The 115343-nt window shown below is 65.4% G+C and carries 104 protein-coding genes (1 of these 104 running past the window's edge); 65 read left to right on the top strand and 39 right to left on the bottom strand.

Annotated elements, in window-relative coordinates; all coding sequences use genetic code 11:
• The 19 genes from QX124_RS14750 to QX124_RS14660 form a co-directional block, all read left to right on the top strand.
• Nucleotides 1-785 carry the 3' portion of a threonine synthase gene (locus QX124_RS14750; RefSeq protein WP_315797528.1) on the top strand. Its footprint begins 457 nt before the window's first position, so only the last 785 of its 1242 coding nucleotides appear in the window; its start codon lies beyond the left edge, outside the window; its stop codon occupies nt 783-785.
• A 91-nt stretch (nt 786-876) separates the two neighbouring features.
• On the top strand, nt 877-1848 hold the full coding sequence (locus QX124_RS14745; RefSeq protein ID WP_315797527.1) for a tripartite tricarboxylate transporter substrate binding protein BugD: 972 nt from the start codon (nt 877-879) through the stop codon (nt 1846-1848).
• Nucleotides 1849-2082: 234 nt separating this feature from the next.
• The gene (gene ilvD, locus QX124_RS14740) at nt 2083-3807 is read left to right on the top strand and encodes a dihydroxy-acid dehydratase (RefSeq protein ID WP_315770827.1); all 1725 of its coding nucleotides are present in this window, start codon (nt 2083-2085) and stop codon (nt 3805-3807) included.
• Nucleotides 3808-3910: 103 nt separating this feature from the next.
• The gene (locus QX124_RS14735) at nt 3911-4627 is read left to right on the top strand and encodes a tetratricopeptide repeat protein (protein ID WP_409997702.1); all 717 of its coding nucleotides are present in this window, start codon (nt 3911-3913) and stop codon (nt 4625-4627) included.
• Between the two features lie 41 nt (nt 4628-4668).
• Nucleotides 4669-5145, top strand: coding sequence for a GNAT family N-acetyltransferase (locus tag QX124_RS14730; RefSeq protein ID WP_315797526.1), 477 nt, complete (start codon nt 4669-4671; stop codon nt 5143-5145).
• A 199-nt stretch (nt 5146-5344) separates the two neighbouring features.
• The gene (locus tag QX124_RS14725; RefSeq protein WP_315797525.1) at nt 5345-6394 is read left to right on the top strand and encodes a substrate-binding domain-containing protein; all 1050 of its coding nucleotides are present in this window, start codon (nt 5345-5347) and stop codon (nt 6392-6394) included.
• Nucleotides 6395-6493: 99 nt separating this feature from the next.
• On the top strand, nt 6494-7732 hold the full coding sequence (locus QX124_RS14720; RefSeq protein WP_315738173.1) for an ABC transporter substrate-binding protein: 1239 nt from the start codon (nt 6494-6496) through the stop codon (nt 7730-7732).
• Nucleotides 7733-7797: 65 nt separating this feature from the next.
• Complete coding sequence (locus QX124_RS14715) at nt 7798-8664, top strand: ABC transporter permease subunit (RefSeq protein ID WP_315711674.1); 867 nt, start codon at nt 7798-7800, stop codon at nt 8662-8664.
• Nucleotides 8664-9716, top strand: a complete 1053-nt coding sequence (locus tag QX124_RS14710) for a branched-chain amino acid ABC transporter permease (protein WP_315797524.1) — start codon at nt 8664-8666, stop codon at nt 9714-9716. The genes QX124_RS14715 and QX124_RS14710 overlap by 1 nt, the downstream gene beginning before the upstream one ends.
• 1 nt (nt 9717) lies before the next feature.
• Nucleotides 9718-10446, top strand: coding sequence for an ATP-binding cassette domain-containing protein (locus QX124_RS14705; protein ID WP_315711676.1), 729 nt, complete (start codon nt 9718-9720; stop codon nt 10444-10446).
• Entirely contained in the window at nt 10443-11144 is a 702-nt protein-coding gene (locus tag QX124_RS14700) for an ABC transporter ATP-binding protein (RefSeq protein ID WP_315780133.1), read from the top strand. Before QX124_RS14705 ends, QX124_RS14700 begins: the two co-directional genes overlap by 4 nt.
• Before the next feature lie 83 nt (nt 11145-11227).
• Nucleotides 11228-12742, top strand: a complete 1515-nt coding sequence (locus QX124_RS14695) for an amidase (RefSeq protein WP_315797523.1) — start codon at nt 11228-11230, stop codon at nt 12740-12742.
• Nucleotides 12742-13044, top strand: a complete 303-nt coding sequence (locus tag QX124_RS14690) for a putative quinol monooxygenase (RefSeq protein WP_315797522.1) — start codon at nt 12742-12744, stop codon at nt 13042-13044. Before QX124_RS14695 ends, QX124_RS14690 begins: the two co-directional genes overlap by 1 nt.
• Nucleotides 13045-13262: 218 nt before the next feature.
• The gene (ureE, locus tag QX124_RS14685) at nt 13263-13712 is read left to right on the top strand and encodes an urease accessory protein UreE (protein WP_315797521.1); all 450 of its coding nucleotides are present in this window, start codon (nt 13263-13265) and stop codon (nt 13710-13712) included.
• Nucleotides 13705-14382: an urease accessory protein UreF gene (locus tag QX124_RS14680; protein WP_315797520.1), complete on the top strand. Its 678-nt coding sequence runs from the start codon at nt 13705-13707 to the stop codon at nt 14380-14382. Before ureE ends, QX124_RS14680 begins: the two co-directional genes overlap by 8 nt.
• 11 nt (nt 14383-14393) lie before the next feature.
• Nucleotides 14394-15092, top strand: a complete 699-nt coding sequence (gene ureB / locus QX124_RS14675; protein WP_315738164.1) for an urease subunit beta — start codon at nt 14394-14396, stop codon at nt 15090-15092.
• A 4-nt stretch (nt 15093-15096) separates the two neighbouring features.
• A complete protein-coding gene (gene ureC / locus QX124_RS14670; protein ID WP_315738163.1) occupies nt 15097-16803 on the top strand; it encodes an urease subunit alpha in 1707 nt (568 codons plus the stop codon).
• On the top strand, nt 16800-17444 hold the full coding sequence (gene ureG / locus QX124_RS14665) for an urease accessory protein UreG (protein ID WP_315738162.1): 645 nt from the start codon (nt 16800-16802) through the stop codon (nt 17442-17444). Before ureC ends, ureG begins: the two co-directional genes overlap by 4 nt.
• Complete coding sequence (locus QX124_RS14660) at nt 17441-18286, top strand: urease accessory protein UreD (protein ID WP_315738161.1); 846 nt, start codon at nt 17441-17443, stop codon at nt 18284-18286. The genes ureG and QX124_RS14660 overlap by 4 nt, the downstream gene beginning before the upstream one ends.
• On the opposite strand, the gene bla is transcribed toward QX124_RS14660, so the two are convergent.
• The 4 genes from bla to styA all read right to left on the bottom strand — a co-directional run bounded on the left by bla (nt 18241) and on the right by styA (nt 22139).
• Nucleotides 18241-19104 (bottom strand): class A beta-lactamase, encoded by an 864-nt coding sequence (bla, locus tag QX124_RS14655; RefSeq protein ID WP_409997697.1) that lies wholly within the window; start codon nt 19102-19104, stop codon nt 18241-18243. The genes QX124_RS14660 and bla overlap by 46 nt on opposite strands.
• Nucleotides 19105-19125: 21 nt before the next feature.
• On the bottom strand, nt 19126-19917 hold the full coding sequence (gene xth, locus QX124_RS14650; protein ID WP_315738159.1) for an exodeoxyribonuclease III: 792 nt from the start codon (nt 19915-19917) through the stop codon (nt 19126-19128).
• A 430-nt stretch (nt 19918-20347) separates the two neighbouring features.
• Nucleotides 20348-20875, bottom strand: a complete 528-nt coding sequence (locus tag QX124_RS14645) for a flavin reductase family protein (protein ID WP_315797519.1) — start codon at nt 20873-20875, stop codon at nt 20348-20350.
• Between the two features lie 16 nt (nt 20876-20891).
• Nucleotides 20892-22139 carry a styrene monooxygenase subunit StyA gene (styA, locus tag QX124_RS14640; protein ID WP_315738157.1) on the bottom strand — a complete coding sequence of 416 codons (1248 nt, stop codon included), beginning with the start codon at nt 22137-22139 and terminating at the stop codon, nt 20892-20894.
• Between the two features lie 95 nt (nt 22140-22234).
• Here styA and QX124_RS14635 point away from each other — a divergent pair, with 95 nt between their 5' ends.
• Both QX124_RS14635 and QX124_RS14630 read left to right on the top strand, forming a co-directional pair.
• Complete coding sequence (locus QX124_RS14635) at nt 22235-23140, top strand: LysR family transcriptional regulator (protein WP_315738156.1); 906 nt, start codon at nt 22235-22237, stop codon at nt 23138-23140.
• 267 nt (nt 23141-23407) lie between these two features.
• A complete protein-coding gene (locus QX124_RS14630; protein ID WP_315774968.1) occupies nt 23408-24148 on the top strand; it encodes a metallophosphoesterase family protein in 741 nt (246 codons plus the stop codon).
• Nucleotides 24149-24218: 70 nt separating this feature from the next.
• Here the strand turns inward: QX124_RS14630 and QX124_RS14625 are convergent, their stop codons facing one another.
• A complete protein-coding gene (locus QX124_RS14625; RefSeq protein WP_315739830.1) occupies nt 24219-25835 on the bottom strand; it encodes an IS1182 family transposase in 1617 nt (538 codons plus the stop codon).
• 16 nt (nt 25836-25851) lie between these two features.
• Between QX124_RS14625 and QX124_RS14620 the strand changes: the two genes are divergently transcribed.
• The 3 genes from QX124_RS14620 (at nt 25852) to QX124_RS14610 (ending at nt 30790) form a co-directional block, all read left to right on the top strand.
• The gene (locus QX124_RS14620; RefSeq protein ID WP_315797518.1) at nt 25852-26070 is read left to right on the top strand and encodes a hypothetical protein; all 219 of its coding nucleotides are present in this window, start codon (nt 25852-25854) and stop codon (nt 26068-26070) included.
• A 730-nt stretch (nt 26071-26800) separates the two neighbouring features.
• Entirely contained in the window at nt 26801-28177 is a 1377-nt protein-coding gene (gene ltrA / locus QX124_RS14615; RefSeq protein ID WP_409997696.1) for a group II intron reverse transcriptase/maturase, read from the top strand.
• A 297-nt stretch (nt 28178-28474) separates the two neighbouring features.
• Nucleotides 28475-30790 (top strand): ATP-binding protein, encoded by a 2316-nt coding sequence (locus tag QX124_RS14610; protein WP_315797516.1) that lies wholly within the window; start codon nt 28475-28477, stop codon nt 30788-30790.
• A 15-nt stretch (nt 30791-30805) separates the two neighbouring features.
• Here QX124_RS14610 and erpA read toward each other — a convergent pair whose 3' ends face one another.
• Nucleotides 30806-31147: an iron-sulfur cluster insertion protein ErpA gene (gene erpA, locus QX124_RS14605; protein ID WP_315711699.1), complete on the bottom strand. Its 342-nt coding sequence runs from the start codon at nt 31145-31147 to the stop codon at nt 30806-30808.
• A gap of 110 nt (nt 31148-31257) precedes the next feature.
• Between erpA and QX124_RS14600 the strand changes: the two genes are divergently transcribed.
• From QX124_RS14600 to surE, 12 genes are all read left to right on the top strand, one after another.
• A complete protein-coding gene (locus QX124_RS14600; RefSeq protein WP_315797515.1) occupies nt 31258-32424 on the top strand; it encodes a deoxyguanosinetriphosphate triphosphohydrolase in 1167 nt (388 codons plus the stop codon).
• 8 nt (nt 32425-32432) lie between these two features.
• Nucleotides 32433-34229, top strand: coding sequence for an arginine--tRNA ligase (gene argS / locus QX124_RS14595; RefSeq protein WP_315797514.1), 1797 nt, complete (start codon nt 32433-32435; stop codon nt 34227-34229).
• 95 nt (nt 34230-34324) lie between these two features.
• Entirely contained in the window at nt 34325-35866 is a 1542-nt protein-coding gene (locus tag QX124_RS14590) for an SPOR domain-containing protein (protein WP_315797513.1), read from the top strand.
• 42 nt (nt 35867-35908) lie between these two features.
• Nucleotides 35909-36937, top strand: a complete 1029-nt coding sequence (nagZ, locus tag QX124_RS14585; RefSeq protein WP_315797512.1) for a beta-N-acetylhexosaminidase — start codon at nt 35909-35911, stop codon at nt 36935-36937.
• On the top strand, nt 36934-37773 hold the full coding sequence (locus QX124_RS14580; protein ID WP_315738149.1) for a ScpA family protein: 840 nt from the start codon (nt 36934-36936) through the stop codon (nt 37771-37773). Before nagZ ends, QX124_RS14580 begins: the two co-directional genes overlap by 4 nt.
• A 19-nt stretch (nt 37774-37792) precedes the next feature.
• A complete protein-coding gene (scpB, locus tag QX124_RS14575) occupies nt 37793-38887 on the top strand; it encodes an SMC-Scp complex subunit ScpB (RefSeq protein WP_315797511.1) in 1095 nt (364 codons plus the stop codon).
• Nucleotides 38888-39171: 284 nt separating this feature from the next.
• Nucleotides 39172-39405: a twin-arginine translocase TatA/TatE family subunit gene (locus QX124_RS14570; protein ID WP_006614346.1), complete on the top strand. Its 234-nt coding sequence runs from the start codon at nt 39172-39174 to the stop codon at nt 39403-39405.
• A gap of 112 nt (nt 39406-39517) precedes the next feature.
• Nucleotides 39518-40045, top strand: a complete 528-nt coding sequence (tatB, locus tag QX124_RS14565; protein WP_315797510.1) for a Sec-independent protein translocase protein TatB — start codon at nt 39518-39520, stop codon at nt 40043-40045.
• Nucleotides 40042-40860 carry a twin-arginine translocase subunit TatC gene (tatC, locus tag QX124_RS14560; protein WP_315797509.1) on the top strand — a complete coding sequence of 273 codons (819 nt, stop codon included), beginning with the start codon at nt 40042-40044 and terminating at the stop codon, nt 40858-40860. Before tatB ends, tatC begins: the two co-directional genes overlap by 4 nt.
• A 118-nt stretch (nt 40861-40978) precedes the next feature.
• Nucleotides 40979-42310, top strand: a complete 1332-nt coding sequence (serS, locus tag QX124_RS14555) for a serine--tRNA ligase (RefSeq protein WP_315738145.1) — start codon at nt 40979-40981, stop codon at nt 42308-42310.
• Nucleotides 42311-42412: 102 nt separating this feature from the next.
• Nucleotides 42413-42769, top strand: a complete 357-nt coding sequence (locus tag QX124_RS14550) for a hypothetical protein (protein WP_315738144.1) — start codon at nt 42413-42415, stop codon at nt 42767-42769.
• Nucleotides 42770-42868: 99 nt separating this feature from the next.
• A complete protein-coding gene (gene surE / locus QX124_RS14545) occupies nt 42869-43636 on the top strand; it encodes a 5'/3'-nucleotidase SurE (RefSeq protein ID WP_315774957.1) in 768 nt (255 codons plus the stop codon).
• Nucleotides 43637-43644: 8 nt separating this feature from the next.
• On the opposite strand, the gene QX124_RS14540 is transcribed toward surE, so the two are convergent.
• Nucleotides 43645-44028, bottom strand: coding sequence for a response regulator (locus QX124_RS14540; protein WP_315738142.1), 384 nt, complete (start codon nt 44026-44028; stop codon nt 43645-43647).
• A gap of 264 nt (nt 44029-44292) precedes the next feature.
• Here QX124_RS14540 and QX124_RS14535 point away from each other — a divergent pair, with 264 nt between their 5' ends.
• Nucleotides 44293-44940, top strand: a complete 648-nt coding sequence (locus tag QX124_RS14535; protein ID WP_315738317.1) for a protein-L-isoaspartate(D-aspartate) O-methyltransferase — start codon at nt 44293-44295, stop codon at nt 44938-44940.
• Between the two features lie 107 nt (nt 44941-45047).
• The gene (locus QX124_RS14530; protein WP_315774956.1) at nt 45048-46493 is read left to right on the top strand and encodes a LysM peptidoglycan-binding domain-containing M23 family metallopeptidase; all 1446 of its coding nucleotides are present in this window, start codon (nt 45048-45050) and stop codon (nt 46491-46493) included.
• A gap of 51 nt (nt 46494-46544) precedes the next feature.
• On the opposite strand, the gene QX124_RS14525 is transcribed toward QX124_RS14530, so the two are convergent.
• Entirely contained in the window at nt 46545-47561 is a 1017-nt protein-coding gene (locus QX124_RS14525) for an ATP-binding protein (protein WP_315797508.1), read from the bottom strand.
• A 203-nt stretch (nt 47562-47764) separates the two neighbouring features.
• On the opposite strand from QX124_RS14525, the gene yajC reads away from it, so the two are divergent.
• The 5 genes from yajC (at nt 47765) to QX124_RS14500 (ending at nt 52127) form a co-directional block, all read left to right on the top strand.
• Nucleotides 47765-48133: a preprotein translocase subunit YajC gene (gene yajC / locus QX124_RS14520; RefSeq protein WP_172108587.1), complete on the top strand. Its 369-nt coding sequence runs from the start codon at nt 47765-47767 to the stop codon at nt 48131-48133.
• An 88-nt stretch (nt 48134-48221) separates the two neighbouring features.
• A complete protein-coding gene (gene secD, locus QX124_RS14515; RefSeq protein WP_315797507.1) occupies nt 48222-49823 on the top strand; it encodes a protein translocase subunit SecD in 1602 nt (533 codons plus the stop codon).
• 8 nt (nt 49824-49831) lie between these two features.
• Complete coding sequence (secF, locus tag QX124_RS14510) at nt 49832-50839, top strand: protein translocase subunit SecF (RefSeq protein ID WP_315738137.1); 1008 nt, start codon at nt 49832-49834, stop codon at nt 50837-50839.
• 50 nt (nt 50840-50889) lie between these two features.
• Entirely contained in the window at nt 50890-51267 is a 378-nt protein-coding gene (locus QX124_RS14505; protein ID WP_315738136.1) for an Mth938-like domain-containing protein, read from the top strand.
• Nucleotides 51264-52127 carry a phytoene/squalene synthase family protein gene (locus QX124_RS14500; protein WP_315797506.1) on the top strand — a complete coding sequence of 288 codons (864 nt, stop codon included), beginning with the start codon at nt 51264-51266 and terminating at the stop codon, nt 52125-52127. Before QX124_RS14505 ends, QX124_RS14500 begins: the two co-directional genes overlap by 4 nt.
• A 13-nt stretch (nt 52128-52140) precedes the next feature.
• On the opposite strand, the gene QX124_RS14495 is transcribed toward QX124_RS14500, so the two are convergent.
• The 5 genes from QX124_RS14495 to QX124_RS14475 form a co-directional block, all read right to left on the bottom strand.
• Nucleotides 52141-52833, bottom strand: coding sequence for a TauD/TfdA family dioxygenase (locus QX124_RS14495; RefSeq protein WP_315797505.1), 693 nt, complete (start codon nt 52831-52833; stop codon nt 52141-52143).
• A 244-nt stretch (nt 52834-53077) separates the two neighbouring features.
• On the bottom strand, nt 53078-53968 hold the full coding sequence (locus tag QX124_RS14490) for a TauD/TfdA family dioxygenase (RefSeq protein ID WP_315797504.1): 891 nt from the start codon (nt 53966-53968) through the stop codon (nt 53078-53080).
• A 67-nt stretch (nt 53969-54035) separates the two neighbouring features.
• Nucleotides 54036-55136, bottom strand: a complete 1101-nt coding sequence (locus tag QX124_RS14485) for a serine/threonine protein kinase (protein WP_315797503.1) — start codon at nt 55134-55136, stop codon at nt 54036-54038.
• A gap of 7 nt (nt 55137-55143) precedes the next feature.
• On the bottom strand, nt 55144-56577 hold the full coding sequence (gene trmFO, locus QX124_RS14480) for a methylenetetrahydrofolate--tRNA-(uracil(54)-C(5))-methyltransferase (FADH(2)-oxidizing) TrmFO (RefSeq protein ID WP_315797502.1): 1434 nt from the start codon (nt 56575-56577) through the stop codon (nt 55144-55146).
• Nucleotides 56578-56733: 156 nt separating this feature from the next.
• On the bottom strand, nt 56734-56886 hold the full coding sequence (locus QX124_RS14475) for a DUF1127 domain-containing protein (RefSeq protein ID WP_006614327.1): 153 nt from the start codon (nt 56884-56886) through the stop codon (nt 56734-56736).
• A gap of 474 nt (nt 56887-57360) precedes the next feature.
• Here QX124_RS14475 and QX124_RS14470 point away from each other — a divergent pair, with 474 nt between their 5' ends.
• Nucleotides 57361-57624 (top strand): hypothetical protein, encoded by a 264-nt coding sequence (locus QX124_RS14470; protein WP_315797541.1) that lies wholly within the window; start codon nt 57361-57363, stop codon nt 57622-57624.
• A gap of 72 nt (nt 57625-57696) precedes the next feature.
• On the opposite strand, the gene QX124_RS14465 is transcribed toward QX124_RS14470, so the two are convergent.
• Nucleotides 57697-58518 (bottom strand): lytic murein transglycosylase, encoded by an 822-nt coding sequence (locus QX124_RS14465; RefSeq protein ID WP_315797501.1) that lies wholly within the window; start codon nt 58516-58518, stop codon nt 57697-57699.
• A 193-nt stretch (nt 58519-58711) separates the two neighbouring features.
• Complete coding sequence (locus tag QX124_RS14460) at nt 58712-59623, bottom strand: DUF2189 domain-containing protein (protein WP_315797500.1); 912 nt, start codon at nt 59621-59623, stop codon at nt 58712-58714.
• 403 nt (nt 59624-60026) lie between these two features.
• Here QX124_RS14460 and QX124_RS14455 point away from each other — a divergent pair, with 403 nt between their 5' ends.
• Nucleotides 60027-60431, top strand: a complete 405-nt coding sequence (locus tag QX124_RS14455) for a DUF3597 domain-containing protein (RefSeq protein ID WP_315738127.1) — start codon at nt 60027-60029, stop codon at nt 60429-60431.
• Between the two features lie 91 nt (nt 60432-60522).
• Here the strand turns inward: QX124_RS14455 and QX124_RS14450 are convergent, their stop codons facing one another.
• The 3 genes from QX124_RS14450 to QX124_RS14440 all read right to left on the bottom strand — a co-directional run bounded on the left by QX124_RS14450 (nt 60523) and on the right by QX124_RS14440 (nt 61624).
• On the bottom strand, nt 60523-60687 hold the full coding sequence (locus tag QX124_RS14450) for a DUF1127 domain-containing protein (RefSeq protein WP_315797499.1): 165 nt from the start codon (nt 60685-60687) through the stop codon (nt 60523-60525).
• 115 nt (nt 60688-60802) lie between these two features.
• Nucleotides 60803-61075 (bottom strand): GNAT family N-acetyltransferase, encoded by a 273-nt coding sequence (locus QX124_RS14445; protein WP_315797498.1) that lies wholly within the window; start codon nt 61073-61075, stop codon nt 60803-60805.
• A gap of 6 nt (nt 61076-61081) precedes the next feature.
• Nucleotides 61082-61624 (bottom strand): DUF3828 domain-containing protein, encoded by a 543-nt coding sequence (locus QX124_RS14440; RefSeq protein WP_315797497.1) that lies wholly within the window; start codon nt 61622-61624, stop codon nt 61082-61084.
• Nucleotides 61625-61879: 255 nt separating this feature from the next.
• Between QX124_RS14440 and QX124_RS14435 the strand changes: the two genes are divergently transcribed.
• The 6 genes from QX124_RS14435 (at nt 61880) to QX124_RS14410 (ending at nt 68555) form a co-directional block, all read left to right on the top strand.
• A complete protein-coding gene (locus QX124_RS14435) occupies nt 61880-63481 on the top strand; it encodes an acyl-CoA synthetase (protein WP_315797496.1) in 1602 nt (533 codons plus the stop codon).
• Nucleotides 63482-63487: 6 nt separating this feature from the next.
• Entirely contained in the window at nt 63488-64345 is an 858-nt protein-coding gene (locus QX124_RS14430; RefSeq protein WP_315797495.1) for a PCC domain-containing protein, read from the top strand.
• 75 nt (nt 64346-64420) lie between these two features.
• Complete coding sequence (locus tag QX124_RS14425; protein ID WP_315797494.1) at nt 64421-65191, top strand: AAA family ATPase; 771 nt, start codon at nt 64421-64423, stop codon at nt 65189-65191.
• 693 nt (nt 65192-65884) lie between these two features.
• Nucleotides 65885-66676 (top strand): UPF0149 family protein, encoded by a 792-nt coding sequence (locus QX124_RS14420; RefSeq protein WP_315797493.1) that lies wholly within the window; start codon nt 65885-65887, stop codon nt 66674-66676.
• 116 nt (nt 66677-66792) lie between these two features.
• Nucleotides 66793-67347, top strand: coding sequence for an SRPBCC family protein (locus QX124_RS14415; RefSeq protein ID WP_315774936.1), 555 nt, complete (start codon nt 66793-66795; stop codon nt 67345-67347).
• Nucleotides 67348-67622: 275 nt separating this feature from the next.
• Complete coding sequence (locus QX124_RS14410; RefSeq protein WP_315797540.1) at nt 67623-68555, top strand: cytochrome D1 domain-containing protein; 933 nt, start codon at nt 67623-67625, stop codon at nt 68553-68555.
• Nucleotides 68556-68683: 128 nt separating this feature from the next.
• On the opposite strand, the gene QX124_RS14405 is transcribed toward QX124_RS14410, so the two are convergent.
• Entirely contained in the window at nt 68684-69328 is a 645-nt protein-coding gene (locus tag QX124_RS14405; protein WP_315797492.1) for an HAD-IA family hydrolase, read from the bottom strand.
• Nucleotides 69329-69601: 273 nt separating this feature from the next.
• Here QX124_RS14405 and QX124_RS14400 point away from each other — a divergent pair, with 273 nt between their 5' ends.
• From QX124_RS14400 to QX124_RS14390, 3 genes are all read left to right on the top strand, one after another.
• Nucleotides 69602-70594, top strand: coding sequence for a lipase family protein (locus QX124_RS14400; RefSeq protein WP_315797491.1), 993 nt, complete (start codon nt 69602-69604; stop codon nt 70592-70594).
• 163 nt (nt 70595-70757) lie between these two features.
• Nucleotides 70758-71075, top strand: a complete 318-nt coding sequence (locus QX124_RS14395) for a hypothetical protein (protein ID WP_315780077.1) — start codon at nt 70758-70760, stop codon at nt 71073-71075.
• A gap of 236 nt (nt 71076-71311) precedes the next feature.
• Nucleotides 71312-71641, top strand: a complete 330-nt coding sequence (locus QX124_RS14390) for a hypothetical protein (protein ID WP_315797490.1) — start codon at nt 71312-71314, stop codon at nt 71639-71641.
• A gap of 185 nt (nt 71642-71826) precedes the next feature.
• On the opposite strand, the gene uvrA is transcribed toward QX124_RS14390, so the two are convergent.
• From uvrA to QX124_RS14360, 6 genes are all read right to left on the bottom strand, one after another.
• Nucleotides 71827-74814 (bottom strand): excinuclease ABC subunit UvrA, encoded by a 2988-nt coding sequence (gene uvrA, locus QX124_RS14385; protein ID WP_315797489.1) that lies wholly within the window; start codon nt 74812-74814, stop codon nt 71827-71829.
• Nucleotides 74815-75089: 275 nt separating this feature from the next.
• On the bottom strand, nt 75090-75734 hold the full coding sequence (locus QX124_RS14380) for a porin family protein (RefSeq protein ID WP_315797488.1): 645 nt from the start codon (nt 75732-75734) through the stop codon (nt 75090-75092).
• A 286-nt stretch (nt 75735-76020) separates the two neighbouring features.
• A complete protein-coding gene (locus QX124_RS14375; RefSeq protein ID WP_315738112.1) occupies nt 76021-76761 on the bottom strand; it encodes an outer membrane protein in 741 nt (246 codons plus the stop codon).
• Nucleotides 76762-76973: 212 nt separating this feature from the next.
• Complete coding sequence (locus tag QX124_RS14370; RefSeq protein WP_315780071.1) at nt 76974-77759, bottom strand: outer membrane protein; 786 nt, start codon at nt 77757-77759, stop codon at nt 76974-76976.
• Between the two features lie 266 nt (nt 77760-78025).
• On the bottom strand, nt 78026-78781 hold the full coding sequence (locus QX124_RS14365) for an outer membrane protein (RefSeq protein WP_315774929.1): 756 nt from the start codon (nt 78779-78781) through the stop codon (nt 78026-78028).
• Nucleotides 78782-78973: 192 nt separating this feature from the next.
• Nucleotides 78974-79729 carry an outer membrane protein gene (locus tag QX124_RS14360; protein WP_315774928.1) on the bottom strand — a complete coding sequence of 252 codons (756 nt, stop codon included), beginning with the start codon at nt 79727-79729 and terminating at the stop codon, nt 78974-78976.
• 461 nt (nt 79730-80190) lie between these two features.
• On the opposite strand from QX124_RS14360, the gene QX124_RS14355 reads away from it, so the two are divergent.
• The 3 genes from QX124_RS14355 (at nt 80191) to gyrA (ending at nt 84069) form a co-directional block, all read left to right on the top strand.
• Complete coding sequence (locus tag QX124_RS14355; protein ID WP_315738108.1) at nt 80191-80691, top strand: single-stranded DNA-binding protein; 501 nt, start codon at nt 80191-80193, stop codon at nt 80689-80691.
• 58 nt (nt 80692-80749) lie between these two features.
• Nucleotides 80750-81148, top strand: a complete 399-nt coding sequence (locus tag QX124_RS14350; RefSeq protein ID WP_315797487.1) for a DUF2306 domain-containing protein — start codon at nt 80750-80752, stop codon at nt 81146-81148.
• Nucleotides 81149-81318: 170 nt separating this feature from the next.
• The gene (gyrA, locus tag QX124_RS14345) at nt 81319-84069 is read left to right on the top strand and encodes a DNA gyrase subunit A (RefSeq protein WP_315756621.1); all 2751 of its coding nucleotides are present in this window, start codon (nt 81319-81321) and stop codon (nt 84067-84069) included.
• Between the two features lie 98 nt (nt 84070-84167).
• Here the strand turns inward: gyrA and QX124_RS14340 are convergent, their stop codons facing one another.
• Entirely contained in the window at nt 84168-84425 is a 258-nt protein-coding gene (locus tag QX124_RS14340; RefSeq protein WP_315738105.1) for a hypothetical protein, read from the bottom strand.
• A gap of 290 nt (nt 84426-84715) precedes the next feature.
• Between QX124_RS14340 and coaD the strand changes: the two genes are divergently transcribed.
• From coaD to queA, 4 genes are all read left to right on the top strand, one after another.
• Complete coding sequence (gene coaD / locus QX124_RS14335; RefSeq protein ID WP_315738104.1) at nt 84716-85210, top strand: pantetheine-phosphate adenylyltransferase; 495 nt, start codon at nt 84716-84718, stop codon at nt 85208-85210.
• Nucleotides 85211-85278: 68 nt separating this feature from the next.
• Nucleotides 85279-85842 (top strand): peptidylprolyl isomerase, encoded by a 564-nt coding sequence (locus QX124_RS14330; protein ID WP_315711771.1) that lies wholly within the window; start codon nt 85279-85281, stop codon nt 85840-85842.
• A gap of 291 nt (nt 85843-86133) precedes the next feature.
• The gene (locus QX124_RS14325; protein WP_315770783.1) at nt 86134-86598 is read left to right on the top strand and encodes a peptidylprolyl isomerase; all 465 of its coding nucleotides are present in this window, start codon (nt 86134-86136) and stop codon (nt 86596-86598) included.
• A 139-nt stretch (nt 86599-86737) separates the two neighbouring features.
• A complete protein-coding gene (gene queA, locus QX124_RS14320; RefSeq protein ID WP_315797486.1) occupies nt 86738-87832 on the top strand; it encodes a tRNA preQ1(34) S-adenosylmethionine ribosyltransferase-isomerase QueA in 1095 nt (364 codons plus the stop codon).
• Nucleotides 87833-87871: 39 nt separating this feature from the next.
• On the opposite strand, the gene QX124_RS14315 is transcribed toward queA, so the two are convergent.
• Nucleotides 87872-88897: an aspartate-semialdehyde dehydrogenase gene (locus tag QX124_RS14315; RefSeq protein ID WP_315738101.1), complete on the bottom strand. Its 1026-nt coding sequence runs from the start codon at nt 88895-88897 to the stop codon at nt 87872-87874.
• Between the two features lie 272 nt (nt 88898-89169).
• Between QX124_RS14315 and tgt the strand changes: the two genes are divergently transcribed.
• Nucleotides 89170-90324 (top strand): tRNA guanosine(34) transglycosylase Tgt, encoded by a 1155-nt coding sequence (tgt, locus tag QX124_RS14310; RefSeq protein WP_315797485.1) that lies wholly within the window; start codon nt 89170-89172, stop codon nt 90322-90324.
• 174 nt (nt 90325-90498) lie between these two features.
• Here the strand turns inward: tgt and QX124_RS14305 are convergent, their stop codons facing one another.
• A complete protein-coding gene (locus tag QX124_RS14305) occupies nt 90499-90717 on the bottom strand; it encodes a hypothetical protein (RefSeq protein WP_315775303.1) in 219 nt (72 codons plus the stop codon).
• Between the two features lie 488 nt (nt 90718-91205).
• Here QX124_RS14305 and cysK point away from each other — a divergent pair, with 488 nt between their 5' ends.
• The gene (gene cysK, locus QX124_RS14300; RefSeq protein WP_315738099.1) at nt 91206-92168 is read left to right on the top strand and encodes a cysteine synthase A; all 963 of its coding nucleotides are present in this window, start codon (nt 91206-91208) and stop codon (nt 92166-92168) included.
• Nucleotides 92169-92170: 2 nt separating this feature from the next.
• Complete coding sequence (locus tag QX124_RS14295) at nt 92171-92410, top strand: BrnA antitoxin family protein (RefSeq protein ID WP_315711784.1); 240 nt, start codon at nt 92171-92173, stop codon at nt 92408-92410.
• A gap of 76 nt (nt 92411-92486) precedes the next feature.
• On the opposite strand, the gene QX124_RS14290 is transcribed toward QX124_RS14295, so the two are convergent.
• Both QX124_RS14290 and QX124_RS14285 read right to left on the bottom strand, forming a co-directional pair.
• Complete coding sequence (locus QX124_RS14290; protein WP_315738098.1) at nt 92487-93947, bottom strand: caspase family protein; 1461 nt, start codon at nt 93945-93947, stop codon at nt 92487-92489.
• Between the two features lie 208 nt (nt 93948-94155).
• On the bottom strand, nt 94156-95046 hold the full coding sequence (locus QX124_RS14285; RefSeq protein ID WP_315738097.1) for a DMT family transporter: 891 nt from the start codon (nt 95044-95046) through the stop codon (nt 94156-94158).
• 223 nt (nt 95047-95269) lie between these two features.
• Between QX124_RS14285 and QX124_RS14280 the strand changes: the two genes are divergently transcribed.
• Entirely contained in the window at nt 95270-95500 is a 231-nt protein-coding gene (locus QX124_RS14280; protein WP_315738096.1) for a hypothetical protein, read from the top strand.
• A 6-nt stretch (nt 95501-95506) separates the two neighbouring features.
• Here the strand turns inward: QX124_RS14280 and QX124_RS14275 are convergent, their stop codons facing one another.
• From QX124_RS14275 to QX124_RS14235, 9 genes are all read right to left on the bottom strand, one after another.
• The gene (locus tag QX124_RS14275) at nt 95507-95974 is read right to left on the bottom strand and encodes a hypothetical protein (protein WP_315738095.1); all 468 of its coding nucleotides are present in this window, start codon (nt 95972-95974) and stop codon (nt 95507-95509) included.
• Nucleotides 95975-95999: 25 nt separating this feature from the next.
• The gene (locus QX124_RS14270; protein WP_315774919.1) at nt 96000-96350 is read right to left on the bottom strand and encodes a hypothetical protein; all 351 of its coding nucleotides are present in this window, start codon (nt 96348-96350) and stop codon (nt 96000-96002) included.
• 290 nt (nt 96351-96640) lie between these two features.
• Nucleotides 96641-97234, bottom strand: a complete 594-nt coding sequence (locus tag QX124_RS14265) for a formyltransferase family protein (protein ID WP_315738093.1) — start codon at nt 97232-97234, stop codon at nt 96641-96643.
• 701 nt (nt 97235-97935) lie between these two features.
• On the bottom strand, nt 97936-102162 hold the full coding sequence (locus tag QX124_RS14260) for a sulfotransferase (protein ID WP_315797484.1): 4227 nt from the start codon (nt 102160-102162) through the stop codon (nt 97936-97938).
• 252 nt (nt 102163-102414) lie between these two features.
• Nucleotides 102415-104229, bottom strand: a complete 1815-nt coding sequence (locus QX124_RS14255) for a hypothetical protein (protein WP_315797483.1) — start codon at nt 104227-104229, stop codon at nt 102415-102417.
• A 566-nt stretch (nt 104230-104795) separates the two neighbouring features.
• Nucleotides 104796-108059 carry a hypothetical protein gene (locus QX124_RS14250; RefSeq protein WP_315797482.1) on the bottom strand — a complete coding sequence of 1088 codons (3264 nt, stop codon included), beginning with the start codon at nt 108057-108059 and terminating at the stop codon, nt 104796-104798.
• Between the two features lie 552 nt (nt 108060-108611).
• Nucleotides 108612-110744: an autotransporter strand-loop-strand O-heptosyltransferase gene (locus tag QX124_RS14245; RefSeq protein ID WP_315797481.1), complete on the bottom strand. Its 2133-nt coding sequence runs from the start codon at nt 110742-110744 to the stop codon at nt 108612-108614.
• A gap of 68 nt (nt 110745-110812) precedes the next feature.
• Complete coding sequence (locus QX124_RS14240; protein WP_315797480.1) at nt 110813-112768, bottom strand: HlyD family type I secretion periplasmic adaptor subunit; 1956 nt, start codon at nt 112766-112768, stop codon at nt 110813-110815.
• A 3-nt stretch (nt 112769-112771) separates the two neighbouring features.
• On the bottom strand, nt 112772-114634 hold the full coding sequence (locus QX124_RS14235; protein ID WP_315738087.1) for a type I secretion system permease/ATPase: 1863 nt from the start codon (nt 114632-114634) through the stop codon (nt 112772-112774).
• Between the last annotated feature and the right edge of the window lie 709 nt (nt 114635-115343).

Below are 115343 nucleotides of genomic sequence, written 5' to 3'. Positions count from 1 at the left end.
CGGCCTACGCGACCTCCTGCGGCATCAAGACCACGATCTTCTGTCCGGCCGATACGCCGGAGGTGAACGTCAGCGAGATCGAGCTGCAGGGCGCGACCGTCTATCGCGTCAACGGTCTGATCGACGATTGCGGCAAGATCGTCGGCGAGGGCAAGGCCAAGGTCGGCTGGTTCGATACCTCGACCCTGAAGGAGCCCTATCGCATCGAGGGCAAGAAGACGATGGGCCTGGAGCTCGCCGAGCAGCTCGGCTGGGACGTGCCCGACGTGATCTTCTATCCGACCGGCGGCGGCACCGGCCTGATCGGCATGTGGAAGGCGTTCGACGAATTGGAGAAGATCGGCTTCATCGGCTCGAAGCGCCCGCGCATGGTGGCGGTGCAGGCCTCCGGCTGCGCGCCGATGGTGCGCGCCTTCGAGCAGGGCGTCGAGCATGCGACGCGCTGGGAGGATGCCCACACCATCGCGTCCGGCATCCGTGTGCCCCAGGCGGTCGGTGATTTCCTTATCCTGCGCGCCGTGCGCGAGAGCAAAGGTTTCGCCATCGCGGTCGATGACGAGAAGATTTCATCTGCGCTCAGCGAAGTCGCGCGCGAGGAGGGGCTGCTGTTGTGCCCGGAAGGCGCGGCGACCTATGCCGCTTACAAGCAGAGCCTGGCCGACGGACGCGTGACGAAAAACGATCGCGTCATGCTGTTCAATTGCGCGACAGGACTTAAATATCCGCTGCCGCCGGTCACCCGGACGCTCGATCGTCACCAGCCGATCGACTTCGGGCAGTTCTAACTAACAAAACAGCGCCGCGGCCTCGAGCATATGCTCCGGCGCAGATGCATTCGCGTCTGTGACCGGCGCGTGCGACACAAGGGAGGACGTGATGCGACGAGCTCTTTGCGCCGTGCTGTTTGCGTGCCTGGCTCTGGCGGTGCCAGCGCGCGCCGACACCTACCCCTCGCGCGCGATCACCGTGATCGTGCCGTTCGCCGCCGGCGGCCCATCGGATGCGATGATGCGCATCCTCGCCGAGCACATGAAACGGACGCTCGGCCAGCCCGTGCTGGTCGAGAACGTGACGGGCGCGGGCGGCTCGATCGGCGTGGGACGCGCGGTGCGCTCGAAGCCCGACGGCTACACCGTGAGCTTCGGCCATCTCGGCACCCACGTCGCGAACGGCGCCGTCTACCGGCTCGGCTATGACCTCGAGGCCGATCTCGAGCCGGTCGTGCTGCTGCCGAGCAATCCGATGATCATCGTGAGCAGGAACAACATCCCGGCCAAAACGCTGCCGGAGTTTCTCGCCTGGGTGAAGTCGCAGCCGAACCCCGTATCGGCCGGCACGGCGGGCAACGGCTCCGGCAGCCACATCGCAGGCCTCTATTTCGAGCAGGTCACCGGCCTCAAGCTGCAATACGTGCCCTATCGCGGCACGGGGCCGGCGATGAACGATCTCGTCGCCGGCCAGATCGATCTGATCGTCGACCAGACCTCCAATGCCATCAACCAGGTCCGCGCCGGCACGATCCGCGCCTACGCCGTCACGGACGCCAAGCGCCTCGATTCCGCGCCCGAGATCCCGACCACCGATGAAGCCGGCCTGCCGGGCTTCCACATGACCCTGTGGTCTGGACTCTGGCTCCCGAAGGGCGTCAGCAAGGAGATCGTCGACACGCTCAATGCGGCCGCCGTGGCTGCGCTGGATGAGCCGGATGTGAAAAATCAGTTGAAAAACGTGGGGTTGCAGATGCCGGCGGCGGACCAGCGCAGTCCGGCCGCCCTTGGAACCCTGCAGCGCGCCGAGATCCATAAATGGTGGCCGATGATCCGAGCCTCCGGGGTGGTGCCCGAGTAGCTTTCGCTCTCCATGCTAACCGCGGATGGTTGCGCGTCGGCCACGAATGTTGCGACGTCGCCACAGTTTACGAAGTTTTGGTAACAATCTCCGGCGCTCCGCAAACGCGCCGCTTTTTAGCCACACCTGGTCGTGAAATACTTTGATCAGAACATAACCAGTGCGTGTGAGGCTGCCGAAAATCCATTTCTAGGATTTTAGCGTTCTCCTCAGCACCGGGAGGCCAGAACAGCGATGGACGCGAAGACCGACATCAAGCGCAGGCTGCCCAGCCGTCATGTGACGGAAGGGCCCGAGCGTGCGCCGCATCGGTCCTACCTCTACGCGATGGGCCTGACCACGGCCCAGATCCACCAGCCCTTTGTCGGCGTCGCCTCGTGCTGGAACGAGGCCGCGCCCTGCAACATCGCGCTGATGCGGCAGGCCCAGGCGGTCAAGAAGGGCGTGGCGCATGCGGGCGGCACGCCGCGCGAATTCTGCACCATCACCGTGACCGACGGTATCGCGATGGGCCATGACGGCATGCGCTCGTCGCTGCCGTCGCGCGAGGCGATCGCCGATTCCGTCGAGCTGACGATTCGCGGCCATTCCTACGATGCGCTGGTCGGGCTCGCCGGCTGCGACAAATCGCTGCCGGGCATGATGATGGCGATGGTCCGGCTCAACGTGCCTTCGATCTTCATCTATGGCGGCTCGATTCTGCCGGGCAATTTTCGCGGCCAGCAGGTCACGGTGCAGGACATGTTCGAGGCCGTCGGCAAGCATTCGGTGGGTGCGATGTCGGACGAGGACCTCGACGAGCTCGAGCGCGTCGCCTGTCCATCGGCCGGCGCCTGCGGCGCCCAGTTCACGGCCAATACGATGGCGACGGTCTCCGAGGCGATCGGGCTGGCGCTGCCTTATTCGGCCGGCGCCCCGGCGCCTTACGAAATCCGCGATTCGTTCTGCATGACGGCTGGCGAACAGGTCATGGAGCTGATCGCCGCCAATATCCGCCCGCGCGACATCGTCACGCGAAAATCCCTGGAGAATGCCGCTGCGGTTGTGGCGGCGTCCGGCGGGTCGACCAATGCTGCGCTGCATCTACCTGCGATTGCACACGAGGCGGGCATCAAGTTCGACTTATTCGACGTCGCCGAAATCTTCAAAAAGACACCTTATATCGCGGATTTGAAGCCGGGTGGCCGCTATGTCGCCAAAGACATGTTCGAGGCTGGTGGCATTCCGCTCTTGATGAAGACGTTGCTCGACCATGGCTATTTGAACGGCGACTGCCTCACAGTCACCGGCCGGACGATCGCCGAAAACCTCAAAGGCGTGAAGTGGAATCCGCACCAGGACGTGGTGAGGCCGGCCGACCAGCCGATCACTGCAACCGGGGGTGTCGTCGGTCTGAAAGGCAATCTCGCGCCGGAGGGCGCGATCGTGAAAGTCGCGGGCATGTCGAACTTGAAATTCTCTGGGCCGGCCCGCTGCTTTGATCGGGAAGAGGACGCCTTTGACGCCGTCCAGAAGCGCACCTATCGCGAAGGCGAGGTGATCGTCATTCGCTACGAGGGGCCGCGCGGCGGTCCGGGCATGCGGGAAATGCTGCAGACGACGGCGGCGCTGACCGGGCAGGGCATGGGCGGCAAGATCGCGCTCATCACCGATGGCCGGTTCTCGGGCGCGACCCGCGGCTTCTGCATCGGCCACATCGGACCAGAGGCGGCGGTCGGCGGAACGATCGCTCTGGTCGAGGATGGCGACATCATCGAGATCGACGCCGAGGCGGGTGTCCTTAACGTGAAGTTGAGCGATGCCGAGCTGGCGACACGCAAGACCAAGTGGACGCCGCGTGAGACGCATCACACGTCAGGTGCACTTTGGAAATATGCCCAGCAGGTGGGGCCGGCCGTGGCGGGCGCCGTGACTCACCCAGGTGGTGCGCAAGAGAAGTATTGCTATGCGGACATCTGATCGGATCATTTTCGCATTGATGCTGGGGGTTGCCCCGCTCGCGTTGCCGACGTCGTCGTTCGCGTTCGATGGCGCTCCGGTCAACCAGGAGCCGGCGATCCCCGTGGCTGGAGCTCAGGCCGGCGCCGGCGCGCTGCGCAAGGCGTTGCCTGCGACCACGTCCTCCACGTCGCCCACGCAGTCGCTGACGGCGCTGCAATACGCGGCGGAGGAAGGTCACCCGGTTGCGCAGTTCAAGCTCGGCCGCATGTATGCGGCTGGCGATGGCGTTGCGCGGGATGACATGCGCGCCTTCGACTATTTCAGCCGCATCGCCAATGCGCATGCGGAGGACAGTCCGTCGGCGCCGCAGGCGCAGATCGTCGCCAATGCCTTTGTCGCGCTTGGCCGCTATTACCTGAGCGGCATCCCCAACACGAAGGTGAAGGCGGATCCGGATCGCGCGCGGGAGATGTTCTCCTATGCGGCGTCCTACTTCGGCAATGCCGACGCCCAATACGACCTGGCGCGGATGTACCTGAAGACGGCGGATGCCTCGCGCGACGACTTCCGCTATGGCGCGCGCTGGCTTGGCCTCGCCGCGCAGAAGGGCCAGCATCAGGCCCAGGCGCTGCTCGGCCAGATGCTGTTCAACGGCGACCGGCTGCCGCGCCAGCCGGCGCGCGGCCTGATGTGGCTCACCTTGGCGCGCGACAGCGCCGGTGCGGACGAAGCCTGGATCAAGGAGAGCTACAACCGCGCCTTCGCCAAGGCCTCCGACGATGACCGCGCCTCGGCGCTGCAGATGCTCGAAAGCTGGGTGCAGGGCAAGCGCGAGTAGCAGGAGCGCATCGCGTTCCCTCCGTTCGAGAGAGGGATTGAATGGTCATTCGCGATGCGACACCGGAAGACGCAACGGCGGCCTGCGAGATGCTGCGGGCATCCATCATCCAACTGTGCGTGGCTGATCACCGCGGCGATCCCGACATCCTTGGCCGCTGGCTCGCCAACAAGACGCCGGACAACGTCGCGACCTGGGCCGACGGGCAAGGCCGGTCGCTGTTGGTGGCGGTCGAGGAGGGGGCGATTCTCGCCGTCGGCGGGCTCGCGCACCCCGGCGAGATCACGGCCAACTACGTGTCGCCGCAGGCGCGCTTTCGTGGAATCAGTGCGGCGCTGTTGGCGGAGCTGGAGCGCCGGGCGATGGCACTGGGCGCCCGCGACGTCGCGCTGCTCAGCACCGAAACGGCGCACCGATTCTATCTTGCCCGCGGCTACGCCGATGTCGGCGTGCCCGCCGGCAAGTTCGGCACCGCAGCCTCCTATCCAATGAGCAAGACGCTCGCCACCGCGCCGTGAGTCGCGGGCCACGGTGAGACATCAAGGCCACGGCAGCGGCTGCCCAAGGAGTGGGCGATGACGCGCCGATGTTTTGACCAGCGTCAGGTTCCAGAACCAAAATCGGCGATCTTTGGTACACGAACGACCCCGATGACGCCAAAACGCGCTTGGCACGATTCGTGAGTGCAAGTCCTCTGCGACAGCAGAGGCGGCACGTTTGCGCAGCGTTCGGATCGGCCTGATCATTCCTCAGCGCGGCTCGGCAGGGTTGTGGGCGCCCTCCGCCGAAGCCTGCGGGCGGCTGGCCGTGACCGAGCTCAACCAGGCCGCCGGCATCCGCCGCCGACAGGTCGAGCTGATCGTCATCGACGCCGGCGCGACCGCCGCCAGCGCGGACCGGGCTGCGGTCGAGGCGGTCGACGAGCTCGCCGTCGACGGCCTCGTCGGCATGCTGCCGAGCTACGCGCGCGATCCTGTCGCGCAAGCCGCGCGCGGCCGCGTGCCGTTCGTCTACACGCCCCAGTTCGAAGGCCTGTCGGCGAACAGCGACGTGATGACCACGGGCGAGACCGCCGGCGAATTGCTGGGGCCGGCGGTGCAGTGGCTCTCGGAGGTCAAGCGCGCCAGGCGGTTCTTCCTCTGCGGCAACGACTACATCTGGCCGCGCTCGTCGCTGCAGATCGCCAAGCGGCTGATCGCGCGCTTCGGCGGCACGGTGACCGGCGAATGCTACGTGCCGGTCGGCGTCCACGATTACGACGAGATGCTCGACCGCATCAAGACGACGCGCAGCGACGTGGTGCTGCCGGTCTTTCTCGGCTTCGACTGCATCGCCTTCAGCCGCGCCTTCTGCGCCGCCGGCCTCAGCCGCCACGTTCTGCGATTCTCGTCCGCCTTCGACGAGACCATCGTTTACGGACTCGACAGCGGCGAGACCGAGAACGTCTACGTGGCGTCGAGCTATTTCGCCTCGCTGCGGTCGCGCAACAACGGCGCGTTCCTCGAGCGCTACTACACGGCATTCGGCGACAATCCGCCGCCGCCCAACGGCTACGGCGAATCCTGCTACGAAGGGATTCACGCGCTCGCCGCGCTGATCGAGCGCGCCGAGAGCTTCGACGCCCGCAACCTCAGGCGCTTCTACGGACGCACGCTGCAGCGGCGCACGGCGCGCGGCAACGAGGCGCAGCCGGTGGTTGGCGGACGCCACCCGATCCATCTCGCCGAGCTGGACGGCTACGACTTCGCGGTCGTCGCGTCGCGCTAGCGCGCAGGGCGCTTCCTAAAAACACTTGCCTTTTCAAATATTGTCATTTTAAACTTATCGCGGATCATGAACCGGCATCATCAACCCATGGGGACCTTTATGACTCTCTCCCGACGTCGTTTCCTGCAACGCTCGGCCATCGCGACCTCGACATTGATCGCGGCACCCGCCGTGCTGCGCTCGGGTGCGCTCGCGGCCGAGAACCCGATCACGGTCGGCAGCCTGCACGACCAGTCCGGTCCCATCGGCACCTCCGGCACGCCGATGGTCTATGCGCTGCAGCTTGCCGTCGAGGAGATCAATGCCGCGGGCGGCCTGCTCGGACGTCCCTTAAAGGTGATCCACTACGACACCCAGTCCAACATCCAGATGTACTCGCAATACGCCCAGCAGTTGGCGGTGAAGGACAAGGTCGACGTCGTTCACGGCGGCATCACCTCGGCCTCGCGCGAGGCGATCCGGCCGACCTTCGACCGCTTCAAGGTGCTGTATTTCTACAACACGCTGTACGAAGGCGGCGTCTGCGACCGCAACACCTTCTGCACCGGCACGACGCCGGCGCAGACCGTGGAGAAGCTTGTGCCGAGCGCGATGAAGAAGTCCGGCAAGAAGGCCTACATCATCGCGGCCGACTACAATTACGGTCAGATCACCGCGAAGTGGATGACCAAATACTGCAAGGACAATGGCGGCGAGATCCTCTCGACCGACTTCTTCCCGCTCGACGTCACCAATTTCGGCTCCACCATCTCGAAGATCCAGGCGGCCAAGCCCGACCTCATCCTGTCGGCGCTGGTCGGCGGCAACCATACCGCGTTCTACCGGCAGTGGACCGCGGCCGGCATGAAGGGGAAGATCCCGATCGCCTCGACCACCTTCGGCCTCGTCAACGAGCCCTCGACGCTCGATGCCGCCGAGAGCGACGCCATCATCGGCGCCTACGGCTATTTCGAGGAGCTCACCACGCCGGCCTCCAAGAGCTTCGTCGAGAAGATCAAGAAGGCCCACCCGGATTCGCCTTACATCAGCGAGCTCGCCTCGTGCACCTATGAAGGCGTGATGCTGTGGGCCGAGGGCGTCAAGAAGGCGGGCAGCATCGACCGGATGAAGGTGATCGAGGCCCTCGAAAGCGGCCTCGTCTTCGATGGTCCGAGCGGCAAGGTCTCGCTGGACAAGCCGACGCATCACACGGTCCGCAATGCGTTCCTTGCCGAGGTGAAGGAACGCAAATGGTCGGTGCTGGAAACCTACACCGACGCCAAGCCGGCCGACACCGCTGGTGTCTGCGACCTCGTCAAGAACCCGAACGACGTCAAGCAGTACATCATCAATCTCTGACGCTTGCCGGGTCCCGCCATCCGGCGGGACCCGGTTTCATTGGACTGCCCTGAAAGACCTGACGCATGGCGATCTACGTCATCCTCGCGCTCGACGTCCTCAATGGAATCTCCTCGCTGTTCCTGCTGTGCCTGGGACTGGCGATCATCTTCGGCATGATGAAGATCATCAATCTCGCCCATGGCGAGTTCATCATGCTGGGAGCCTATGCCACCGTGATCTCGGCCAACGCCGGGGTGAACATCTGGATCGCGATGCTGATCATCGCGCCGTTGTTCGTCGGCATCGTCGGCCTCGTCATCGAGCGCTGCCTGATCCGCTTTCTCTACGGCCGCCTCGTCGATTCGATGCTCGCGACCTGGGGCCTCAGCCTCCTGATCATCGGGATCATCACGACGATCTACGGCAACACCCAGCAGGGCGTGCCGACGCCGCTCGGCGGCTTCTCGATCGGATCCTACCAGTCGAGCTACTACACGCTGTTCCTTGCGTTGATGGCGGCCGTCATGATGGCGATCATCTACGGCGTGATGCGCTACACCCGCTTCGGCCTGGTGGCCCGCGCGACGATGCAGAACCCGGCGATGGCGGCCACGCTCGGCGTCAATCCGGCCCGCGTCTACATGAGCACCTTCGCGCTCGGCGCGGCCGTGACGGGCCTCGCCGGCGGCCTGCTGGCGCCGGTGTCAGGCATCACCCCGGTGATGGGCGGTGCCTATGTCGCAAAAGCCTTCATGACCGTGGTCGGGGGCGGCGCGGCGATCCTCTCCGGCACGCTGTCCGCGGCAAGCCTGTTCGGCTCGGTCAACCAGATCGGCGCCTACTTCACCACGCCTGTCTATGGCGAGGTCATCGTCTTCACCACCGCGATCGTGCTGATCCGCTTGCTGCCGCAGGGCATCTCCGGGCGCTTCTTCAAGGGGAACCTGTGATGCCCAAGCACTCCCGTCTTGCGGGCCAGATGGGTGCGATCGTCCTTGCCATCGTGGCGATTGCGATCGTGCCGAGCGTGATCGAGCTGTTCGCCCTGATGCAGCTGACGCTGTTTGCCGCGATGTCGGTGCTGGCGCTGAGCCTCGCCTTCATCTGGGGCTATGGCGGCATCCTGTCGTTCGGGCAGACCGCGTTCTTCGGCCTCGGCGGCTATGCCTATGCCATCGCGGCCATCAACTTCCAGGATTCGACGCCGGCGATCCTGCTGGCCATCGTGATCCCGGCGCTGTTCGCGGCGATCCTCGGCTACTTCATCTTCTTCGGCCGCATCTCCGACGTCTATCTCGGCGTCATCACGCTCACGGTCACCCTGATCCTGTTCAACTCGGTCAACTCGACCTCGGGCGATGCCTACAAGATCGGCAAGGCGCTGCTCGGCGGCTTCAACGGCATGCCGGCGGTGCCGACGTTCAATATGCCGTTCGATCCGTCGACCGTGCTGTCGCCGGAGCAGTCGTGGTGGACGACAGCCTATGTGCTGCTTGGCGTGTTCCTGCTGCTGCGGCTGCTGCTGGCGCTGCCGGCCGGGCGCGTCATCGTCGCGGTGCGTGAGAACGAGGTGCGGGCCTCGCTGCTCGGCTATGACCCGCGGCTCGTGAAGTGCCTGACCTTCATCCTCGGCGGCGCGATCGCCGGTCTTGCCGGCGCGCTCTACGTCAACTGGGGCGCCTTTGTCAGCCCCACCATCTTCAGCCTGTCGCTGTCGGCCGAGATCATCATCTGGATCACGGTCGGCGGTCTCGGCACCTTGCTCGGTCCGATCATCGGCTGCGTCGTGATCGAATACATCGTCGCCTATATCGGCTCGCAGCAGCTCTTGAACTCCAACCTCGTGCTCGGCGGCGTGCTGGTGATCTTCGTGCTGCTGCTGCCGAAGGGCATGGTGCCGACCGCCCGCGATCTTGTGATGCGGCTGATGCCGGACAGGAAGAAGACCGGCGGTCCCCCGATGCAGCCAGCGGCGGCGCCGCATCCCGCAGGAGCCGAATGACATGGCGGACCTGGTTCCTCTGCTCAAGGCCGAGCACCTGACGATGCGCTTCGGCGGCGTGGTCGCTAATGACGACATCACCTTCACGCTTCAGGAGATGGAGCTGCGCTGCCTGATCGGCCCGAACGGCGCCGGCAAGAGCACGTTCTTCAAGACGCTGACCGGACAACTGGTGCCGACGTCGGGCAGCATCGCATTCCGTGGCATGCCGATCGCGGGCAAGCTGTCGCACGAGATCGCGCGGATGGGGATCGGCATCAAGACCCAGGTCCCGAATGTGTTCAACGGCCTCTCGGTGCGCGAGAACATCTGGATGGCGGTGCGCCGCAAGGCGACGCCGCGCCAGCAGGGTCCGGCGGTCAATGCCGTGCTCGAGATGATCCGGCTGACCGACTACGCCGACAGCATCGTCGCCACCCTGTCGCACGGCCAGCGGCAATGGGTCGAGATCGGCATGGTGCTCGCCGCCGAGCCGGAGCTGATCCTGCTCGACGAGCCCGCCGCGGGGATGACCGACGAGGAGACCTTCCACACCGCGGCGATCATCCGCGAGATCAACCAGACCCGCGCCATTGTCGTGGTCGAGCACGACATGGAGTTCATCAAGCAGATCGCCAAGCGCGTGACCGTGTTCCACCAGGGCCGCGTGCTGGTCGAGGACACCGTCGACAAGGTGCTCGCCGACCAGCGCGTGCGCGACGTCTATCTCGGCAAGAAGGTGGCCGCATGAGCACGCTCCTCGAGGTCAAGGGGCTCAAATCCGGCTACGGCCGGATCCCGATCCTGTTCGGCATCGACATGACGGTGGCCGATGGCGAGTATCTCGGCATTCTCGGTCACAACGGCATGGGCAAGACCACCGCGCTGCGCACGCTGATGGGGCATCTGCCGACCACCGACGGCTCGGTCGTGTTCGCCGGCAAGACCATCACGCATCTGAAGCCGCATGAGCGCTCGCGGCTCGGCATCGGCCTTGTGCCCCAGGGCCGCGAGATCTTCCCGGACCTGTCGGTCATGGAAAATCTGCGCATGGGCCTCGCATCCGCGCCCAAGGAAGATCGCAGCGTCATTGATGCCGTGCTCCAGGATTTCCCGCGGCTGGTCCGGCTGCTCGATCGTCGCGGCGGCGCGCTGTCCGGCGGCGAGCAGCAACTGCTGGCGCTGGCGCGCTGCCTCTGCACCAAGCCGAGGCTGATCCTGCTCGACGAGCCGACTGAAGGCATCCAGCCATCGATCATCGAGGAGATCATCGAGACCCTGCTGGCGCTGAAGATGCGCTGGAAGATGTCTTTGATCGTGGTCGAGCAGAACCTCGAATTCATCACGTCGTTGTCGGATCGCATCCTGCACATCCAGAAGGGGCGCATCACCGAGGAGCTCGACCGTGAGACTCTGCTGGCCCGGGAAGGTCAGATGGTCCCGAGCTAGAATCTACCGGCGCGCTGCGCCGGACCATTGAACTGACAATTTGCTGTCTCTGCCCAGCTTGTCCTCACAAGAAAGGATGACTCATGTCCATCAAACGCCCGAATGCCGAGGAAGTCGCCGATCTCGCCGCCAGCCTGCACATGAACATGACGGTCGAGGAGGCCGCCGAATATCTGTCGCTGATGGGCGGAATGTTCGATCAGTACGACATCATCGATGAGCTGCCGAACCCGCTGCCGCCGGTGAAATATCCGCGCACGCCCGGCTCCAAGCCGCCGGCGAAGGAGAACAAGTACAACGCCTGGGCGATCAAGACCGAGGTCAAGGGCGCATCGGGCGGCAAGCTCGCAGGCCGCACCGTGGTGCTGAAGGACAACGTCGCGCTCGCCGGCGTGCCGATGATGAACGGATCGACCACGCTCGAGGGTTTCATTCCCGCCGCCGATGCCACCATCGTCGCCCGCATCCTCGATGCCGGCGGCACCATCGTCGGCAAGGCGGTCTGCGAACACTTCTGCCTGTCCGGCGGCAGCCACACTTCCAATCCCGCGCCGGTGCACAATCCCTGGAAGATGGGCTATTCGGCCGGCGGCTCGTCCTCGGGTAGCGCGGCGCTGGTGGCGGCCGGCGAGGTCGACATGTCCATCGGCGGCGACCAGGGCGGCTCGATCCGCATCCCCGCGTCCTATTGCGGCATCTACGGCATGAAGGCGACCCACGGTCTCGTGCCCTACACCGGCGTGATGCCGATCGAGTCGACGATCGACCACACGGGACCGATGACCAAGTCGGTTGCCGACAATGCGCTGCTGCTCGAAGTGCTGGCCGGCGCCGACGGGCTCGATCCCAGGCAATATGCGCCGAAGGTCTCCGCCTACACCGAGGCGCTCGGCAAGGGCGTCAAGGGCCTCAAGATCGGCGTGCTCAAGGAGGGCTTCAGCGCGCCGAACATGGAAGAGGGCGTCGTCAGCAAGGTCAAGGCCGGCGCCGAGCGCTTCGCCAAGCTGGGCGCCTCGGTGTCCGAGGTCTCGATCCCCGAGCACATGCATGCGCTGGCGGCGTGGAATCCGATCACGCTGGAAGGCTTCCTGGTGCAGATGATGCTCGGCAACGGCATGGGCTTCAACTGGAAGGGTCTCTACGACGTCGGCCTGCTCGATGCGCATTCCGGCTGGCGCACCCGCGCCGACGATCTGTCGGTGACGTTGAAGCTGACCATGCTGGTCGGGCAGTGGGGCCTCGAGCACTATCGTGGCCGCTACTACGCCAAGTCGCGCAACATCGCGATTCAAGCCAAGGCGGCCTATGATGCGATGTTCGGCTCCTATGATCTGCTGCTGATGCCGACCCTGCCGTGCGTCGCCACGCCGATCCCGGCCAAGGATGCGCCGCTCGCCGAGGTCGTGCAGCGCGCCTTCGAGATGACCGCGACGACCAGCCCGTTCGACGTGACAGGCCATCCAGCCATGACCCTGCCATGCGGGCTATCCGACGGCCTGCCGGTCGGCCTGATGCTGATCGGCAAGGACTACGCCGAATCCACCATCTACCAGGCGGCGGCGGCGTTCGAGGCCGACGGCGACTGGAAGACGTTTTGATGATCACGATCACCGCGGTCATCAGGGCCAAGGCGGGACACGAGGCCACGATGCGCGACGCCCTCGTCGCCGTCGCGGCCCATGTCGCGGAGAGCGAGCCGGAGACGATCGGGTTCTTCATCTCGCAGAGCGAGACCGAGCCCGGTCTGTTCACGACCTACGAGCGCTTCGCCGACAAGGCCGCGATGGACCGCCACAACGGCTCCGCCGCGGTGGCGACCTTCTTCGGCATTGCCGAGCCGATTATCGATGGCGAGGTCATTCTCGTGACCTCGCAGGAGGTCTCGGCGACGCTGCGGTAGCGCGGAGGTACTTCAGCAAACCAATCGTCCTTCGAGACGCCCGCCTTGCGGCGGGCTCCTCAGGACGAGGGCGGTAGGTGTGGCGGGAGGAAACTCGCAGCGAAGCTAACGCACCGCGAAACTCTCAATCCTCATGGTGAGGAGCCCGCCACTTGGCGGGCGTCTCGAACCATGAGGCCCCAACGCCGAGAACTGACGAATAAGGAGGACCAACGCCGATGCTGCGTCTGCACGGCATCATTGGACGCGCCGACGACAAGGCCTATGCCCGGCAGCTCCACACGCTGGAGCACCACGGCGGCATCGAGCTGCTGTTCGTGCCGCCGGCCGATGCCGGCCGCAAGCGTTTCCGGCTGACGACTGATCGCGGCACCGATTGCGCGGTCAGCCTCGATCGCGACGAGGATCTGATCGACGGCGCGCTGCTCTATCTGGAATCCGATCGCGCCATCATCGCCCGTTTCGGCGAGCAGAGGGTCTGGCACCTCGCGCCGCGCGATCCGGCCAGCGCGCTCAAGCTCGGCTGGCATGCCGGCAATCTGCATTGGCGGGTTCGCTTCGAAGACGATTGTCTCGTCGTGCTGCTCGATGCCCCGCTCGACACCTATCGCGCGCGCATCATGCCTTTGATTGAGTCCGGCGAGGTCGTGGAGCGCGATCATGTTTGATCGTGCCGAGGCGCTGGCGCTCCTGCAACTCGGCGACAGCGCGTTTCCAGCCGGCGGCTTCGCCTTCTCGTGGGGCATCGAGGGCCTCGCCGCCGACGGCCTGCTATCGAACCGCGACGATCTCGATGGCGTCATCGCCGATCATTTGCAGCAGCGCTGGGCCAGCATGGACCGCATCCTGCTGCGCCGCGCCTGGCGCGCCCGCGACGCCGCCGCCATCACCACCGTCGATCGCCTTGCCGAGGCCACCACGCCGTCGGCTGAGATGCGCGACGGCTCGCGGCGCGCGGGCAGGGCGCTGCTCGGCGTCTGGGTCAAGCTCGCCGGTCCCTTGTCCGTGTCCTATCGCGCGTGCGTCTCGGCGGATGCCCGGCTCGGCCATCTCGCCGTCGTGCAAGCCATTGCCGGCCGTGATGCCGGCCTCGACCTTGAGGCCGCCGAGCTGGTTTCGGGCTGGACTCTCATCACGGGCCTCGTCAGTGCCGCCGTGCGGCTCGGCCTGATCGGCCACATCGACTCCCAGCGCAGCCTCGCGCGCGCCCGCGCGCTGCTCGCAGACCTGCTGGCTGATACGCCCGACGACGACCCCATGCCGTCGAGCTTTACGCCCTTCATCGACATCGCCGTGTCGCGCGGTCCACTGCGGCACGTGCGCATGTTCACGACCTGAGAGGTATCGCCATGATGAACCTGTCGCCGACCGAGATGGATCGTCTCGTGATCTTCAACGCCGCGCAGATGGCGCGGCGCAATCGCTTGCTCGGCATCAGGCTCAGCCATCCCGAGGCGGTGGCCTACATCACCGACGAGGTGATGACCGCCGCGCGCCGCAATCTGCCCTATGCCGAGATCCGCGACATGGCCGGACGGCTGCTCACGACCGACGACGTCGAGCCCGGCGTCGCCCAGATGATTCCGATGCTGTATGTCGAGCTGATGTTCGCCGAGGGCACCAAGGTGATGGCGCTGTTCGAGCCGATCCAGCCGGCGGAGGGCGCCGTCGCCGATGACATCGTGCCAGGCGAGATCATCGAAGGCTCCGGCGACATCGAAATGTTCACCACGCTGCCGGCGGTCACGCTCGACGTCGTCAACACCGGCGACCGCGACATCCAGGTGCGCAGCCATACCCATTTCTTCGAGGTCAACCGCGCACTGTTGTTCGATCGTGCCGCCGCCTGGGGCATGAAGATCGATCGTCCGGCTGGACTCGGCGTCCGCTTCGAGCCGGGCGTCACCAAATCGGTACGCCTCGTGCCGATCACCGGCGACCGGATCGTGCGCGGCCAGGCCGGGCTCGTCAACGGCCCGCTCGATGCGGCCGGCGCGCGCGAAGCCGCGTTGAAGCTCGCGCAGTCGCGCGGCTACCTGGGAGCCTGAGATCATGGCCACGCTGACCCGCCGCGCCTATGCCGAGCTCTACGGTCCGACCAAGGGCGATCTCGTCAGGCTCGCCGACACCAGCCTGCTCGCCGAGATCGAGCACGACTACACCATCTACGGTCATGAGCTTTTGGTCGGCGCCGGCAAGAATTTGCGCGACGGCGAGGCCATCGCCGGCCATCGCACCTGTCAACACAAGGTGCTCGACGTCGTCATCAAGAACGCCACCATCATCGATGCCGTCGCCGGCATCGTGAAGGCCGACATCGGCATTCGCGACGGCCGCATCGTCGGCATCGGCAAGGCCGGCAACCCCGACGTGATGCCGGACGTGCATCCGGACATGGTGGTGGGACACACCACCGCGCCGATCGCCGGCGGCCCGTTCATCGTCACTGCGGGCGCGATCGAATCCCACGCGCATCTGATCTCGCCAGAACAATCCGATCATGCCCTGGCCGGCGGCACCACGACCCTGGTTGGCAACGGCTCGGGGCCTGTCTTCGACGTCGGCAGCGGCTCGGGGCCGAACTTCGGCCATTTCCTCAAATCGATCGAGTTCTCGCCGCTGAACTACGCGCTGTTCGGCCGCGGCGGCTCCAACCCCGAAGCGGTCGAGGAGGCGGTCGCGGCCGGCGGCATGTCCGTCAAGATCCACGAGGATTTCGGCGCCGCGCCCGACGTGATCGACAAGAGCCTGATCGCCGCCGACCGCAACGATTTCGCCGTCCATCTGCATACCGACTCGATCAATGAATACGGCTTCTGCGAGGACACGATGGCCGCGGTCGATGGCCGCACCATCCACATGTACCACGTCGAGGGCGCCGGCGGCGGCCATGCGCCCGACCTGCTCAAGGTCGTGTCCTGGCCCAACGTGATCCCGTCCTCGACCAATCCGACCAATCCCTACACCTCGTATGGGATGGAGGAGGGCGTACCGATGACGATGATCTGTCATCAGCTCAACTACAACGCCCCCGAGGACGTCATGTTCGGCGAGGCGCGGGTGCGCGCGCAGTCGATGGCGGCGGAGGATTTCCTGCACGACATGGGCGCGATCTCGATCTTCGGCACCGACACGCAGGGGATGGGCCGGCTCGCCGAGAACGTCGCCAAATGCTGGCAGCTCGCCAGCGTGATGAAGGACCGCATCGGCCGGCTGCCGGAGGAGACGACCGCGCGCGCCGACAATGAGCGCATCAAGCGCTACGTCGCCAAGCTCACCATCAATCCCGCTGTTGCCGTCGGCATCGATCATGTCGTCGGCTCGATCGAGGTGGGCAAGATGGCCGATCTGGTGCTGTGGCCGCGCGCCTCGTTCGGCCTCAAGCCCTACATGGTGATCAAGAACGGCTTCCCGGTGTGGGCGGCGATGGGCGACGGCAATGGCAGCCTCGGCCTGTCGGAGCCGATGATCCAGAAGCGGATGTGGGGCGCGCTCGGTGCTGCGCCCCAGCGGCTCGGCGTGAACTTCATGTCGAAGCTCGCGGTCGAGGCCGACATCCGCCGCAAGCTCGGGCTGGGCCGCGAGACCGTGCAGATCAAGAATGTCCGTCGCCTGCGCAAGACCGACATGATCAGAAACGCGGCGATGCCGCATGTCGAGGTCGATCCGCAGACGTTCGAGGTGCGCGCCGACGGCAAGCTGCTGATGTGCCCGCCGGCCACCACGGTGCCGCTCGCAAGGAGGTTCATGCTGCGATGAGCCGGCTCGCTCTCACCCGCGTCGATCAGCCCATGACCGCGGCGCGCGTCGGCATCGGCGGCCCCGTCGGCTCCGGCAAGACGGCGCTGGTCGAGCGCCTGATCCCGGCGCTGCAGGCGCGCGGCATCGACATCGCGGTCATCACCAACGATCTCGTCACCGCCGAGGATGCCGAGCGCGTCCGCCGCTCCGGCCTGATCGATCCCGAACGAGTCTCGGCGGTCGAGGCCGGCGCCTGTCCGCACACCGTGATCCGCGAGGACCCGACGCTCAACATCGAGGCCGCCGACGAATTGGAGCGGCGCTTTCCCGGCGTCGAGCTGATCCTGCTGGAGAGCGGCGGCGACAACCTCGCTTCGACGTTCTCGCGCGACCTCACCGATTTCTGGATGTTCGTGATCGACGTCGCCGGCGGCGACGACATCCCGCGCAAGCGCGGTCCCGGCGTGATCCGCGCCGATCTGCTCGTCATCAACAAGGTCGATCTCGCCCCGCATGTCGGCGTCGATCTCGCCCGCATGCAGCGCGAGGCAACGGAAGTCCGCGGCGGCCGGCCGGTGCTGCTGACCAACTGCCGGCGCGGCGAGGGCATCGAGGCGATCGTCGACCTGCTCGAGCGCGAGGTGCTGTTCCGCACGTGAGCGCTTCAGCCCCAGAGCCGCCGCGGCTCGATCTCTCCTTCGTTCGCCGCGGCGGCCGTACGGTGATCGATCGCCGGTTGTTCGCCTGGCCGTTCGTGTTGACGCGCAGCTTCCATACCGATGCCGAGCGGCCTGATCTCCTCAGCGTGATCCTGCAGACCGGCAGTGGCGCGGTGCATGGCGAGGACCGGCTGACGCAACGCTTCACGCTTGGCCCGGGTGCGGCGGCCTGCTTGACGACGCAGGGCGCAACGTCAGTGCATCGCGCCGAGCCGGGCGCGCGGGCGGTGGAGCAGGTGCTGCTGCGCGTCGCGGCCGGCGCGTCGCTCGACTACCGACCCGAGCCGCGCATCCTGTTTCCCGAGGCGGCCTTGTGCCAAGTGCTCGACCTGGACTGCGCCGCCGATGCATCGGCGCTCGTGACCGACGCCTTCACGATGCATGACCCGGACGGGCAGGGGCGCTTGTTCCGCGAGCTCGACTCCACGCTCGTCGTGCGCCGGACGGGCGAGGAGCCGCTCCTGATCGACCGCATGCAGCTGCGCGATCCCGATGTCGCCGTCTTCAAGGGCCATCGCGCGTTCGGCTCGGCCGTGCTGATGCTGCCGCCGACGCACGATCTCACCGCGCTCCGCCAGCGTCTCGCCGATGCGCTGTCCTGCATCGGCGCCCTCTACGCTGCGGCGAGCCTGCTGCCGGATAGCGCCGGTCTCGGCGTGCGCCTCGCCGGCCGCGAGATGCGCCAGCTGCGCACCGGATTCGACGCGATCGCCGCGATCTATCGCGAGGCGGCGGCTCAGGCCCCGAGCGTGCTGGCGACGGCTCGGCCGACCGCCGCGTGAACCGCGTTGCGCTTGTCGTCGCTGGCCTTGGTCTCCGTGAGATAGCTCGTCACGATCACCGGAGCGCGTCCCGTCGGCCAGATCACCGCAACGTCGTTGCTGCTGCCGCGCTCACCCGCGCCGGTCTTGTCGCCGATGCGCCATTCGCCGGGCAGGCCGGCGCGCAGCTTGGCACCACCCGTCTTGCAGGCGATCAGCCAGCCGTTCAGGACGTCGCGCGACGCGGTTGACAGGGCATTGCCGGTCGTCAGCTTCGCCAAGGTCTGCGCCATCGCCGCCGGCGTCGTGGTGTCCCTGGGATCGCCCGGCACGCTTTCATTGAGCTCGGGCTCGATGCGGTCGAGCCGGGTGATGGCGTCGCCGAAGCCGCGGATGGCGCGGGTCAGTCCGGTCGGACCGCCGAGCGACGCCAGCAGCAGGTTCGCCGCGGTGTTGTCGCTCAGCGTCACCGTGGCCTCGCACAGCTCGCCGATCGAGAGGCCCGACGTGCCGACATGCAGCTTGGTGACCGGCGCATAGGACAGGATGTCTCCTTGCGCGATCGGAATGCGGCGCGCCAGCTGCTCGGCGCCGGCATCGACCTTGGTCAGGATAGCGGCCGCCAGCACCGCCTTGAAGGTGCTGCACATCGGGAACCGCTCGTCGAGCCGGTGGCCGCTCAGGGCGCCGCTCGCGGTGTCCAGCAGCGCGACGCCGAGCCGCCCGACGCTGTCGGCCTCGATGCCCGCAATTGTCTCTTGGAGGTCGGCTGCGAGCGCGGGTTTCACCAGCAGGGGCACGAGCGCGAGCGGAAACAATTGCCGCCGTGAGTAACGCATCACGGGAACCGTCCTTGAACTCTACGCCGTCTCGAGATCGAAATCGGCCCATACCGGCACGTGGTCGGACGGCTTCTCCCAGGCGCGGACATAACTGTCGATGCCGACCTCGACCAGCCGGTCGCTGGCCTGCGGCGACAGCAGCAGATGATCGATTCGGATCCCCATGTTCTTCTGCCAGGCGCCCGCCTGATAGTCCCAGAACGTGTATTGCCCGGGCGCATCGGTCACCGCGCGCAGCGCGTCCGTGAGCCCGAGGCCGAGCAGCGCCTGGAAGCTCTCGCGCGTCTGCGGGCGGAACAGCGCGTCCTCGACCCAGGCTTCCGGATTGGAGACATCGGCCGCCGTGGGGATGACGTTGAAGTCGCCTGCGAGGATCAGCGGCTCCTCGGTCTTCAGCCGTTCACGCGCATAGTCACGAAGCCGCGACATCCATTTGAGCTTGTAGGGATATTTTTCCGTGTTCGGCGGATTGCCGTTGGGCAGATAGAGGCAGGCGATGCGGACGACGCCGTGCTTCAGGCTGACCACGCCTTCCAGGAAGCGCGCATGCACATCCTCGGCATCCCCATCGAGCCCGGACTTGGTCTCGTCGAACGGCAGCTTCGACAACAGCGCCACGCCGTTGAAGGTCTTCTGGCCGTGCGTCACCACGTTGTAGCCGAGCGCCTCGATCTCCAGCCTGGGGAATGCGTCATCGGTGCACTTGATCTCCTGCAGGCAGACGATGTCCGGCGCGCACTCCTTCAGCCAGGTGAGGAGGTGATCGATCCGCTGTCGGACCGAATTGACGTTCCAGGTGGCGATGCGCATGGCCTGAGGTTCCCGGGGGAAGGAGAAACGGCCCCGGTTAGATCAAGCCGCGACCACCCCGGTCAAGGCGAATGGCGTGGAATCACAGGCTGAACGAGCGCCGCTAGCTGACGACGCGCGCAACTCCTGTGGACCACCGGCCGCAGGGCTGGCGCCTGCGGTGCCGATCCATTTGACGGCGAGGCGGGGTGGGCGGTAAAATTTAGGTTCGATCGTCACGTGGCCGCGCTCCGGTCATCCTGGAGCCGCCACAACGGGGGGCATCGACCCCGGACCGATCGGCGGTTGAGCCTCACGACTGTGCCGGACCCGCAGTCTTCAATGTGACGATGTTTGGCTCACTAAGTCGTCCCGGCGAACCGCATCAGACTTCCGTCGACTGGTGGGGTGGGCAAAAGGCGCGCAGCGCCGTGCCCACCGCGCCACGCGGTCAAATGCTCCATCCCTCCGCCGGATACGCCCGCGCATCGCCCGGCAAGATCTCCGCACCCAAGCCGTTGCGGAAGCGGCTGGCGTAGAACGCGAGCGGCAGGCCGTCCCTGTGCCGGCACCAGCGGACCTCGCCGATGAACAGCGTGTGGTCAGCGATCTCGACCGTGCTGACGACCTCGCAGCCGAACTGCGCGATGGCCTGCGGCAGCAGGAAGAACCCGTCGCGCGCGTCAAGCGCTGGTGCTCCTTGGGCCAGCGGGGTGCCGGCGAAATGCCGGCATATCGCGACGTCATCGGCCGCGAGCACATTGACCGCATAGCGACGTGTCGTGCTCACCGCCTGCCACGTCCGGCCGCGCTTCAGCGACACCAGCACCGTCGGAGGCTGCGTCGAGACCGTGGTGAAGCTGTTGGCGGTCATGCCGACCGCCGCGCCGTCTTCGCCGCTGCTGGTCACCACGGTCACACCGGTCGAGAACCGCGACGCGGCCGCGCGAAAACTGGCCGGGTCCGGCTGATGGCTCATCGGCTTCTCTCCGCCATCACGCTGCAAGCTTTGCTCGGTCATCGATCCAGGCATGAATCCGCCGCTCGCTCGCCAGCCGGTCCCATTGCCGCTCCGGATAGTTGAAATTGTCGGTGAACTCGTCGCAGAGCCCGCGATCCTGCGCCATGGTGAAGATCAGCCGCCCCATCGCCTCCGACGGCGGCTGCAGCATCAGGTTGGTCCAGCGCGCGGCGGCGAGCACGCGGTTCTCGCGCGCTCGATCGACCGTCTCGACGAAGCGGTCGTCGAACGCCACCGCCTCGGTGATCGCCTTGCCAAGCTCGAACGCGGCATAGGAGGCCATGTTGGCACCCTGGCCCATCATCGGATCGACCACGGAATGCACGTCGCCGAGCGCGATCGCGATCTTGCCGTCGTCGAAGCTGACCGAGGAGCGCCGCACGGTCGGCACCACGGCGCCCTGCAAGAGGTCCAGCGGCTGCAGATCGAAGCGGTGCGTGTCGATCCGGTTGTAGGTGTGCGGATGGTGCTTCTCCAGCTTGTCGAGCAGCGTCCGCCGGAAGCCCGAGGGATCGGCGTCGTAGTTGAGCGACACCAGCTCGGCCATGTCGCCGCCGGGAATGTTCTCCATCAGCAGCGCCGTCTTCATGCCGCCGAAGGTGAGCGTCGGGATCACGATCATCTCGCCATGCCCCGGCGAGACCGATAGCGTCACGCCGCGCGGATCGTCGCCGTCGGGGCTGCCGTGGTCGACGCCGTCATACAGGCCGACGCAGAGCAGGCGCTGCGGCTGGTTGTAGGGCGACAGCTCCGGCCGGTGGCTGAACATCCGCCCCAGCGCGCCCTTGCCGGTCGATACCACCAGCAGGTCGAAGCGCGCCACCAGCGCCGGAATGTCGTCGTCCTGAATGCTGGCATATTCGATCGCGCCGCCGCGATCCTCGAAATCCTTCATCAGCGCCGGCAAATAGATCCGATAGTCGACGGCCCGGCTCGGCTGCTTGAACGCGCCGCGGAAGAGCAGGGGGCTGCCCGGAAAATTGAAGAAGTGATCATGGTGGTGATAGACGACATCAGGATCGTCCCAATGGTTCACGCCGAGCTCGTTCTCGCGTGCGACCGTGACGCCGTGGTGCGCCACCGTGTTCATCAGCCGCGTTGCAGCATACTGCTCGGGCTCGCGGTCGGTCAGGACCGTCGCCCGGACGCCATGCTTTTGCAGATAGAGCGCGAGATGCAGCCCGCCGATGCCGGCTCCGACAATGCCAATCGACTTCTCCATGGTCTCCCTCCGTTTCATTTTTTGAGAGGCTAGACCAGGCCGCCTCCTGACGTATACGGAATGAGGAGAATAAAACTCATTCCGGGGAGGAATGGATGGACCGGATCGACGCGCTGCAGACCTTCATCCGCGTCATGGAGGCCGGCAGCTTCACCCAGGCCGCGGCCGATCTCGGCTTGGGACAACCGGCGATCACCAAGCGCATCGCGCTCTTGGAGGAGCAGTTCGGCTGCCGCCTGTTCGTCCGCACCACGCGCAAGCTGCGTCCGACCACCGAGGCCGATCGCGTCCTCAAGCTCGCCAAGGACATCGTCACCTTGTTCGAGAGCGCGGGCATGCCGTCGCCGCGCCGTGTCGGCGCTCCCTCCGGGACCTTGCGGATGACGGTGCCGACCTCGTTCGGCCGCTTCTTCTTCGCCGACATCTTCGCCGAGTACGGCCGACGCTATCCCGAGGTGCGGCTCGACATCCGCTTCACCGAGCAGTTCGTCGACCTCGTCGAGACCGGGACCGAGCTCGCCATCCGCATTGGCGTGCTCAGCTCGAGCTCGCTGGTCGCGCGGCGCGTCGGCACCGTGAAGCGGCTGCTGGTCGCGGCGCCCACGCTGCTCGCCCGGCACCGTCAGCCGCGGCTGCCGAACGATCTGCGCGAGCTCCCCTGCGTGACCTATTCGCGGTTGTCGCCAAAGAACGAATGGAGCTTCGAGTCCGAGACCGGCCGCCACGTCGTCGGCATCATGCCATCGCTCACGTGCGACGACGCCGACATCATGACCCTGGCCGCGCTGGAAGGGCTCGGCGCTGCCGTGCTGCCGGACTGGTGCGCGGTGGAGCATATCGCGTCGGGCAAGCTGATCCACTTGCTGCCCGACTACGACGTCCCGTCGCTGCCGCTCCACGTCGTCTATCCCGATCCGCAATGGATGTCGCATAGGGCGCGTCTGTTTCGCGACCTGATCATCGAGCGCGCCGATGTGTTCGCGATCAATGCGCCGCAATGAGAGAATCGTAGGGTGGGCAAAGGCGCACAGCGACGCGCCAGCGTCGCGAGCACCGTGCCCACCGTTCCACAACATGATCGCGATGGTGGGCACGCGCCGCCTTCGGCGCCGCTTTGCCCACCCTACGTTTGCGCCGTCATTGCGAGCGAAGCGAAGTAATCCAGAGTTCCTGGGTCGCCCTGGGTTGCTTCGCTTCGCTCGCAATGACGATCATGCTATTGCTCTGTCTCAAGTGATCACTACGAATTGCGACGCGAGGAAACGACAATGCGACTGGCCGTGATTTCCGATGTGCATGGCAATCTTCCGGCACTGGAGGCCGTGCTCGCCGACATCGCGACCCGCAGCGTCGATGCCACCGTCAATCTCGGCGACTGCGTCACCAGCCCGCTATGGCCGCAGGAAACCTTCGAGCTGCTGCAGTCGCTGGCGCTGCCGACGGTGCGCGGCAATCATGACCGCTGGATCGAGGAATGGCCGGAGGAGAAGCTGTCGCCGGCCGGCCGCTTCGCCCGTGCGGCGCTCACGCCTGAGCAGCGACGCCAGTTGCATGCCTTGCCGGCGCGGATCGCGTTGGAGCAGGGCATTCTTGCCGTCCACGGCACGCCGGATGACGACAGCACCTGCCTCCTCGAAGAGATGCTCGACGACGGCCGCTACGTCTCGGCGCGTCGCGACGTGCTGGCCGCGCGTCTCGTCAATCTCGGCGGCGCCACGCTGGTGCTGTGTGGCCACAGCCATCGGCAGGCGATGGTGCAGGTGCCGCGCGGTCCCCTGGTGGTCAATCCCGGCAGCGTCGGCTGCCCCGTATTCGGCGACATCCCCGTCGCTGCCCAGCTCGAATATCGCTCGCCGCACGCGCGCTATGCCGTTCTGACGGAGCGGCGCGGACATTGGCAGGCGGAGTTGTTCGCGCTCACCTACGACTGGGATCGCGCCGCGGCGCGCGCCATGGAGAACGGGTTTCCGCGTTGGGCCAGCGCCTACGCATCCGGCGCGGTGATCTGAGCGATTGGTCAGAGCGCGGCGCGACATTGCGCCGTCGCGGGTGCCCGTCGAGGCTGGGCAAGAATCCGAATTAGGGGGGTGAGAGGGCTCGGCGCGGTGCAATTTCGAGCCATGACTGCATCATGGTCCAGAATCGGATCAGGGCAAGCGAAACCGCCTCCCATGCGCCCCTCGCTTCGCCGGAAGTGGCATGTAGAGCTGCAAGAGCCCATTCGGCGATGCGGGCGAGGAAGTCGTCGAAGCCGAGAATGTTGAGGGCGCGGGTGAGATTGTAGCAGAGCGCCATGAGGCTCCATTCCCCGCGAACCTTGTCGAAGCCGCGGACAAGGAAGTGCTGATAGCCGGCGCGGCACTTGAGCGTGCCGAACGGGTGCTCGACGATGGCCGAGCGGCGGCGCATCAATTGGCCGGCCTGTTCGCTCGCCATCCTCTGGCGGTGACGATCCAGCACCTCTTCGTGCTCCCATCGAGAGACGCGGCGGCTTTTTTCCTTCGCAGAGAGACAAGACGCCTTGAGGGGGCAGATGCCGCAAGTCGCCACGGAGGCCAGGTAGCGGCGTTCCATCCTGCCGCTCGTATTCTTCCAGAGCTTCTTTGTTGGATGCAGCGCTTGGTCTGCGGGACACTGGTAGGTGTCGGTCGCGGAATTGTAGGTGAAGTCACCTCGCGTGAAGCGACCGTGCTTCTTGCCATTGCCGTGATGCAGCGGGACATAGGCGGTGACGCCGTCATCCTCGCAAGCCTTGATATCCTCGCTGTTGTAATAGCCAACATCTGCCAGTATCTGCAGCGCCTCGACCTGGAGGCCCTCCTTGGCCGCCTTCGCCATCATATGAAGGTGTCCTGTATCGCTGCGATTGACGACCTCGCTGGCGATGATCAGCTTATGCTTGTCGTCGACGACGCTCTGGACATTGTAGCCTGCGATCGTCTGGTCGCCCTTGCTCAGCAGTCGCGCATCGGAATCGGTCTTCGACACCTGTCCCTTGTCGCCCTTGTCCAGGTTCTCCAGATCGGACTGTGCGCGTTCACGCCTGGCCATCAGCTCCTTGATCTTGTCCCCGACATCGCCGCCATCCTTGTTGCCATCCTTGCCGTCGTCGGGCTGCTTGGCTTCCGCCGCGTCGTTGGTGTCGAGAGACTTGCCGTACGCCTCAATCTCCTCATCGAGCTTGGCGATCTGTTTGGCGAGCTTCCCGCGCGTGAAGATGCTGTCCTTGCTGGCATTGCCGTGGAACAGCGCGCCGTCGACCGCGACCAGGGTCCCGCCGATCAACCCGATCTCCTGCAGCAACAGGACGAAGCTACGGTTCGCCGCCTTCAAGGCAGCCCAGTTCTCCTTGCGGAAGTTCGCAATCGTCCGATAGCCGGGCTTCAGGTTCCTCAACAACCAGATCAGCTCCAGATTGCGGCCGGCTTCACGCTCGAGCCGGCGCGACGATCTGATCTGGTTCAGATAACCATAGAGATAAAGCTTCAGCAGGTCCGCCGGATCGTACGGCGGCTGCCCGACACCCGATCCCCTCCGCTTGGCGTGGCGGAAGCCAAGCTTGGCCAGATCGAGAGCGTTGACGTAGCTGTCAATCGCACGAACCGGATTGTCCGGCCCGACATAATCCTCAATCCGAGGCGGAAGCAGGCTCTTTTGATCGCGGCTCTCGCCGCTCTTGAACGGCCGATTCGTCATGCCCCCAAATCTTACCGTGAACACTGAGTTCTTGCCCAGCCTCGTCGGGCAAATCAGTCCGGCACTTTGTGCGCACGTGGTTGAAACGCGCGCCGCCAAGGCTACGACACGCCGCATCGGACGAATCGAATTTATCCACGAAATCAAGCTGATCTCGCGCACATCGCTGCGAAGCCAAGAAAGTTATTTCCATTTTTCAGAAATCATGCATCATGTGCGCATCCTGCCTCGATGAGAGGGACGTTGCGCGCGATCGTCACGACACGTGGGGCAGGGATGCGGTGGCCGTGAGATGTCGCAGCATGTGCTTGCGCATGCAGACGAACGACACATCACGGACGCGAAGTCGTGTGGTCCTGGCCTCCCGGTGCCGAGGTCAAGCGCGCGGCGAGGGCTCATGCCCTCGCGCGAGCGACGGGGTCAATCAGCCGGTCCCCGAGGAGAGCGCGAAAGAAGCGTTAAGACCGCCGCGCAGGGAATGCCGGTTGATCGGCTTTGCCTGTGGTACCTGCCGCCTGCATTTTTTTCAGCAGGCGGGCCATGGGTGGTGTGCCGAGTATGAACGACAGCTTGGAGGTGGAAGTCCTCTATCCAGCCTGATGGCGGCGAAGGATTAGCGAAGCGCAAGGGCGTCATCGCGAGGTGGGGTCTGAAGACAGCGTGGAGCAAAGCCGCGGCCCGATGAACAAACATCGGATGTGAGGCCTACCCGGCCGGACGAGCGAGCCACCAATCGCGAAGTCCACGGTCATCAAGGGGCGGGGTGGTAGATCCGACGGGCATGCGGTGAAGGCGGTCGGTCTTACCTCGGGAGATCTGCGTCGTGTCCCGGCAACGGGACTGAGGTCGTTGCAAGGCGATCTGAACGCGACGCAGAAGTCAGCAGAGGGCATAGTAGGCGGCAGCGTACCGCCGAAGGCCCGAACGATGGAAGTTCTGGTGGAGCGGTGATCTCGCACGACCCAATGCGGCAGGAAGCTCAGAGCAATCTGAACCCTCGCCCCGGACCGAGGGGTGAAGCCCCGCGGGCCGGCGCCGGGGCGGCCGAAGCTCGCGCGGCGAAAGCCTGTCTCGATCAGACGGCGGTCGCGGGACCGTCGATGGAAAGGATCGTCGCACGTGAGAACCTGAAGAAGGCATTGGACCGAGTGAAGCGCAACAAGGGCGCGGCGGGGGTCGACGGGATGACCGTGGATGATCTGCCGGCCTACCTGAAGGTGAACTGGCTCGCGATCCGCGCCCAACTGCTCGACGGCACCTACAAGCCGCAGCCGGTGCGGCGTGTCGAGATTCCAAAGGCATCGGGCGGCGTCAGGCTGCTCGGCATCCCGACGGTGCTCGACCGCTTCATCCAGCAGGCGGTTCTGCAGGTGCTGCAAAGCGAATGGGATCGGACGTTCTCCGAGACGAGCTTCGGCTTCCGGCCGGGCCGCTCGGCGCATCAGGCGGTGGCGAAGGCGCAGACCTACATTGCGTCCCGGCACGCGGTCGTGGTGGATATCGATCTGGAGAAGTTCTTCGACCGGGTCAATCACGACATCCTGATGGGGCTGGTCGCCAAGCGGGTTGCCGACAAGCGACTCCTGAAGCTGATCCGCGGCTTCCTGACTGCGGGCGTGCTGGAGGGAGGGCTGGTCAGCCCGACGGAGGAAGGAACGCCGCAAGGCGGGCCGCTCTCGCCGCTGCTGTCGAACCTGATGCTGGACGTGCTGGACAAGGAGCTGGAGAGGCGAGGTCATCGCTTCGTGCGCTATGCCGACGACTGCAACATCTATGTGCGCAGTCGGAAGGCGGGCGAGCGGGTGATGGCGAGCATCGAGAGATTCTTGGAACGGCGCCTCGAGCTCAAGGTGAACAGGGCCAAGAGCGCGGTCGCCAGACCGAGCCACCGCAAGTTCCTGGGCTTCAGCTTTACGCAGGGGAAGAAGCCGCGCCGGCGCATCGCGCCCGAGGCCATTGCCCGTTGCAAGGCGAGAGTTCGGGAGCTGACGGGGCGACAATCTGGCCGAAGCCTGGAGCAGATCATCGAGAAGCTGGCGCTGTATCTGAAGGGATGGCGCGGCTACTTCGGGTTCTGCGAGACGCCGTCGGTGTTGCGCAAGCTCGATGAGTGGATCAGGCGGCGGTTGCGCGCCGTCGTCTGGACCCAATGGAAGTGCGGTCCTACTCGCTTCGACGAGCTGCGACGCCGCGGCGTCGACCGGGAGACGGCGCTTAAAACCGCCGGCAACCCACGTGGTCCCTGGCGGCTCGCCAACAGCGCCGCACTGGCCAACGCTCTGCCAAGGTCCTTGTTCGCCTCACTCGGCCTGCCTTTCCTCGCAGCCCGCAAAGCCGCTTAATCCGCCGAACCGCCGTATACGTGATCCGTATGTACGGTGGTGTGGGAGGGGTGGAGTCGCGAGACTCCCCCCTATCCCGATCGGCCAGCACCCGGCATTCCCTGCGCCCTCGACCTCAACGAGGGTGAAATCGACGATCATGACTCGGGCATATCGTGCCGCGAGAACGACGAGTTGCATCCAGCCCTGTCAGCGCGCGCGTTCGGGGCTTCCGTAATTCTACGGGCGGGACAATTAACGCGGCTGAAGCAGCCGGTCAGGCATGGCAAGGGATCACAAGGAAGGTTCTGCGCGCTCATGAATTGGCCTGGGGATCCCACGCGCTCGAAGCGAACGGCCGGTGGCAGCCCGCTGGGTGCCTTCTTCCTTTGGATCGGCGGCTTCGGCGCCATCGAAGGTCTCGACGATGAAGCGCTGACCGAGCGCGATCGCCGGCGCATCCGGGCGCAGCAGGTCGATGCCGTCGCGCGCCTCGTCCCCGTGACCATCGGCATCAATTTCGCCAACGCGGCGATCATTCTCGGCGTGTTCTGGAACACCGTCTCCAATCTCTTCCTCATCGCGTGGGGCGCCGCGATCGCCGTGGCCGGCGGCATGGCGCTGCGCGGCTGGTGGCGCGCGCGCAAGTCGCGGCCGCAGGAGGCGTCCGAACGCGCCATCTCCCGGATGACGCTGCAGGCGTTTTTCTTGGCGACCATCTGGGGATCGCTGCCGCTGATCGTGATGCCGCAGGTCGATCCGCATCTGCAGATCATCGTGGGCTCGCTGATGACCGGGATGATCTCCGGTGGCGCGTTCGCGATGTCGAGCGTGCCGCGGGCCGGCCTCGCCTACACCTGGACCCTGATGCTCGCCTCGGTGGGGTCGCTGTTTCTGTGCGGCGGCGCGACCTATCTCGTGCTCGTCGTGTTCCTGCTGCTCTACACCTCGTTCATGGTGCGTCACCTGGTGTCGCACGGCAACGTGTTCCTGGAGAACCTGAAGGCGCAGATCCGGCATGAGCGCCAGAACGAGACGATCTCGCTGCTGCTGAAGGAATTCCAGGAGAACGCCGCGAGCTGGCTGTGGCAGACCGATGCCGAGGGCCGTCTGATCGACGCGCCGCAGCGTTTCGCCGACGTGGCGCAGCTTCCGCTCGATCAGCTCAAGGGCGAGCGGCTGATCGATACGCTGAAATATCTCTGCCCGACGGATACGGCGACGCTTTCGACTCTCGCCGACCGCATGGCAAAGCGGCTGTCGATCCCGGAGATCCTGATCCATGTCGTGGTCGCGGGCGGCGAGCGCCGCCGCTGGGCGCTGACGGCGCGGCCGGCGCGCGACCATGAGGGCAAGTTCGCGGGCTATCGCGGCTTCGGCCGCGACGTCACCGAGCGCTGGCGGGCCGAGCAGGCGGAGGCCGAGAGCCGTGCCAAGTCCGACTTCCTGGCGATGATGAGCCACGAGATCCGCACGCCCATGAACGGCGTGCTCGGGCTCGCTTCGACCCTGCTGGAGACAAGGCTCGACGATGAGCAGCGCCACGCGGTCATGACGATCCGCGAGTCCGGCGACAATCTGCAGCGCATCCTCAACGACATCCTCGATCTGTCCAAGCTCAATGCCGGCAAGCTCGAATTCGAGACGGTGGATTTTTCGCCGGCAGCTCTGGTCGAGGCGGTCACCGCCATCATGGGGGTCAATGCGAAATCGAAGAGCCTGCTGGTCAACGCGGACATCGATCCGAAGCTGCCGCCGGCTCTGAAGGGCGACGTGGCGCGCATTCGCCAGGTCCTGATCAATCTTGCATCGAACGCGGTGAAGTTCACCGAGCGCGGCGGCATCACCATCGCCGTGGCCTGCCGCACGCGCGACGACCACAAGGCGACGATCGAATGGCGGGTCTCCGACACCGGCATCGGCATTCCCGCCGATCGGGTCGGCAAGCTGTTCACGGATTTCGCCCAGGCCGATGCCTCGATCAACCGCCGCTTCGGCGGCACCGGGCTGGGGCTTGCGATCTCCCGGCGCATCATCGAGCAGATGGGCGGGGTCATCGCGGTGTCGTCGGTGCAGGGCGAAGGCTCGACCTTCCGCTTCAGCCTGACCTTGCCGTGGAGCGACAAGCAGGTGTCGGGTCAGCGCGCCGACCGTGTCGGCGCCGGCGACCTCAAGGCGCGGATCGGGGCGCTCGGCCGTCCGTTGCGCGTCCTGATCGCCGAGGACGACGCCACCAACCGCATGGTGGTGTCGAAGATGCTGCAGGAGTTCGCGGTCGAGAAATGCATCGTTCCGGATGGCTTGCAGGCGGTGAAGGCGGCCGACGAACAGGAGTTCGATCTGGTGCTGATGGATGTCCGCATGCCGGAGATGGACGGCATCACCGCGACCCGGACCATCCGGGCGAGGGGCGGGCGGCTCGTCGGGCTGCCGATCATCGCGCTGACCGCGAATGCCTTCCCGGACGACATCAAGCAGTGCCGCGAGGCCGGCATGACCGACTTTCTGGCTAAGCCGTTGCGCAAGCCGGCCATGGTGTCGGCGATGCTGAAGGCAATCGGAACGCCCGCACCGAGCGTTGAAGGGCCAACGCTTGCGCCGTCCGACGGCCCTGCCGTCATCGCGGAGGTCTGACCGATACGACGGAGGCTAGACCGAGAAGCTGGTGCCGCAGCCGCAGGAGGCGGTGGCGTTGGGATTATTGACCCGGAACGAGGCGCCCATCAGGTCGTCGACGAAATCGACCTCCGAGCCGGCGAGGAACGGCACCGAGGCCGGATCGACCAGCACCACCGCGCGATCGCGCTCGATGACGAGATCGTCGTCCGCCTTGGCGCGGTCGATGTCGAACTTGTACTGGAAGCCGGAGCAGCCACCGCCTTCGACCGAGATGCGCAGCATCGCGCCGGCGCTCTCCTTGCCGAGGATCTCTCCGATGCGGCGGGCGGCGCGTTCGCTGATGGTGACGGGGCCGGTCGAGGCATCAGTCATGGCAATGGGTCTCCGGGAGGCGCGTCATGCCCTATTCATTTGGTGCCGGGCACTCCCCATAGTTAAGTGGGCTCCGTCGAGGAATCAAACCGCAAAAGGAACAATCGCCCGTGTCGGTCGGAATGGCTGCCCCCCGCGCTCCCTATTCCTGCGATCCCGATCGCAGCCGGGGCCGCCTGTTCGCCGAGCCGCCGTCCCGCACCCGCAGCCCCTTTCGCCGCGATTGCGACCGCGTGATCCATTCGACCGCCTTCCGACGGCTCAAGCACAAGACCCAGGTGTTCGTTTTCCACGAAGGTGACCACTACCGCACCCGTCTGACCCATTCTTTGGAAGTCGCCCAGATCGCCCGCGCGCTCGCCCGCCAGTTCGGCCTCGACGAGGACCTGACGGAGACGCTGGCCCTGGCGCATGATCTCGGCCATCCGCCGTTCGGCCATGCCGGCGAGCGCGCGCTGAACCGCTGCATGGCGGACCATGGCGGCTTCGACCACAATGCCCAGACATTGCGCATCGTCACGTCGTTCGAGCAGCGCTACCCGGATTTCGACGGTCTCAACCTGACCTGGGAATCGCTCGAGGGCATCGTCAAGCACAACGGGCCGTTGCAGGCGCCGATCCCGCCGGGAATTACCGAGTTCAACGCCCGGTTCGACCTGGAGCTGTGGAGCTACGCCTCGCTCGAGGCCCAGGTCGCGGCGCTGGCGGACGACATCGCCTATGATGCCCACGACATCGACGACGGGCTGCGCGCCGGCCTGTTCACGGTCGACGACCTCAAGGAGATTCCGCTGCTCGCGGCGATGATCGCCGAGATCGACCGCCAATATCCGGCGCTCGATCCGATCCGGCGCGGCGCCGAGCTGGTGCGCGAGCTGATCTCTTACCTGATCGCAGCCGTGGCGGCCGAGACCGAGCGCCGGATCGCGCGGGGGCAGCCGATGTCACCTCACGACATCAGGCGGCACAGCGGGCCGCTGGTGGCATTTCCGGCCGATGTGGCCGAGCACGAGGCGACCATCAAGGGGTTTCTCTGGCAGCGGATGTACCGTCATGAGCGGGTGATGCGGGTGATGCGCGATGCCGAGCGCATCGTCGCCGACCTGTACGGCCGCTACCATGAGGACGGTTCGACGCTGCCCGTGGGCTGGCTGGACGGTTGCGAGGGCGAGGGCGATCGGGCTCGCCGCATCGGCCACTTTATCGCCGGAATGACGGACCGTTTCGCCTTAACGGAGCACCACCGGCTTTTTGACTCGACTCCGGATTTGCGTTAGGCGGCGGCATGGTCGAACAAGCTTCCACCCCTTACCTTTTTGCCGACATGCTCGCGCGTGTCCACGCCATCTGCGCCGCGCTCGCCAAGCAGGGCGGCTGGCCCGAGGGCATCGATTTTTCGCGCGTGGTGGTCGAGCCGCCGCGCGATCCGAGCCATGGCGACATGGCCACCAATGCCGCGATGGTGCTCGCCAAGGAGGCGAAGGCCAAGCCGCGAGATCTCGCCGAGCAGATCGCCGAGCGGCTGCGTGCCGACGAACTCGTCGCCAAGGTCGACGTCGCCGGTCCCGGCTTTATCAATCTGACGCTTCAGCCGGTGGTCTGGGCGCAAGCGCTCGGCACTATCCTGCGCGAAGGCGCTGCTTACGGCTGCGTCGCGCCGGTGCCCGGCGCGCCGAAGGTGAACGTCGAGTACGTGTCGGCCAATCCGACCGGGCCGATGCATGTCGGACACTGCCGCGGGGCCGTGTTCGGCGATGCGCTATGCAGCCTGCTGCAGTTCGCCGGGCGCGACGTCACGCGCGAGTACTACATCAACGACGCCGGCGCGCAGGTCGACGTGCTCGCGCGCTCCGCCTTCCTCCGATATCGCGAGGCGCTCGGCGAGGATATCGGCGCGATTCCGGATGGGCTCTATCCCGGCGACTATCTCAAGCCGGTCGGGCAGGCGCTCGCGAGCGAGTACGGCGACAAGCTCAAGGCGCTCGCTGAGACCGAGTGGCTGCCGATCGTACGCGACAAGGCGATCGCGATGATGATGGCCGAGATCAAGGACGATCTCGCCGCGTTGAACATCCGTCATGACGTGTTCTTTTCGGAGCGCTCGCTGATTGCAGGTAGCACCAACAAGGTTGCCGACACGATCGAGTTCCTGCGCGAGCGGGGCGACGTGTATGAAGGCCGTCTGCCGCCGCCAAAGGGCGCGCCGGTGGAGGATTGGGAGGATCGCGAGCAGCTCCTGTTCCGCGCCACCGCCTATGGCGATGACGTCGATCGTCCACTGATCAAGTCGGACGGCAGCTACACCTATTTCGCCTCCGACATTGCCAACCACCGGCACAAGTTCGAGCGCGGCTTCGCTGACCTGATCGACGTATTCGGCGCTGATCACGGCGGCTACATCAAGCGCATGCAGGCGGCGGTGAAGGCCGTCACGGCTGCGCAGGCAGTGCTCGACGTCAAGGTCGTGCAGCTCGTCAAGCTGTTGCGCAATGGCGAGCCGGTGAAGATGTCGAAGCGCTCCGGCGACTTCGTCACCTTGCGGGAAGTTGTTGATGAAGTGGGGCGCGATGCGGTCCGTTTCATGATGCTCTACCGCAAGAACGACGCCGTGCTCGATTTCGACCTTGCCAAGGTGATCGAGCAGTCGCGCGACAATCCCGTGTTCTACGTCCAGTACGGCCACGCGCGAGGGCATTCGATCTTCCGCAATGCCCGGGAAAGCCTGCCCGAATTGCCGGAGGCGGAGGGCGCGCGACTCGCATTCCTGGCGCAGGCGAATCTCGAAAAACTATCCGACCCGGCTGAACACGACCTCTTGAAACGGCTAGCGCTGTACCCACGTACGGTTGAGAGCGCGGCCGTAGCGCATGAGCCGCACCGGATCGCCTTCTACCTATATGAACTTGCAAGCGAATTTCACGCCCTCTGGACGCGGGGGCGGGATTTGCCCTATTTACGCTTCATTATCGATGATGATGCAGAATTGACCAAGGCACGTTTGGCCATGGTTCAGGGCGTCGTCTCGGTTCTGGCGTCGGGACTTGCGATCTTGGGCGTTAATGCTCCTGATGCAATGCGCTGATTGGGGGAAACACACGACTTCAGTTGGGGGCCTCAATCTGGCAGGGTCCGCCTTAGGACGCATATGCGGCTCACCCGCAGGGACGCTTCATCACGATGGCTGATCGTTACCAGGACAGACCCTTTCCCGCTGATGGTTTTGGCCGTGGTGGAAACCAGCAGGCCGATGCCGATCCGCTCGCCGAACTCGCTCGCCTGATCGGGCAGAACGATCCTTTTGCCGCGTCGGGCCGGGCAACTCCTCAACCTCAGTCGCGTCCGATGGTGCGCCCCGCCGCGCCCGCGCCAGAACAGCCGGTTCCCGGCATGCCTCCTGCCGGCGCTCCGGCCTGGATGCAACGTGCCCAGCCTGCCGCCGCCAATCCCTTCGCCGACATCGGCCGCGAGCCGGCGCCGGCACCGCCGGCCTTTCCGGCGGGCTATCAGGATCCGCGCGGCCAGCCGGGCTTCCCGGACCAGGATTTCGCGCCCGCGCCCGCTCCCCGGCAGCAGCAGGGTTATCCGAACGCGGAGTTTGCCGACCAGCTGTCCAAGCTCGACTACAGCGTCGGGGAGTCGCGCCACGGGTTCGCCGAAAACGACCGCGACTACAACCGCGACAACGGCTTCGATGACAACGAGCCGGACTCCTCGCGCTATGACGATGCGCTGTTCGGGCAGATGGGCTCGGGACAGCAGGGGTTTCAGGGCGACAACGATTTCCAGGACGGCCAATACGGCTATCAGGACGGCTACGACGAGGGCGAGGAAGAGGAGCGGCCGCGGCGGCGCAGCGGCATGAGCACCGTGCTCGCGGTGTTGACCCTTGCAGTGGTCGGCACCGGCGGCGCCTACGGCTACAAGACCTACATCTCGTCCGGCCGCACTGGCGAGCCGCCGATCATTCGCGCCGACAACAGTCCGACCAAGATCATGGCCCAGCAGGATCCGACGCCGAAGGTGCCGGATCGCCTGCTCGGCAATGACGGCGGCGAGAAGCTGGTGTCCCGCGAGGAGACGCCGATGGATCTGAACGCCCGCGGCGGCAATCCGCGCGTGGTGTTCCCGCAAATGAACCAGAATGCGGCTCCGCCGCCGGTCAGCGCCGGGGCGGCCCCGATGTCGCAAATGGCCAACGCCAATGGCATTTTGCCCAACAGTGATCCGCGTCCGATCAAGACGCTGTCCGTGACGGGGGGCAATCAGGCCGCAGCGGCCGATCCGCCGATGCCGGCGACGCCTGCAACCAAGCCGGCGGCGACGCCGAAGGGCCGCAAATCGCCGGCCAACGCCAACGCGTCGGCCGCCAACGACAGCCCGATGCCGCTGACACCGCAGGCCGCAGCACCGGCGCGCATCGCCGCGGCCGTGCCGGTCACCGAGCAGACCCAGAATGATCGTACCGGCGGCTATCTGGTCTCGATCTCGTCGCAGGCCAGCGAGGCGGAGGCGATGTCGTCCTACAAGGCGGTGCAGGACAAGTACGGCGCCGTGCTGGGCAAATATGAGCCGATCATCAGGCGGATGGATCTGGGTGAGAAGGGCGGTGTCAGGTACCGCGCAGCCGTCGGGCCTTTCGCGACGAAGGAAGAGGCCAACAAGATGTGCGGATCGTTGAAAACCGCCGGCGGACAGTGTTTCCCGTTTAGCAACCAGTAAGGCTTGCTTGACCGCCCCCGAGGCGGGGTCTATGCGGCCCGCATGACCATGCGGGCTTTCATTACCGGCATCTCCGGGCCTGATCTCACCGACGCCGAGCGCGCGTTCATCCGCGAGTTCAGCCCCTGGGGTTTCATCCTGTTCAAACGCAACGTCCAGTCACCCACCCAAGTGACTGCACTGGTTGAGGAATTAAGGGCCTGCGTCGGCCGCGCCGACGCTCCAGTCCTGATCGACCAAGAGGGGGGCCGGGTGCAGCGGCTGGGGCCGCCGCATTGGCCGGCCTATCCCGCCGGCGTGGTGTTCGACCGTCTCTACGATCTTGATTCGGCCGCAGGCCTCCGTGCCGCTTGGCTCAGCGCCCGCCTGATCGCCGACGACCTGCTCGCGCTCGGCATCACCGTGGATTGCCTGCCGCTCGCAGACGTCCCTGTTGCCGGCGCCGATGCCGTGATCGGGGATCGGGCCTATGGCACGACGCCAGAAAAGGTGGCGGCGATCGCCCGGGCGGTGACGGAGGGGCTGGAGCAGGGCGGCGTGCTGCCGGTGCTGAAGCACATTCCGGGGCATGGCCGGGCCGCCGCCGACACCCATTTCCGGCTGCCGACCGTGGACACGCCAGAAGCGGAACTCGACGCAACCGATTTCGCCGCCTTCAGGCCGCTGGCCGACCTCCCGATGGCGATGACTGCACATGTTGTGTTTAGCGCAATCGACGCCGCCCATCCGGCCACGACTTCTGCGACAATGATCGAACGGGTGATTCGCAAACGGATCGGGTTCCAGGGTTTGTTGATGAGTGATGACGTTTCCATGAACGCATTGGCCGGATCGATCGCCGAGCGCACGCGTGCGATCGTGGCGGCCGGCTGCGACATGGTTCTTCACTGCAACGGCCGACTGGACGAGATGCAGGCGGTCGCGGCCGAGACGCCGGAGCTGGCCGGCCAGGCTCTGGTTCGCGCCGATCGCGCGCTTGCGGCGCGCAAGGCACCCACAGGCTTCGATCGTGACGCCGCGCGCGGCGAGCTCGACGCCTTGATCAACCGGCTGGGACCCGCGAGCGCATGACCGCTGAAATTCTGTCGTTTGAAACCGGCCGGCCCACCACGGAGCTGGCCGAGGCCGAACCGGCGTTGGTCGTCGACGTCGAGGGCTACGAGGGCCCGCTCGATCTGCTGCTCGCGCTGGCGCGGCAGCAGAAGGTCGACCTCGCCAAGATCTCGATCCTGGCGTTGGCCGACCAGTATCTCCAGTTCATCGAGGCCGCGCGCAAGATCCGGCTCGAGCTTGCAGCCGACTACCTCGTTATGGCGGCTTGGCTCGCCTTCCTGAAGTCGCGCCTCCTGTTGCCCGAGCCGCCAGCGCAGGAAGGGCCGAGCGCCGAGGAGATGGCGACCGCGCTCGCCAACCGGCTGCGCCGCCTGGAGGCGATCCGCGAGGCCGCCAATCGTCTGATGAATCGGCCGCAGTTCCAGCGCGACGTGTTTCCCCGCGGCAATCCGGAAGAGATCGCGGAAGTCCGCCGCCCGAAGTTCACAGCCACCCTGTTCGACCTGCTGTCGGCCTACGCCATTCAACGGCAGGCACGTGTCGTGACATCCGTTCATATGGCCAAGCGCACCGTCTGGTCGCTCGCTGAGGCGCGCGCGTCGCTCGAACGGCTCGTCGGCATGACCGAGGTGTCGGACGACTGGGGATGTCTCGACGACTATCTCCTGAGCTACGTCGCCGAGCCGGCCCAAAAGGCTACCGTCTTCGCATCGAGCTTTGCGGCCGTGCTGGAGCTGGTCCGCGAAGGGCAGCTCGAGCTGAACCAGAAGCAGGCGTTCGCGCCGCTGTATTTTCGTAAGCGTCCACCGATCCAGCCCGGCGCCATGGCTGCGCCGGACTTGACGGTTGAGTAACGAAGAAGGAGACCCTGCCATGGCAAGCTTGGCGGAACTGCGCATGGAAGAGCCCGACGAGATCGCGACGAGCGAGCCCGAGGTGCGCCCCGAAGAGTTGCGCATCCTCGAGGCACTCTTGTTTGCCTCGGCCGAGCCGCTCGAGCAGGCCACGCTTGCCAAGCGTATGCCTGAAGGTGTCGATATCAAGGCCGCGTTGGCGCAACTGCAGGCGGAATACGCCAATCGCGGCGTCAACCTCGTGCGCGTCGCCAACAAGTGGACCTTCCGTACCGCCGGTGATCTCGCCTGGCTGATGACGCGCGAGAGCACCGAAACGCGCAAGCTGTCACGCGCGGCGATCGAAGTTCTGGCCATCGTTGCCTATCACCAGCCGGTGACGCGTGCCGAGATCGAAGAGATCCGCGGCGTCGTCACCTCCAAGGGAACGTTGGACGTTCTGTTGGAGACCGGCTGGATCAAGCCACGCGGGCGCCGCAAGACCCCGGGCCGTCCGCTGACCTTCGGCACCACCGATGCGTTCCTGGCCCAGTTCAGCCTGGAGACCCTGGGCGATCTGCCAGGCCTGGAAGAGCTGAAGGGCACGGGCCTGCTGGATTCCCGCCTGCCGACCGGCTTCACCGTCCCGACGCCATCGGACGATCCGACGCTCCGGGAGGACGAGGAGCCGCTGGATCCGGGCGATCTCGATCTGGCGCTTGCGCCGGCGGTCGAGGCCGAACCTGGCGAGGCCGAAGCCGCGGAAGACGAAACGGCCGAGATGGAAACGGTCGCAGCCGACACGGCTGCGGCCGAGGTCGCCGAAGGCCAGATGGCGACCGCCGAGGCCGCTGTTCGGGACGACACCTCGTCGCAGGTCGCCATTGGCGATCTGGAACTGCCGGGTGCCGATGCGGAAACCGAGATCACCGAGGTGGACTTGGCCGTCGAGGAGATCGAGGTCGGGCCGGACGACGGGGCCGTTATCGAGCTCGTCGAGCTGTCTGCCGACGCTGACGCTCAGGTAGACGACGAGGCAGAGGCAGAGGCCGAGGTCGACGCGGCGGATGAGGAGATCGACGCGGCCGATGACGCGCACGACCGCGATACCGACGACAACGGCTCGCCGCACTAAAACTAGCGGCCGGGGCTGTTAACACTCGCGTTATTGCGTAGGTCCGGCCTCGATTTGTCGGACCTTAAGTGCTTGTTTTTGGAGGCGTTGGCGCCTACCTTCCGCCCAGATCGGGCTGTCCGCGCGCTATTTTGGCCAGTGACAGGCCGCGTTCGTGTTGCTGTTTCGCAATCGAATGCTAGAAGCGAAGTGTCGCGGTCAAGTCCATGGATATGGCGCGGTTTCGGCGGTAGCGTCGACGGGCAGTCGGGTGAAGGCTGCGCCGGTGTTTGGAGGGTTGCAGGATGGGTTCGCTTAGCATTTGGCACTGGATCGTCGTGATCGCGGTCGTCCTGCTGTTGTTCGGGCGCGGCAAGATTTCCGATCTGATGGGCGACGTCGCGCAGGGCATCAAGGCCTTCAAGAAGGGCATGCAGGACGACGACAAGGCGCCGGAGAAGACCGAGCCAGTCAAGTCGATCGACCACGGCGCGACACCTTCGGCCACCCGCACGGATGTCGGCAGCAAAGCCGTTTGATCTGCGCGTGAAAGGCGCGGGCGGCGCGCTCCCGCAGAGACGGCACCGGGACCTGTTCGGACAGACCCGGGCAGGCGGGATCAGAGGCGTCGTCGCGTAGGCGGATTGTTTCATGTTCGATATCGGCTGGAGTGAGCTGCTCGTCATTGGGGTCGTCGCGTTGATCGCGATCGGTCCCAAGGAGCTTCCGGGCGTCCTGCGTATGGTCGGGCAATGGATCGGCAAGGCGCGCCGGATGGCCTCGGAGTTCCAGGGCCAGTTCCAGGAGGCGATGCGCGAAGCGGAGATGGCCGACCTCAAGAAGAGTTTCGATGAGGTCCGCGAGGCGGCCAGCGGTTTCACCCCGACCGGCGTGATTTCCTCGTTGCAGCGCGACGTCGACAAGGCGCTCGATATCGAGGGGATCGACAAGTCCGCCGAGCCGGCACCAGCATCGGACGTGGCTGCTGCTTCGCCCGAGCCTCCTGTGATGACCCCGACCACCCCCGAACCTCCAGTGGCCGAGACCTTCGGAGAGCCTGAAGTCCATCAAGCCGTGGGCGAGCCGCTGGCGATCGTGCGTGAAATCAAGCCCGAGCCGCAGCCTGAAATGTCTGCGTCAGCAGAAGCTGAACGTCTGAAGGACGCCAAAGCGTCATGACCGTCGAAGATATCGAGGCCAGCAAGGCCCCGTTGATGGATCACCTGATCGAGCTGCGGTCGCGGCTGATCAAGGCACTGCTCGGCTTCGGCGTGGCCTTCATCTTCTGCTTCTTTTTCGCCAAGCAGATCTACAACATCCTTGTGCTGCCGTTCGTCTGGGTGGCAGGGGCCGAGAACAGCAAGTTCATCTACACCCAGCTGCTCGAATATTTCATCACGCAGCTCAAGCTCGCGATGTTCGGCGCTGGTTTCATCTCGTTCCCGATCATCGCGACGCAGATCTACAAGTTCGTGGCGCCGGGGCTGTATCGCCACGAACGCAATGCTTTCCTACCCTACTTGATAGCGACCCCCGTCTTCTTCGTGCTCGGCGCCATGCTGGTCTATTTTGCGGTGTGGCCGATGATCGTGCGCTTCTCATTGGGCATGCAGCAGCTCGGCGGCCCCGAGACGGCGCAAATCGCGCTGATGCCCAAGGTCGGCGAATATCTGTCGCTGATGATGTCGCTGATCTTCGCCTTCGGCATCGCGTTCCAGCTGCCGGTGATCCTGACCCTGCTTGGTCGCATCGGCATCGTGACCTCGCAGATGCTGAAAGAGAAGCGGCGCTATTTCATCGTCATCGCCTTCATCATCGCCGCCGTGCTGACGCCGCCGGACGTGCTGAGCCAAGCGTCCTTGGCGATCCCGCTGCTGGCCCTCTACGAAGGCGCCATCATCGCGGTGGGGATCGTCGAGAAGCAAGCGGCTGCGAAGTCGGGCGCCGGCACGTCGTCCGGCTCCGGCAATCTGCCCAGCAATCCGGCCGAGTAGGGCCGGGCTTCCCGCCTGGCCTGGCCTGTTCCCATCCGCTGCCATTCGCGGTAGTGCAAGCCGGCCCGTGACCCCGGGCGACTCGCCGAGATCTTTTCGTCTCCAGGACCGAACGACCATGCACGACATCAAATCGATCCGCGACAATCCGCAAGGTTTCGATGCGGCGCTGACGCGCCGGGGTCTGTCGCCCCAGTCGTCGCAGCTGCTCGCCATCGACGAACGGCGTCGCGCTGCGATCCTGGCGTCCGAGCAGGCGCAGGCGCGGCGCAACGCCGCCTCCAAGGAAATCGGCGAGGCCAAGAAGGCCAAGGACGACGCGCGCGCATCGGCGCTGATGGAGGAGGTCGCCAAGCTCAAGACCACCATGCCGGAGCTCGAGGCGGCCGCGAAGCAGGCAGATGAGGAGCTGGCGCGCGAGCTCTCGGCGATTCCCAATTTGCCGCTCGACGAGGTGCCGGACGGCAAGGACGAGCACGACAATGTCGAGCGCCACATGTTCGGCGCGCGGCGCAACTACGCCTTCGCGCCGAAGCCGCATGATGATCTCGGTGCGGCTCTTGGCACCATGGACTTCGAATCGGCTGCGAAGCTGTCGGGCGCGCGCTTCGTCGTGCTGAAGAGGGGCCTGGCGCGGCTCGAGCGCGCGCTCGGGCAGTTCATGCTCGACCTGCATACCAATGAGCACGGCTACACCGAGATCAATCCGCCGCTGCTGGTGCGCAACGACGTCATGTTCGGTACGGGCCAATTGCCGAAATTCGAGGACGACCAGTTCTGGGCCGTGAAGGGCGAGCTGATTGCAGCGCCGGATGATCGCCTCAAGACCGAGCGGCTGGGTCTCATTCCAACTGCCGAGGTGGCCCTGACCAACCTGGTCCGCGAGTCCATCGTTGACGAGAAGGAGTTGCCGATGCGGCTCACGGCGCTGACGCCGTGCTTTCGCGCCGAGGCCGGAGCAGCCGGACGCGACACCCGCGGCATGATCCGTCAGCATCAGTTCACCAAGGTCGAGCTGGTGTCGATCACGACGCCGGAGACCAGCAAGGACGAGCACGAGCGCATGCTGGCCTGCGCCGAGGAAGTGCTGCGCCGGCTCGATCTGCACTATCGCGTCATCACGCTGTGCACCGGCGACATGGGCTTCTCCTCGCAGAAGACCTACGACATCGAGGTCTGGATGCCCGGGCAGGGCGATGGCGGCGCCTTCCGCGAGATCTCCAGCTGTTCGGTGTGCGGCGACTTCCAGGCACGCCGCATGGATGCACGCTATCGCGGAAGCGACGGCAAGCCGCGCTTCGTCCACACATTGAACGGCTCGGGCACGGCAGTCGGCCGCGCGCTGATCGCAGTGATGGAGACCTATCAGCAGGCCGACGGCTCGATCGCCGTCCCCGATGTGCTGCAGCCCTATATGGGCGGCCTCAAGGTGGTGGCCGCGGAGCCATAGCGCCGCGGCAAATTGCATCCGCCCAGGTCGCCGCCATTGTGTGGGCGCCGACGGGTCGTATCCTCGGTTCTGTTCAGCAATTGCTTTTCAGATACCGGCATCATGGCTCTGCATCGGGATATTTTCTGGATCGGACGGCAATGGGCCGTCACCGGCTCCGGCATCCAGGCGGTCGATCAACGCCTGAAGGGAGCATTCGATATCGATCGTGCAGCGGTGTGGCATGATGGCCCGCCGGAGGCCCTGCGCCATCAGGCCTGGTTCAACGCTGCTGATTTCGACAAGGCGCTGGGTGTTGCGCGGGCCCGGTTTCCGGCGCCGCCGCTGGCCGAGTCCGCTGTGCCTTCGCCGGTCCCTCCGCCAGCGTCCCATGTGTCCGTCACCCCCGCCGCGTTGCTCCGGCTGGGTACGCGAGGGAAGCTCGCCAGGTTCCTGCCGCAGTGGCGGATTCGGCCCTGAACCACTGCCGAACCCGGCTCGAGGCGGCGGGTTTGCCTCGATGTCGCGCAGCAGATAAGACACCGCGGCAATCGTCTTGAACGGGATGGAAAGGTGGCCATGCGGATTCTCTGCACCAATGACGACGGAATCCATGCGCCGGGTCTCAAGGTGATCGAGGAGGTCGCACGCGCCCTGTCCGACGACATCTGGATCGTGGCTCCCGAACTGGACCAGAGCGGCGTGTCCCATTCGCTCTCGCTCAATGACCCCCTGCGGCTGCGCGAGGTCGGCCCGCGGCATTTCGCGGTGCGCGGCACGCCGACCGACTGCGTCATCATGGGGGCCCGTCATATCCTGGGGGCGAAGCTGCCCGACGTGGTGCTGTCGGGCGTCAACAAGGGCCGTAACGTTGCCGAGGACGTCGTCTATTCGGGCACCATCGCCGGCGCGCTCGAAGGCACCATTCTCGGCTTGCCGTCGTTCGCCCTGTCGCAGGAATTCAGCGTCGCAACGCGTGACAAGCCGTCCTGGGACACCGCGCTCAAATTCGGCCCGCAGATCGTGCGCAAGGTGCTCGAAGCCGGCGTACCAAGGAATACGGTGATCAACGTCAACTTCCCAGCCTGTGCGCCGGAAGAGGTCAGGGGCGTCGTGGTCACCCGCCAGGGCAAGCGCAATCTCGGCTTCTTGAAGGTCGACGAGCGTCGCGACGGCCGCGGCAATCCCTATTTCTGGATCGGCTTCGACCGCGCTGCCTCGCTCGACGTGCCCGACGAGGGGACGGACCTCGCGGCCCTCGCGGCGCACTACGTGTCAGTGACTCCGCTTCGCCTGGATCGCACGGACGAGGCGTTCTCCGGCAAGCTCAGCGACATTCTGGGCTGAAGCGCCGTCTACCCCTGTGGCTCAGCGCCACGCAGCGCATGGTCGATCGCCTTTCCGAGCGTCTCGAGCTGGAACGGCTTCTGCAGGGCCGGCCGGTCGCGATATTCCTCCGGCAATCCCGACGAGCCGTAGCCGGTTGCGAAGATGAAGGGCCGGTTGCGCGCCTTGATGAGATCGGCCACCGGCGAGATGACCTTGCCGTTGACGTTGACGTCGAGAATGGCGACGTCGAAAAAGGTGCTCTCGGCCAGCCGCATCGCTTCGCCGATTTCGCCGGCCTCGGCCGCGACGGTATAGCCGAGCTCCTCGAGCATGTCGGCCACCATCATCCGGATCATGACTTCGTCTTCAACCAGAAACACAGAGCCGCGCGGCGGCCGCGGTGCAGTCATGATGTCAGTCCTTGCCCATACCCGATTTGACGCTCGCAAATAACGGCTTATGGCGCAACGTCAACAATGTCATCTTTCACCGCCGTGCGGCGTGGGCAGGCTCGCCCATAAGGTGAACGAACCGGACCCGACTTGGTTCCTCGTGCGGAACGCGGTCGTCGTTGGGACCATGTCGGTGCGTAGTTGCGATGTGTGCGCGGAAATTCGGTGCGCAACCCTCGCCCCGCAGGTAAATTGCCCACGAGCCCACCAACCGACATCCCGATGCCCCCAGCCGCTCCTCCCGAGAAAATGATGTTTCAGCTGACCCTGCGTCGGCGGGGGATCAGCGATCAGGCGGTGTTGCGTGCGATGGAGGAGGTGCCCCGGGAAGAGTTCGTTCTGCCGGCCGACCGCCCGGACGCCTATCGCGACAGCGCGATGGCGATCGCTTGCGGGCAGACCATCAGCCAGCCGTTCGTCGTGGCCTACATGACCGAACAGCTCAAGCTGCAAAAGACCCACCGCGTGCTCGAAATCGGCACCGGGTCCGGATATCAGGCCGCGATCCTGTCCCGGCTTGCGGCTCATGTCCTGACGGTGGAGCGCTTCCGGACATTGGCCGACAAGGCCAGGGAGCGGCTGGAGAAGCTCGCCTGCTTCAATGTCGAGGTCATGCTCGGCGATGGCTACGCGCTGCCGCCGGGGGGCGGCCAATTCGGTCGCATCATCGTGACCGCGGCGATGGACGAGATTCCCCAGAGCCTGCTCGACCGGCTGGAGCCGGACGGTATCCTGATCGCGCCGGTCGGGCCGCAACACGGGGTGCAGACGCTCGTCAGGATCACGCGAACGGGCGATCGTTTCGACCGAAAAGAGCTCGTCGACGTGCGATTTGTGCCGGCAATTCCGGGGATTGCGCGCGAACTTTAAACGTGCGGATCAGCAGGCCGCACAACGCTTTATTCGCGGCTTAAGCGCTTATTTACCGCGGCTGTGTTTACTCGAATTCGTTGTTTGTTGCGTACGAGTGAGTAACCATGCCCACTACCGTCGAGTTGCTTCGCTCGCGCCGCCTGCCGCAGGTTGCGGCATTGGCGCTGATGTCGTTCGGCGTCGCCGGCTGCAGCGCCGACATGTCGACGCGGCTGTCGCAGACGCAAAACCCGTTTTCAAACCCCTTTGCATCCGATTCCACGGGGTCGGTGCAGGCGCAGCCGCCCCGGCAGCACCAGCCCTACACGCCCGCTCCGGCGCCGGCCTACTCGTCCTCGGCGCTGCCGCCCCCGGCGGTCGGGGCTCCGCAATCCTATCCGGCCGGCGGCGGTGCGGGAGGCGTATCCTCGGGCGGGCGCGGCGTCGCATCCTATGCGCCACCTGCTGCGGTCCCCGTGGCTGCACCCCCGGTCGCTGCACCCCAATCCTATGCACAGCCGGCGCATTCCTATGCTCCGCCGGCCCAGCCGCGCCTCGAGACCACCGGCACCGTGCCGCCGCGTTCGGTCGCCGCCGCGCGTCCCGCCAGCGGCACCAAGATCATCGTCGGCACCAGCGATACGCTCGACATCCTCGCCAAGCGCTATCGCGTGACACCGGCTGAGATCCTGGCTGCGAACGGCTACAAGGGCCCGCGCGCGTTGTCGCCGGGCCAGCAGCTGATCATTCCGCATCCCGGCACGGTCGCGGCTGCGCCCGCGGCCCAGCCCGTTGCTGCGGCGCCAATGGTTGCGCCGAAGCCGGTGGCGGCCGCAGCGCCCGCAGCTCCGGCCACCGTCCACTTCGTCAACCGCGGCGAGACACTCGCCAGCATCGCCCGCCAGAATCATCTGACGGCGGCTGAGCTCGCCCGCGCCAACAATCTCGATCAGGCTTCGCCGCTCAAGCTCGGGACCAGGCTGACCGTCCCTGGCAGGGCCGTGGCGGCAGCTGCGCCGGTGGCTCCGGTCGCAACCGTTCCCCAGGCGGTTGCGACCGTGCCGGCGCCAGCGCCGACCACACGGGTCGCGACGGCCGCCGGTCCGGTCCAGACCGCCCGCCTGGCCCAGGCCAATCCGGCACCCGAGAAGGAGGAGGAGCCGGCTCGGCCGGCCGAGACCACCAGCTCGCTGCCGACATTCCGCTGGCCGGCGCGCGGCAAGGTGATCACGAGCTATGGCGCCAAGACCAACGGCAAGTCCAATGATGGCATCAACATCGCCGTTCCCGAGGGCACCCCGGTAAAGGCGGCCGAAGATGGCGTCGTCGCCTACGCCGGCAATGAATTGAAGGGCTATGGCAATCTGGTCCTGGTGCGGCATTCCAACGGCTACGTCACCGCATATGCCCATGCGAGTGAGCTGATGGTGAAGCGCGGTGATCCGATCAAGCGCGGCCAGGTCATTGCCAAGTCGGGTCAATCGGGAGAAGTCGGATCGCCGCAGCTCCACTTCGAGATCCGCAAGGGATCGTCGCCGGTTGACCCGCTGCAATTCCTCAACGGGGCGTGAGGTCCGGTCGTTTGACCTCACGCAATCGTGGACGACACGGGGCCGCGCAGATTACTGCGCGGCTTTTTGCGTTGTCAGCCGCACGCCGAGGCGGCCCGCCAGATCTTGCGTGAACTGCCACGCGACGCGGCCCGAGCGCGAGCCGCGCGTCGTGGCCCATTCCAGCGCCTCGCGCTCCAACTGATCCTCGGCGACCGCGATGTCGAAATGGCTGCAATAGCCTTTGACCATCGCGAGGTACTCGTCCTGGCTGCAGCGGTGGAAGCCGAGCCACAGTCCGAAGCGGTCGGACAGCGAGACCTTTTCCTCGACCGCTTCGCCCGGATTGATCGCGGTCGAGCGCTCGTTCTCGATCATGTCGCGCGCGAGCAGGTGGCGCCGGTTCGAGGTGGCGTAGAGAATGACGTTCTCGGGGCGGCCCTCGATGCCGCCTTCGAGCACGGCCTTCAGCGACTTGTAGGACGCGTCATTGCCGTCGAACGACAGGTCGTCGCAGAACACGATGAAGTGGAACGGCGCGGCACGCAGGATGTCCATCAGCGCGGGCAGGCTCTCGATGTCCTCGCGATGAATCTCGATCAGCTTGAGCCGGTCCGCCGGCTTGCGGGCGACATTGATGCCGGCATGGGCGGCCTTGACCAGCGATGACTTGCCCATGCCGCGCGCGCCCCACAACAACGCGTTGTTGGCCGGCAGGCCGTTGGCAAAGCGCTCGGTGTTCTCGATCAGGATGTCGCGCATCCGGTCGATGCCCTTGAGCAGGTCGATCTCGACACGGCTGACGCGCGGCACCGTCGAGAGCCGGCCGTCCGGATGCCAGACGAAGGCGTCGGCCGCGTTGAGGTCCAATGCCGGCGCGGCACCCGCATGGGTTGTTGCCAGATGCGTCGCAATGGCTTCCAGCGCACGGGCGATGCGCTCGGCGATGTGGTCGGGAGCAGGGCCGGCGGGACGTTTTGCCGCGACCTTAGCCGGCTTTTGCGCTGCGGGCTTGGAGCTTTTTTGGAGACGTCTGACGACGGTTTGGGCGGGACTGCGGGACGGGGCTTTGGCTGGTTTTTTCGACATGCTGCAAGTTCCTGATGGGGCAGCCATATCGGGCCTCGCCCGCTGCCGCAAGCGGGGCGAAATGAAGGGGCGGGGCGCCTTGCTATTGGGACTGCTGCCGCTATATTCCGCGCGAAATTCGCAAGAGGCCGGCCCGCGCCGAGACAAGCGTGGTTCGCCGGCTATTCCCGTCTCACCGGGCGCTGCCCACGAGGATCGACCACATGCTGATCACCCCTGCCTATGCCCAGGCCGCCGGCGCTGGCGACACCAACAGCATGCTGATGTCGCTGCTGCCGTTCGCGCTGATCTTCGTGATCATGTATTTCCTGATCCTGCGGCCGCAGCAGAAGAAGGTCAAAGAGCACGCCGACCTCGTCAAGAACGTCCGCCGCGGCGACACGATCGTGACCCAGGGCGGTCTGGTCGGCAAGGTCACCAAGGTCGTCGATGACGACCAGGTCGAGTTCGAGATCGCCGACGGCATTCGCGTGCGCCAGATGCGCCAGATGATCACGGGCGTCCGCACCAAGGGCGAGCCCGCGAAGGCAGATGCAAAGGACGACAAGAAGGACGAGAAGGCCGCGAGCTGATCGTCGGCCTGGCCAGTTGAACGCCAGCCGTCGCTCTTTGTGATGTTCTGATTTTTCGGGCCGGCTGCGGCCCTTACGGACAACCTCCATGTTGTATTTCACGCGGTGGAAGGCGCTGGGCATCATTCTCACGGCGCTCGTCGTGTGCCTGTGCGCGGTGCCCAACTTCTTCTCCGAAGCAACGGTCAAGACCTGGCCGTCCTGGGCGCAGCGCCGGCTGGTGCTCGGCCTCGACCTGCAGGGCGGCTCCTATCTGCTGCTCGAGGTCGACTCCAACTACATCAAGAAGGAGCGGCTCGATGCCGTGCGCGACGACGTTCGCCGCACGCTGCGCGATGCCAAGATCGGCTACACCGGATTGGTGAGCCGGGGTGATGGGGTCGAGGTCCGGATCACCAAGGAAAGTGACACGGGAACTGCGATTTCCAAGCTGCGCGATCTCTCGCAGCCGCTCGGCGGGCTGCTCGGCTCCAGCGGCCAGCGCAGCCTCGAAGTCAGCGATGCCGGTGGCGGACTGGTCCGGCTGACGATCCCGCCGGCGGCCATCACCGAACGCATCCGCCAGACCATCGAGCAGTCGATGCAGATCGTCGAGCGCCGCGTCAACGAGCTCGGCACCGTGGAGCCGGTGATCCAGCGCCAGGGCAACGACCGCATCCTGGTGCAGGTGCCGGGCTTGCAGGATCCGACGCAGCTCAAGAACCTGCTCGGGCGCACGGCCAAGATGGAATTCCGGATGGTCGATACGTCCGTGCCGGTGGATCAGGCGGTGCAAGGGCGGGTGCCGCCGGATTCCGAGGTGCTCCAGAGCGCATCGCCCCCCAACCAGCCCTATGTCGTGAAGAAGCAGGTGCTTGTCTCCGGCGGTGATCTCTCCGATGCGCAGACCGGCTTCGACCAGCGCACCAACGAGCCGATCGTCACCTTCCGCTTCAACTCGGCCGGCTCGCGCAAGTTCGCGCAGGCCACGACCGAGAATGTCCAACAGCCGTTCGCCATCGTCCTCGACAACAAGGTGATCTCGGCGCCGGTCATCCGCGAGCCGATCACCGGCGGCTCCGGCCAGATCTCCGGCAATTTCACCGTGCAGTCCGCCAACGAGCTCGCGATTCTGCTGCGCGCCGGCGCGCTGCCGGCGCCGCTCACGGTCATCGAGGAGCGTACCGTCGGTCCGGGCCTCGGCGCCGATTCGATCGCCAAGGGCGAGCTCGCATCCTATGTCGGCTCGATCCTCGTCATCGTGTTCATGCTCGTGACCTACCGGCTGTTCGGTGTGTTCGCCAACATCGCCGTGGTGGTGAACGTCGCGATGATCTTCGGCGTGCTGTCGCTGTTGAATGCGACGCTGACGCTCCCGGGCATCGCCGGCATCGTGCTGACGGTCGGCATCGCCGTCGACTCCAACGTGCTGATCTATGAGCGCATCCGCGAGGAGCTGCGCGGCGGCCGCAATGCGATCTCGGCGATCGACGCCGGCTTCAAGCGCGCATTGGCGACCATTCTCGACTCCAACATCACCACCTTCATCGCCGCCGCCGTGCTGTTCTATATCGGCACCGGCCCCGTGCGCGGCTTCGCCGTGACCTTGGGCATCGGCATCCTCACCACGGTCTTCACCGCCTTCACGCTCACCCGTCTGATCGTCGCGGCCTGGGTGCGGTGGAAGCGGCCGCAAAGCGTGCCAATCTAGGAGCTACTGTGACATACTGGGTTCTCATCGGGCTTGGCATCCTGATCGCGGTGCTGACGGTGGTCAGCGCGCTCGGCCTGCTGCCGTCGCTGCGCATCGTTCCCGACGACACGCATTTCGATTTCACGCAGTTCCGCCGCATCAGCTTCCCGATCTCGGCGGCGCTGTCGATCCTCGCGATCGTGCTGTTCTTCACCCATGGCTTGAACCTTGGCATCGATTTCCGCGGCGGCACCTTGCTCGAGGTGCGCGCCAAGTCCGGCACCGCCGACATCGCGGCGATGCGCGCGACGCTGGCGACCCTCGGTCTGGGCGAGGTGCAGCTGCAGCAGTTCGGCGGGCCGGCGGGGGTTCTGATCCGTGTTGCCGAGCAGCCGGGCGGCGACGCTGCCCAGCAGGAGGCCGCGAACAAGGTGAAGGCGGCGATCGGCGATTCCGTCGAGTATCGCCGAGTCGAGGTGGTGGGTCCGCGCGTTTCCGGCGAGTTCCTAGCCGTCGGCATGCTCGGCCTGATGCTCGCGATCGTCTCGATTCTGATCTATCTCTGGTTCCGGTTCGAGTGGCAGTTCGCGCTCGGTGCCATGATCGCCAACGTCCACGACATCGTGCTGACGATCGGCTTCATGTCGATCAGCCAGGTCGATTTCGACCTCACCAGCATCGCGGCGCTGCTGACCATTCTCGGCTATTCGCTCAACGACACCGTCGTCATCTACGACCGTATCCGCGAGATGTTGCGGCGCTATAAGAAGATGCCGATGCCGCAGCTGCTCAACGAATCGATCAACTCGACCTTGTCGCGCTCGATCATCACGCACGTCACGGTGACCCTGGCGCTGCTGGCATTGCTCTTGTTCGGCGGCCCGGCGATCCACAGCTTCACCGCGGTGATGATGTTCGGCGTGGTGCTGGTCGGCACCTACACCTCGATCTTCATCGCCGCGCCGATCTTGATCTATCTCGGCGTCGGAGCCGTTCGGGGTGATCAGGCCGACGAGCCGAAGAAGAGGCCTTGATCGGGACTTGAGCCGTTGGACCCGAATCGGGGCTGAGAGGTTGGTCTCGCATGGCAACTGACGCTCCGCATTTCCCGCGGTCCGCGCCGATCGACGGTTATGGCAAAGGCGGCTTCGCCTTTGCCGGCATGTCGCATCGCGGCTCGCTGCTGTGTCTGCCGGATTCGATCTGGGCCTGGGACGTCACCCAGCCGAGCCAGATCGACCGCTACGCGTTGCAGCGCGTTTTCGACGCAGCCAACAAGATCGACACACTGATCGTGGGGACCGGAAACGATGTCTGGATCCCGCCGGCACCGTTGCGCGCGGCCTTGCGGGGCGTGAACGTCGTGCTCGATGCGATGCAGACCGGTCCCGCGATTCGCACCTACAACGTCATGATCGGCGAGCGGCGGCGGGTGGCGGCAGCGCTCATCGCCGTCCCATGAGCGAGGCCAGCGCCAACAGCGACGCCGCGTTCTGTGCGAGCCTCGTTCGGGAGCATGATTTCGACCGCTACGCCTCGACGCTGTTCATGGCGCCCGAGCACCGGCGTGCGCTGTTGTCGCTATACGCATTCAACGTCGAGGTCAGCCGCATTCGAGATCTCGTGTCGCAGCCGCTGCCGGGCGAGGTCCGCCTGCAGTGGTGGCACGACACGCTGACGGGTCATGAACATGGCGGCGCGGAGGGAAATCCCGTTGCAGCCGAATTGCTGCTCACCGTGCAGCGCTTCGCGCTTCCGGTCGAGCGGCTGACGCGCCTGATCGATGAGCATCAGTTCGATCTCTACAACGATCCGATGCCGACGATGGCGGCGCTGGACGGCTATCTCGGCGACACGCGCGGCGCGCTGTTCGCGCTGGCGGCACAGATCATTGCGCCGCCGTTTGCGGAGGCGGATCACCTCGCGCACCATGCCGGCATCGCGCAAGGGTTGCTCCAGGTGATCGCATCGCTGCCGCGCGATGCCGCCCACCGGCAGCTCTATGTTCCGCTCGATCTCCTCGCGCGCCATGGCGTCAGCCAGGAGGAGATGTTCGCAGGCAAGGCATCATCGGCGATTCAGGATGTGATCATGGACCTGCGTGGGCAGGCCCGGCAGCATCTCGATCACACCCTCGAGCTGGCGCGTCAGGCGTCGCCGGCGGTGCGGCCGGTTCTGCTGCCGCTGGCGCTGGTCCGGCGCGACCTCGCGCGGGCCGATCGCCGCACCGACGATCCGTTTCAGCCGCAACCCCGCTCGCGCCTTGCGACGTTGTGGACGCTGTGGCGCGCTGCGAGGACGGCGAGTTTTGGCGCGCGCTGACGCTCTCGCGGGCTCAAGCCGAGGGCATCGTATTCCAGAGTGGCGGGCTGTGAAGGAGTCTCGGCATGTCTGGCGGCTCGTGCCGGTGGATCGTGCAGCGGGTGTCCCAGACGACGAGATCACCGGACCGGCAGGTGTGGGCCCAGCTGAACTCGGGCCGCTCGGCAAGCTGCCAGAGATCGTCGAGCAGCGCATCCGATTCGTCCTGCTCGAGACCGACGACACAGGAATGGCGGCGCTGCCCAAGCGCGAGCATCGCTCGGCCCGTATCGGAGTGATTGCCGACCAGCGGATGCACGGGGCCTGCGACGATGGTGCGACGGCCATCATCGGCGGTGTCGCTCGCGACATGACGGACCTTCAGATGAGCGACGCGGCTGCGCAGCGCCGGCGAGAGCGCGTCATAAGCGGCGTAGAGGCTGCAGAACGACAGCCTGCCGCCCAGCAAGCTGCCGGGGGAGGTGTAAAATAGATCCGCGTGACCGAAGCGACGACTGAAGGCCGCGATGTCACACTCACCAAGACGCTGGCCGCGCACGAGCAGGACCTGGTGCTTGAGCAGCGCGCGCATGAACGAGGCGAACGCCCAATCGTCGAAGGATCTGAGATCGACATTGCAGACCTCGGCACCGAGTGTCTTTCCCGTCGGGATGACCTGGATGAGGCTGCTTTCGGCGCTTCGAGCAACGTTGCTTCTGAGACTCACTTGCGTCATCTCCCAAGTTTCACCAGCGCCTGCAAATCAACCATCGTAATTTGTCGGGGGTGTTTCGGCTCGGAGGCAATTCGCGGAAGGATCGCGGCACGATCTGGCGATTGTCGGCACACTCTGCCGCTCTGAGTCGGAAATTGGACGCTTCAAGGCGACGCGCGAGGAAATATCCAGCATCCTGCAACTCATTCGCAGGCATTCTGGCGCTTGATCGTGCGGATGCCCGCGCGCAAGCGAATCAGTGCGGGCGATCTGTTCCCTTGATCTGGGTTCGATGCATGATTCGCCGCGCATGATCATCGAACGGATCGCGCCGATGCATGGTGCAGCGATTGTCCCAGATGACGAGGTCGCCGACCTTCCAGACGTGCTCCCAGGCGAATTCCGGACGAGCAACATAGGTCCACAACTCGTCGAGCAATGCTTCCGACTCGGCGAGCCCGAGGCCGACCAGATAGGCGTTGCGCCGGCGGCCGAGATAGAGCATCTGCCGGCCGGAATCGGGATGCGTGCAGACCAGCGGATGGATCGCGCCCGGCGACGTGCGCGGATCATCGGTCGGCGCCACACCCTGCCGGACGAAGCCGCCGCTGTTGTAGGTGCCGTCATGCTTGATCTTCAGATCCGCGATGCGGCGCTTCAGTTCAGGAGGAAGGGAGTCGTACACGGCATACATGCTGCAGAACGACGTATTGCCGCCGACGGGTGGAATTTCCAGCGCGTAGAGCGCGCTCGCGATCGGCGGCGTGTCGAGATATGACATGTCCGTGTGCCACACCGCTTCGCCGGCGCCGAGGCTGCCGATCGCCTCGCCGTTCACCTTCACGTTCGACACGATGTAGATTTCGGGCAGACCGTCGACGAAGCGGCGCCCATTCTCCTGCACCGGCGCCCAGTCGAGATCGCCGAAGCGGCGGCTGAAGGCGATCAGGTCCTGGTCCGTCAGACCCTGGCCGCGCACCAGCAAAACGGAGTGCGTGTGAAAGGCACGGAGCAGGGCGCTGAAGCCCGCATCGTCCAGATGCTTGAGATCGACATTTCGAATCTCGGCACCGAGTTGCCGGCCGGTCGGAATGATCTCGATGTTCGACGACCGAGACGTGGTGGCTGCGCGGCTCTCGACGTTCATTGCCAGATCCTCCCAAAGGACATTGCATTCGCAGGATACAATGGTCGGACCGCGAAGTCTCGTCCGCTCAGGCCGAAGGCAGTTTCAGGTCCGCCTCGAAATTGAACCGGTCGCGCAGGTTCTTGCGCGAGTCCAGGATGTCCTTGAGGAAAGCGCGATCGCTGTCGCTCGTGAGCATCGGCTCGATCAGGTCGATCTGGTTCATCGCCACCAGCTGCAACAGTTCAGTGCGTGGCCTGCCGCTGGCGTCGCGCGGCAGGGCATGCACGACCTGGATATGCTCCGGCGGCTTCGGGCCCTTGGCTGAAGCAAGCTCGTTTTGCAGCTGAGTTTCAAGCATCGGCTGCTCTCCCTCGACGAACGCATAGAGCCCGACGCCGGTCCGGCGATCGGCGAAGGCAACGATCGCGGCGTCGCGCACGGCCGGGTTCTTCCGGATCATGTCCATCAGCACCGGCGCATCGTTGACCAGGCGTCGTCCGCCACCCTCGCGGTCGGTGAAATTGAAGATGCCGCGCGTGATGGCGCGATACACCTTTTTGCCGGTCATCAGCCAGATGCGCGCGAACAGCGATTTGCGCGCCAGGATTTTGCGCTCCTTCGGCGTCAGCGCCTCGGGCGCGTAACTCCGCTTATGCTTGAGCAGATGACGCAGGTCCTCATAGGCCGCGATCCGGAACAGCCGGCTGCGGCTCTCGAAGCAGGCGGCCAACTGGAAATCGGTCACGTAGCAATGGCCGTCGTGACCGACGAGCCAGTTCTGCTCCTTGGCGAGATCGTTGTGCGTGATCCCGGCGCGATGCAGCCGGCGCATCATCTGTTTGGCCGAGCGGAAATAGGCGACGTTGCCGTGCGGCTTGGCCAGATGCAGCGCCACGCCATTGATGAAGCCGCGGATCAGCGCGCGATCCCCCGCCCATAGCAGATCAGGGCCGGCGTTGAGCCCCTTGGCGCGCATCAGCGCCTTGCGCTCGCGCGCGAACAAATGCCGCGCCAGCACGAACGACCACCACGGCACCTCGTCGAGCCGGCGCAGCACGGCGTCGACATCGCCGGCCTCGCTCTTGAAGCGGCCGCGCTCGACGGTCGAGAACACGTCGCGCTTGAGCAGCACACCTTCGCTCCAGCGCGCCGCCAGCAGGGCGGAATCGGTCTTCGGCAGGCTCATCGTACTCTCACGCAGCGGCCGCGACGGGCAGGTGCTCGGCGATCCAGCGGTCGAGATCGGCCAGCGCGCGGGCGCTCATCGCCTGCTTCTTCGCCACCGTCTTCTCATTGCCCTTCAGCCGCGTGCCGTCGGGCTTGCGGGTCGGGGCCGTCGCCAGCGGCGGGAACAGGCCGAAATTGATGTTCATGGGCTGGAACGAGCGCGTCGCTCCATCGATCGTTTCGATATGGCCGCCAGTGATGTGGCCGAGCAGGGCACCGAGCGCGGTGGTCGGAGGCGGCGGCAGCAGATTTGCGCCACGTGTCTCCGCGGCGGCGCAGAGCCCGGCGATCAGGCCGATGCTCGCCGACTCGACATAGCCCTCGCATCCCGTCATCTGGCCGGCAAAGCGCAGCCGTGGCTGGACGCGCAGGCGGAGCTGCGAATCCAGCAGTTTCGGCGAGTTGAGGAAGGTGTTGCGATGCAGGCCGCCGAGCCGCGCGAATTCCGCGTTCTCGAGGCCTGGGATCGTGCGGAAGATCTGCTGCTGCGGGCCGTATTTCAGCTTCGTCTGGAACCCGACCATGTTGTAGAGCGTGCCGAGCTTGTTGTCCTGGCGCAGTTGCACGATCGCGTAGGGCTTGACCGTCGGATTGTGCGGATTGGTCAGGCCGACCGGCTTCATCGGGCCGTGACGCAGCGTCTCGTGGCCGCGCTCGGCCATCACTTCGACCGGCAGGCAGCCATCGAAATAGGGCGTGTTGGTCTCCCACTCCTTGAAGTCGATCTTCTCGCCCGCGAGCAACGCCGCGACGAAGGCGTCGTACTGCTCTTTCGTCATCGGACAGTTGATGTAGTCGGCACCGGTGCCGCCCGGACCGACCTTGTCGTAACGCGACTGGAACCAAGCGACCGACATGTCGATCGTGTCCTTGTGCACGATGGGCGCGATGGCGTCGAAGAACGCGAGCGCCGTCTCGTCGGTCAGGTCACGGATGGCCTCGGCGAGCAGCTGCGAGGTGAGGGGACCGGTGGCGATGATCACCTTCTCCCACTCCGCGGGCGGCAGGCCCGCGATCTCGCCGCGGCGCAGCGCGATGCGTGGATGGCCTTCCAACGCGCTTGCGACGGCCGCCGAGAAGCCGTCGCGGTCGACGGCCAATGCGCCACCGGCCGGGACCTGGTTGGCGTCAGCGGCCCGCATGATCAGCGAGCCCAGCCGGCGCATCTCGGCATGCAGGAGGCCGACGGCGTTGTTGGCGGCATCGTCGGAGCGGAACGAATTCGAGCAGACCAACTCGGCAGGCGTTGCGGTCCGGTGCGCCTCGGTCATGCGGTCCGGCCGCATCTCGTGCAGCACCACGTCGACGCCGGCCTCGGCCAGCTGCCAGGCGGCTTCGGATCCGGCGAGGCCGGCACCGATCACGTGGACGGTATTCGAAGGTGATTTGGTCCCTGTCATGCGCGGGACAGGTAGCGCTTTTCCCGAGCGCTGCAAATGCGCCAGTGGGGTTCAGCGTGAGAAACCGGGCGCGTGTGTTTCGTTGCGCCAGGGCCTAGACACGGCAACGCCCGCAGCGAGGCGGGCGATGTCCGGTAGATATCGGAAGAAGGCTGATCAGCCGTTGTAGTGACCGGCAGCAACGCGCGGGATGTCCGAACGATCGAGACCGATGTCGGCGAGTTCGCGATCGCTGAGCTGCGACAGCTCGGCAACGTTGCGCTGATACTCACGGAACGCCTGCACCATGCGGATGAGCGAGAGCAACATGAGAAATCTCCTTTAGTTCGCGATTCAGTTCTTCGTCGGAACCTCATCGTTGAAATGAACATAGAAGAGCTTATTGCGATGCGGAAGCGTGAATGTTGCGATGCAGCTAAACCCCGGACGCATAGCTTGCATAACCCTTGAGTAAGAATCGGGCAGGCGCCCGGCAGCTCAGCGACCCGCGCAAGGCTCCGTATTCATGCAGATTTTCGATCGCCCGTTCGAATTGCCGGATCGAGCAGTGCCGGCTTAAAGGCTGGTCCAGGCACGAAACCATTGCCCGACATACACCTCACGAAACGCATGGGTTCATATAATGAACATAAATTCATTATGTACGCTGCGCCTCTCAAATCGATGATCGCCATCACGGACCGCTCGCGCGGATTTCACTTCGCGGCATATAACGAAGGGTGCGACAAAGTGTCGCGGTGCTGGGCAATGATGCCGGCGCCGTCGCACCAGCGAGGAAAAACAATGAACAAACTTTTTGGGGCCGCGATCATCACTGCGGCAATTGTGGCGGTCGGTCCGGCTCAGGCGGCGCGGATGCATGGCGCCGGCTGTAGCGGGGCCAATCTGGAAAAGACCGAGACGGCGATCGAGGCCATGGCCGACGGCGACGCCAGATATACCGCGCAGAAGGAGATTGCGGCAGCGCAGGACGCGCTGCTGAGCGGCAAGATGGGCGCCTGCAGCGTGCACCTGACCAAGGCGATGCAGGCCGGGATGATCAAGTAGCAGGCGCATCTTTCGCATCATCGAACGAACGGCCGGTCGCGATGCCGCGATCGGCCTCATTCCTGACCCGGGCTACGGCGCCCGCGCCAGCTGGGTCGCGAAGGTCGCGACCGTCCGCGCGTAGACCTCGCTCTTGTTCCACTGCTGGATGACCGCAAAATTCGGGCCGCCGGGCTCCCAATCCTTGCCCTTCTGCCAGCCATAGCCCTTCAAATAGTTCGCGGTGGAGGCGAGAACGTCGGGCGCGCTGCGGATCAGATCGCGCCGGCCATTGCCGTCGAAATCGACGGCGTATTTGATCCAGGACGACGGCATGAACTGCGTCTGACCGATCTCGCCGGCCCAGGCGCCGCGCATTTCGGCCGGCTGAAGGTCGCCGCGGTCGACGATCCGCAGCGCATCCAGCAACTCGCCGCGAAACTGCTCGGCGCGGCGGCAGTCATAGGCCAAGGTCGCGAGCGCACGGATGGTCGGAAACTTTCCGACATTGACGCCGAAATCGGTCTCGAGCCCCCAGATCGCGACCAGCACCTCGCCGGGTACGCCGTAGCTCTGCTCGATCCGCGACAGCACCGAGCCGTATTGCTTCAGCATGTTGGAGCCGCGGGTCATGCGCGGCGGGATCATGCGCCCGGAGAATTCCTCGAAGGTCTGGCTGAACACCTTCTGACCGCGGTCGCGGTTCAGCACGCTTTGGTCGGGCGTCACGCCGGTCAGCGCCGCATTGATCGTGTTTTGTGAGATGCCCTTGGCCGCAGCTTCGGTCTTGAACTCGGCGAGCCAGCCGTCGAAATTGCCGCTGCCGCAGGGCACCGCGGCGCGCGCTGGTGCTGACAGGGTGGTGAGGGCAGCGAGGCAGGCAAGAGCGGAAACGGCGAGAACGCGAGCAATCATCGAAACACCTGGACGGCAATGGATTCAAAAAGCGTTGCTGGGCGCGCTCCATGTCGGGCGTAACCGCGGCAGCAACAAGGCCTTTCGATCACATTGGCGTCGGATTTCGTGAGCGCTGCAACACGCTGGCGGCTTCTCGAGGCGACCGCCGGCCTGGGAGGCCGGCGGCCGTGACAAACTCGTCGCTGCGTCCTCACATCCCGTCGCGCGAGCGCCATGGGAACAGGTTCGCCGGGAAGTCGGCCGCGGGTTTGGAGCCGCGCGGGGCCGGCGGCACGATCCGGGCTGCGTCGGGATTGATCGCGATGGCTTCGCGGTAGAGATGCCAAGTGGCGTGGCCGAGCACCGGGATCACAACGGCGAGCCCCAGGAAGAACGGAATCGTGCCGGCGACCAGAAGCACCGCGACGATGAGGCCCCAGGCCGCAACCGGAACGGGATTCTTGGCCACCACGCGCAGCGAGGTGACGACTGCTTCGAGCGCGCCGGCGTGTCGGTCGAGCATCAGCGGGAAGGAGACGACGCTCAGGCACAGCGCCAGCAGCGCGAACAGGAAGCCGACGCCGCAGCCGACCGCGATCAGCCACCAGCCTTGCGGCGTCGTGAACACCCGCTGCAGGAAATCGCCCGCGCCCGTCGCGCCGCCATAGCCGAACACTGCGACGTAGATCGCCTGCGCGGTCGCGACCCAGGTGACGAACAGCGCGAGCAGCAGCGTGCCTAGTCCGAGCATCGAGCCGAACGACGGCGACCGCAGCACCTCCAGAGCATCCCAGGCACTGGTGTCCTCGCCGCGGTCCCGGCGGCTGCTGAGCTCATAGAGACCGAGCGCGGCGAATGGGCCGAGCAGGGCGAAGCCCGCCGCCAGTGGAAACAACAGCGGCAGCACCGCATAGCCGAACACCGCGCGCGCGATCACCAGGCCGAGAACGGGATAGATCGCACATAGCATCACGGCGTGACTCGGGACGGCCTTGAAATCGTCCCAGCCGAGCCGCAGCGCGCGCATCAGGCTCGACATGTCGATCGTGCGAATCGTCAGCTCAGCCGCGACCTCGTCTGCCGCCCGAACGTGGGAGGCGGCATTGCTGTGGTAGGTGGCCATCGTCGTGTGCTCCCTCAACTTGCGTAGGGCGCTACCCAACCACGCAGGCGGGCTGCGCTTCTCGTTGGAACAAATTCGCGGATGGCCAGACGCGACGAACCTCGGGGCGGCCATTCGCGAACGGAAGTCATCAGGATAGTGGCAAAACAGGCCGCGCCTACTCACGCCTCGGTGAGTGCTGTGAATGTCGCGGTGCATTAGAACGGTGCCCGCGACCGAAGAAGCCGAGCCGTCCACGGACAAAGTCATTCCGCCGTCATTCCGCCTTGGGTAAGCTTCACATTCGTCGCCGTGGTCGCCTTGGCAGGCCCCGGCGGGTGGCGGAGCGGCTCTACGGCCGTCTTTGCAACGGAACAACGCCGGCCGAGTTCTTCTTACGATCACCATCCATTGGGAGCCATTGATGAGCATTTTCGGAAAGATCATGGGCGCTATTTTCGGCCATCATGCCGAGGCTGCGCCGGCCGGCGGCAGCACGCCCGCCGCGGGCGGCACCGCGCCGGCAGGCGGTACGGCAGCTCCGACCGGGGGCCCGGCTGCTGCGGCGCAAAACGTCGATGTGGCGGCGATCGTCGACAAGGCCGCGGCTGCCAAACACGAGAAGCTGGAGTGGCGGACCTCGATCGTCGACCTGATGAAGGCGCTCGACATCGATTCGAGCCTCGCCGCGCGCAAGGAGCTTGCCAAGGAGCTCGGCTACAGTGGCGACACCAACGACTCGGCCAGCATGAATGTGTGGCTGCACAAGCAGGTGATGAGCAAGCTCGCCGCCAATGGCGGCAAGCTTCCGCCGGAGATCAAGCACTGAGCGTCGGCCGCCGACGGCCCAAAAGCGAAAGGCCCGCCATCGCGCGGGCCTTTGTCGTCGATATCGTGTCGCGAGAGGTTGCTCGAACGGCTCAGACGTGCACGACGCCGGCGCGTTGCCAGGCCTCGGCGTGCAACTGGTCGCGGTTGAAGCCGATGTCGCGCAGCGTGCGCTCGTCGAGCTGGTCAAGATAAGCGAGCTGGGTGCGGTAGTGGACGTAGCGCTTGAGAACGTCGAAAATGGCAGTGACGAACATGAGCCTCCCCCCACCGGTCTGGTTGCTTGTTCGGCGGGGGATTGCTGATCCATCCGGGTAGCCATTGGGTTAAAGCGCGCGGTCCAATCGTGTTGCTCGGTAATTCTACGGAACGTCACGCCATGATGTCCCGGTTCTCCGGATGGTCGCGGAGGTAGTCTGCGACGAAGCTGCAGCCCGCGATCACCTTGCGGCCCTCGGCGCGGAGCAACTCCAGTGCGCCCTTGACCAGCTCGGACCCGATGCCCCGCCCGCGCAGGGCCGCCGGGGTCTCGGTGTGGGTGATGACGACCGCCTGCGGCGTCGCTCGGTAGTTGGCAAAAGCGATGCTGCCTTCGACGTCGAGCTCGAAGCGGCTCTGGGCCTTGTTGTCGCGGACGGCGGTCATGCTTCTCTACCTTCGTTTCGGTTTGTCGGTCTGCTTGATGAATTCGGCCAGCATTTCGCGGATCGACCAGGGCTTGCCGTCGACGGCGCCGCGGATGTCGTCGATCTTCCATTGGCCGGCATCGCGCACGAAGTCGTAACGGATGACGTTGTCGGCCTGTTCCTTGCGATCGTTGCGATGGCCGGCGATGGTGACGGCGACCGTCGCCTTGTCGGCCTCCTGCTTCTCCGGACTCACCTTGAACGAGGCGACATCCGGATCCTGCGAATTGGTGACGGGATCGAAATCGACCGCGCCGACCTCGCCCTTCGGCGTGCGGGCGTCCATCTTGGCCCATTGGGCGGCCAGCGACTTCGACAGATAGTTCGCGCGTGCCGCCTTGTTCTCGATGACGAAGTTGCCGCCATCCTCGCCCTTGCCCTTGGCGACGCGGGTGTAGATCGCGGTCATGATGCCGGTGGGCTCATTGGCGGCGGGGGCCTGCGCGCGAAGCGGGGATACGGCGAGCACGCCAGCGAGGCCGAGAAGCAGGAAATGACGATTGATCATGGGTGTCCTCAAATCAGATTCGGTGCGCGGTGAAATGAAGGAATGCGCGGCCGGCCTCGGGTTTGTCGCACGGCATCTGCATTCGTTCGAATGACACCGTCGCATGGGAGCGATGGGCAGGCCGCGCTTGCGAGGTCGCGCGGGACCGCGATAAACAAGTGGGAAGGTAACGGGTGGCCGAGACTGCCCGAGAATCGATCGAGGGAACGCTGTCATGGTTCTGTTCATTTGCTGCCGGGATGCGAGGGCTCGTCGATGAGTGGCGCACAGCTGCGGATGTCGCGGCGGGTGATGAATCTCGCGCATATCGTGACGCAGAACGGCCGCCGGCTCGGCGACCGCGTCGGCTTCGTCTGGGGCGAGAGGTCGTGGACCTGGCGCGAGATCGACGCGATGGTCTCGGCGCTCGCGGCGGCGCTGGCCGAGCAGGGCATCGCCAAGGGCGATCGCATCCTGGTGCACTCCAAGAACTGCGAGGAGATGTTCGTCTCGATGTTTGCCGCGTTCCGGCTCGGCGCGGTCTGGGTGCCCACCAATTTCCGCCTGATGCCGGACGAGGTCGCCTACCTCGCGACCGCCTCGGGCGCGAAGGCGTTTCTCTGCCACGGCGACTTTCCGGAGCACGCTGCCGCAGTGACGACTGCTGACTTTACCTGGCGCATCGGTGAAGGCGGCAGCTTCGGCACGGGGGCCGTGGCCGACGCAATGAAGGCGCATGTCGGCGCACACGTCGCGAACGCTGCCGTCGAGCACGACGATCCCTGCTGGTTCTTCTTCACCTCGGGCACGACCGGCCGCTCCAAGGCGGCGGTGCTGACGCATGGCCAGATGGCGTTCGTCATCACGAACCATCTCGCGGACCTGACGCCGGGCACGACCGAGCACGACGCGTCGCTCGTCGTGGCGCCGCTGTCGCACGGCGCCGGCGTGCACCAGCTGATGCAGAGCGCGCGCGGCGCCAGGACGGTGCTGCTGCCGAGCGAGAAGTTCGACATCACCGAGGCGTTCCGTCTCATTGAGGCGCATCGCATCAGCAACCTGTTCACGGTGCCGACCATCCTGAAGATGATGGTCGAGCATCCCGCCGTCGACCGGTTCGATCATTCCTCGCTGCGCCATGTGATCTATGCCGGCGCGCCGATGTATCGCGAGGACCAGAAGCGCGCGCTGGCGCGGCTCGGCAAGGTCATCGTCCAGTATTTCGGCCTCGGCGAGGTCACCGGCAACATCACGGTGCTGCCGGCCGCGGCGCACGAGGAAGAGGATGGACCGGAGGCGCGGATCGGCACCTGCGGCTATGAGCGCACGGGCATGCAGGTCTCGATCCAGGACGATCAGGGGCGCGAGCTGAAGCCGGGCGAGACCGGCGAGATCTGCGTCATCGGTCCGGCCGTGTTCGCGGGCTACTACGACAATCCCGACGCCAATGCCAAGGCGTTTCGCGACGGCTGGTTCCGCACCGGCGATCTCGGCCACATGGACGCGCAGGGCTTCGTCTATATCACCGGCCGCGCGTCGGACATGTACATCTCCGGCGGCTCCAACATCTATCCGCGCGAGGTGGAGGAGAAGATCCTGACCCATCCCGACATCGGCGAGGTCGCCGTGCTCGGCGTGCCTGATCCCGTGTGGGGCGAGGTCGGCGTCGCCGTCTGCGTGGCGCGCGAGGGCGCGGCCGTGCCGAGCGAGAGCGCGATCGCCGGCTATCTCGCGACCAAGCTGCCGCGCTACAAGATGCCGAAGCGGTTCTTCTTCTGGGATGCCTTGCCGAAGTCCGGCTATGGCAAGATCCCCAAGCGCCTGGTGCGCGACGAGCTCGAGGCCCGCGGCCTGCTCGATCTCACCAAACAAGGCTGAGTGCGGATGCGATCCATCACCCAGCCCGGTGTCCCCGTCTCGGACCGTATCCAATGGGTCGAGGCGCGCGGCCGCGCGTTCAGCTTCACCATGGAGCAGGGGCTGCCGCTGCTGGAAGCCGCGCACCGCGGCTTTGCGGCGCACGGCTTTGCCGGCGGCGTGCTCGACATCAGAGGTGGCGCGCTCGGCCCGTTCGCCTATGTGATGCCGGCGTTGTCGAAGACGCCGGATCATGCCGCGTTCTACAGCGAGACCTATCGGCCCGCCGGTGTCACGCATCTGACCACCGCCACCATGACGCTTGGCGTGCGCGACGGCGCACCGTTCTTCCATTGCCATGCGCTGTGGACGGAAGAGGGCGGTCGCAACGGTGGCGGGCACATCCTGCCCGAGGAGACGATTGTCGCGGAGTCCTTTGATGTCGAGGCGTTCGGGCTCGACGGTGCGATCTTCGCGGCCGAGCCTGATCCGGAGACCGGCTTCAAGCTGTTCGGACCGGTGGCGGCGGCACCGCGCGCCGCAAGGACCGATCGCCGCGCCTTTGCGCTGCGGCTGCGGCCGAACCAGGATTTTGCCGGCTGTCTGGAGGACTTCTGCCACGCGCAAGGCATCAGCAGCGCGCGCATCCGCGGCGGTGTCGGCTCGACCATCGGCGCGCGCTTCGAGAGCGGCGTCGTCGTCGAGCCGTTCGCGACCGAGCTGACCATCGCCGCCGGAGCGATCGCACCCGGCGGTGACGGCCTCGAAGCCACGCTCGACGTCGCGCTGGTGGACTACACCGGCGCGTTGGCCCAGGGACGTCTGGTTCGCGGCGACAACCCGGTGCTGATGACGATGGAGCTGGTGCTGGAGGTCGCGGCGTAGCCCGCGTGGGACGGTGGCCGATCCCGCCGCCTTGTGCGAGATTGCCCGCGATGTCACCGAATTTGTGAAGGCGTCATGGCGAGGAAGCAACGTGAGATCCGGCTGCGCGCACCCTATCTGAAGCGGCTGTGGCTCGATCCGGCCAAGATCGCCGACCGCGCTGAATATCCGTTCTGCCTGCCGTTCCTGCAGGGCGAGTTCGAGCTGAGCTTCACGAGCGCCATCACCATCATCGTCGGCGAGAACGGCACCGGCAAATCGACCCTGCTCGAAGGCATCGCGGCGCTGGCCGGCTATGACGAGGCCGGCGGCGGCAAGGGCTACAGGCCGGTGGATCATGGTCGTGCGATCGAGCGCATGGGGGGCACGCTCGGTGCCGCGTTCCGTGCGAGCTGGCTGCCGAAGATCACGCAGGGCTGGTTCTTCCGCGCCGAGAGCTTCTTCTCGGTGGCGCGCTATCTCGACGAGGCCGCGTTGGACGATCCATTCGGAGGGCCGCCGCCCGACTTCCTGTCGCATTCCCACGGCGAGGGCTTCCTGCGCTTCTTCGAGGAGCGCTGCCAGCGCCAGGGCATCTACATCTTCGACGAGCCGGAATCGGCGCTGTCGCCGGCGCGCCAGATCGAGTTTCTCAAGCTGATGCGGCGGATGGACGAGTCCGGTCATTGCCAGGTGCTGATGGCGACGCATGCGCCGGTGCTGATGGCCTATCCCGGCGCGACCCTGCTGCGCCTGACCAAATACGGTCTCGAGAAGGTCGTTGTGCAGGACACCGATCACTTCAAGGCCCTGCGCGAGTTCTGCGCCGATCCCGACGGCTTCGTGCAGGCGGTGCTTGCGGAGTGAGGGCGGGGCGTGGTGCATGAGAGTTGGCGAGGTCGACCAACTTGCTCCGCCGTCATTGCGAGCGAAGCGACGTGTCCGCCGAAGCCCATCGGGCGCAGGCGGAAGCAATCCAGGGCTGCGCAAAGACTCTGGATCGCTTCGTCGCTTTGCTCCTCGCGATGATGGAGAGACATGAGTCCTCGTTCCCGCGTGCGAATGGCGTCCGGGCTTTGCATCATATTCTGCCCTCCTCGAAGTGAGAGGGCGCAGGGAAGGCCGGGCATCCGCTGATGCCCGCGGCCCCCGTGCGGGAAAAATGCACGGGGCAGGAACCACAGGCTCAGCCGAGATGACCCGGCCTTCCCTGCGCGATGGTGTTACGGCTTATACGTGATCTCCTCGGTGCACCGGGCTTTCTGGCCACCGTCACCGGCGCGATGCGTGAGCATCACCACCAGCTTGACCTCAGCGTCGGGAGGTCAGGACCACACGATTTCGCCGTCCGCCGCCGGACCCGTCGTCTGCGCATTTGCGCCGGGCCCGTGACGTCCATCGCATCCCGCACTCAACGCCCGTGACGACCGCGAAGCGCCCCTCTCGTGAGTGCAGGACGCACCCAGAAGAACGCAAATTCCGAAAAAGCGAAAGAAGAATATTTTTCGCGACACGACTGGACAGGGGTGATGGCGCTGATCCCGCGTCGAAATATAGATTTTGCGCGCATGGCCGTTTTGGTGTCAAAACGGTCGCGTCACGCCTTCGCGGCGTGCGCGTCGGGCAAATCAGGTCGCGACGCGGGTGAGGGAAGCAGGGTTTCAGATGTCGGAGCAGGCCAACCGTCACGACGAGCTCGACCAGGCGCTGCTCGCCCTCGACGACCGCGCCATGGTGCTGGAGGAGCTCGACGGCTTCATCGCCGGCCTGCTGGTCCTGCCGGAGCAGGTCCCGCCTAGCGAATGGTTCGCCGCGGCGTTCGGGTTCGGCAAAGGCCGCCACTCGGTGTTTGCGAGCATCGACCACGCCAACGCGGTGCTCGACCTGGTGATGGCGTATCATGACGAGATCGCCCGGACGCTCACGCAAACGCCGGAGCTGTATCAGCCGCGCTATCCGGTCGATCCGATCGACGGCAGTGTGATCTGGGAGTTGTGGATCGACGGCTTTGCTGCGGCGGTGGACCTGCGTCAAGAGCGGTTCAAGGCCTACCGGAACGTCGACGGCGACGTGGGCGAGGCGGCGCTGAGCCTGATGGTGGCGATCGAGCTGGCGCGCGACGAGAATGCCGATCGCGTCGAGAATACCGGGTTCGACCGAGAGGCGGCTGCTGACATCCGTCATGCGGTGCTGACCCTCAACCGTCATCGGCGGAGCGGGGCGCCCGTGCCCGGCGCGCCCGCCTTCATTGAGCAACCCAATCCGTTCGCCTCCTTCGGCAAGGTCGGCCGCAACGATCCCTGTCCGTGCGGTTCCGGCCAGAAATACAAGCGCTGCTGTGGCGCCAATTGACCCGCTTTAGAGCGCCACGACACGGTCTTTTTTGTTGCAACAATCGGGAGCGGTGCAAAGATGGGCCCGCCGCGTGCCAGATGCGCGGGCCAAATGAGAATGGTTGAGGAAACGAGATGAGGATGGTGTTCGGCAAGGCGCTGGCCGTAACGGCGGCGCTCGCGATCGCAACGACGGCTTTGAGCACGGCGGATGCGCATGGTCCCACCCGGCGCAAGGTGCAGGAGCACGTCGAGATCAACGCCGCACCCGCCAAGGTGTGGGCCGTGATCGGCAACTTCCAGGACATGAGCTGGCTCGGCGTCGTCGACAAGACCGCGGGCGACAAGGGCAACGAGATCGGCGCCACCCGCAAGCTGACCTTGAAGGGCGGCGCCACGGTCGACGAGGAGCTCTACAAATACGACGCCGAGAAGATGAGCTATTCGTACCGGATCACGGCGGTCGATGTGAAGGTGCTGCCGGTGACAAACTACTCGTCGACCATCGCAGTGACGCCGAGTGCGGATGGCAAAGGCAGCGTGGTCGAATGGACCGGCGCGTTCTACCGCGGCTTCCCCAACAACGATCCGCCGCCGGAGCTGAGCGACGAGGCCGCGGTCAATGCGGTGACCGGGCTCTACAAGGGCGGGCTCGAGGGACTGAAGAAGAAGGTGGAGAGCGGGAGCTGATTGGATACGACCATGTCGCCAAGTCAGCGCTGCGCTCCCTCTCCCCGTTCTTACGGGAGAGGGTTGGGGTGAGGGGCAGCCGAACGGGTGGTGTGGGCGGTGAGACCTGTGCCCCCTCACCCGGATTGCATCTGGCGATGCAATCCGACCTCTCAGCGCGAGCGAAGCTCGTCGCGGCCCCGCATTCGCCTTCGCTCTGCGAGCTACGGCGGACAAGAGCGGGGCGAGGTGGGTACAAGGCAAGCCGCTGTGCCACTCATCGTCTCTCAGATCCTATTCGAGCTTTTCTGCTCGCAGCCGTGCTCGTCTGCTGCGCCAGTGCCCACGCCGAAGAAGCCTTCGTCACCAATCAGCTCAGCGATGATCTGACCATCGTCGACCTCGCGACCTCGAAGCCGGTGGCGACGATCCCGATAGGCGGCAAGCCGGCCGGCGTTGCGGTGGCTGCCGACGGACGCTTCGCCTATGTGGCGAGTCCGGACGACAAGAGCATCAGCGTCGTCGACGCTGTCGCGCGAAAGGTTGTTGGACGGATCGAGGTCGGTGGCGGCCCGCTCGGCATTGCCGTGACGCCGGACGGTTCGACGGTCTACGTCGCAGACTGGTACAACGCCGCAATTCGCGTGATCGATGCGAAGACCCGGACCGTGACCGGCAGCATCGCGGTCGGCGCCTCGCCGTCGGGGCTTGCGGTGACACAAGACGGCAAGCTGCTGCTCTCCGCCGACCGCGACGACGACATGGTCTCGGTGATCGACACGGCGACGCGCCAGCGCCTTGCGACCATCAAGGTTGGCACGCGGCCGTTCGGTGTCACCATCGACGCCGAGGGCAAGCGCGCCTACACGGCAAATGTCGCCTCCAACGACGTCTCGGTGATCGACCTCGCCGAGCGTCGCGAGATCGGCCGGGTCAAGACCGGCTTGCGGCCTTATGCGGTGGCGCTGGCGCAGGGCAGGGGCTTCGTAACCGACCAGTATGACGGCACGGTCAGCGTGTTCGACCTGGCGAGCCTCCAGCCGCTCCAGCGCATCAATGTCGGTGACTATCCCGAGGGCATCGAGGCGACGGCCGACGGCCGACGCGTCATCGTCGCCAATTGGGAAAGCAACATCCTGAGCGTCATCGACGTGGCCGCACTGAAGGTCACAGGGGAGATCAAGGTCGGCAACGGCCCGCGCGCGTTCGGCGCGTTCCTGCGGCGGTGAGGCAGGTCCGCCGGTGGCGGGAATGGAGTTGCATCTGCAGCCCGCGTCATTGCGAGCGCAGCTCGCAATGACGCGGGGAGGTATCGAGGCTCGTCGTTATCCCTGCATGTCGCCGGCGCTGATGTAGGCTACGAATCTCGTCTGGCGGGCACCACCAACCGTTCCACGATCTCGTCCATCCGGGTGAACAGCATCTCCGGCTGGTGGTCGCGCAGCGCCTGCTCCGCGGCATAGCCCCATGTCACCGCACCGAAGGCGATGCCGGCGGCGCGCGCAGCCTCGATGTCGCGGGTCTCGTCGCCGATCGCGATGACCTGGGCCGGATCGACGCGCAGCCGCTTCAGCACCCGGCGAAACTTCCGTGCCTTGCCGAACACCGAGGCTGAGCAATCGAAATCGGCGAACAGACCGGCGCGCGATCCGAGCTTCTGCCGCGCATTGGCCTCGCTGTCCGACGAGACCAATGCGAGCATGATGCCGTTCGCGGCAAGGGTGTCGAGCATGATGTCGACGCCTGCAAACAGCGGGATGCTTGCTGCATGCGCCGTCTTCAGCCGGCGCACGTGGCGCGCGATCAAGGGCAGCTTCCAGCGCGGCACCTGAAGGAAATCGAGGATCTCACGGGTCGAGGCATGGCGCAGCCCGTCGATGTCCTGCTCCTCGACCTGACGAAAGCGGTACCGCACAGCGACGGCATTCACGTGGGTGCGAAACCACGGGAAGCTGTCGGCGAGCGTGCCGTCGAGATCGAAGATGACGAGGGAATATGGCATCGCGTGGGGTGAGCGCGGCGAGGGGCTGATGATCGTCGAGGAGTGTCGTCCTGCGACAGTCCCTGCGCCATAGCAATGGGGGGGCGGCGCGCAATGAGATGCGATCCTTGCGTGTCGCAGCTCCATGGTGACGTTCGACGATCAGGGGTTGAACATGTTGTGATGTGCACCTGGAAATAACGCGGTCTATGATCCCGATGCGCCGGCGGATCAGGGTCTGCCTGCCCGATTTGATCGAATTTGTTTTCATCATTCAAGCCAGAGAGATTTCACATGGCCCTCAACAAGGTTGCTGCAGCGTATCTGTCCTACTTCGCCTATATCGACGACGCGCTCGATACGGTTCAGCCGAGCGATTTCGTGACGATGTTGAAGTCCGTCCCGTCGGGCGCGGCGAACGGTCCGTGGTCGCTCGTCTGGGGCCCGGCGGTCAACAACGGCGTGCTCGCCTATGTCGCGCAAGGCAGCGACGGCAACTACGCGCTGGCGTTCCGCGGCACCGATGTCGACGGCTCGGTCGGCGGTGCCTTCGAGAACGTGCTCGCCGACGTCGATGCAGTCTTCCAGGTGCCGTGGCTGTATCCGCAGCAGGCCGGCTCGCCGCTGCAGATCAGTGCCGGGATCAACGATGCGCTGGCGCTGGTCATCGCGCTCACCGATCCCGCGACGGACCTGTCGCTGCTCGACTATCTGCGCGGCCTTGCGGCCAAGCAGAATCTGCAACTGATGGTGACCGGGCACAGCCTGGGTGGCGCGCTCGCCGTGGTGGCGACGGCGTGGCTGCAGGATCAACTGCCGAAGCTGAACTCGTCGCTGAAGTTCACGCTGTGGCCGCACACCTTCGCGGCTCCGACCATGTGGAACGCGGGCTTCGCGACCACCTTCGCGAAGGCCTATACCTACTATGCGGCGGTCAACAGCAACGACATCGTGCCGATGGGATGGGCCAATCTGAAGGGGATTCTCGTCACCTATGCGCCGCCGGCGCCGGTCCTGAAGGACACCAACTACTACTCGATCTACAAGCCGCTTGAGATCCTCAGCGCAACGATCCCGACCTATACGTCGATCGTGCCGAGCAATCCGGACCTGTTCACGATCACGCCGATCGTGGAGACGAACGATTCCTGGACCGCAGAAGCCGGCTACATGCATTCCATGCAGTTGCAGTATTTTCCGCATGCGACCGGCACGAAGGCGCCGCCGCTGCCGGGTGTCACCAAGACCGGTGTGGCGCGGCCGCGGGCGGTCGCCGTCGCAGCCTGAGCGCCGCAGAGCAGCCTTTGCGGGGCTGGGTTCGCTCAGTCCTGCAAGGGGGGCCTTGATGCGGCGGCCGATCAACCTTTCGTCACGATTTTTGTGAGCGTGCGCTGCAGGAACGCCTGGCGCTGTGCGGTCGTTGACCCCGCACAGAAGCAAGGAGAGACACATGCAACGCACGCTCAAGATGGCCGCGCTGGCCGCCGCCACGCTGGTGCTCGGCACCGCCGCCGCAGCCGCGCAGGGCTATGCCCGCTACGGCGACTCGATGGCCTGGGTGCCGCCGACACAGGGCAACGATTCCGAGCCGGTGTATGACGCCGCGCCGGCGCCGGCCTACGCGCCGGGTGAGGTGGCGTGGGGTACAACGGCCTGGGGCCACGGCTACAACGGCACCAACCATCCGACCCCTGGCTCGACCCAGGGCGATGTCGGTCCGTCCGGCAACAACAACGGCACGCTGACCGGTGTCTACCGGCAGTGGTAGCCGCCATCTCGCGTTAGACGTTAGGCGATCAAACCCGCCGCTCGACAAGAGCAGCGGGTTTGTTGTGTCGGACGGGTTCGCTGCACGTGTCGGGCGATGTCACGAAGCCATTGGATCACGAGGTCGCGCGAAGGTGAGCGTCGCGTTGTGTCGCACGATTGTTGTGGGGACCGGCGGAACCTTGGATGGATCGATATCGTTTGCTCTCCGAGAATTAGGAACGAAGGAGCAAGTTCATGACGCGCACGTTTGGATTCGCCGCGCTGACCGCCGTCACGCTCGTGGCTGGCACCGCTGCGGCCTCGGCCGGCGAATACGGCCCGGGCGGCTACGGCTATGGTGGCCAGGTCACCAGCACCTACGCCTACCGCGATTCCTTCGCCTGGGCGCCGGGGCCGGTCTATCAGGAAGGCTACGTCGCGGTCGCGCCGGGCCCGTATGACGGCCCTGGCTGGGGCACCGGCTACAACGGCACCAACCATCCGACCCCGAGCTCGACCCAGGGCGACGTCGGCCCGGGCGGCAACAACAACGGCACGCGCAGCGGATATTATCGCCAGTGGTAATCTGAGTTCGTTGCAGAAACATCAAGCCCGCCGCTCTGCAGAGAGCGGCGGGCTTTGCTGTGATGAACCGGTATCGACCACATGCGTCATTGCGAGGAGCGCGATGCAATCCAGAATCGCGTACGCGGCCCTGGATTGCTTCACTTCGCTCGCAATGACGATCGATACAAGGGAATTGAGGGCAACTACTCCGCAGCCTCGCTGGCTGCGCCGCGGCTGCGCTTCTTCGGCTTGGCTGACTTCTCCAGCACCGGCTTTAGGAATTGTCCGGTGTAGCTGCGCGGCGCCTTGACGATGTCCTCCGGCGGGCCCCAGGCGACGATCTCGCCGCCGCCGTCGCCGCCTTCGGGGCCGAGATCGATCACCCAGTCAGCGGTCTTGATGACCTCGAGATTGTGCTCGATCACCACCACCGAATTGCCCTGCGCGACCAGCTCGTGCAGCACCTCCAGCAGCTTCTTGACGTCGTGGAAGTGCAGGCCGGTCGTGGGCTCGTCGAGGATGTAGAGCGTGCGGCCCGTGGCGCGCTTGGACAGCTCCTTGGCGAGCTTGACGCGCTGGGCCTCGCCGCCGGAGAGCGTGGTGGCCTGCTGGCCGACATGGATGTAGTCGAGGCCGACGCGGCGCAGCGTCTCGAACGTGTCGCGCACGCGCGGCACCGCCTTGAAGAATTCGGCGGCTTCCTCGACGGTCATGTCGAGCACGTCGGCGATCGACTTGCCCTTGAACAGCACGTCGAGCGTCTCGCGGTTGTAGCGCTTGCCCTTGCAGACGTCGCAGGTGACGTAGACGTCGGGCAAAAAGTGCATCTCGATCTTGATGACGCCGTCGCCCTGGCAGGCCTCGCAGCGGCCGCCCTTGACGTTGAAGGAGAAGCGGCCGGGCTCATAGCCGCGTGCCTTGGATTCCGGCAGGCCGGCGAACCATTCGCGGATCGGCGTGAATGCGCCGGTATAGGTCGCGGGATTGGAGCGCGGGGTGCGGCCGATCGGCGACTGGTCGATGTCGATGATCTTGTCGATGTGCTCCAGCCCTTCGATGCGGTCGTGCGGCGCGGCCGCCTCGTTGGCGCCGTTGAGCTTGCGCGCGATCGCCTTGTAGAGCGTGTCGATGAGAAGCGTCGACTTGCCGCCGCCGGAGACGCCGGTGATGGCGGTGAACAGGCCGAGCGGGATCTCGGCCGACACGTTCTTTAAGTTATTGCCGCGGGCGTTGACGACCTTGATGGTGCGGCGATGGTTCGGTGGCCGCCGCTCGGGCACCTCGACCTCGAGCTCGCCGGTGAGATATTTGCCGGTCAGCGACGCCGGATTGCGCATGATCTCGGCCGGCGTGCCCTCGGCGACGATGTTGCCGCCATGGGTGCCGGCGCCGGGGCCGATGTCGAGCACGTAGTCGGCGAGGCGAATGGCATCCTCGTCATGCTCGACCACGATCACGGTGTTGCCGAGGTCGCGCAGCCGCTTCAGCGTGTCGAGCAGGCGGGCGTTGTCGCGCTGGTGCAGGCCGATCGAGGGCTCGTCGAGCACGTAGAGCACGCCGGTCAGGCCCGAGCCGATCTGCGACGCCAGGCGGATGCGCTGGCTCTCGCCGCCCGACAAGGTGCCGGAGGAGCGCGCCAAGGTCAGATAGTTCAAGCCGACGTCGAGCAGGAAGGTCAGGCGGTCGCGGATCTCCTTGAGGATGCGGGTGGCGATCTCGGTCTGCTGCGCGTTCAGGACCTTCGGCACCTCGGCGAACCATTCGCCGGCAGCCCTGACGCTGAGCTCGGAGATCTCGCCGATGTGCTTGCCGGCGACCTTGACGCACAGCGCCTCGGGCTTCAGCCGGAAGCCGTTGCAGCCGGCGCAGGGCACGTCGTTGAAGTACTTGCCGAGCTCCTCGCGCGCCCATTCGCTCTCGGTCTCGCGGAAGCGGCGCTCGATATTGGTGATGACGCCCTCGAACGGCTTCTTGGTGTCGTAGGCGCGGACGCCGTCCTCATAGGTGAACTTGATCTCGTCGTCGCCGGAGCCGTGCAGCAGCGCGTTCTGCGTCTTCTTCGGCAGGTCCTTCCACTTGGTGTCGAGCGTGAACTTGTAGAACTTGCCGAGCGCTGTCAGCGTCTGCAGGTAATAGGGCGAGGACGACTTGGCCCAGGGGGCGATCGCGCCCTTGCGCAGGGTGACGTCCTTGTCGGGGATGACGAGATCAGCATCGACGTGCTGCTCGACACCGAGGCCGCCGCATTCCGGGCAGGCGCCGTAGGGATTGTTGAACGAGAACAGCCGCGGCTCGATCTCGGGAATGGTGAAACCGGAGACTGGGCAGGCGAACTTCTCCGAGAACAGGATGCGCTCGGGCCCGCTCTTGTCATGGATCTTGGCGGTCTTCTTCTTCTCCTCGGCCGGGGCGGCGGAGGCGGGCGCGTCGGCGAACTCGATCACGGCGAGTCCCTCCGCGAGCTTCAGCGCGGTCTCGAAACTCTCCGCGAGGCGCTGGCCGATGTCGGGGCGCACCACGATGCGGTCGACGACGACGTCGATGTCGTGCGGGAACTTCTTGTCGAGCGTGGGCACCTCGGCGAGCTCATGGAAGGTGCCGTCGATCTTGACGCGCTGAAAGCCCTTCTTGAGATATTCTGCCAGCTCCTTCTTGTACTCGCCCTTGCGTCCGCGCACGACCGGCGCCAGCAGATAGAGGCGGGTGCCCTCGGGCAGCGCCAGCACGCGGTCGACCATCTGCGACACGGTCTGGCTCTCGATCGGCAGGCCGGTGGCCGGCGAATAGGGCACGCCGACGCGCGCCCAGAGCAGCCGCATGTAGTCGTAGATCTCGGTGACCGTGCCGACGGTGGAGCGCGGGTTCTTCGATGTCGTCTTCTGCTCGATCGAGATCGCCGGCGACAGGCCGTCGATCTGGTCGACATCAGGCTTCTGCATCATCTCCAGGAACTGGCGGGCATAGGCCGACAGCGATTCGACGTAGCGGCGCTGGCCCTCGGCATAGATCGTATCGAAGGCGAGCGAGGACTTGCCGGAACCGGACAGGCCGGTGAAGACCACGAGCCTGTCGCGCGGGATCTCGACGTCGATGTTCTTGAGGTTGTGCTCGCGGGCGCCGCGGATCGTGATCGCCCGCAGGCTCGACTGGTTGGCTTGCGCGCGCTGCTTGGCCTTGAGCACTTCATCCATGACGATCGTCCCACGGCGCAGAGTCGCGCCATCGTTGCAGGCGCGTTCGCCGGAAGCCGGCCATCGGACGCCAGAGGGAAAAGGTATCGTCGGAACGTAGGAAGAACGGGGCTGGATTTCCAGTGCCGTCAGCGAATCATCAACAATGCGCTCAGGGAATGGCAGCGAATGGCAGGAGGCTGCCGGTTCCGTCCTGCCTTGTGCGCGATCCCGCAAAGAAAAAGCCTCCGCTCTGGCAGAGCGGAGGCTGTGTGCGTTGGCCCGGAGGCGAAGACTTAGAAGTGGTAGTTGATGCCGACCTGACCGGAATGCACGTTGAGCGTGCCGGTCGCGAGCGTGCCGAGGCCGGTGAAGGTGTAGCTCTCGCCACCGAAGCTCTTGTAGAGGTATTCGCCCTTCAGCGACCAGTTCGGGGCGAACATGTACTCGACGCCAGCGCCGACGGTCCAGCCGGAGTGGATCTTGCTGTCCGAAGCGGCGAAGCCCGGAGCCGTCAGCGAGATGCGGTTGTCAGCCCAGGCGTAACCACCGGTCGCGTACAGCAGGGTCGGGCCGAAGGCGTAGCCGATGCGGCCGCGGACGGTGCCCCAGTCACGGATCTTGGATTCGGCGTTGACACCGAGCGCGCCAACGTTTGCGTTGATGTCGGCCCAAGCGGCGTCGGCCTCGAGGCCGAACACGACAGCACCCTGCTGCCAGTTGTAGCCGACGGTGCCGCCAGCGAAGCCGCCCTTCATGGCCGCGAAGTCAGCATCCTCGTTGGCATAGCCGCCCATGGCACCGATGTAGAAGCCGGTCCAGGTCAGCACAGGCGCGGCAACCGGCGCCTTGGTATAGGTCGGGCGCGCGGCAAGATCAGCGGCGGCAGCGGGAGCGGCCAGGGCGGCCAGGGCCACGGTCGCGAGCAGGATCTTCTTCATTCCAGTCTCCAGTTAATTCCTAGCAGTCCGCATCGCACCGAGAGTTTTACGCACGAAACAGACTCACCCGTTCAAGTTGACGAGGTTCCTATAGCCCGGTTCCGTACGGATTACCGTCACCCTGAAGACACACTCGCGGCCAAACCGCGTTTTTACGGGCAAGTTCCAGAAAGCCTATGTCACTCAACTGCTTGGTTCCGGGTGTGGCGAGCCGGCAAGGTGGCATCAGGGCAACAAAAAAGGCCGGCTTTCGCCGGCCTTTCTCGGAACCTGTCGGTTGCAGGTGTCAGTACTTGGCGATGACCGGGCCGCCGAAATGGTAGCTGAGGCCGGCCTTGACGGTGTGGACGGTGTCCTTCCACTCGGAGCGGTTGGTTGCGAAAGCGCTGTACTGGATCGCGCTCTTGCCGAAGTCGAGATAGTTGTACTCGAGCTTGGCCGACCAGTTCGGCGCGAACATATACTCGGCGCCGGCGCCGACCGTGTAGCCCCAGCGGGTGGTGTTCTGGCTGAAGACGTTGCCGGGGACGCCGTCATAGCGATGCTGCAACTGGCCCACCGCGGCGCCGCCGCTGACGAAGAACAGGGCGGGGCCTGCGGCATAGCCGAGGCGGCCCTTGATGTCGCCGAAGCTGGTCAGCTTGGTGAAGAAGGTGTCGCCGAGGCCGGCATTGACCACGGCGGAGCGGCCGTTGATGTCGGCCCAGTGATAGTCGCCTTCGAGGCCGAACACGACGTTGTCGACCTGCCAGTTGTAGCCGACCACGCCGCCGACGAAGCCGCCATTGGTGTTGTAGTTCTGGGTGCCCAGGAAGCCCGGCGCATTGAAGCGGCCGAGGAAGGTCTCCTTGCTGGTGCCCCAGCCGCCGCCGCCCTGGATGCCGGCGTAGAGGCCCGACCAGCTCAGGATCTGCGCGACCATCGGCGGCGCCTTCGTATAGGGACGTGCCGCCATGTCGGCCGCCGAAGCGGACGTGGCCGTTGCGATGCCGACGAGCGCCGTCGTGATCACAAACAACTTCTTCATCAAATTCTCCCCCGGGAGGTTGGAATGACAAGCGATGGGCAAGTCATACACAGGGCATCCCGGCGAGGCTGTAACGCGCCCGCCACAGAAACGAAAAAGCGTTATAAATCATATATTTAGCACAAAAACGCCGCGACGCTGCCGGGCTGTTGACACGAAAAAGGCCGGCGCGAGGGCCGGCCTTTCCGAATGCGTGCGAGCGGCGGCTTTTTTCAGTAGCGCGTGCCCATCGGCGCCCCGAATCGATAGTTCACCCGGACTGTCGCCATGTCGATGTCCTGCTTGATGGTATCGACGCGCGACAGCACGGTTGCGGTGGCCGGGAAGCTGATGTCGCGCGAGCCCATGAACAGGTGGTCGTACTCGACGGCGACCGACCAGTTCGGCGCGAAGCCGAACTCGACGCCCGTGCCGACGGTGCCGCCCCAGCGGGTCTCACTGGCGGAATCCAGCAGCGTGCCGACCGGGAAGGGCGCAGCCGCATTCGCCGTGCCGGTGTATTTGTTGTGGGTGACGGCGGCGCCGCCCTTCACGTACCAGAGCACGTTGCCCCAGGCGTAGCCGACCTGGCCGGTGAACAGGCCGATCGCATCGGTCTTGGTGTTGTTGGTGATGCCCGCAGCCAGCGCCGCCGTGCTCGCATTGGACGACTTCAGGTCGGTCCAGTTGCCCTGGGCCTCGACGCCGAACACCCAGCTCGCCGCCTGCCAGCGATAGCCGACCTGGCCGCCGATGAGGCCGCTCGAGGCATTGTGGCAGCCTTCGGACTGGGTCGGCACGACCGGCACGCCGCCGACGCGATTGAGCGTCCAGCAGTTGTGGCTCCAATCGGCGCCGCCATTGACGCCGAGGTAGAACCCGGCCCAGTTCGGCAGCGGCGTGACATAGGCCGGCGGCGGCGCCTTGCTGTAAGGGCGCGTCGCGAAGTCGGCCGCTGAGGCCGGCGTCAGTCCCAGCGCCGCGGCGCTTGCGGTCAAGATCAAGGTCGTCTTCTGCATTCGTCTCTCCCCAGTCCCAATACACCACGCTCCGGATCCCTCCGATCCGGGCCCACGCGAAGGTGGCCTGTTGCTGGTTGTAGGAGAGACTGCTTTCTAAACTCGTGATCGGGAGCAGGCGCGGGGCGGGATGTGCCGAACGTACTTAAGCGCTGGTAAAGATCGCGACCGGTCGTGCAGATCGCAGAGCTGTCCCGAGGCGCGGGTGAGCGCTTGGCGCGTCAGACCCTCGACTGCCAGTCCTCGAGGGTCAGCGCTTGGAAAAGTCAGTGCTTGGATACGACGGGGCCGCCCCAGCGATAGTTCACGCGGACCGTCGCCATGTCGACGTCCTGGCCGACCGCATCGGTCCGGCCCGCGGCTCCACCGGGAACGCCCGAGAAGCCGAGGGTGCGGTTGCCCATGAACAGGTGCTCGTATTCGGCTGCGACCGACCAGTTCTTGGCGAAGCCGACCTCGACGCCGGTGCCGACAGCCGCCCCCCACCGCGTGGCGCTGGACTGGTCGAGCACACCGCCGGTTGCCGTGGACAGGCCGTTGTACTTCTCACCCGCAACCGCGGCGCCGCCCTTCACGTACCAGAGCACGTTGTTCCAGGAATAGCCGATCTGGCCGGTGAGCAAGCCGATCCCATTGATCTTGGTCTGGTTGGTCACGGGCGGGACGAACTGGCTGGTGTTGCTGCCCTTGAGGTTGGCCCAGTTTCCCTGGCCTTCGACGCCGAACACCCAGCCGCCGGCCTGCCAGCGATAGCCGATCTGGCCGCCAGCCAGCGCGCCGGTCGCATCATGGCAGCCTTCCGCGTTGGTTGCGGCCACGCCGGCGAAGCTGACCTTGTTGGTCCAGCAGGTGCGGGCCGATGCGCCACCGGCATTCAGGCCGATATAGAAGCCACTCCAATCATAGATCGTCGTGATCATCGCAGGCGCTTTGGTGAAGGTGCGCGCGGGCAAGTCGGCAGCGATGGCCGGCGCAATCCCCAGCGCCAGCGAAGTTGTCGCCCCCAGCAACAGCCTTCTCATCGCATTCCCCAAACCAAGTCCGACGCCCGCACGTACACTCTCACCAACGCCCACCCGCCGGACCTTGATAGCCCCTTCCGTCGTAAAAAGCCGTCACCCAAATGACACAACGGCCCAGCAAGTACCGGTTCTGGCACACAAAAAAGGCCGGCGCGAAGCCGGCCTTTCGACACATTCGATTTGCGCGTGCAATCAGTAGCGCGACACGATCGGGCCGCTGAAGTGATAGGAGATGCCGGCCTTGACGGTGTGCACGGTGTCGCTCCACTCGGAGCGATTGGCCGGAACCGCGCTGTACTGAATCGAGCTCTTGCCGAAGTCGAGATAGTTGTATTCGACCTTGGCCGACCAGTTCGGCGCGAACATGTACTCGGCGCCGGCACCGATCGTCCAACCCCAGCGCCAGTTATTCTGAGCGAAGCTATTCGCCGCGCCGCCATTGAGCGCTGCGTCGTAGCGGTGTTGGAGATCGCCGACGGCAGCGCCGCCGCTGACAAAGAACAGCGCCGGACCCGCAGCCCAGCCGAGGCGGCCCTTGATGTCGCCGAAGCCGCGCAGCCTGGTGAAGTAGGTATCGCCGAGACCGGCGTTGATGACGCCCGACCGGCCGTTGATGTCGGCCCAGTGATAGTCGCCCTCGAGACCGAACACGATGTTGTCGACCTGCCAGTTGTAGCCGACCACACCGCCGATGAAGCCGCCGCTGGTGTTATAGTTCTGAGTGCCGGCAAAGATCGCCGTATTGGGCGCTCCGAAGAAGGTCTCGTTGCTTCGGCCCCAGCCGCCGCCGCCCTGCAGACCGAGATAGAAACCGGCCCAGGTCGGAAGTGGCGCCGGCGCCACCACCGGGGCCTTCGTGTACGGGCGGGCGGCGAGATCGGCGGCTCCCGCCGGCGTCAGCGCCCCCAAAACCATTAAGCTGACAGCTCCGAGAAAAATTCTTTTCATCCCAAGTCTCCCGCGTTGGGCGTCTCCAATTGGTCCCCGGAGACGCACTTCTGTGAAGTTGGTGCGACCACGCTTGCGGCCCCAATCCGTCCAGAAATATACGCTATTCAACCCTGGATACCGTCTCCCAAAAGCCACAGCCGAGGAGGAAGTGCGGCGAGCTAACTTGATGAAAGTTAATCCCTTTTCCGTGAATAAGGGAACTTTTTGCGGGTTCCATTGCGAGAAGTTGCGGTTCCATCGAGTTCCGCGGAACTCGACGCACGGTTGTAGACATATGCGCGCGAACAAAACTGGAACAATGGCCTTCCGCCTGCTATATGTGGATAAGCAATGGACAGGGCGGGTGGACCGCGCGGCAACCGTATAGGGTCCGCCGCGAGAGGAAGGGTTAGCCACCGGACGCCGTGAGGCCGGTGTGGACGGCCGGTCCGATGATCGAGAACCGCGGGAGAGTGGTGATGGCGGGTAGTGTGAACAAGGTGATTCTGGTCGGCAATCTTGGCAAGGACCCCGAGATCCGGCGTACGCAGGATGGGCGGCCGATCGCCAATCTGAGCATTGCGACGTCGGAAACGTGGCGCGACAAGGCGACCGGCGAGCGCAAGGAAAAGACCGAGTGGCACCGCGTGGTGATCTTCAACGAGGGCCTTTGCAAGGTCGCCGAGCAGTATCTGAAGAAGGGCGCCAAGGTTTACATCGAGGGCGCGCTGCAGACCCGCAAATGGACCGACCAGAGCGGTGTCGAGAAGTACTCGACCGAGGTCGTTCTGCAGGGCTTCAACTCGACCTTGACGATGCTCGATGGCCGGGGCGGCGGCGGTGGCGGCAGCTTCTCCGATGACATGGGTGGCGGCGATTTCGGCAGCAGCGGTCCGTCGATGGCGCCGCCGCGCCGCGCGGTCGCTTCGGCCGGCGGTGGCGGACGCAACAGCGACATGGACGACGACATTCCGTTCTGAGGCGCAGGGGCGGCCGCACGACGTTCAGGCCGCTGCCGTCTGACCACGGGGGTGTTGCATGAGCTTCGCACCGCTGCTCGCCGCCGAACCCGCCGTCCTGCTGCACGCCGTCGCCGCGATGACGGCGTTTGCGCTGGGACTCGTCCAGTTCGCGGCCCCGAAGGGGACCTTGCCGCATCGAACGATCGGCTGGGTCTGGGTCGCGCTCATGGCGGCCGTTGCAGCCAGCTCGTTCTGGATCCACACCATCCGGCTGGTCGGGCCATGGAGCCCGATCCACCTGCTGTCGCTCTACACGTTGGCCGTGCTGCCGCTTGCGGTGTGGGCTGCGCACCGCCATCGGGTGGCGGCCCATCGCCGGGCCATGATCACGCTGTTTTCCGGTGCCCTCGTGATTGCCGGAGTGTTCACGCTGCTGCCCGGACGGATCATGCACAAGGTGGTCTTCGGGCCCTAGCCAGAGACGGTTCCCGAGCAGGCCTCGCGGAGCCGCGTCATGTGGTTAAGTCCCTGGAAAGGCGAGCAGAAAAAGCGCGGCCCACCTCGGTTTGGGGGTGGCCTGCGGCGCGCTCCTGCGCTATATGATTCCAAGCGATTTTCGCGTGTCAAAACCGACCGGTATCCCCTTTGTCCGATAAAGAAGATGAGAAGCCCGGCGAGCCGGGCGGACCTTCCGACATTCGTCCCGTTTCCATCCTCGACGAGATGAAACGCTCCTACCTCGATTACGCGATGAGCGTGATCGTGTCGCGAGCGCTGCCCGATGCGCGCGACGGCCTCAAGCCCGTGCACCGGCGCATCCTGTATTCGATGTACGAGCAGGGCCACACGCCCGACAAGAAATACGTCAAGTCCGCGCGCGTGGTCGGCGACGTCATCGGTAAATATCATCCGCATGGCGACCAGTCGATCTACGACGCCATGGTGCGCATGGCGCAGGACTTCTCGATGCGCGTGCCGCTGATCGACGGCCAGGGCAATTTCGGCTCCGTCGACGGCGATCCGCCGGCCGCCTATCGATACACCGAAGCCAAGCTCGCCAAGTCGGCGATCCCGCTGCTCGACGACATCGACAAGGACACCGTCGATTTCCAGCCGAACTACGACAATTCGGACAAGGAACCGTCGGTTCTTCCGGCCAAATATCCGAACCTGCTGGTCAATGGCGCCGGCGGCATCGCGGTCGGCATGGCCACCAACATCCCGCCGCACAATCTCGGCGAGGTGATCGATGCCTGCATCGCGCTGATCGACAATCCCGCGCTCACGATCGATGACCTCATCAACATCATTCCGGGGCCGGATTTCCCGACCGGCGGCATCATACTTGGCCGCGCGGGCGCCCGCTCGGCCTATCATCTGGGCCGCGGCTCGATCATGATGCGCGGCAAGGTGACGATCGACACGATCCGCAAGGATCGCGAGGCGATCATCATCTCCGAGATCCCCTACCAAGTGAACAAGGCCACGATGGTCGAGCGCATCGCCGAGCTGGTGCGCGAGAAGAAGATCGAAGGCGTCGCCGACCTGCGCGACGAAAGCGACCGCGACGGCTACCGCGTCGTCGTCGAGCTGAAGCGCGACGCCGTGCCGGACGTCGTGCTCAACCAGCTCTACAAGTTCACGCCGCTGCAGACGAGCTTCGCCGCCAATATGCTGGCGCTCGACGGCGGCCGCCCGCAGACGATGACGTTGAAGGACCTGCTGACGATCTTCGTCGCGTTCCGCGAGCGTGTCGTCACGCGCAGGACCAAATTCCTGCTCAACAAGGCGCGCGACCGCGCTCATATCCTGGTCGGCCTTGCCGTGGCCGTGGCCAATATCGACGAGGTCATCAGGGTCATCAGGACCTCGCCCGATCCTGCGACGGCGCGCGAGGCGTTGATGTCGCGCGACTGGCCGGCGCGCGACGTCGAGGCCATCATCACGCTGATCGACGATCCGCGCCATCGCCTGGCCGAGGACGGCACCATCCGGTTGTCGTTCGAGCAGGCCAAGGCCATTCTCGACCTGCGTCTGCAGCGCCTGACCGCGCTCGGCCGCGAGGAGATTTCCGACGAGCTCGACAAGCTCAAGGTCGAGATCAACGACTATCTCGACATCCTGCGCTCGCGGGCGCGGGTTCAGGGCATCATCAAGGACGAGCTCGCCGCCGTGAAGGCGGAGTTCGGCACGCCGCGCCGCACCGTGATCGCCGAGCAGGAAGGCGAGGTCGAGGACGAGGACCTGATCCAGCGCGAGGACATGGTCGTGACCGTGTCGCATGCCGGCTACACCAAGCGCGTGCCGCTGTCGGCCTATCGCGCCCAGCGTCGCGGCGGCAAGGGCCGCTCGGGCATGCAGACCCGCGAGGAGGATTTCGTCAGCCGGCTGTTCGTGGCCTCCACGCACACGCCGGTGCTGTTCTTCTCGTCGCGCGGCCAGGTCTACAAGGAGAAGGTCTGGCGGCTGCCGATCGCGGCGCCCAACGGGCGCGGCAAGGCGCTGATCAACATCCTGCCGCTGGAGCAGGGCGAGCGCATCACCACGATCATGCCGCTGCCGGAGGATGAATCCTCCTGGGCCAATCTCGACGTGATGTTCGCCACCACCGGCGGCAACGTCCGCCGCAACAAGCTGTCGGATTTCGTCGACGTGCGCCGCTCCGGCATCATCGCGATGAAGCTCGACGAGGGCGAGGAGATCGTCAACGTGCAGATCTGCACCGAGCGTGACGACGTGCTGCTCACGGCGTCGGGCGGGCAGTGCATCCGATTCCCCGTCACCGACGTGCGCGTCTTCACCGGGCGGACCTCGATGGGCGTGCGCGGCATCGCGCTCGCCGGCGGTGACAAGGTGATCTCGCTGTCGATCCTGCGCCATGTCGAGACGACCTCGGACGAGCGTACGGCCTATTTGAAGATGCGCCGGGCGATGTCGGGCGATGCTGCCACCGAGGAGCCGGTCGAGACCGAGGGCGAGGAGGCGGCCGCTGGCGCGATCCAGCTGTCGCAGGAACGCTATGTCGAGATGTCCGCGCAGGAGCAGGTGGTGCTGACCGTCTCGGTCAACGGCTACGGCAAGCGCACCTCGTCCTACGAGTACCGCACCACCGGCCGCGGCGGCAAAGGCATCGTCGCGATGTCCGTCAACAACCGCAACGGCAAGCTCGTCGCCTCATTCCCGGTCGAGGACGGCGATCAGATCATGCTGGTGACCGACAAGGGGCAGTTGATCCGTTGCCCGGTCGACGGCATCCGCATCGCGGGACGCTCGACCCAGGGCGTCATCGTGTTCGACACCGCCGATGATGAGCACGTCGTTTCGGTGGAGCATATCGGCGAGGAGACCGAGAACGGCACCGGTGGGAACGGGACTGAAGGTGCGAATGGCGAGTGAGTTGCGAATGGCGAATAGGAAGTAGCGAATAGAGGAGGAATCAAGTCTTCCCGCTATTCGCTATTCGCTATTCGCTATTCGCTATTCGCTATTCGCCCTTACTGTGTCCGCTCGACGGAGACCATCCTGGCCTCGCGGATCGTTCCCCTGGTGCCGGCGCTGCGCAGGCAGCCCGCTTCGAAGTTCGGCCAAGCCTGCTGCGAGCAGTCGCGGCCGATCGGGCGAATGTCCAGGCGGTCCGCCTTGGCGAGCGGACGCGGCACGCTGGCTTCAACCTGAGGAGCGAAGCCGGGCAGGACGGTGATGCCGGCAGCCACCAAGCCGGCAGCTGCGACTGCAGATAGCGCTTTGATCATGACGGTCCCCTGTCCGGGCCGTTCGGCCCGTTGTTCGTTAAGGATTTGATAATCAGCTCGGGTTTCGAGACGTCTTCGCGGGACGGGCGAATTGGTTTCTTCTCGGCCCGGCGTGTTTCATGTCCCAAGTTCCGATGAAACAATCGCGGTAGCCGACCACAGTTCCGGCCCCCCGGCGTCGCACCTCATTTCATTGCGGTGCAGTCTCGGCCACTCTTTGCCCATCACAGCCACGCCAGCGGGCCTGGCGGTGGCTTGCCGGCCTGTTCCCGGCGGTATAGGACGGGCGCATGCAACGCATTGCGCTCTATCCGGGCTCGTTCGATCCCGTCACCAACGGCCATCTCGATGTGGTCCGGCAGGCCGTTCATCTCTGCGATCGCCTGATCGTTGCGGTCGGCGTGCATCATGGCAAGAAGCCGCTGTTCTCGACCGAGGAGCGGCTGGCGATGGCGCATGAGATCTTCGGCCCCGTCGCAGCCGCTGCGGGCTGCGGCTTCGAGGCTTCGACCTACGACAATCTGACCGTCACGGCCGCGGAAAAAGCCGGCGCGATCATGATGATCCGGGGCCTGCGCGACGGCACCGATTTCGACTACGAGATGCAGTTGGCCGGCATGAACCAGACCATGGCACCGCAGGTCCAGACGGTGTTCGTTCCAGCCTCGGTGAGTGTCCGCCCGATCGCCGCCACGCTGGTTCGCCAGATCGCCGCCATGGGCGGCGAGATCTCGCATTTCGTGCCGCCGTCGGTGGCCGAAAGTCTCAAGGCCAAGTTCAACTGATCCTTCAGGCACCGGCCGCTTCCGGCGGTGCCTTCCTCTCCTCATCGTCTCATGCCATCGGAGTTGCCATGATCCGCGCTCTCGCTTTCGTCTTTGCTCTCGTGTTCGCATTGCCGGCGTTGGCCCAGTCGCTGCCTGCCGGGCTCGACAAGCAGAATGCCCTGGTCATCGACACCACCAAGGGCCGCATCATCATCAAGCTGCGCACCGATCTGGCGCCGCAGCATGCCGAGCGGCTGAAGACGCTGGCGCGCGAAGGCTTCTACAACAACGTGCCGTTCCACCGCGTCATGGACGGCTTCATGGCGCAGACCGGTGACGGCCAGAACTTCAATGGCACCGGCGGCTCGAAGTACCCGAACCTGAAGCAGGAGTTTTCGAGCACGCCGTTCAAGCGCGGCACCGTCGGCATGGCGCGCCGGGGCGATAGCGTGGATTCTGCCAACTCGCAGTTCTTCATCTGCTTCGGCGACGCCTCCTTTCTCAACGGCCAATACACCGTGATCGGCGAGGTCGTGCAGGGCATGGACGTCGTCGACAAGCTCAAGAAGGCGCCTCCGGGCTCGTCGGGCGGCGCCGTGACCGATCCCGACAAGATGGTCAAGGTGCAGGTCGCCTCGGACATCAAGTAGGTCCGAGAAAGCAGGGCACCTGGGTCTCGCGCCCGGTTCCCTCAGGCATTAAGGAACCTTTTGCCACGTCGCGGAGGCATGCCGATTCTGCCGCCCCGTCACATCGACAGGGCCGGTGGCTTCAGCTTTAAGCGCATTGGGTCTATTCTCGACCAGCATCGCGGGCCTCGTCGTGCTCGGATCGCCGTCAGGAGGGGTGACGGCCGCACATGGGAAGGCGCCGCGACATTTCAGACCCAGGATTTACTTTGTCCTGACCCCCGTCAATTCCACAAAAACCGAGAGACCAGCATGGCTGTGACCGAAAATACCTTGATCCTCGAAACCACCCAGGGCCCCGTCACCATCGAGATGCGTCCCGATCTCGCGCCCGGCCATGTCGCGCGCATCAAGGAGCTCGTCCGCGAGGGCTTCTACGACGGCATCGTCTTCCACCGCGTCATCGACGGCTTCATGGCGCAGACCGGCTGCCCGCAGGGCAGCGGCATGGGCGGCTCCGGCAAGAAGCTGAAGGCCGAGTTCAACGCCGAGCCGCATGTGCGCGGCACCGCCTCGATGGCGCGTGCGGCCAATCCGGATTCAGGCGACAGCCAGTTCTTCATCTGCTTCGACGACGCCCGCTTCCTGGACAAGCAGTACACGGTCTGGGGCAAGGTCACCGAGGGCATGGAGAACGTCGACAAGATCAAGCGCGGCGAGCCGGTGCAGAACCCGGACAAGATCGTGAAGGCCTACATGGCCGCCGACGCGGCGTAGACTTTGCGATCCTCACGGTGAGGCGCGTGCGCAGCACGCGTCTCGCACCATGAGGCAGACAGTCGGGCCTTCATCCTTCGCGACGCGTGCTGTCGCACGCTCCCCGGAATGCAGGGCCGATGGTCGTCCCAGAACGACGATGCGCACCGACCTGTTCGATTTCCATCTTCCCCCCGAAAACATCGCGCTCCGCCCGGCGAGCCCGCGCGAGTCCGCGCGCATGCTGGTGGTGCAGGGCGACGGTGTCTTACGCGACCGCACGGTCGCCGACCTGCCGGACTGGCTGGAGCCCGGTGATCAGCTCGTCGTCAACGACACCAAGGTGATCGCGGCGCAGCTGTCCGGTCGCCGCATCAGCCGCGAGACCGAAGCGAAGATCGAGGCGACCCTGATCAAGCGGCTCGACGGCTCGCGCTGGCAGGCGCTGGTGCGGCCCGCCAAGAAGCTCGCGCCAGGCGATACGATCCGGTTCGGCAACGAGGGCAAGGTCTGCCTGCTCGGCCATCTCGACGCCACCGTCGAGGCCAAGGGCGAGGAGGGCGAGCTGACGCTGTCCTTTGTGTTCCATGGGCCCGCGCTCGACCAAGCGATCGCCGATCTCGGCCGGCCGCCGCTGCCGCCCTACATCGCCGGCAAGCGGCCCGCAGACGAGCAGGACACGACAGATTATCAGACCATGTTCGCGGCCAAAGAGGGCGCGGTGGCTGCGCCGACGGCTGGGCTGCATTTCACGCCGACGCTGGAGCAGCGGCTGCGCGAGCGCGGCGTCGGGCTGCAGCGTGTCACCCTGCATGTCGGCGCCGGCACGTTCCTGCCCGTGAAGGTCGATGACACCGAAGGCCACCGCATGCATGCGGAGTGGGGCAGCCTCACGCCTGAGACGGCAGCGGCGCTGAACGAGGCGCGCGCCAAGGGCGGCCGCCTCGTTGCGGTCGGCACGACGTCGCTGCGGCTCGTGGAGAGCGCGGCGCAGCCCGACGGCACGATCGCGCCGTTCGAGGCGGAGACGTCGATCTTCATCACGCCCGGCTATCGCTTCCGCGCGGTCGATATCCTGATGACCAACTTCCATCTGCCACGCTCGACGCTCTTCATGCTGGTCTCGGCCTTCGCCGGCTTGGAGACGATGCACGCGGCCTATGCGCATGCGATCCGCAGCGGCTATCGCTTCTATTCGTATGGCGATGCGTGCCTGTTGTTTCGTCAGCCAGACGAGCGCATCGTCGAGCCGTAGGGTGGGCAAAAGGCCCACCCTGCAAGTTCGCTCTGAGAGCTACGCCATCGCGCGCTCCGGCAAGAGCTCCGCGATCTGCACCGCATTGAGCGCGGCGCCCTTGAGCAGCTGATCGGCGGCCACGAACATCGCGATCGAGTGGCCTGACGGATCGGACAGATCCTTCCTGATGCGCCCGACCAGCACGTCGTCCTGTCCCGACGCGTCGACAGGCATGGGGAAGTGGTTCTTGGCGCGGTCGTCGACGACGCGCACACCCGGCGCGGTGGCGAGGATGCGGCGGACTTCATCTTCCGTGATCGGCTTCTCGCATTCGAAGGTGATCGACTCGCAATGGGCGCGCAGCACCGGCACGCGCACGCAGGTGACGCCGATCGCAATGCCCTCGTCCTCGAAGATCTTGCGGGTCTCGTTGATGACCTTGGTCTCCTCGTCGTTGTAGCCGGTCTCGGGATCGATGGCGGTGTTGTGGCTGAACAGGTTGAAGGCGAACGGATGCGGCATCACCTTGGGCGCGTAGACCTGGCCGTTGAGGCTCGCGCGGGTCGACTGCACCAGCTCGTCCATCGCGGCCGCACCGGCGCCGCTGGCGGCCTGATAGGTCGAGATGATCACGCGCTTGATGCGGTTCTTCTGATGGATCGGCCACAGCGGCACCAGCGCCGTGATCGCCGCGCAGTTTGGATTGGCGATGATGCCCTTGTGGTCGCGGATGCGGCGGGCGTTGATCTCCGGGATGACCAGCGGCACGTTCGGGTCCATGCGGAAGGCCGAGGAATTGTCGACCACGACGGCGCCGGAACGCACGGCGATCGGCGCGAACTTCTTGGAAATGCCGCTGCCGGCCGAGAACAGCGCGATGTCGACGCCCTCGAAGGAGCGTTCGGTCAGCTCCTCGATCACGATGGTCTGGCCGCGGAAGGTCACGGTCTGGCCGGCCGAGCGGGCGCTCGCCAGCGCCTTGAGCTTGCCGACGCGGACGTTGCGGCGGTCCAGGGTGGCGATGAACTCGGCGCCGACGGCGCCGGTCACGCCGACGATGGCAATGGTGGGATCGTGGGGCACGTCTCAAGTCTCCGGTTGAAATTCGGGCAATAAAAAAGCCCCGGACCTTCATCAGGCGGGGCTTCGGTTCGAAGATGGTCGCAATCGAGTTCGACTACGCGCGCACGCCTCCCGAGGCCCTCATGGGCTTGGTGGTTTTCGTCGTGCGTTTGGTCAAGATCGACATGGCGCGGGACCATAGGGGCGGTCGGAACCGCCGTCAACGGCCAAAAGGGGCGAAAACGGCGCCATCGCGGTTGAATCGGGGGCCGTCCTGACGCAATAAGCCGGCCATGAGCTCTCCCGCTGGCGACCTTCCCAACCACTTCGAATTGCTCGCGACCTCCGGCGCGGCCCGCACCGGCCGGCTGACGACGCCGCATGGCGTGGTCCGGACCCCGGCCTTCATGCCGGTCGGTACCGCCGGCGCGATGAAGGGCATCCACTGGCGTGACGTGCGCGAGGCCGGCGCCGACATCGTGCTCGGCAACACCTATCATCTGATGCTGCGGCCCACCGCCGAGCGGATCGCCGCGCTCGGCGGCCTGCAGCGCTTCACCGGCTGGGGCGGTCCGATGCTGACGGATTCCGGCGGCTTCCAGGTGATGTCGCTGTCGGGCTTGCGCAAGGTCACGGAGCAGGCGGTCACGTTCCGCTCGCACATCGATGGCGCTAGAATCGAGCTGTCGCCGGAACGTGCCGTCGAGGTGCAGCGCCTGCTCAACTCCGACATTGCGATGCAGCTCGACGAATGCGTGCGGCTGCCGGCCGAGCGCGACGACATCGAGCGCGCGATGCGGCTGTCGCTGCGCTGGGCCGAACGCTGCCGCCGCGCCTTCGAGAGTGCGCCGGCAGGCTACATGCTGTTCGGCATCGTGCAGGGCGGCGACGTGCCCGCGCTACGCGTCGCCAGCGCGCAGGCGCTGGTCGACATCGGCTTCCACGGCTATGCGATCGGCGGCTTGGCCGTCGGCGAGCCGCAGGCGGTCATGCTCGAGATGATCGAGGCGACCGCTCCGGCACTGCCGGCCGGCCGCCCACGCTACCTGATGGGTGTCGGCACGCCTGACGATCTCCTGGAGTCGGTCAGGCGCGGCATCGACATGTTCGACTGCGTGCTGCCGACCCGCAACGGCCGCCACGGCGTCGCCTACACGCGCTTCGGGCCGGTGAACCTGCGCAACGCGCGTCACGCCGACGACCCGCGTCCGCTGGATGAAGAGAGCCCGTGGCCGGCGGCGCGCAGCTATGCCCGCGCCTATCTGCATCATCTCATCAAGGCCGGCGAGGCGCTCGGCGCGACGCTGCTATCGGAAATCAACATCGCCTATTTCCAGCAATTGATGGCTGGGATGCGCGAGGCGATCGCACAGGGGTGCTTCACGGAATTCTACGAGCGCACCAAGGCGGATTGGGCCCGCGGCGACATCGCCCCGCGCGCCGGCTGACGGCCGCGTCAGGTGAAGGCCGTCAGCTTGTTGTGAGCCCGGCCCTATGCGCCGGCCCACATGAAATCGTGCTGGTGATGCATTGCCGACCTGCCCGATGGCCGACCGTTGTGCGATCCGTAGCGACGGACGGCCGTGACATCACGTCGCGGAACTCTCTCGCCCTGGCGCCGTTCAGTTGCAGACGAAACGGCTTTTCACGGAGTGCTTGGTGACGAAGCCATAGCCGCAGGTGTCGCAGGTCCAGAGATAGCTGATGGCATCGTCGGCCAAGTATGCCGACGCCTCCGCGGCAATCATGGAGTCGGCGCAGACCGGGCATGTCGGCAGATCGCAGCCGCGGGGATTCGGGCGGGCGGTTGCGGTCGACACGAGATCAGCGAGTGCTGACATATTGACCTCCTGTACGATCTCTTTGTGGGCGATCTCTGCTTGAACGACGTCAATTTCGAAAGGGTCGATTTCGAACGAGTCGCGTTCGAACGGGTCTATTTCCGACGAGTCCAACTTTTCGCGGATATCAAGTCCGTCACACAAAGAGTTTGTCTGGGTGGTCTGTTCTTATGTCTGTTCTACAACGGCGCTGTCGTTTGGCACGAACGACCCGATTGTATCACTCCGAAGATGACATCTTGCTGATGTCCGCCCGGGTTGCCGTCGACCTGCATCATGAATTTTCGTCCGGCTGAAGTCAAACATACACCCGGTTTATTGACCTTGTCGCAACACAAATGCGTTGGTTTTTCGCAATTTAGCCACGACTTGTTGTGCGCCGCGATCGTCTTAAGATCGCGCAAACGTGCTTGCGCAGCGCAACAGGCTCGCTGAAGATGGTCAGAAGCGTTGTCGATGTCGCGCGGGGCGCGCAGAGGAGTGATTTCATGGAGTCGTCAGCACAGCGTCCCGGACGCGGGCGCGTATTTGATTCAATTGTCGACGCGTTCGGCAATACGCCGATTGTGCGGTTGCGAAAGCTGCCGGAGCAGCATGGCGTCAAGGCGACCATCCTCGCCAAGCTGGAATACTTCAATCCCGCCGCGAGCGTGAAGGATCGGATCGGCGTCGGCATGATCCTGGCGATGGAGCAGGCCGGCGTGATCAAGCCCGACACCGTGCTGATCGAGCCGACCTCGGGCAATACCGGCATCGCGCTGGCCTTCGTCGCGGCGGCGCGCGGCTACAAGCTGAAGCTGGTGATGCCGGAGTCGATGTCGGTGGAGCGGCGCAAGATGCTCGCCTTCCTCGGCGCCGAGATCGTGCTCACGCCGGCGTCGCAGGGCATGAAGGGCGCCATCGCCACTGCCGAGGAGCTGTTGCGGACGACGCCGAACTCGGTGATGCCGCAGCAGTTCAAGAACCTCGCCAATCCGGACATTCATCGTCGCACCACGGCCGAGGAGATCTGGAACGACACGGCCGGCAATATCGATGTCTTCGTCGCTGGCGTCGGCACCGGTGGCACCATCACCGGCGTCGGCCAGGTGCTGAAGTCGCGCAAGCCCGGCCTCAAGGTCGTCGCGGTCGAGCCGGAGGAGAGCCCGGTGCTGTCGGGCGGCCAGCACTCGCCGCACAAGATCCAGGGCATCGGTGCCGGCTTCGTGCCCGACATTCTCGACCGGTCCGTGATCGACGAGATCGTCAAGATCAACAGCACGACCGCGATCGAGACATCGCGTGCGCTGGCCCGCAACGAGGGCATTCCCGGCGGTATCTCCTCGGGCGCGGCGATTGCGGCCGCGATCGAGATCGGCAAGCGACCGGAAAGCGCGGGCAAGACGATCTTGGCGATCGTGCCGTCTTTCTCCGAGCGTTATCTGTCCACTGCGCTGTTCGAGGGGATCTGATCATGGCCGACCAGCCGCGGCGGCCCCGCACCCTCGCTGACGCCCGTACCGAGGCCGAGGCCGCGTTCAAGAAGGTGACCACCAAGCCGGTGGAGGCGCCGCCGAAGAAGGCGGCGGTCCCTGGCGTGCGCGAGCAGGTGACGTTGCGGATCGACCAGGACGTGCTCGAGCACTTTCAGTCTGAAGGGCCGGGCTGGCAGGACCGCATCAACGCGGCGCTGCGCAAGGCGGCAGGGCTCTGACGGCCGGCTCCATTATTCTAACGAAAGAGCCCGGACCTCGTGCTCCGGGCTTTTGACGTGGGGGAGACGTCGACGTTTACCGGCGCAGCGCGCTGCCGAGCACACCGCCCATCATGCCACCGATGAAGGCGGCGCCGGCGGCGTTGCCCGCGTTGTCCTGCGGCGGCGGATTGCGATAGACCGGCGCGCCCTGCGGCGGCGGGCCACCGGCAGCGACGTTGCCGGCCGGCTTGGCGCGGCGCGGCTTGGCCTCGTCACCGACTGCGGCGGTCGCCGGCGCCGGCTGCGGCTCGGCCAGCAGCGCCTTGTGCTGCAGCTTGGTCAGGAATCCGGTCGACGGATAGCCGCGGGCCGCCTGCCAGCGCTTCATGACACCGCGGGTCTGGTCGTCGAACACGCCTGTCATCTTGGTGTCGAAGCCAAGGCCGGTCAGTCGCCGCTGCACGTCGCGGCGCTTGGTCTTGTCGAGGCCGATCTGATCCTCGCTGACCTGGCTGCCTTCCTCGGTGTAGGTGGCGGGATCGACGCCCTTGGCGACATTGCGCGTCGCGGTGTTGATGGCGCCGCTCTCGATCGCGGCGATGCGCGCCATCGCCAGCGACTTGAACTGCCCGTTCGGGTAGGTCGCGAGATAGGCGTTGAGCTCTTCCGGCTTGTTGGAATCCTTCACCGAGCGCCAGAATTCGAGCTCGGCCTCGCCCGCGGTCACGGTGGCCGTCGCGACGGCCGGCGTCGTCCCGGCCGTGGCCGCCGTTGCAGCAGGGGCAGCCGCCGGATTGAGGTAGACCGCGCCGATCAGGTTGGTGTGCCCCCAGGGCAACTGGCCCTTGCTGGTCTCCTCATTGACCTGGGCGCGCACCGCCGTCATGGCCTGCTGGATCTCGATGCCGGGCTGGGCGATGTGCGAGATCAGCGCGCGAGTGAACGGGCTGTTGGCGCCGGCCTCGCCGTCGAGGGCTGTCTGGCCCGGGCCGGTGGCGAAGGCGATCAGCGTGCCCTCGCCGGACTTCATCTCGGCCAGACCGGTCTGCACCGACACGCTGCGGGTTGGCGAGTTCGACTTGATCTTGGCGGCGAACGGATTGTCGCGGCAGGCATCGAGGAAGACGAGCTTGACCTTGGCGTCGCCCATCGTCTGGTCGAGGGTCACGTCGATGTTGATGGCCGAGCCCAGCTTGACGTCCATTTCCGACTTCAGGTCGGCGTCGACCGGCAGCAGGTAGTTGGTGCCGGCAATGGCGATGCCGTGCCCGGCGTAATAGAACACCGCAATATCGGCGCCCTGCGCCTTGCGACCGAAATCGAGCAGCTTCTCGGTCATCTTGTCGCGCGTGAGATTGGTGCCCTCGACGACGTCGAAGCCGACGTTGCGCAGGGTTGCCGCCATGGCCTTGGCATCGACCGGCGGGTTCGGCAATTGAGCCACGCTCTTATAGGCGCCGTTTCCGACGACAAAGGCGACGCGGCGGTCGGCCTTGGCGGCTTCAGCGGTCAGCACCATGCAGAGCAGGGACAGGGCGACGGTGAGATAGCGCATCAGGAGATCCCCCAACGATCAAGCGAAGCGTTCACTGCAGCATTTGTCGCGGATCGGCGCGAAAAGTCTTGTTCCCGAGCAAAAAATCACGATTCCGCCACAAACCAGTTCGCGGGTGTTGCGCCAGATCCACGACGGTCGCGTGTAGCGCGCCCGTTTCGTGATCCGAATCACGTCGCTCGAGGGGAGGCAGGGGCTCCCCGGCGCCTCAGGTCCCTGCCGAACCGCCGATCGGCACGGGCCGAGGTTGCGGCGGACGCAGGTTCAGCAAGTTGCCGGCGAGAATCAACCCAGCGCCGAGCACGGTCAATCCGTCGAGACGCTCCGCATAGACCAGCCAGCCGACGGTGGCGGTCAGCGGAACGCGGAGAAAATCCATGGGTACCACGATGGTGGCGTCGGCATAGAGCAGCGCGCGCGCCATGCAGAAATGCGAGAAGGTCCCACAGAAGGCGACGAGGAGGATCCAGCCCCAGGTCGTGGCCGATGGTGGCATCCAGAATACGAGCGAGGGGATGAGACCGGCGATGGATTGCACCACCAGCATCCAGAAGATGATCGACACGGTGGGCTCGGTGCGCGTCAGCAGCTTGACCAGAGCGATCGAGATGCCGAAGCCGACCGCGGCGGCCAGCGCGATGAGCTGTCCCGAATTGACCGCCCCGGTATCCGGGCGGACGATCACGACGACGCCGACGAGGCCGAGCCCGATCGCCGCCAGCTTGAACAGGGTGATGCGCTCGCCGAGGAAGGCTGCTGCCAGCAGCGCCGTCCAGATCGGCATCGTGAACTCGATCGCCACCACCTGGCCGATCGGGATCAAGGTGAGCGCGAAGAACCAGCCGAGCTGCGCGCCGTAATGGACGAGGTTGCGCGCCGCGTGCTGCTTGAGCCGCGAGGTGCGCAGCCTGGCAAAGCCGCCGCTCAGTGCGATGACCGGCGACAGCATCACCAGGCCGATCAGGCAGCGCAGCTCCATCAGCTCGAACACGTTGAGCTCGCGCATGGCTTCGCGTCCGGCCACCGCCATCACCAGCATCAGGCTGAGCCAGCCCGTCATCCACAATGCGGCGATCAGTTTCGAAGCGGGACGATGCATGAGGTGGTGGAGACAGGGAGGAGGGCGGCGAAGGCGCGCTGTATCACCTCGCATGCAGGGCAATGCAAATGAAATCAACGGTGCAGTGCATCAACGCCGCTACAGGCTTTGCTCGCGACGGACGCGTGTCATCGAGAAAAACGTGGAGTGTGGCTGTGTTTCGTCCTAAAGCGACCGCCGCGAAACAGCCCGTAAAACAGCCCAAGGCAGCCAGAGACAAGACATGACCGAACGCGCCGCTTCAGCCGACTTCGTGACCGCCTTTGCCACTGGCTGGCCGGAGCGGGAGCCTCATCTCATGGTGCTGTCGCTGACCACCCATAAAGGTGTGCAGGACTTTGCCATGACGCGGGAGCAGGCGCTGCTGGTCGCCAAGACCATCAAGCGCACCGCCGCGCAGCTGGCTCCGGCGCCGTCCGCAGGTGCGGTCCCCGGCGCCAAGCGCAGCGGCTGATCGGGATCATCGGGACATTGAAATGTTGGCTGCGCGGAACTGGCTGTCGGCCCGGATCGATACCGACTGCCTGTTGCCGCGGGTGGCGAGCGCGATGTTGGCATTGAAGCCGGCGGTGGTTGCGACCAGCTGGAAGTTGCCGCCGCCGCCGCGTCCCTGCAGCACGCCACTGATGCCGCGGCTGGACTCACTCCAGGTTCCCGAGATGGCGGAGCCCTCGGCGATCACCTCGGCCTGCAGAGCGAACTTGTAGGCATCGCTGGCGCAGGTCAGGACGAGCGTCATCCGCGGTCCCGAGACGCCATAACGGGCCCGGCACCGGATGCGCTCGGTTGAGCCGTCCTCGAGGGCAACCGTGCCGCTGCCGCCCCATGTTCCGGCCAAGGCGGTGAAGGGACCGGGATCGGCGCGCCCCGGCGAGGCGGTCACACCCGCCGTCAAAACGACGGCGGCGGCCGCGAGCCGCCGCACCATCTTCAGGAGCGCGTGCTGCGCGCCGTTACAGGCGCGAAGCCTGCCAGCGGCCGCTGCAGGGGATACCTGCCGAGGCGCCGTTCCACTTGCCCGAGCCAGAATTGCCGTTGAGCTGCCCATTCGCATATGCGCCATTGATGGAGACCTTGACGAGGCCTTCGCGTCCAATTGAACCCGACACATTGGCGCCAGCCGCAGAAATCTTACCGTCTGCGACGATCAAGGTCGAGCTGGCTGTGGGCTCGCAGGTGCCACTGTTGGTCACGATCGTCACCTGCCACTGGCCGTCATAGGGCGACTGGGCGAATGCGGGGGCGGCCGAGATAGCCACCAGGATCGACGCGGCGAAAGCCATTCCAATGCGGTCGAGACGCATGAATCGTTGTCCCTCAATGTCGTTTGATCAGGACCTTATTTGGAAGAATTGTGACGAAAATTTGCCGCACCGCCGCAACGGAATTTTATCAAGCAATTTCAGCTCATTAACGATTAATGCGGAACTCCGCCTTGAACCATTCGGGCGGCATTATGGGCAAACTGCGCCTTCGCGCACCCCACGAGCGGACCAGCGTCACAGCCCTGCAGTGGCAGGTGATGCTGCCGTCGCAGGGCACAGCGCGCCGGCTGGAGCGACGACGCAATTGTCGGGGCGATGCGATCGGATGCTCAGTGCGGGGTGAGGCTGGGCGCGTTGGTCGCGAACTGCTCGTCCTGCGGCTTGGCCGGAATCGTGCCGGTCACCTTGGCCGATTCGATGACATCGCCGAGCAGCTTGAGGCCGAGCGGCGCCAGCGCGCGCTCCCACAGCTCGCGGGCGGTCTCGCCCTTCTTGACGAAGCACCAATCCTGAGCGGCGATGGCGCCCGCATCCATGCGGTCCGCGAGGTGATAGATGGTGCCACCGGCGATCGGATCGCCTTCATTGATGGTCCACTCCACCGCAGCGATGCCCCGGTGACGCGGCAGCAGCGACGGATGGTAGCCGATGCCGCCGAGCCGGGCGGCTGCGACCGCCTCATGGGTGACGCGGGCGTGGCTATGCGCCGTGACGATCAGGTCCGTGTCGGGGGCGATCTCGCCCGCCGGCACGACCTTCGGATTGGCCTGGACTACGACCTCGATCCCGGCCGCCCGCGCCGCGGCTGCGAGCCGGTCCTCGCCATCATGAACGACGACCCGCGCGATCTCGATTCCTCTCTCGCGCAGCATGTTCAGTGTGGCGACACCGAAATGGCGGGAGCCGACGAGAGTGATGCGCATGGTCAGGGATCTTCCACGGTTGGGGGCTGGATCCGGTCGGACTCTGACCGGATGAAACGGGTCAAACCAAGCCTTGGCCTCCAGGTCAAGCGCCTGCTGGGCCGTCGTCACAGTCTGGCTTCGTCCGGCCGGCCGAGGCGTTGGGGACCCAAACGGGAACGGCGGGAAAGCCGCTCCGAGCCAGAGTTGGGGCAGGGCCCTTCGCACCTATCGGCGCGCCGATCGCCATGGCCGCCATCAAGATGCAGGCCGAGCGGACGACATGCCCTCTTTGGTGCCGGCTGCAGCTTCAGATGGACCGGGAGTCAGGATAGGTACCGGCAGCTCGCCGAAAGGTTGTGTCAGGGCCGGTTGCTGCATCACGGCATATCGGTCGACACACCTCAACTAAAAGGGTCGAACTATCAGCCGAACTGATGAGGACAACCGAAGACGCTACTCCTGCCGGCTCAATGGACGCGATCTGGTCGGTCTGCGAACGCAATTCCCCCTCGGCCAATGGCTGAAGAGGTCAATGAACTTGTGATTGTATTATCAGTTGGCCGTCTGCGTAGTAAAATTGACGCTTCTGCATATGACGAAGATAATTTCTTAAAGGCCCTGCAGCACAATGCTCAAGCCGCTCCGCCGCGCGGCCGGATAGCCGGGTGCCGCGCCTGTCACCGATCCCTGGGCAACAGCACCCGGTTATTTGCCGGCGGTCATGTGGCTTCCGGCGGCGGATGGTCGATGCCGAGCGCGGCGCACAGTGGTCCGAGATGTTTCTCGTAGCGGCGCCAGCTTCCGATCGAACGGCGGTAGATCGGCTCGCGCACCTGCATCAAGCTCGCCGTGCGCACCATGCGCTCGGTGCGATGGAAGTCGAGGCAGGCATCCTCCCAGTCGAGCCCGCAATGGGCGAGCACGCGGCGTGACACGCCCTCGAGGTCGTCGACCAGATCCTCGTATTGAACGTCCATCAAGATGCCGGGCGGCAGCACCTGGTGCCAGTGGTCCATCACGCTCTCATAGCCCCGGTAGTAGTGGCCGAGCTCGGTCAGGTCGTAGGCGAAGGGCTGGGCTCCGGTGAACAGCAGCGAGTAGCAGGAGACGCAATTGTCGAGCGGGTCGCGCCGCGTGTTGATGATCCTGGCGCGCGGGAATGCTGCGTGGATCAGCCCGACGAACAGGAAGTTCAGCGGCATCTTGTCGACGATGCGCTCGGCCTCCGGCGCCAGCGTCCGAACGCGGGCTGTGTATTCCTGCCCGATCTTCGTCATCTCCTCGGGTGGCAGAAGCGTGATCAGATCGGGATACGCCGGCACGACCTTCTGGCGGTTGGCGCATTCGCCGACGAGCTCCTTGAAGGTCTCGAGCTCGCCCGCGCCGAAGACCTTGGAATGGCTGGCCAGCACCTGCTCCATCAGGGTGGTTCCAGAGCGCGGCATGCCGACGATGAAGATCGGGGCCCAGGAGTTGTCGCCGTGCCCGGTAACCGTGCGAAAGAACTCGGGGGTGAAGCGCGCCGCGACATTTTTCATCATGCCGAGCCGCTGCTCGGAGTCGTAGTCGAAGGTCTTGCGCTTGAGGGTGTTGGCCTTGTGCAGATGCGAGAAGGCCAGGTCGTAGTCCTTCTGGTCGGACAACGCCTTGCCCATCGCGAAATGGGCTGCGATCTGCTTCTCCTGATCGAGCTGGTCGACGCGTTCGAGGAGCTGCCGCAGACTCGGAAGCCGGCTGTCGTCCGGCTTGAACTTCGACATGTTCGCGAGATTGAGGTGGATCGGCGCGTCGTCCGGGGCCAGCTCCAAGGCCTTCTGGAACGCCGCCGTCGCCTCCTCGAAGCGCCCGAGCGCCTGGTAGGCGACGCCGAGATTGTTGTAGGAGCCGAAGCGCTCCGGCTTGATCCTGATGGCCAGCAGGTTCTGCTCGATCGACTCCTCGAGCCGGTTGAGCTCGAGGAAGGCGTTGCCGAGGTTGCCATAGGCGTCGGCATAGTCGGGCCGGCTCGCGATCGCCCGCTTGTAGTGCTCGATGGCACGTTCGCGATGGCCCTGGCGCAGCAGCACGTTGGCGATGTTGTTGTGGGTCTCGGCGTGCTCCGGGCTGAAGTCGAGGACCTTGAGGTAGTGTTTCGCCGCCTCGATGTCCTTGCCCGCCGTATACAGCAGGTTGCCGAGCGCGAAATGCGCGTCCAGGTGCTGCGGCTTGTTGTCGATCGCCCGCCGGAGCAGAGCCATCGCCTCGTCGATCAGGCCCTGGTTCTGCCGGACCATGGCGAAGGCGTAGAGAATGCCGGGATGGCTCGGCGACAGCGACAATGCGGTCTCGTAATGCTGCACCGCTACGTCGTAGCGCCCCGCCGAGGCCTCGACGGCGCCGATGCTGCCATGGGCTTCGGCGGACTTGTCGTTTACCGCCACCGCGCGCTGGAAGTAGTCCTTGGCCTCGTCGAGCCGGTTGGCCGTGGTTGAGATCATCCCGAGGCCGATGAGGGCGTCGAAATTGGCCGGCTGGCCGGCAAGGATCAGCTTGAAGATCTGTTCGGCATCGCTGATTTCGCCGCGGCTCTGCAGCCTCTTGGCGACGGCGACCACGCCGTCTGCCAGCGTCTGCAGTGACGCAAGCCGCGTGGCGTCAAATGGCCGCGAGTCCGTCGTCGGCGTGACCACCGGCGGGGTGAGGTTGACGGGCTGAGGCTGCGTCATGCCCGCGATCGCCTCGGCGATCGTCGGTCGCAGGGCCTCGGTGCCCAGCGCATCGAGCAGCGGCTTCAGCCGGTCGCCATACATGCGCCAGCGGCCGACCGATCCGGTGAACAGCGGCTTGCGCACCTGCACCACGCTCGCGGTGTTCACCGGGCGCTCGTTCTCGTGGAAGGAAAGGCAGGCCTCATCCCAGTCCAGCCCGCAATGCGCGACGATCTTGCGGGCATTCGGCTCGAAATCGCGCACGACGTCCTCGTAGGACAGTTCGAGCATGACGCCCTGCGGCAGGACCGCACGCCAATGGCTCATCAGCGCCTCGTAGGCCCGGTAGTAGCGACCGAGCTCGGCGAGGTCGTAAGCGAATGGCTGCGGCTCGGCAAACAGTTGCGTGTAGCAGGACAGGCAGGTGTCGATCGGATTGCGCCGGACGTGAATGATGCGCGCATTCGGCAGCGCGAGATGGATGAGCCCTGCGAACAGGAAGTTCGACGGCATCTTGTCGACGATGCGCTGGGTACTCGCCGGAAGCTCCGTGAAACGCTGGAGATAGGCGCGCGCGAGGGCGGTGACATCGGCATCGGACAGTTGGGCGAGCATCTCCGGATAGTCGCCGCGGGCGCGATCGGTGAAGAGCCCCGCGGCTGCCGCGAAGTAGTTGACCTCGCCGGCGCCATGCACGGCGGGATGGCTGGCCAGGATCTGCTCGATCAGGCTGGTGCCGGACCTGGGCATGCCGATGACGAACACCGGCGCGTGCGATGGATCGCCATGGCCTGCGCGCGCCTGTAGCATGTCCCTGGAGAACACCGCACGGATGCGCTCGATCTGGCGCAGCGTCTGGTTCTCGTCATAGTTGATGCGGCGGCGCTCGAGGGCATTGCCGGCGTTGAGGTGGACCAGCGACCGTTCGCCGTCCTTGATGTCGGCATAAGCCCGCCCGAGGGTGAAGTGCAGGGCGATGCGCGCATCCTCGGTGAGCGTCTCCGATCTCGCGGCCAGATCCTGCAAGGGCGCCCAGCGCGCGTCGTCGACCGCGAACGGCTTGACCACGCCGTAGTTGAGGTGCGTGCCGATACTGCGCGGGTTGACAGCCAGTGCGGATTCGTAGGCACGCGCCGCCTCGTCGAGCCGGCCCACGATCGTCAGGACGCCCGCAAGGTGGTTCATGGTCGTGGTGTCGCGGGGATCGTGCGCAAGAGCGGCCTGATATCCGGCGATGGCCTCATCGTAGCGCTGCACGTTCCGCAGCGAGTCGGCGCGATTGCGGTGGGCAATGGCGTAGTCTGGTCGCAGCCGCAGTGCCTCGTCATAGTGGGACAGGGCCTCCTCGTGCCGGCCCGCCGACTGCAGCGCATTGGCGAAATTGTTGTGCGCTTCGGGGAAGTCCGGCCGCTCAGTGACGGCTCGCTCGTAGTGGAAAATCGCCCCCGGCCAGCTCTTCATGTCGAGGTGGATATTGCCAAGATTGTAGTGCGCCTCGGCGAGATGAGGGCTCAACGCGAGCGCCTGCTGCAAGGTGCGAATGGCGGCATCCAGTTCGCCCATCGCTTGATGACAGCCCCCGAGATTGAGCAGGACCGTCGGCATCTTGGGCTCGATGGCGAGCGCTCGGGTATAGTGAGCGATGGCTTCCGGATGCCGGCCGAGCTGCCGGCAGGCATCACCGAGACTGCTGGCTGCTGCCGCAAATTGCGGCCTCGCCGCAAGCGCTGCCTCATGATGCGACATCGCTCGCTCGGACTGGCCGAGCCGCTGCAGGGCGAGTCCGAGCGCCTGGTGGAGGTCCGGGTTCGTGCCATCGATGGCAAGCGCCAGTTCGAGGTGCCGGACGGCCGCTGCGGGATCCCCCAGGCCGTACAGCGCGCCGCCGAGCAGCAGGCGGGGCTCGATCGAGGATTCGTCGAGTGCGGCGGCGCGCGCGAAATGCGATGTCGCCTTGGCGAGGTCGCCCAAACCTGCGAACGCCTTTCCGACCGTCAAGTGCAGGTCTGCCGAGTCGCCCGCCGCGTCCGCAGCCCGGTCGAGCAGGGTTCGTGCCTCCTGCGCGTCGCCGAGTTGCAGGCGGACAGTCGCAAGGCTGCACAGGGTCCGGAAATGCCTTGGCTGAAGAGCAAGCACTTTCCGGTAGGCCTCCTCGGCAACCTGCAGAGCGCGACCGTCGAGCGTAGACGGGAGTGGCGCGCTGGAGTTGGTCGATGCGGACACGAGTCGGGGGCGGAAGGCGAGTGCTGGCTCGTTCATGATCACAACTGACTGATTGTTCGACGGAAGCAGTTGTCGTGGCGGAATGAAGCGAAACGGAGGCTTGGCGGGGGCCGATCCCGATTGATCGTCTAGAACCCTTCGAGCCGGTGCGGTCGACGCGCTCCGCGATCTCGCTGCCCGGTCTCGCCAATGTCTTTCGCGCGATCGCCGGCTCTCGCCGGAATGCAACGAAGCCGGTGCAGACCAAGGAGTCTGCACCGGCTTTGATCGGGCGTGTCGTTGGAGGCGTCAGCCCCACATGTGATGCATCGCGTGGTGGTGCGACATGTCCGGACCGCTCGAAGCTGCTGCCGCCGTTGCGGCTGTGGCCGCTGCCGCCGTGTGGTGGCTGCCATGATGGCTGTGGTGGCCGCCGCAGTGGTGCGTCGTGGTGGTGTTGTTGTTGCCGCCGGTTGTTCCACCGCCCGTCGTGCCGCCACCGGTCGTCCCGCCTCCCGTGGTGCCGCCGCCCGTAGTGCCTCCGCCGGTGGTGCCGCCTCCCGTCGTACCGCCTCCCGTCGTACCACCTCCGCCCATGCCGCCGCCGGGCGTGGTCGGGCTCGCCGGGGCGCCGCCCGTGCCGTTGGCGATGTTCGGATTGGCGCCCGCCGGCATGCCGGTGCCCTGGGCAATGCCATTGACCGCAGTCGCCGTCACGAAGCTCGTCGCGGATGTCACGTAGGCCGATCCGCCGATCGCGATGTTGTTGCCAGCAATGTCTCCGGCATTGCCGATGTAGTTCGCGGCCGCAGCCTTCAACATCGCCTGATCGGTCGCCAGGGCTGCACCCGTGTCGCCGTTCATGATGCCCATCAGCGCCTTCGTGGCCATGACGGTGTCGGACTGTAGAGCACCGGCGACGAGCTCGTCGTCGAACCGTCCCTTGAACACCGCCCCCTGTGCTGCATCGAACGCGGCGCCAAAGTTCTGGTAGTTCGTGATCTGGTCGATCAGGGCTTGCGACGCCGTACCTGTTCCATTGGCGACCGCAACCAACTTCGCTCCCAGCGTATTGCCCTCGGCGAGGAACGAGGCCCAGAAATTGGTCTGCGCCTGGTTGTCCTGGAACTTCGTGACGGTCCCGGTCAGGCCGCCGGCCATTTCGGAGAACCCGCCAATGTGACCGGGCGCCCCGGTGCCGCCCGCTGCCGCGTTGAGCGCCGCGTCGTTCTGAAACACGTCGATCATGTCGACGATGTTGTCGGCGGAACCGCGCAGCGCCGTCGGACTGGCCATCGTCTCGGCGACATCGTATTTGTTCAGCTGAAGGTTTGCTTGGCTGAGCAGCGTCATCAGATGAAGTGTCGTCGTTTGGGCAGCAACGGAGGTTTGACCTGCTTCAATCGCGGCGAGCTTCGCCGGGTCATTCAGGATCGCCTGAAGGCCCTGCGTCACGGCCGTGAAATCAGTCTGGATCTGGTTGATGTTGTTGGCGCTCATGCCGCCCAGCGAAAGGTCAGCGACGGCATTGAACACCGTTCCGATGGCGGTCAGGTCGCCCGCTGCCGCTGCAGCAAGATTGGTGGCGCTGTCGTTACCGGCGGGAAGGCTCTGGAACGCCACGTCCATGGCACCCGTGTTGGCCAGGAAGGGAACGTTATTGAGCGCGGCCGAAAGATGCGCGTCACCCTGGATCTGCGCCAGGATCTGCATCTGCACGTTGTGGATGGTCTGGTCGGCTTCGGCGAGCGTCGCCGGATTGGCCGTCAGCGGGGCGGCGTTGATCAGCGTCGTGAGTTCGTTCGAAACCTGGGTGAGCACCGCGGTGTCGGTCGCGTTGAGCGTGAAGGCCTGACCGCCGACGGTGACCTGGCCGGGATTGGCCAGCATCGCGTTGATGTCGTTCTGCACGGCATGCAGGTCGGTGGTGTAGCTGCCGAGGAACGGGTTGGAGTTGCCGCTGTTCTGCGGCGTCGAGAACAGCCCGATCGAGATGCGAGTAGCGTCGTTGAACACGACGCCGGCCTGCACGAGATCGGTCGACAGGTTGAGCGCAGAGGCGCGAACCAGCAGATTGGACGTGCCATTCGCCAGCGCCGTCGGGTTGAAGGTATTGGCTGCCATTGATCATCTCCCCAAGTTTCAACCCGGCGTCTGCTGCTTGGCGTATCGGCAGCACGCGGGCGTTGATCGGGCTGCGACGTCTCGTTCACCCCTCGCGGAACGGGCGAAATGTCGCAGCCTCAGAGCACCTGGGAATTATTTGCTCCAATGGGGCCAAAAGAAGCGCCGCCGAGTCCTCAAATATGATGTTGTTCGGGCAAATGGCTCCTGTCGCAGCCGGGTCACGGCGGCGATCGGAAGCTTACTAACTCGTTGATTTCCGTCGTGGCATCCCCGCAACATCGTCGCTCAGCGGCGCTTCGACGCACGGTCCAGACAAGAAGTTGCCCCGATCTCGCGACCGGTCACCGATCTCTCCTTAGAAAAGTTCCAGCGTGACGAGCCTCCGCGATGCGGAACGGAACGTGCATCTTTGTTGATCTTCCGAGGCTTCCTTCTTCAACGCGTGTCGTCTCGCCCGGCTCATTGTCCTTCTCATTTCCCCCGGGAGCACTGCGCGAGTGGACCTCATCTGCTTGCTCCCAGGTATCCGTATTCGAGCCGCAGCAGCTGCTGCGGCTGCCTCGTCAACCCCACATGTGATGCATGGCGTGGAGATGCGACATGTCGGGCCCGGCAGCCGCGGCCTGGCTCGTATGCGCGCCCTGGCTGTGATCGTGATGATGGTGATGATCGCTGTGATGCGTGGCGTTGCTGCCGTTGTTGGCCGTGGTGCCCGCCGCCGTTCCGCCAGCCGCCGTTCCGCCGGTCGACGTGCCTCCGTTCGCCGCGGTGCCACCGGCTGCAGCGCCACCGGCGGCGGTGGTTCCTGCCGCTGCGGTGCCGCCGGTGCCGTTGGCCAGGTTCGGTGTCGCAGTGACGGGAATGGTGCCGTGCGCGGTGCCCTTGATGGAGGTCGCCGCCGAGACCGTCGTGGCCGTCCCAACATAGGTGCCGCCATTGACGGGAATGTTGTTGCCGGAGACGTCCATGGCGTCCGCCGCAAAGCCCTGGCCGGCAGCGGCGATCATCGCCTTGTCCGCCGCGAGTGCTGCGCCGGTGTCGCCGTTGAGGATGCCCTGCAGGCCCTTCACGGCACCGGCCGTGTCAGCTTCGAGCGTGCCGCTGAGCAGTTCGTTGTCGAACCGTCCCTGGAACACGGCGCCCTGGGCGGCGTCGAAATTGGCGCCGAACTGCTGGTAGTTCTGGATCTGCGTGATCAGGGCCGCACTCGCCTGCGCGCCGCCGGTCGAGATTTTCTGCAGCGTCGCGTTGATGGTGTTGGCCTCGGCCAGGAATGCGGCCCAGAAATTCGTCTGTGCCTGGTTGTCCTGGAATTTGGTGACCGTCCCTTTGAGCCCGCCCGGATCCTCGGCAAAGCCGCCCGCATGGCCGGCGTTGCCGTTGCCACCTGCCGCCATGTTGAGGTTGGTGTCGCCCTGGATGATGTCGATGATGTCGAGCAGGTTGTCGGCAGTGCCGCGGAGAGCGGCCTGATTGCCGGTGGTCGCAGCCTGATCATACTTGCCCAGCTGCAGGTTGATCTGGCCGAGCGCAGTCTGCAGATGGATCGTCGTCAGCGCCGCGGCGTTGGCAGTCTCGCCAGCCTCGATCTGCGCGAGCTGGGTCTTGTTGTTGAGGATGGCCGTCAGTCCGTGCTGGACGGCGGTGAAGTCCGCGGTCACCTCGGCAAGGTTACCGGTGTTGATGCCGCCCGAGGCGACCTCGACGGCCTTGTTGAAGACCAGACCAACGTCCTTCAGGCTGTTGCCGGCGGTAGCGGCGGCAAGACTCGCCGGATCGTCCGCGCCGGCGGGCGAGGTCTGGAAGGCAACGTCCTGGCCGCCAGTATTGGCGAGGAAGGGGACGTTGTTCAACGCGTTCGCCAGATGCGCGTCGTTGTGGATTTCGCCGAGGATTTCCTGCTGCAGCGCGTGGATCGTCTGGCTTGCCGCTGCCGATGTGCTGGCGTTGGCGAACTGTCCCGCCGCCTGCAGCAGTGTGCCCAGTTGCCCCTCGACATTGGTCAGCACCGCCGTGTCGGTCGCGTTCAGGGCGAAGGTCTTGCCGCCGAGCGTGACCTGACCAGGGTTGGCCAGCATCGCCGCAATATCGGCCTGCACCGCCGTGATGTCGGCCTGGTAGCTGCTGAGGAAGGCCGGCGAGTTGCCGCTGTTGGCGAGACTGAAGAGACCGAGCGAGGCGCGCACCGCGTCGTTGAAGACGACGCCAGCCTGCACCAGGTCGGTCGAATGCTGGATCGCCGTGGCACGGGTCAAGAGGTTCGACGTGCCGTTGGCAAGCGCGGTCGGGCTGAAATTCACCGGCGTGGCGCCGCCAGCCGGCGGCGTCGACGATGAGCCGCCGGTGCCGTTGGCAATGTTCGGGGTTGCCGTCACCGGGATCGTGCCCTGTGCCAGGCCGTGCACCGACGTGGCCGTCGAGACCGTGGTCGCCGAGCCGACATAGGTCGCGCCGCCGATGGCGATGTTGTTGCCGGAGACGTCCATGGCGTCGGCCGCGAAGCCCTGGCCGGCAGCGGCGAGCGCCGCCTTGTCGGCCGCCAGCGCCGCGCCGGTGTCGCCGTTCAGAATGCCCTGCAAGCCTTTCACGGCGGCCGCCGAGTCGGCTTCCAGCGTGCCGCTGAGCAGCTCGTTGTCGAAGCGGCCACGGAAGACGTTGCCTTGGGCGGCGTCGAAATTGGCGCCGAACTGCTGGTAGTTCTGGATCTGCGTGATCAATGCCGCGCTGGCTTGCGCGCCACCGGTCGAAATCTTCTGCAGGGTTGCGTTGATGGTGTTGGCTTCGGCCAGGAATGCGGCCCAGAAATTGGTCTGCGCCTGGTTGTCCTGGAACTTGGTGACCGTGCCGGTCAATCCGCCGGGATCCTCCGCGAAGCCGCCGGCATGGCCGGGCATTCCGTTGCCGCCGGCCGCCATGTTCAGATTGGCGTCGTTCTGGATGATGTCGATGCTGTCGAGCAGATTGTCCGCGGTGCCGCGCAACGCGGCCTGATTGCCGGTCGTCTCCGCCTTGGCATACTGGTTGAGCTCGAGGTTGACCTGTCCGAGCACCGTCTGCAGATGGATGGTCGTCAGCGCGGCTGCATTCGCCGTCTCGCCTTTCTCGATTTGCGCGAGCTGGGTCTTGTTGTTGAGAATGTTGGTGAGACCTTGCGAGATCGCGGTGAGGTCGGTGGTAACCTCCTGAAGGTTGCCGGTGTGGATGCCGCCGGAGGCGAGGTCGACGACCTTGTTGAAGACGAGGCCGACGTCCTTCAGCGTGTTGCCTGCGGTCGCAGCGGCCAAGGTCGCCGCATCATCGGCACCGGCCGGCGCATTCTGGAAGCCGACGTCCTGGCCGCCGGTGTTGGCGAGGAAGTTGACCTTGTTGAGCGCGCCGGACAGATGCGCGTCGCCGTTGATCTCCTGCAGGATCTCCTGCTGGACCGCGTGCAGCGTCTGATCCGCGGCTGTGATCGTCGCAGCATTCGTGGTCTGCGGTGCGGCCGTGAGCAGCGTCGAGATCTGCGCCTGCACGTTGGTAAGAACGGCGGTGTCGGTCGCGTTCAGCGTGAAGGCCTGGCCGCCCAGCGTCACCTGGCCGGGATTGGCGAGCATCGCGGCGATGTCGTTCTGTACGGCGTGGAGGTCGGTCGTGTAGCTGCCGAGGAACGGGTTCGAGTTGCCGCTGCCGGCCTGTGAGAACAGGCCGAGCGAGGCGCGCACTGCATCGTTGAACACCACGCCGGCCTGGACGAGGTCGGTCGACATGTTGAGCGCTGAGGCGCGCACCAGCAGGTTCGACGTTCCGTTGGCCAGCGCCGTCGGGTTGAAGGTGTTGTTCGCCATAGATCATCTCTCCCCAAGTTCATCCGACGCCCGGCAGGGCCCCGTACCGAAACTGGCCAGACGATGCGGAAGCGCATCGGCCCTGCGTCGGACGTGCTGCGCGCCGCGCCTCACGCCCGTGCGCTTCTGTGCCGCGCGCTTTTCTGACGCGCGTTACTTTGTCGCACCTCGCTATATGCTCGGAGCAATCGGGCCAAAAAAGGCGTGGGGGAGTCCGCAATTATGTTGTTCTCGAGACATCGCGGATCTGTGACGGATGCGCCGCGATCGCGTGCCAAGTGATTGATTCTTGGTGGCAAGCGGCAAATGCGAGGGGTCGCGATCAGGCGCGAGTTGCATGTTGTCGTCAAGATGCTGCCTGTATCTCGCCGGTGAGTGGCCGGTCTCCAGAAGTCAGCCGTAGGGTCTGTCAGACGTTGTCAAGGCTGCCCGGCGACACTTGCGCGCGGCCTTGCCGCAGGGCCATCGCTGGAAAAATGCCACGATGGATCATCCGTCCGGGTGAGCTTTAAGGTGAAGGCGTGGCGGCCGGCCAACCGCGCCGAACGCTGTTCAGGACGGCGGCGCAGCCTGGCGCTGCGCCAGGAGCGCAGTCCTGATCTTCTGCAGCAGCGTCGTGTAGAGCTGATTCCAGGCCGGATCATTCTGCCCGTTCGCGTCCAGCCCTTGCTTGGTGAGGCCGAGGCTGATCCGGTAGACGGCGAGGGCGCCGTCGATGTTGCCGAGCGGAACGAAGGCATCGCCCAGATTCTGGTAGGAGTTTGCAAGCGTCTGCTGCAGCAACGGATCGTTGGAGGCGCTGTTGGCGAGGTGGGTAATCAGCGCGGTGTTGGCGCGACGCTGATCGAAGGCTTCGGCATGCCGGCCCTGGGCGGCGAGCACGTCCGCCAGCAGAGCGTGACACCAGGCGAGATCGCGCTGGAAGCTGAGATTGCCGCGGTGTGCTGCGGTCAGCTTCTGAACGATGGCGAGGCTGGCGGAATAGGCGGCATGCGCGGCCTCGAGGTTTCGCTGAACGAACAGCACGGCGCCGATGCGGTTCAAGGCGACCGAGAGGTTGCGTTGAAACCCGGCGTCGTCCGGATTGGCTCCGGTCAGGTGTCTGACGATGGCGATGCTCTGCTTGTAGTTCTGCAAGGCCTCCATCAGATCGCTGGCGGTGGCGGCGCGATCGCCTTCCGCGATCCCGGCGGCGGCCTGATCCAGCAGTCTGCCGGCGGCGACCGTGACGCCGACCGCAAGGCCCCCGTGGGGAACGTCGCCGCGCGGCTGCGCCAGCAGTGCGGCGAGCGCGACCGGCTCGTCGCTCTCTACGGAGTCCTGCGCAGACTCTGCCCTGGAGGTTCGCTGCCGATCAAAGGGCGCAGGCGGCGCCTGCTGCTGAGAGGTGCGCGGTTTCGGAGGCAATCCCTGTCCGAAGCCGGGAATTCGAAGCAACATGCCCTCGACCTGCGCGGCCGTGATCAGGCGCGTGCATTCGAACTGTCGAGGCGTGCCCTGCCATCGCGGGCACCACAGAAAGTCCTCATGGTCGAAGCGATGACGGACATCATTCCAGCAACTGTTGCAGGCGTGACGGTTGATGACCCGATAGGGGGTCGCAAACTCGTTGGTCGGATGAGTGAAGCCGCTGATCAGCACGACCGGAGTGCCGACAGCCCAGGCCAGCCATGACAGCCCCGAGGAAAGGCCGATGAAGAATGCGGCGTGCTTGAGCCAGCGGGCGCGCTCGGGCAACGGCCGGTCACCGGTCTGATCCTCGGCTGCGGCGGGAATTTGCGTTCGGAAAGCGCCGTGGCTGCGCGCCGCGGTCTGATCGATGCAGATCACGCGATAGCCGGTCGCGCGCAGGAAATCGACGAGGCTCTGCCAGCCCTCAGGATTGTTCCAGTGCTTGCACGCGGTCGTCGCCTGCACCGCGATGCAGACATAGGGCTCCTCGATGGGACGGCTGTCTTCGCTCAGTGCGACGCGCGGCGGCTGCTCGGCCGGATCGACGCCGAGGATATGAGCGGCCGTCCGATGCAGGCCGACCTGCCGGAAATCACAGGGCTGATGGACCAGCTCGGCATCGTCGAAGAACAGCGCGACCGAGTAGGTGGCGTAGTATCGCTCCGCCTGGACCATCTCGTGGCTGAGGAACGTGATGTCAGGGTAGGCGGCGCGGAACAGCGGGATCAGCGGCTCGCCCATAGCACAGCTCAGGCGGCACCGATGCAGGTCCTTGAACCTCACCGCATAGCCCATCCAGCCGATGATGTCGCCGATCGTGCCGACCGGGAACTGGATCAGGACGTCTCGGTCGGTGGCATCATAGTCGTGGCACAACAGCAGCTCGGGCCCTGACCAGACTTCGAGCCTGAACGGGACGAAATAGCGCTTGCTACTGTTGACGTGCCCTGAACGCAGGTCGATGTCGAACAGGACGTTGGTGGTCTCGAGATCGCTCAGCCGGACGCGCCAGGGGTGTCCGGTGTCGGGGAGCATCACGCGGCAGCCGTCGTTGAAATCGAAGCGCAGCCCCTGGGGACCCTCCTGGGTCGGCACGGCCGCTGGCGGCGGCAGTCGCGGCTTGCGTGCGTGATCAGACGCCTCGGTGCGGGCGCCGGGCTGGGCGTCGGCGGGTAACGCACGTGTCGGCACCATCGCCGGGTCCGAGGTGCGGGGAAAATTTGCAACGTTCATGTTGAGGTGCTGACGCGGTCTGCGTTCATTTGTGTGCGATGACGCCGACCGCGGCTGTTCGGGCCTTGTTACTCCACGAAGGCGCGGCGCCACTGATCGAGAACCGGCTTCATCAGATAGCTGAGCATCGTCCGGCTGCCGGTTTGAACATAGACTTCGGCCTGCATGCCGGGCATCAGGTTGACGTTGCCAAGCCGCTTGCGCTCCTCGTCGGACAGCGTGATCCTGACCGTGTAGAAGGTGGAGCCGGTTCGCGGGTCATTGGTGATATCAGGCGACACGAACGAGACCTGGCCGCTCAATTTCGGCGTGGTGCGCTGGTTGAAGGCGTTGAAGTGGACCATCGCATCCTGCCCGGTGTGAACGTGATCGATATCCTTGGGCTGGACGTGCCCTTCGACCTGCAGTTCGTCCGAATCGGGGACCAGCTCCATGACGGTCTCACCCGGCTTGATGACGCCGCCGATGGTGTGGATCGCGAGCTGGTGGATGGTGCCGGAGTTCGGCGCGCGCATCTCGATGCGATCGAGTTGGTCGCGCGCGGCGACGCCCTTCTCGACCAGATCGCCTTCCTTGGCCTGGGACTCGCTGAGGTCCTTGACCACCTCGCTGCGGAAATCCTGATCGATCTTGACGGTCTGGAGCTCGGCTTCGCTGATCTTGGATCTCGTCTCCGCCACGCTGGACACCAGCTGGCCGCGTTCACCGTCGATCCGAGCGGCTTCCCGCTGCAGCGTGGTCAGTCGCGTCAGCGGAACGAGCCGTTTGTCATAGAGCTCCTGCACGCCGGCCAACTCGCCCTTGATCAACTCGATCTGCTTGTTCTTGGATTCGAGCTGAGACTCCATACCGCTGATCTCGTTGTTCAGCTGGACGATGCGGCCTTGCAGCAGCTCCTTCTGGCTCTTGCGGGTCGTGGCACGGGCCTTGAACAGCGCGTTCTCCGACGCGATGACGGTGCGGACATTTGGATCGTCCTGACGTGAGGTCAGCGTGGACGGATAGTCCGGCTGATCGAGACCGTCACGCTCGGCCGAGAGCCGCGCAATCTTGGCGCGCTGTTCGTTCAATTGCTTGGTGATCGCCTGGAGCTGGGCCTGGCTCTGCGTGGCGTCGAGCCGCACGAGCAGATCGCCCGCTGCGACGCGCTTGCCGTTGTCGACCTTGATTTCCGCGACAATGCCGCCGGTCGGATGCTGAATCGCCTTCACGTTGGATTGCACCACGAGATTGCCGGGGACCACGATCGCGCCGGCGAGCGGCACGAGGGTCAGCCAACCGCCGCCGAGAACGCCGGCGACAAGCAGCACCCGCATGCCGAGACGCAGCTCGTTCTCGAACATGCGGCTGACGCGCGGCACCAGCGATTCGTCCGAGCCGTCGTCGAGATCGGCCGCCGTTCCTTGCGTCGCAATGAAGGTCATGCCAGTGGTCAAGGCCGTGCCGGCGGTGCCGACCAGGCGGCCGACTCGGGTTTGCGGAAGGACAGGCGCATGCGCCAGGCGGGCAGGGAGGTTCTGCTGTCCCATCGGCCGCGGCGCACCGACGCCGAAATTGCCGTCGCGTCGCGCATCCTGCAGGTCGAGCAGGGGTGCCGAATTGCCGCCCGCCATGCGTGCAGGCGGATTGCGCTGGGGTGGCGACAGCTCCGGCTCGTAGCCACGCATCGGTGCGGGCTGCTGCCAGTCCATCTCGCGGATGCCTTCACCCCGGCGTGCCCGGGGCGCCTGGGCGCCGAGACCGAACAGCGACAGCGACGCACCGAGGGCGCGGCCCATGGTGCTGCCCTTCTTCTTCGAGCGCGGCTTTGGCCTGACTTGCGACGGCGGCGGACGCCGGCGCTTCTTGCCGCCGTCACGTGCGCCGCGGCGCTGCCGCGGGTCCTCGTCCGAGCCGTCGTCGAATGCGCCCTGCAGCCGCTGCAGTTCGAGAATCAATGCATCGCCCTGCGGACCGACGGCGCGGGTCTTCGGTCGCACATAGTCGTCGTCGTCGAAGGGCCTGAAGTCGTTGATGTGTTTCATTGATCAAGCGCTTTCTGCTGGGGCGGCGCGACGAAGCGAGCGGGCGTTCGGATTTGGCGCCGCTGCCGGAGCTGCAACCCTGGGCGGAGCAGGAGCATGCGCGACGGCAGGTCCCGCGGCCTTGTTGGCCCCGGCGACGCGGGCAAAGATCTCCTGGCAGGGCCCGAATGCGATCGCCTTGCCCTCGTACAGCACCAGCGCCACGTTGAGCGCATTCAGCGCGCTGGGACGGTGTGAGATCACGATCACGATGCTCTGATTCTGCTGCCGCATGATCTGAATGGCGCGGCTGAGCGCGTTCTCGCCGTCGGTGTCCAGATTGGCATTCGGCTCGTCGAGGACGATGAGAAACGGATCGCCATACACCGCGCGGGCCAGACCCACGCGCTGCCGCTGACCGGCCGACAGCGACATGCCGCCTTGGCCGATTCGCGTCGAATAGCCTTCCGGCAGCCGCAGGATGATGTCGTGCACGCCAGCGATCTGCGCCGCCTTCAGAATCGCATCCGAGCTCGCATTCTCGTCGAAGCGGCAGATGTTGTCGGCGATGCTGCCATCGAACAGGGCAACGTCCTGCGGCAGGTAGCCGATGTGGCGGCCGAGATCCTCGTTGCTCCATTGGTCGAGCGCTGCGCCGTCGAGGCGGACGGAACCATGCTGTGCAGGCCAGATGCCGACCAGCGCCTTCGAGAGCGAGGTCTTGCCGGAGGCACTCGCGCCGAGCAGTGCCAGACCCGTGCCTGCCTTGATCGAGAACGACACGTTTTGAACAATCGGCCGGTCGGTGCCCGGCGCGGTGACCGTCAGCTCCTGTACGGTCAGCTCGCGGAACGGGCGGGGCAACGCGACCGGCGGCGCTTCCGGCCTGGCGGTGGCCTTGCAGATATCGCGCAGACGCGCGATGCCCTGGCGCGCGGCGACCAGCTGTTTCCAGCTGCCAAGTGCGATCTCGATCGGGGCGAGCGCGCGGCCCATCAGGATCGACGAGGCCATCATCACGCCGCCGGAGGCCTGCTCGGAGACGACGAGCGCCGCGCCGATGCCGAGCATGCCCGACTGCAGGATGAAGCGCAGCACTTTCGCGGCGGCCCCGAGATTGGCGTAGACATCGCTCGCGCGAATGTTGTCCTTCAGATAGCGCTCGTTGACGGCGTTCCAGCGTGCCGAGAAGCGATCCAGCATTCCGAGCGCGCGAATCACCTCGGCATTGCGCTGGGTGGCATCGGCGAGAACCTGCCGCGCGGCGCTCGTATCGCTGGCGGATTTGCTCGCCTGACGCGACAACCGGTCGGTCACCAGCGTCATCGAGATGATTCCGACCGTGCCGATGACGGCCGTGATGCCGATCAGCGGATGAAACAGAAACATGCCGATCAGGAAGATCGGTATCCATGGCATGTCGAGAAAGGCGGTCGGTCCCATGCTCGACATGAAGGCGCGGAGCTGGTCGAGATCGCGCAGTGGCTGCTGCATCAGCATCGGCTTGGTGCCGCGCAGGGGCAGGGTGGCCAGAGCGTGATGAATCGCGTCCTGCAAGCTCGCGTCGAACACGGTCGCTACCCGGCACAGCATGCGGGTGCGCAATGCGTCGAAATAGCCTTGAATCAGATAGACGACTAGAATCATCACCGACAGGCCGACGAGCGTGGCGAGATTTTTGCTCGGAACGACGCGATCATTGACCTGCATCATATAAACCGAGCCCGAGAGCATCAGGATGTTGATGACGCCGCTGAACACGCCGATGCCGGCCATGCGTTTGACAGCCTGGCGCAACCCGCGCGTCACCGGATCGTCGCTTCCCGAGAGAAGGTCGTTGAGGGCAGCCGCGGCTTTCGTTCTCGGGCGGTCTTGAGCCAGACTCATCCAGGCGCGTCTCCCAAAACACAGTGCTTCACTCCGCGCTATTGACAGTCGATACCGACGATTTTCCGGCAACAATTGGACACGTGGGCAATTCTGTCGCAGCGACGCGGGTACACGACCGGTGCGAGGTGCAATGCGCCGGGCCGGCTCTGAAAAGTTGTGGCGTCGTTCAGCGCGATCGGGTCTGCGCGAAATCTGTTCGCGATCGTCGATAGTTGCAGCGTGATAACAGCCATCGGCATGCGACGCGCGTCACACATTCGTCCGTCTATCACCTTGGTTCCGTACTCATTGGTCGCGGTCCGGGCCGAATGACGCCACGAAGGCGAATAAATCTTCCTGCGGTGCAACGCACAGGCGTTGTCATCTCGATCATGCGGTATTCGATGATGGTGCGGAGAACGATCATGATGGCGGCGGCAACACAAGGACATGCGGCTCCGCGCACCAACCCAAGACGTGCAATCAGCTCAGCCGGGCATGGCGGCCGAGGATGTGTTCTATCATCGAACGTGCGGCCGCTGTGGAACCAGTGACCCGTCCAGCATCGGGCGCACGAGATCAACATCAACTCGAGGGAGGACGAAGCAGATCAGTCCGCGTGTGATCCGAGCAACTCGTCACCGGCTCGGGCCGCGGCAGCTGATCGACCATAGGCGTGATCCAACCGATCACGTTCAGGCGTAGCGGGGCAACGATTGGGGGCAGA

Origin of the sequence: Bradyrhizobium sp. SZCCHNRI3043 (assembly GCF_032377735.1) — a bacterium.
Lineage (GTDB): Bacteria > Pseudomonadota > Alphaproteobacteria > Rhizobiales > Xanthobacteraceae > Bradyrhizobium.
The sequence above is the reverse complement of the archived record's forward strand: the minus strand, read 5'-3'. Positions and strand labels throughout refer to the sequence as shown.

Bases quoted from the DNA above. Each gene is read 5' to 3' on its own strand.
- QX124_RS14260 (WP_315797484.1), bottom strand. From the start codon at position 102,162: ATGAACGAGCCAGCACTCGCCTTCCGCCCCCGACTCGTGTCCGCATCG.
- QX124_RS14490 (WP_315797504.1), bottom strand. From the start codon at position 53,968: ATGAACGTCGAGAGCCGCGCAGCCACCACGTCTCGGTCGTCGAACATC.
- QX124_RS14330 (WP_315711771.1), top strand. From the start codon at position 85,279: ATGATCCGCGCTCTCGCTTTCGTCTTTGCTCTCGTGTTCGCATTGCCG.
- QX124_RS14705 (WP_315711676.1), top strand. From the start codon at position 9,718: ATGGCGGACCTGGTTCCTCTGCTCAAGGCCGAGCACCTGACGATGCGC.
- QX124_RS14340 (WP_315738105.1), bottom strand. From the start codon at position 84,425: ATGATCAAAGCGCTATCTGCAGTCGCAGCTGCCGGCTTGGTGGCTGCC.
- argS (WP_315797514.1), top strand. From the start codon at position 32,433: ATGGTCGAACAAGCTTCCACCCCTTACCTTTTTGCCGACATGCTCGCG.
- styA (WP_315738157.1), bottom strand. From the start codon at position 22,139: ATGGAGAAGTCGATTGGCATTGTCGGAGCCGGCATCGGCGGGCTGCAT.
- serS (WP_315738145.1), top strand. From the start codon at position 40,979: ATGCACGACATCAAATCGATCCGCGACAATCCGCAAGGTTTCGATGCG.
- QX124_RS14290 (WP_315738098.1), bottom strand. From the start codon at position 93,947: ATGCGCTATCTCACCGTCGCCCTGTCCCTGCTCTGCATGGTGCTGACC.
- QX124_RS14465 (WP_315797501.1), bottom strand. From the start codon at position 58,518: ATGATTGCTCGCGTTCTCGCCGTTTCCGCTCTTGCCTGCCTCGCTGCC.
- xth (WP_315738159.1), bottom strand. From the start codon at position 19,917: ATGCGCATCGCCACCTGGAACGTCAATTCGGTCCGACAGCGGATCGAT.
- QX124_RS14505 (WP_315738136.1), top strand. From the start codon at position 50,890: ATGGCAACTGACGCTCCGCATTTCCCGCGGTCCGCGCCGATCGACGGT.
- QX124_RS14240 (WP_315797480.1), bottom strand. From the start codon at position 112,768: ATGAAACACATCAACGACTTCAGGCCCTTCGACGACGACGACTATGTG.
- QX124_RS14435 (WP_315797496.1), top strand. From the start codon at position 61,880: ATGAGTGGCGCACAGCTGCGGATGTCGCGGCGGGTGATGAATCTCGCG.
- QX124_RS14305 (WP_315775303.1), bottom strand. From the start codon at position 90,717: ATGTCAGCACTCGCTGATCTCGTGTCGACCGCAACCGCCCGCCCGAAT.
- QX124_RS14270 (WP_315774919.1), bottom strand. From the start codon at position 96,350: ATGCGTCTCGACCGCATTGGAATGGCTTTCGCCGCGTCGATCCTGGTG.
- QX124_RS14680 (WP_315797520.1), top strand. From the start codon at position 13,705: ATGTTTGATCGTGCCGAGGCGCTGGCGCTCCTGCAACTCGGCGACAGC.
- QX124_RS14635 (WP_315738156.1), top strand. From the start codon at position 22,235: ATGGACCGGATCGACGCGCTGCAGACCTTCATCCGCGTCATGGAGGCC.
- QX124_RS14525 (WP_315797508.1), bottom strand. From the start codon at position 47,561: ATGTCGAAAAAACCAGCCAAAGCCCCGTCCCGCAGTCCCGCCCAAACC.
- ureE (WP_315797521.1), top strand. From the start codon at position 13,263: ATGCTGCGTCTGCACGGCATCATTGGACGCGCCGACGACAAGGCCTAT.
- scpB (WP_315797511.1), top strand. From the start codon at position 37,793: ATGGCAAGCTTGGCGGAACTGCGCATGGAAGAGCCCGACGAGATCGCG.
- yajC (WP_172108587.1), top strand. From the start codon at position 47,765: ATGCTGATCACCCCTGCCTATGCCCAGGCCGCCGGCGCTGGCGACACC.
- QX124_RS14380 (WP_315797488.1), bottom strand. From the start codon at position 75,734: ATGAAGAAGATCCTGCTCGCGACCGTGGCCCTGGCCGCCCTGGCCGCT.
- tatB (WP_315797510.1), top strand. From the start codon at position 39,518: ATGTTCGATATCGGCTGGAGTGAGCTGCTCGTCATTGGGGTCGTCGCG.
- QX124_RS14580 (WP_315738149.1), top strand. From the start codon at position 36,934: ATGACCGCTGAAATTCTGTCGTTTGAAACCGGCCGGCCCACCACGGAG.
- QX124_RS14475 (WP_006614327.1), bottom strand. From the start codon at position 56,886: ATGTTGCTCTCGCTCATCCGCATGGTGCAGGCGTTCCGTGAGTATCAG.
- cysK (WP_315738099.1), top strand. From the start codon at position 91,206: ATGGAGTCGTCAGCACAGCGTCCCGGACGCGGGCGCGTATTTGATTCA.
- QX124_RS14425 (WP_315797494.1), top strand. From the start codon at position 64,421: ATGGCGAGGAAGCAACGTGAGATCCGGCTGCGCGCACCCTATCTGAAG.
- QX124_RS14695 (WP_315797523.1), top strand. From the start codon at position 11,228: ATGTCCATCAAACGCCCGAATGCCGAGGAAGTCGCCGATCTCGCCGCC.
- tatC (WP_315797509.1), top strand. From the start codon at position 40,042: ATGACCGTCGAAGATATCGAGGCCAGCAAGGCCCCGTTGATGGATCAC.
- QX124_RS14450 (WP_315797499.1), bottom strand. From the start codon at position 60,687: ATGTTCGTCACTGCCATTTTCGACGTTCTCAAGCGCTACGTCCACTAC.
- ltrA (WP_409997696.1), top strand. From the start codon at position 26,801: ATGCGGCAGGAAGCTCAGAGCAATCTGAACCCTCGCCCCGGACCGAGG.
- ilvD (WP_315770827.1), top strand. From the start codon at position 2,083: ATGGACGCGAAGACCGACATCAAGCGCAGGCTGCCCAGCCGTCATGTG.
- QX124_RS14415 (WP_315774936.1), top strand. From the start codon at position 66,793: ATGAGGATGGTGTTCGGCAAGGCGCTGGCCGTAACGGCGGCGCTCGCG.
- QX124_RS14285 (WP_315738097.1), bottom strand. From the start codon at position 95,046: ATGCATCGTCCCGCTTCGAAACTGATCGCCGCATTGTGGATGACGGGC.
- bla (WP_409997697.1), bottom strand. From the start codon at position 19,104: ATGCGTTACTCACGGCGGCAATTGTTTCCGCTCGCGCTCGTGCCCCTG.
- QX124_RS14540 (WP_315738142.1), bottom strand. From the start codon at position 44,028: ATGACTGCACCGCGGCCGCCGCGCGGCTCTGTGTTTCTGGTTGAAGAC.
- QX124_RS14245 (WP_315797481.1), bottom strand. From the start codon at position 110,744: ATGAACGTTGCAAATTTTCCCCGCACCTCGGACCCGGCGATGGTGCCG.
- QX124_RS14530 (WP_315774956.1), top strand. From the start codon at position 45,048: ATGCCCACTACCGTCGAGTTGCTTCGCTCGCGCCGCCTGCCGCAGGTT.
- QX124_RS14440 (WP_315797497.1), bottom strand. From the start codon at position 61,624: ATGATCAATCGTCATTTCCTGCTTCTCGGCCTCGCTGGCGTGCTCGCC.
- QX124_RS14235 (WP_315738087.1), bottom strand. From the start codon at position 114,634: ATGAGTCTGGCTCAAGACCGCCCGAGAACGAAAGCCGCGGCTGCCCTC.
- QX124_RS14275 (WP_315738095.1), bottom strand. From the start codon at position 95,974: ATGGTGCGGCGGCTCGCGGCCGCCGCCGTCGTTTTGACGGCGGGTGTG.
- QX124_RS14745 (WP_315797527.1), top strand. From the start codon at position 877: ATGCGACGAGCTCTTTGCGCCGTGCTGTTTGCGTGCCTGGCTCTGGCG.
- QX124_RS14400 (WP_315797491.1), top strand. From the start codon at position 69,602: ATGGCCCTCAACAAGGTTGCTGCAGCGTATCTGTCCTACTTCGCCTAT.
- QX124_RS14365 (WP_315774929.1), bottom strand. From the start codon at position 78,781: ATGAGAAGGCTGTTGCTGGGGGCGACAACTTCGCTGGCGCTGGGGATT.
- QX124_RS14445 (WP_315797498.1), bottom strand. From the start codon at position 61,075: ATGACCGCCGTCCGCGACAACAAGGCCCAGAGCCGCTTCGAGCTCGAC.
- QX124_RS14590 (WP_315797513.1), top strand. From the start codon at position 34,325: ATGGCTGATCGTTACCAGGACAGACCCTTTCCCGCTGATGGTTTTGGC.
- QX124_RS14360 (WP_315774928.1), bottom strand. From the start codon at position 79,729: ATGAAAAGAATTTTTCTCGGAGCTGTCAGCTTAATGGTTTTGGGGGCG.
- QX124_RS14255 (WP_315797483.1), bottom strand. From the start codon at position 104,229: ATGGCAGCCAATACCTTCAACCCGACGGCGCTGGCGAATGGCACGTCC.
- QX124_RS14500 (WP_315797506.1), top strand. From the start codon at position 51,264: ATGAGCGAGGCCAGCGCCAACAGCGACGCCGCGTTCTGTGCGAGCCTC.
- secD (WP_315797507.1), top strand. From the start codon at position 48,222: ATGTTGTATTTCACGCGGTGGAAGGCGCTGGGCATCATTCTCACGGCG.
- QX124_RS14375 (WP_315738112.1), bottom strand. From the start codon at position 76,761: ATGAAGAAGTTGTTTGTGATCACGACGGCGCTCGTCGGCATCGCAACG.
- QX124_RS14720 (WP_315738173.1), top strand. From the start codon at position 6,494: ATGACTCTCTCCCGACGTCGTTTCCTGCAACGCTCGGCCATCGCGACC.
- surE (WP_315774957.1), top strand. From the start codon at position 42,869: ATGCGGATTCTCTGCACCAATGACGACGGAATCCATGCGCCGGGTCTC.
- QX124_RS14355 (WP_315738108.1), top strand. From the start codon at position 80,191: ATGGCGGGTAGTGTGAACAAGGTGATTCTGGTCGGCAATCTTGGCAAG.
- ureG (WP_315738162.1), top strand. From the start codon at position 16,800: ATGAGCCGGCTCGCTCTCACCCGCGTCGATCAGCCCATGACCGCGGCG.
- ureB (WP_315738164.1), top strand. From the start codon at position 14,394: ATGATGAACCTGTCGCCGACCGAGATGGATCGTCTCGTGATCTTCAAC.
- QX124_RS14265 (WP_315738093.1), bottom strand. From the start codon at position 97,234: ATGCGCATCACTCTCGTCGGCTCCCGCCATTTCGGTGTCGCCACACTG.
- QX124_RS14625 (WP_315739830.1), bottom strand. From the start codon at position 25,835: ATGACGAATCGGCCGTTCAAGAGCGGCGAGAGCCGCGATCAAAAGAGC.
- QX124_RS14280 (WP_315738096.1), top strand. From the start codon at position 95,270: ATGACCGAACGCGCCGCTTCAGCCGACTTCGTGACCGCCTTTGCCACT.
- nagZ (WP_315797512.1), top strand. From the start codon at position 35,909: ATGACCATGCGGGCTTTCATTACCGGCATCTCCGGGCCTGATCTCACC.
- QX124_RS14485 (WP_315797503.1), bottom strand. From the start codon at position 55,136: ATGAGCCTGCCGAAGACCGATTCCGCCCTGCTGGCGGCGCGCTGGAGC.
- QX124_RS14295 (WP_315711784.1), top strand. From the start codon at position 92,171: ATGGCCGACCAGCCGCGGCGGCCCCGCACCCTCGCTGACGCCCGTACC.
- coaD (WP_315738104.1), top strand. From the start codon at position 84,716: ATGCAACGCATTGCGCTCTATCCGGGCTCGTTCGATCCCGTCACCAAC.
- QX124_RS14370 (WP_315780071.1), bottom strand. From the start codon at position 77,759: ATGCAGAAGACGACCTTGATCTTGACCGCAAGCGCCGCGGCGCTGGGA.
- QX124_RS14610 (WP_315797516.1), top strand. From the start codon at position 28,475: ATGAATTGGCCTGGGGATCCCACGCGCTCGAAGCGAACGGCCGGTGGC.
- QX124_RS14550 (WP_315738144.1), top strand. From the start codon at position 42,413: ATGGCTCTGCATCGGGATATTTTCTGGATCGGACGGCAATGGGCCGTC.
- erpA (WP_315711699.1), bottom strand. From the start codon at position 31,147: ATGACTGATGCCTCGACCGGCCCCGTCACCATCAGCGAACGCGCCGCC.
- QX124_RS14535 (WP_315738317.1), top strand. From the start codon at position 44,293: ATGCCCCCAGCCGCTCCTCCCGAGAAAATGATGTTTCAGCTGACCCTG.
- QX124_RS14395 (WP_315780077.1), top strand. From the start codon at position 70,758: ATGCAACGCACGCTCAAGATGGCCGCGCTGGCCGCCGCCACGCTGGTG.
- QX124_RS14350 (WP_315797487.1), top strand. From the start codon at position 80,750: ATGAGCTTCGCACCGCTGCTCGCCGCCGAACCCGCCGTCCTGCTGCAC.
- QX124_RS14390 (WP_315797490.1), top strand. From the start codon at position 71,312: ATGACGCGCACGTTTGGATTCGCCGCGCTGACCGCCGTCACGCTCGTG.
- tgt (WP_315797485.1), top strand. From the start codon at position 89,170: ATGAGCTCTCCCGCTGGCGACCTTCCCAACCACTTCGAATTGCTCGCG.
- QX124_RS14700 (WP_315780133.1), top strand. From the start codon at position 10,443: ATGAGCACGCTCCTCGAGGTCAAGGGGCTCAAATCCGGCTACGGCCGG.
- QX124_RS14325 (WP_315770783.1), top strand. From the start codon at position 86,134: ATGGCTGTGACCGAAAATACCTTGATCCTCGAAACCACCCAGGGCCCC.
- QX124_RS14645 (WP_315797519.1), bottom strand. From the start codon at position 20,875: ATGAGCCATCAGCCGGACCCGGCCAGTTTTCGCGCGGCCGCGTCGCGG.
- QX124_RS14455 (WP_315738127.1), top strand. From the start codon at position 60,027: ATGAGCATTTTCGGAAAGATCATGGGCGCTATTTTCGGCCATCATGCC.
- uvrA (WP_315797489.1), bottom strand. From the start codon at position 74,814: ATGGATGAAGTGCTCAAGGCCAAGCAGCGCGCGCAAGCCAACCAGTCG.
- QX124_RS14250 (WP_315797482.1), bottom strand. From the start codon at position 108,059: ATGGCGAACAACACCTTCAACCCGACGGCGCTGGCCAACGGAACGTCG.
- QX124_RS14570 (WP_006614346.1), top strand. From the start codon at position 39,172: ATGGGTTCGCTTAGCATTTGGCACTGGATCGTCGTGATCGCGGTCGTC.
- QX124_RS14460 (WP_315797500.1), bottom strand. From the start codon at position 59,623: ATGGCCACCTACCACAGCAATGCCGCCTCCCACGTTCGGGCGGCAGAC.
- ureC (WP_315738163.1), top strand. From the start codon at position 15,097: ATGGCCACGCTGACCCGCCGCGCCTATGCCGAGCTCTACGGTCCGACC.
- queA (WP_315797486.1), top strand. From the start codon at position 86,738: ATGCGCACCGACCTGTTCGATTTCCATCTTCCCCCCGAAAACATCGCG.
- trmFO (WP_315797502.1), bottom strand. From the start codon at position 56,577: ATGACAGGGACCAAATCACCTTCGAATACCGTCCACGTGATCGGTGCC.
- QX124_RS14715 (WP_315711674.1), top strand. From the start codon at position 7,798: ATGGCGATCTACGTCATCCTCGCGCTCGACGTCCTCAATGGAATCTCC.
- QX124_RS14690 (WP_315797522.1), top strand. From the start codon at position 12,742: ATGATCACGATCACCGCGGTCATCAGGGCCAAGGCGGGACACGAGGCC.
- QX124_RS14470 (WP_315797541.1), top strand. From the start codon at position 57,361: ATGAACAAACTTTTTGGGGCCGCGATCATCACTGCGGCAATTGTGGCG.
- QX124_RS14710 (WP_315797524.1), top strand. From the start codon at position 8,664: ATGCCCAAGCACTCCCGTCTTGCGGGCCAGATGGGTGCGATCGTCCTT.
- QX124_RS14430 (WP_315797495.1), top strand. From the start codon at position 63,488: ATGCGATCCATCACCCAGCCCGGTGTCCCCGTCTCGGACCGTATCCAA.
- QX124_RS14405 (WP_315797492.1), bottom strand. From the start codon at position 69,328: ATGCCATATTCCCTCGTCATCTTCGATCTCGACGGCACGCTCGCCGAC.
- QX124_RS14730 (WP_315797526.1), top strand. From the start codon at position 4,669: ATGGTCATTCGCGATGCGACACCGGAAGACGCAACGGCGGCCTGCGAG.
- QX124_RS14630 (WP_315774968.1), top strand. From the start codon at position 23,408: ATGCGACTGGCCGTGATTTCCGATGTGCATGGCAATCTTCCGGCACTG.